The organism is Wolbachia endosymbiont (group A) of Bombylius major, from assembly GCF_947251895.1.
In the GTDB taxonomy this organism is placed as follows: domain Bacteria; phylum Pseudomonadota; class Alphaproteobacteria; order Rickettsiales; family Anaplasmataceae; genus Wolbachia; species Wolbachia pipientis.
In genome coordinates this window covers 692058-807400 of the sequence record NZ_OX366395.1, presented here as the reverse complement: position 1 = coordinate 807400, position 115343 = coordinate 692058, and the positions used below count along the sequence as shown (strand labels likewise).

The 115343-nt window shown below is 35.7% G+C and carries 87 protein-coding genes and 11 pseudogenes (2 of these 98 cut by a window edge); 51 read left to right on the top strand and 47 right to left on the bottom strand.

Annotated elements, in window-relative coordinates; genetic code table 11:
• A protein-coding gene (locus tag OPR49_RS03800; protein WP_265026692.1) for a hypothetical protein crosses the window boundary here: on the top strand, positions 1 to 138 show its final stretch. The gene continues 150 nt to the left of window position 1, outside the view; only the last 138 of its 288 coding nucleotides appear in the window; the start codon falls outside the window, past its left edge; the stop codon is at positions 136 to 138.
• 17 nt (positions 139 to 155) lie between these two features.
• On the opposite strand, the pseudogene OPR49_RS07580 reads toward OPR49_RS03800, so the two are convergent.
• Positions 156 to 311: pseudogene (locus OPR49_RS07580) on the bottom strand (WPE palindromic element domain-containing protein); the annotation flags it as partial.
• Positions 312 to 467: 156 nt separating this feature from the next.
• Here OPR49_RS07580 and pheT point away from each other — a divergent pair.
• Complete coding sequence (gene pheT, locus OPR49_RS03795) at positions 468 to 2804, top strand: phenylalanine--tRNA ligase subunit beta (RefSeq protein WP_265026691.1); 2337 nt, start codon at positions 468 to 470, stop codon at positions 2802 to 2804.
• On the opposite strand, the gene OPR49_RS03790 is transcribed toward pheT, so the two are convergent.
• Positions 2801 to 5536, bottom strand: a complete 2736-nt coding sequence (locus tag OPR49_RS03790; RefSeq protein ID WP_265026690.1) for a hypothetical protein — start codon at positions 5534 to 5536, stop codon at positions 2801 to 2803. The genes pheT and OPR49_RS03790 overlap by 4 nt on opposite strands.
• 61 nt (positions 5537 to 5597) lie before the next feature.
• Positions 5598 to 9047 (bottom strand): isoleucine--tRNA ligase, encoded by a 3450-nt coding sequence (locus OPR49_RS03785; protein ID WP_265026689.1) that lies wholly within the window; start codon positions 9045 to 9047, stop codon positions 5598 to 5600.
• Between the two features lie 176 nt (positions 9048 to 9223).
• Between OPR49_RS03785 and OPR49_RS03780 the strand changes: the two genes are divergently transcribed.
• The gene (locus OPR49_RS03780) at positions 9224 to 10795 is read left to right on the top strand and encodes a peptide MFS transporter (RefSeq protein WP_265026688.1); all 1572 of its coding nucleotides are present in this window, start codon (positions 9224 to 9226) and stop codon (positions 10793 to 10795) included.
• Between the two features lie 264 nt (positions 10796 to 11059).
• Here the strand turns inward: OPR49_RS03780 and miaB are convergent, their stop codons facing one another.
• The gene (gene miaB / locus OPR49_RS03775; RefSeq protein ID WP_265026687.1) at positions 11060 to 12397 is read right to left on the bottom strand and encodes a tRNA (N6-isopentenyl adenosine(37)-C2)-methylthiotransferase MiaB; all 1338 of its coding nucleotides are present in this window, start codon (positions 12395 to 12397) and stop codon (positions 11060 to 11062) included.
• Between the two features lie 568 nt (positions 12398 to 12965).
• Positions 12966 to 13394 (bottom strand): protoporphyrinogen oxidase HemJ, encoded by a 429-nt coding sequence (hemJ, locus tag OPR49_RS03770; RefSeq protein WP_265026686.1) that lies wholly within the window; start codon positions 13392 to 13394, stop codon positions 12966 to 12968.
• Positions 13395 to 13449: 55 nt separating this feature from the next.
• On the opposite strand from hemJ, the gene pdhA reads away from it, so the two are divergent.
• Complete coding sequence (pdhA, locus tag OPR49_RS03765; protein ID WP_065094725.1) at positions 13450 to 14430, top strand: pyruvate dehydrogenase (acetyl-transferring) E1 component subunit alpha; 981 nt, start codon at positions 13450 to 13452, stop codon at positions 14428 to 14430.
• Between the two features lie 408 nt (positions 14431 to 14838).
• Positions 14839 to 15762 (top strand): RluA family pseudouridine synthase, encoded by a 924-nt coding sequence (locus OPR49_RS03760; protein ID WP_006279888.1) that lies wholly within the window; start codon positions 14839 to 14841, stop codon positions 15760 to 15762.
• A 7-nt stretch (positions 15763 to 15769) separates the two neighbouring features.
• On the opposite strand, the gene OPR49_RS03755 is transcribed toward OPR49_RS03760, so the two are convergent.
• Together OPR49_RS03755 and aspS are read right to left on the bottom strand one after the other, a co-directional pair.
• The gene (locus OPR49_RS03755; protein WP_265026685.1) at positions 15770 to 17032 is read right to left on the bottom strand and encodes an MFS transporter; all 1263 of its coding nucleotides are present in this window, start codon (positions 17030 to 17032) and stop codon (positions 15770 to 15772) included.
• Between the two features lie 35 nt (positions 17033 to 17067).
• Positions 17068 to 18870, bottom strand: coding sequence for an aspartate--tRNA ligase (gene aspS / locus OPR49_RS03750; RefSeq protein ID WP_265027516.1), 1803 nt, complete (start codon positions 18868 to 18870; stop codon positions 17068 to 17070).
• A 196-nt stretch (positions 18871 to 19066) separates the two neighbouring features.
• Here aspS and OPR49_RS03745 point away from each other — a divergent pair, with 196 nt between their 5' ends.
• The 4 genes from OPR49_RS03745 (at position 19067) to OPR49_RS03730 (ending at position 24171) form a co-directional block, all read left to right on the top strand.
• Positions 19067 to 19498, top strand: coding sequence for a hypothetical protein (locus OPR49_RS03745; protein ID WP_265026684.1), 432 nt, complete (start codon positions 19067 to 19069; stop codon positions 19496 to 19498).
• A gap of 3 nt (positions 19499 to 19501) precedes the next feature.
• Positions 19502 to 20125, top strand: coding sequence for a heme ABC exporter ATP-binding protein CcmA (gene ccmA / locus OPR49_RS03740; RefSeq protein ID WP_265021246.1), 624 nt, complete (start codon positions 19502 to 19504; stop codon positions 20123 to 20125).
• A gap of 843 nt (positions 20126 to 20968) precedes the next feature.
• Positions 20969 to 22264 (top strand): Na+/H+ antiporter NhaC family protein, encoded by a 1296-nt coding sequence (locus OPR49_RS03735; protein ID WP_265026683.1) that lies wholly within the window; start codon positions 20969 to 20971, stop codon positions 22262 to 22264.
• 818 nt (positions 22265 to 23082) lie between these two features.
• The gene (locus OPR49_RS03730; protein WP_265027486.1) at positions 23083 to 24171 is read left to right on the top strand and encodes an IS481 family transposase; all 1089 of its coding nucleotides are present in this window, start codon (positions 23083 to 23085) and stop codon (positions 24169 to 24171) included.
• Between the two features lie 207 nt (positions 24172 to 24378).
• On the opposite strand, the gene leuS is transcribed toward OPR49_RS03730, so the two are convergent.
• From leuS to OPR49_RS03695, 7 genes are all read right to left on the bottom strand, one after another.
• Positions 24379 to 26847, bottom strand: coding sequence for a leucine--tRNA ligase (gene leuS, locus OPR49_RS03725; RefSeq protein ID WP_265026682.1), 2469 nt, complete (start codon positions 26845 to 26847; stop codon positions 24379 to 24381).
• Between the two features lie 12 nt (positions 26848 to 26859).
• A complete protein-coding gene (locus OPR49_RS03720) occupies positions 26860 to 27456 on the bottom strand; it encodes a murein hydrolase activator EnvC family protein (RefSeq protein WP_265026681.1) in 597 nt (198 codons plus the stop codon).
• A 45-nt stretch (positions 27457 to 27501) separates the two neighbouring features.
• A complete protein-coding gene (locus OPR49_RS03715; protein WP_265026680.1) occupies positions 27502 to 27828 on the bottom strand; it encodes a MerR family transcriptional regulator in 327 nt (108 codons plus the stop codon).
• On the bottom strand, positions 27828 to 28133 hold the full coding sequence (locus OPR49_RS03710) for an integration host factor subunit alpha (protein WP_265026679.1): 306 nt from the start codon (positions 28131 to 28133) through the stop codon (positions 27828 to 27830). Before OPR49_RS03710 ends, OPR49_RS03715 begins: the two co-directional genes overlap by 1 nt.
• A 60-nt stretch (positions 28134 to 28193) precedes the next feature.
• Complete coding sequence (locus OPR49_RS03705) at positions 28194 to 29381, bottom strand: MFS transporter (RefSeq protein WP_265027485.1); 1188 nt, start codon at positions 29379 to 29381, stop codon at positions 28194 to 28196.
• A 371-nt stretch (positions 29382 to 29752) separates the two neighbouring features.
• Entirely contained in the window at positions 29753 to 31255 is a 1503-nt protein-coding gene (locus tag OPR49_RS03700; RefSeq protein WP_265027515.1) for a leucyl aminopeptidase, read from the bottom strand.
• 96 nt (positions 31256 to 31351) lie between these two features.
• Positions 31352 to 31993, bottom strand: coding sequence for a protocatechuate 3,4-dioxygenase (locus tag OPR49_RS03695; protein WP_265027484.1), 642 nt, complete (start codon positions 31991 to 31993; stop codon positions 31352 to 31354).
• Positions 31994 to 32424: 431 nt separating this feature from the next.
• On the opposite strand from OPR49_RS03695, the pseudogene OPR49_RS03690 reads away from it, so the two are divergent.
• The 14 genes and pseudogenes from OPR49_RS03690 to OPR49_RS03625 all read left to right on the top strand — a co-directional run.
• Positions 32425 to 33037: pseudogene (locus OPR49_RS03690) on the top strand (DUF6444 domain-containing protein); the annotation flags it as partial.
• A gap of 54 nt (positions 33038 to 33091) precedes the next feature.
• Positions 33092 to 34479 (top strand): annotated as a pseudogene (locus OPR49_RS03685) (IS4 family transposase).
• A gap of 52 nt (positions 34480 to 34531) precedes the next feature.
• Positions 34532 to 34828: pseudogene (locus OPR49_RS03680) on the top strand (PD-(D/E)XK nuclease family transposase); the annotation flags it as partial.
• Between the two features lie 451 nt (positions 34829 to 35279).
• Complete coding sequence (locus OPR49_RS03675) at positions 35280 to 36152, top strand: reverse transcriptase N-terminal domain-containing protein (RefSeq protein ID WP_406833427.1); 873 nt, start codon at positions 35280 to 35282, stop codon at positions 36150 to 36152.
• Positions 36058 to 37035 (top strand): group II intron maturase-specific domain-containing protein, encoded by a 978-nt coding sequence (locus OPR49_RS03670; protein WP_406833430.1) that lies wholly within the window; start codon positions 36058 to 36060, stop codon positions 37033 to 37035. The genes OPR49_RS03675 and OPR49_RS03670 overlap by 95 nt, the downstream gene beginning before the upstream one ends.
• Before the next feature lie 95 nt (positions 37036 to 37130).
• Positions 37131 to 37433 (top strand): annotated as a pseudogene (locus OPR49_RS03665) (nuclease/transposase family protein); the annotation flags it as partial.
• A gap of 196 nt (positions 37434 to 37629) precedes the next feature.
• Entirely contained in the window at positions 37630 to 38121 is a 492-nt protein-coding gene (locus OPR49_RS03660; RefSeq protein WP_265027483.1) for a hypothetical protein, read from the top strand.
• Between the two features lie 82 nt (positions 38122 to 38203).
• A complete protein-coding gene (locus OPR49_RS03655) occupies positions 38204 to 39292 on the top strand; it encodes an IS481 family transposase (RefSeq protein WP_265027486.1) in 1089 nt (362 codons plus the stop codon).
• Positions 39293 to 39474: 182 nt separating this feature from the next.
• Positions 39475 to 40509, top strand: coding sequence for a Fic family protein (locus tag OPR49_RS03650; protein WP_265027482.1), 1035 nt, complete (start codon positions 39475 to 39477; stop codon positions 40507 to 40509).
• Between the two features lie 83 nt (positions 40510 to 40592).
• Entirely contained in the window at positions 40593 to 40748 is a 156-nt protein-coding gene (locus tag OPR49_RS03645; RefSeq protein ID WP_264705100.1) for a hypothetical protein, read from the top strand.
• Between the two features lie 154 nt (positions 40749 to 40902).
• The gene (dapB, locus tag OPR49_RS03640) at positions 40903 to 41688 is read left to right on the top strand and encodes a 4-hydroxy-tetrahydrodipicolinate reductase (protein WP_010962542.1); all 786 of its coding nucleotides are present in this window, start codon (positions 40903 to 40905) and stop codon (positions 41686 to 41688) included.
• Complete coding sequence (pstB, locus tag OPR49_RS03635; RefSeq protein ID WP_065094809.1) at positions 41685 to 42443, top strand: phosphate ABC transporter ATP-binding protein PstB; 759 nt, start codon at positions 41685 to 41687, stop codon at positions 42441 to 42443. The genes dapB and pstB overlap by 4 nt, the downstream gene beginning before the upstream one ends.
• A gap of 626 nt (positions 42444 to 43069) precedes the next feature.
• Positions 43070 to 43417 carry a reverse transcriptase family protein gene (locus tag OPR49_RS03630; protein ID WP_259348804.1) on the top strand — a complete coding sequence of 116 codons (348 nt, stop codon included), beginning with the start codon at positions 43070 to 43072 and terminating at the stop codon, positions 43415 to 43417.
• Positions 43386 to 43592 carry a reverse transcriptase domain-containing protein gene (locus tag OPR49_RS03625; protein WP_265027481.1) on the top strand — a complete coding sequence of 69 codons (207 nt, stop codon included), beginning with the start codon at positions 43386 to 43388 and terminating at the stop codon, positions 43590 to 43592. The genes OPR49_RS03630 and OPR49_RS03625 overlap by 32 nt, the downstream gene beginning before the upstream one ends.
• Before the next feature lie 235 nt (positions 43593 to 43827).
• On the opposite strand, the pseudogene OPR49_RS03620 reads toward OPR49_RS03625, so the two are convergent.
• From OPR49_RS03620 to OPR49_RS03605, 4 genes and pseudogenes are all read right to left on the bottom strand, one after another.
• Positions 43828 to 45034 (bottom strand): annotated as a pseudogene (locus tag OPR49_RS03620) (IS256 family transposase).
• A gap of 84 nt (positions 45035 to 45118) precedes the next feature.
• Positions 45119 to 46450, bottom strand: a complete 1332-nt coding sequence (locus OPR49_RS03615; protein WP_265027480.1) for a DNA recombination protein RmuC — start codon at positions 46448 to 46450, stop codon at positions 45119 to 45121.
• 104 nt (positions 46451 to 46554) lie between these two features.
• A complete protein-coding gene (locus OPR49_RS03610) occupies positions 46555 to 47034 on the bottom strand; it encodes a hypothetical protein (protein WP_265027479.1) in 480 nt (159 codons plus the stop codon).
• A complete protein-coding gene (locus OPR49_RS03605) occupies positions 46998 to 47198 on the bottom strand; it encodes a hypothetical protein (RefSeq protein WP_182319059.1) in 201 nt (66 codons plus the stop codon). The genes OPR49_RS03610 and OPR49_RS03605 overlap by 37 nt, the downstream gene beginning before the upstream one ends.
• A gap of 240 nt (positions 47199 to 47438) precedes the next feature.
• Here OPR49_RS03605 and OPR49_RS03600 point away from each other — a divergent pair, with 240 nt between their 5' ends.
• The 3 genes and pseudogenes from OPR49_RS03600 to OPR49_RS03590 all read left to right on the top strand — a co-directional run bounded on the left by OPR49_RS03600 (position 47439) and on the right by OPR49_RS03590 (position 49417).
• Positions 47439 to 47786 carry an IS630 transposase-related protein gene (locus tag OPR49_RS03600; RefSeq protein ID WP_022626382.1) on the top strand — a complete coding sequence of 116 codons (348 nt, stop codon included), beginning with the start codon at positions 47439 to 47441 and terminating at the stop codon, positions 47784 to 47786.
• A 167-nt stretch (positions 47787 to 47953) separates the two neighbouring features.
• Positions 47954 to 48178, top strand: a complete 225-nt coding sequence (locus tag OPR49_RS03595; protein WP_265027478.1) for a transposase — start codon at positions 47954 to 47956, stop codon at positions 48176 to 48178.
• A gap of 32 nt (positions 48179 to 48210) precedes the next feature.
• A pseudogene (locus tag OPR49_RS03590) lies at positions 48211 to 49417 on the top strand (IS256 family transposase).
• Here the strand turns inward: OPR49_RS03590 and OPR49_RS03585 are convergent.
• The 5 genes from OPR49_RS03585 to OPR49_RS03560 form a co-directional block, all read right to left on the bottom strand.
• Positions 49358 to 50542 carry an ankyrin repeat domain-containing protein gene (locus OPR49_RS03585; protein ID WP_265027477.1) on the bottom strand — a complete coding sequence of 395 codons (1185 nt, stop codon included), beginning with the start codon at positions 50540 to 50542 and terminating at the stop codon, positions 49358 to 49360. The pseudogene OPR49_RS03590 and the gene OPR49_RS03585 overlap by 60 nt on opposite strands.
• Before the next feature lie 132 nt (positions 50543 to 50674).
• The gene (locus tag OPR49_RS03580) at positions 50675 to 51877 is read right to left on the bottom strand and encodes a multidrug effflux MFS transporter (protein WP_458694420.1); all 1203 of its coding nucleotides are present in this window, start codon (positions 51875 to 51877) and stop codon (positions 50675 to 50677) included.
• A gap of 383 nt (positions 51878 to 52260) precedes the next feature.
• Positions 52261 to 55467 carry a glycoside hydrolase/phage tail family protein gene (locus OPR49_RS03570; RefSeq protein ID WP_265027476.1) on the bottom strand — a complete coding sequence of 1069 codons (3207 nt, stop codon included), beginning with the start codon at positions 55465 to 55467 and terminating at the stop codon, positions 52261 to 52263.
• Between the two features lie 425 nt (positions 55468 to 55892).
• On the bottom strand, positions 55893 to 56450 hold the full coding sequence (dcd, locus tag OPR49_RS03565; protein ID WP_265027475.1) for a dCTP deaminase: 558 nt from the start codon (positions 56448 to 56450) through the stop codon (positions 55893 to 55895).
• Positions 56451 to 56539: 89 nt separating this feature from the next.
• Entirely contained in the window at positions 56540 to 56779 is a 240-nt protein-coding gene (locus OPR49_RS03560) for a hypothetical protein (protein WP_265027474.1), read from the bottom strand.
• A 115-nt stretch (positions 56780 to 56894) separates the two neighbouring features.
• Between OPR49_RS03560 and OPR49_RS03555 the strand changes: the two genes are divergently transcribed.
• Positions 56895 to 57911, top strand: a complete 1017-nt coding sequence (locus OPR49_RS03555; RefSeq protein WP_265027473.1) for a substrate-binding domain-containing protein — start codon at positions 56895 to 56897, stop codon at positions 57909 to 57911.
• 307 nt (positions 57912 to 58218) lie between these two features.
• Here the strand turns inward: OPR49_RS03555 and OPR49_RS03550 are convergent, their stop codons facing one another.
• A complete protein-coding gene (locus OPR49_RS03550; protein ID WP_265027472.1) occupies positions 58219 to 58839 on the bottom strand; it encodes a hypothetical protein in 621 nt (206 codons plus the stop codon).
• A gap of 72 nt (positions 58840 to 58911) precedes the next feature.
• Entirely contained in the window at positions 58912 to 59385 is a 474-nt protein-coding gene (locus OPR49_RS03545; protein WP_265027471.1) for a hypothetical protein, read from the bottom strand.
• A gap of 141 nt (positions 59386 to 59526) precedes the next feature.
• Between OPR49_RS03545 and OPR49_RS03540 the strand changes: the two genes are divergently transcribed.
• Complete coding sequence (locus OPR49_RS03540) at positions 59527 to 60987, top strand: TrkH family potassium uptake protein (RefSeq protein WP_265027470.1); 1461 nt, start codon at positions 59527 to 59529, stop codon at positions 60985 to 60987.
• A 387-nt stretch (positions 60988 to 61374) separates the two neighbouring features.
• On the opposite strand, the gene mgtE is transcribed toward OPR49_RS03540, so the two are convergent.
• Positions 61375 to 62745, bottom strand: a complete 1371-nt coding sequence (gene mgtE / locus OPR49_RS03535; protein ID WP_265027469.1) for a magnesium transporter — start codon at positions 62743 to 62745, stop codon at positions 61375 to 61377.
• A 154-nt stretch (positions 62746 to 62899) separates the two neighbouring features.
• Between mgtE and prfB the strand changes: the two genes are divergently transcribed.
• Positions 62900 to 64004 (top strand): peptide chain release factor 2 gene (prfB, locus tag OPR49_RS03530; RefSeq protein WP_265027468.1). Its coding sequence is split into 2 segments (ribosomal slippage): positions 62900 to 62974 and positions 62976 to 64004, totalling 1104 coding nucleotides; the frame shifts between segments, so codons are not numbered across the junction.
• Between the two features lie 76 nt (positions 64005 to 64080).
• Complete coding sequence (locus OPR49_RS03525; protein ID WP_265027467.1) at positions 64081 to 64665, top strand: ankyrin repeat domain-containing protein; 585 nt, start codon at positions 64081 to 64083, stop codon at positions 64663 to 64665.
• Here the strand turns inward: OPR49_RS03525 and OPR49_RS03520 are convergent.
• Positions 64662 to 65900, bottom strand: coding sequence for an IS256 family transposase (locus OPR49_RS03520; RefSeq protein WP_265026724.1), 1239 nt, complete (start codon positions 65898 to 65900; stop codon positions 64662 to 64664). The genes OPR49_RS03525 and OPR49_RS03520 overlap by 4 nt on opposite strands.
• A 72-nt stretch (positions 65901 to 65972) precedes the next feature.
• Between OPR49_RS03520 and OPR49_RS03515 the strand changes: the two are divergent.
• Positions 65973 to 66956: pseudogene (locus tag OPR49_RS03515) on the top strand (IS256 family transposase); the annotation flags it as partial.
• On the opposite strand, the gene OPR49_RS03510 reads toward OPR49_RS03515, so the two are convergent.
• The 5 genes from OPR49_RS03510 to wmk (OPR49_RS03490) all read right to left on the bottom strand — a co-directional run bounded on the left by OPR49_RS03510 (position 66897) and on the right by wmk (OPR49_RS03490) (position 71346).
• A complete protein-coding gene (locus OPR49_RS03510) occupies positions 66897 to 67286 on the bottom strand; it encodes a helix-turn-helix domain-containing protein (RefSeq protein WP_265027466.1) in 390 nt (129 codons plus the stop codon). The pseudogene OPR49_RS03515 and the gene OPR49_RS03510 sit on opposite strands and share 60 nt — an antisense overlap.
• A 49-nt stretch (positions 67287 to 67335) precedes the next feature.
• Complete coding sequence (gene wmk, locus OPR49_RS03505) at positions 67336 to 68256, bottom strand: WO male-killing family protein Wmk (protein WP_265027465.1); 921 nt, start codon at positions 68254 to 68256, stop codon at positions 67336 to 67338.
• 67 nt (positions 68257 to 68323) lie between these two features.
• The gene (locus OPR49_RS03500; protein WP_265027464.1) at positions 68324 to 69484 is read right to left on the bottom strand and encodes a hypothetical protein; all 1161 of its coding nucleotides are present in this window, start codon (positions 69482 to 69484) and stop codon (positions 68324 to 68326) included.
• A 102-nt stretch (positions 69485 to 69586) separates the two neighbouring features.
• The gene (locus OPR49_RS03495; RefSeq protein ID WP_265027463.1) at positions 69587 to 70243 is read right to left on the bottom strand and encodes a JAB domain-containing protein; all 657 of its coding nucleotides are present in this window, start codon (positions 70241 to 70243) and stop codon (positions 69587 to 69589) included.
• 170 nt (positions 70244 to 70413) lie between these two features.
• On the bottom strand, positions 70414 to 71346 hold the full coding sequence (gene wmk / locus OPR49_RS03490; protein WP_265027462.1) for a WO male-killing family protein Wmk: 933 nt from the start codon (positions 71344 to 71346) through the stop codon (positions 70414 to 70416).
• A gap of 97 nt (positions 71347 to 71443) precedes the next feature.
• Between wmk (OPR49_RS03490) and OPR49_RS03485 the strand changes: the two genes are divergently transcribed.
• A complete protein-coding gene (locus OPR49_RS03485; RefSeq protein WP_265027461.1) occupies positions 71444 to 72388 on the top strand; it encodes an Rpn family recombination-promoting nuclease/putative transposase in 945 nt (314 codons plus the stop codon).
• Here OPR49_RS03485 and OPR49_RS03480 read toward each other — a convergent pair.
• Positions 72358 to 79077 (bottom strand): ankyrin repeat domain-containing protein, encoded by a 6720-nt coding sequence (locus tag OPR49_RS03480; RefSeq protein WP_265027460.1) that lies wholly within the window; start codon positions 79075 to 79077, stop codon positions 72358 to 72360. The two genes, OPR49_RS03485 and OPR49_RS03480, sit on opposite strands and share 31 nt — an antisense overlap.
• Positions 79078 to 79683: 606 nt before the next feature.
• On the opposite strand from OPR49_RS03480, the gene OPR49_RS03475 reads away from it, so the two are divergent.
• Positions 79684 to 80922 (top strand): IS256 family transposase, encoded by a 1239-nt coding sequence (locus OPR49_RS03475; RefSeq protein ID WP_265026724.1) that lies wholly within the window; start codon positions 79684 to 79686, stop codon positions 80920 to 80922.
• A gap of 212 nt (positions 80923 to 81134) precedes the next feature.
• Here OPR49_RS03475 and OPR49_RS03470 read toward each other — a convergent pair whose 3' ends face one another.
• Positions 81135 to 82421 carry a Na+/H+ antiporter NhaC family protein gene (locus OPR49_RS03470; protein WP_265027459.1) on the bottom strand — a complete coding sequence of 429 codons (1287 nt, stop codon included), beginning with the start codon at positions 82419 to 82421 and terminating at the stop codon, positions 81135 to 81137.
• Positions 82422 to 82657: 236 nt separating this feature from the next.
• Entirely contained in the window at positions 82658 to 83116 is a 459-nt protein-coding gene (locus tag OPR49_RS03465; protein WP_265027458.1) for an Hsp20/alpha crystallin family protein, read from the bottom strand.
• A gap of 218 nt (positions 83117 to 83334) precedes the next feature.
• On the opposite strand from OPR49_RS03465, the gene OPR49_RS07570 reads away from it, so the two are divergent.
• The 6 genes from OPR49_RS07570 (at position 83335) to OPR49_RS03435 (ending at position 92859) form a co-directional block, all read left to right on the top strand.
• Entirely contained in the window at positions 83335 to 83418 is an 84-nt protein-coding gene (locus tag OPR49_RS07570; RefSeq protein ID WP_353272043.1) for a hypothetical protein, read from the top strand.
• A 205-nt stretch (positions 83419 to 83623) separates the two neighbouring features.
• A complete protein-coding gene (locus OPR49_RS03460; RefSeq protein WP_265027457.1) occupies positions 83624 to 85969 on the top strand; it encodes a hypothetical protein in 2346 nt (781 codons plus the stop codon).
• Positions 85966 to 88407, top strand: coding sequence for a hypothetical protein (locus OPR49_RS03455; protein ID WP_265027456.1), 2442 nt, complete (start codon positions 85966 to 85968; stop codon positions 88405 to 88407). The genes OPR49_RS03460 and OPR49_RS03455 overlap by 4 nt, the downstream gene beginning before the upstream one ends.
• A 561-nt stretch (positions 88408 to 88968) precedes the next feature.
• Positions 88969 to 90774: a hypothetical protein gene (locus OPR49_RS03450; RefSeq protein ID WP_265027455.1), complete on the top strand. Its 1806-nt coding sequence runs from the start codon at positions 88969 to 88971 to the stop codon at positions 90772 to 90774.
• A 313-nt stretch (positions 90775 to 91087) separates the two neighbouring features.
• A complete protein-coding gene (locus tag OPR49_RS03445) occupies positions 91088 to 92176 on the top strand; it encodes an IS481 family transposase (RefSeq protein ID WP_265027486.1) in 1089 nt (362 codons plus the stop codon).
• A 533-nt stretch (positions 92177 to 92709) separates the two neighbouring features.
• Positions 92710 to 92859 carry a hypothetical protein gene (locus OPR49_RS03435; RefSeq protein WP_265027552.1) on the top strand — a complete coding sequence of 50 codons (150 nt, stop codon included), beginning with the start codon at positions 92710 to 92712 and terminating at the stop codon, positions 92857 to 92859.
• Between the two features lie 195 nt (positions 92860 to 93054).
• Here the strand turns inward: OPR49_RS03435 and folD are convergent, their stop codons facing one another.
• The 5 genes from folD to OPR49_RS03410 all read right to left on the bottom strand — a co-directional run bounded on the left by folD (position 93055) and on the right by OPR49_RS03410 (position 97324).
• Positions 93055 to 93942 carry a bifunctional methylenetetrahydrofolate dehydrogenase/methenyltetrahydrofolate cyclohydrolase FolD gene (gene folD / locus OPR49_RS03430; RefSeq protein ID WP_265027454.1) on the bottom strand — a complete coding sequence of 296 codons (888 nt, stop codon included), beginning with the start codon at positions 93940 to 93942 and terminating at the stop codon, positions 93055 to 93057.
• Positions 93926 to 94501, bottom strand: a complete 576-nt coding sequence (locus tag OPR49_RS03425) for a UbiX family flavin prenyltransferase (RefSeq protein WP_265027453.1) — start codon at positions 94499 to 94501, stop codon at positions 93926 to 93928. Before OPR49_RS03425 ends, folD begins: the two co-directional genes overlap by 17 nt.
• Positions 94494 to 94760, bottom strand: a complete 267-nt coding sequence (locus tag OPR49_RS03420; RefSeq protein ID WP_265027452.1) for a DUF2312 domain-containing protein — start codon at positions 94758 to 94760, stop codon at positions 94494 to 94496. The genes OPR49_RS03425 and OPR49_RS03420 overlap by 8 nt, the downstream gene beginning before the upstream one ends.
• A gap of 13 nt (positions 94761 to 94773) precedes the next feature.
• Positions 94774 to 96057 (bottom strand): HlyC/CorC family transporter, encoded by a 1284-nt coding sequence (locus OPR49_RS03415; RefSeq protein ID WP_265027451.1) that lies wholly within the window; start codon positions 96055 to 96057, stop codon positions 94774 to 94776.
• Positions 96058 to 96145: 88 nt separating this feature from the next.
• A complete protein-coding gene (locus tag OPR49_RS03410; protein WP_265027450.1) occupies positions 96146 to 97324 on the bottom strand; it encodes an aspartate aminotransferase family protein in 1179 nt (392 codons plus the stop codon).
• Between the two features lie 275 nt (positions 97325 to 97599).
• On the opposite strand from OPR49_RS03410, the gene OPR49_RS03405 reads away from it, so the two are divergent.
• Positions 97600 to 98772 carry an NADH-quinone oxidoreductase subunit D gene (locus OPR49_RS03405; protein ID WP_065106821.1) on the top strand — a complete coding sequence of 391 codons (1173 nt, stop codon included), beginning with the start codon at positions 97600 to 97602 and terminating at the stop codon, positions 98770 to 98772.
• Positions 98773 to 98885: 113 nt separating this feature from the next.
• Here OPR49_RS03405 and OPR49_RS03400 read toward each other — a convergent pair whose 3' ends face one another.
• Entirely contained in the window at positions 98886 to 99974 is a 1089-nt protein-coding gene (locus OPR49_RS03400; protein ID WP_265027486.1) for an IS481 family transposase, read from the bottom strand.
• 71 nt (positions 99975 to 100045) lie between these two features.
• On the opposite strand from OPR49_RS03400, the pseudogene OPR49_RS03395 reads away from it, so the two are divergent.
• From OPR49_RS03395 to OPR49_RS03385, 3 genes and pseudogenes are all read left to right on the top strand, one after another.
• Positions 100046 to 100279 (top strand): annotated as a pseudogene (locus OPR49_RS03395) (ankyrin repeat domain-containing protein); the annotation flags it as partial.
• A 4-nt stretch (positions 100280 to 100283) separates the two neighbouring features.
• The gene (locus tag OPR49_RS03390; RefSeq protein ID WP_265027449.1) at positions 100284 to 100715 is read left to right on the top strand and encodes a DUF2924 domain-containing protein; all 432 of its coding nucleotides are present in this window, start codon (positions 100284 to 100286) and stop codon (positions 100713 to 100715) included.
• Positions 100716 to 100717: 2 nt separating this feature from the next.
• Complete coding sequence (locus OPR49_RS03385; protein ID WP_265027448.1) at positions 100718 to 102241, top strand: recombinase family protein; 1524 nt, start codon at positions 100718 to 100720, stop codon at positions 102239 to 102241.
• 149 nt (positions 102242 to 102390) lie between these two features.
• Here OPR49_RS03385 and OPR49_RS03380 read toward each other — a convergent pair whose 3' ends face one another.
• Both OPR49_RS03380 and OPR49_RS03375 read right to left on the bottom strand, forming a co-directional pair.
• Complete coding sequence (locus OPR49_RS03380) at positions 102391 to 103629, bottom strand: IS256 family transposase (protein WP_265027183.1); 1239 nt, start codon at positions 103627 to 103629, stop codon at positions 102391 to 102393.
• Between the two features lie 77 nt (positions 103630 to 103706).
• The gene (locus OPR49_RS03375; RefSeq protein WP_265027447.1) at positions 103707 to 106259 is read right to left on the bottom strand and encodes a valine--tRNA ligase; all 2553 of its coding nucleotides are present in this window, start codon (positions 106257 to 106259) and stop codon (positions 103707 to 103709) included.
• Between the two features lie 172 nt (positions 106260 to 106431).
• Between OPR49_RS03375 and OPR49_RS03370 the strand changes: the two genes are divergently transcribed.
• The gene (locus OPR49_RS03370) at positions 106432 to 107208 is read left to right on the top strand and encodes a hypothetical protein (protein WP_265027446.1); all 777 of its coding nucleotides are present in this window, start codon (positions 106432 to 106434) and stop codon (positions 107206 to 107208) included.
• 58 nt (positions 107209 to 107266) lie between these two features.
• On the opposite strand, the gene OPR49_RS03365 is transcribed toward OPR49_RS03370, so the two are convergent.
• Positions 107267 to 107782, bottom strand: a complete 516-nt coding sequence (locus OPR49_RS03365; protein ID WP_265027445.1) for a gamma carbonic anhydrase family protein — start codon at positions 107780 to 107782, stop codon at positions 107267 to 107269.
• 144 nt (positions 107783 to 107926) lie between these two features.
• Here OPR49_RS03365 and secG point away from each other — a divergent pair, with 144 nt between their 5' ends.
• From secG to OPR49_RS03350, 3 genes are read left to right on the top strand one after another with little or no spacing between them, the layout of a single operon-like run.
• Entirely contained in the window at positions 107927 to 108247 is a 321-nt protein-coding gene (gene secG, locus OPR49_RS03360) for a preprotein translocase subunit SecG (RefSeq protein ID WP_007548880.1), read from the top strand.
• Positions 108247 to 109851: a CTP synthase gene (locus tag OPR49_RS03355; protein WP_265027444.1), complete on the top strand. Its 1605-nt coding sequence runs from the start codon at positions 108247 to 108249 to the stop codon at positions 109849 to 109851. Before secG ends, OPR49_RS03355 begins: the two co-directional genes overlap by 1 nt.
• Positions 109852 to 109892: 41 nt before the next feature.
• Positions 109893 to 110303 (top strand): nucleoside deaminase, encoded by a 411-nt coding sequence (locus OPR49_RS03350; protein ID WP_265027511.1) that lies wholly within the window; start codon positions 109893 to 109895, stop codon positions 110301 to 110303.
• 469 nt (positions 110304 to 110772) lie between these two features.
• On the opposite strand, the gene OPR49_RS03345 is transcribed toward OPR49_RS03350, so the two are convergent.
• Positions 110773 to 111978: an MFS transporter gene (locus OPR49_RS03345; protein WP_406833432.1), complete on the bottom strand. Its 1206-nt coding sequence runs from the start codon at positions 111976 to 111978 to the stop codon at positions 110773 to 110775.
• A gap of 196 nt (positions 111979 to 112174) precedes the next feature.
• Here OPR49_RS03345 and OPR49_RS03340 point away from each other — a divergent pair, with 196 nt between their 5' ends.
• The 3 genes and pseudogenes from OPR49_RS03340 to OPR49_RS03330 all read left to right on the top strand — a co-directional run bounded on the left by OPR49_RS03340 (position 112175) and on the right by OPR49_RS03330 (position 114556).
• Entirely contained in the window at positions 112175 to 112966 is a 792-nt protein-coding gene (locus tag OPR49_RS03340; RefSeq protein WP_265027442.1) for a hypothetical protein, read from the top strand.
• The gene (locus tag OPR49_RS03335; protein ID WP_065094866.1) at positions 112947 to 113159 is read left to right on the top strand and encodes a hypothetical protein; all 213 of its coding nucleotides are present in this window, start codon (positions 112947 to 112949) and stop codon (positions 113157 to 113159) included. Before OPR49_RS03340 ends, OPR49_RS03335 begins: the two co-directional genes overlap by 20 nt.
• Before the next feature lie 143 nt (positions 113160 to 113302).
• Positions 113303 to 114556: pseudogene (locus OPR49_RS03330) on the top strand (IS4 family transposase).
• 245 nt (positions 114557 to 114801) lie between these two features.
• Here OPR49_RS03330 and OPR49_RS03325 read toward each other — a convergent pair.
• Positions 114802 to 115014 carry a hypothetical protein gene (locus tag OPR49_RS03325; RefSeq protein WP_265027441.1) on the bottom strand — a complete coding sequence of 71 codons (213 nt, stop codon included), beginning with the start codon at positions 115012 to 115014 and terminating at the stop codon, positions 114802 to 114804.
• 20 nt (positions 115015 to 115034) lie between these two features.
• Positions 115035 to 115196: a transposase gene (locus OPR49_RS03320; protein WP_265027440.1), complete on the bottom strand. Its 162-nt coding sequence runs from the start codon at positions 115194 to 115196 to the stop codon at positions 115035 to 115037.
• A gap of 54 nt (positions 115197 to 115250) precedes the next feature.
• Here OPR49_RS03320 and OPR49_RS03315 point away from each other — a divergent pair.
• Positions 115251 to 115343: pseudogene (locus OPR49_RS03315) on the top strand (IS630-like element ISWpi11 family transposase) (its annotated part continues 15 nt past the right edge of the window); the annotation flags it as partial.

The window sequence follows — 115343 nt, the reverse complement described above, 5'->3', positions numbered from 1 at the left end:
ATGATAGGAAACTTAACTATTGATGGTTACATTTATAATGCCCATGAAGATGACCACAATATGAATCTTAAATTCTTTACGGAAATAGATTTAAAAGGTGATATAAAGAAGATAAATTCTCTTCGCAAGAAGATATAAAGTTACAAAAGCTTCTACATCGTTGCTTGTAATGCTCTAGTGTACAAACATTGCAATTTGTAGATAATTTGCGTAGTAGGTGGTGTCATTCCAGTGCTTGACACTGGAATCCAGTTTTTATTGTACAACCACCTGGTGTACTCATTTAAAATTAAGTTTTCTGGATCCAAGTAGTCAGGGCACTGGGATGACATCTTTCTTAGTTTCTTGTATCACAATGTTCGTACAGTTGTGCTTGTGATACAGAAGTTACCTTTTATTCCATTACAACAAGCTTTAAAAGCACTACATTTTATATTACAATAACTCTTTTATTTCTTTAAAGGTTCATGAAATTCACATTATCTTGGTTATTAGAGCACTTAGAAACCAATGCTAGTTTAGAAGAAATTACCGATAAATTAACTCACATAGGGTTAGAAGTAGAAGATGTGATCGACAATTCCAGATTAACTGGGTTTATCGTTGCAGAGGTATTAGAAGTCGTACCTCATCCAAATGCCGATAAATTAAAATTATGTAAAGTAAATGATGGGAGTAAAATTCTACAAATAGTTTGCGGAGCAAACAATGTTAGAGAAGGTATGAAAACTGTGCTTGCATCTCTTGGTAGCACATTGCCAGAAAGTGATTTCACAATCAAGCCCACAAAAATACGAGGAGTGCTAAGTGAAGGGATGCTCTGCTCTGCTTCTGAACTTGCATTTACTCAAGAGAAAAGTGAAGGAATAATCGAGCTTTCTGATGATTATAAAGTAGGGGATAAATTTTTCAATTGTGACCCTGTAATTGATATAAATGTTACTCCAAACCGTGGAGATTGCTTAGGCATTTATGGAATAGCTCGCGACCTTGCTGCAACTGGAATTGGGACATTAAAGACTTTAAGCATTCCACAACTTACCAGCTCCATAAATTCACCAATCGATGTTGAAGTTACTGACGGGGAAAGTTTCATTAGTGGAATATACATCGCCAACGTAAAAAATCAAGAAAGCCCAAAATGGTTAAAAGATAGGCTGGAGTCGATAGGAATGCGCTCCATTTCTGCAATAGTTGATATCACGAACTATATTATGATATCTTTCAGCCGCCCAATGCACGCGTATGATGCAAAAAAAATAGAAGGAGAGCTCACAGTACGCAAAGCAAACGACGGAGAAAAATTTGCTGGTTTAAACGGTAAAGAATACTTATTAAACAAAGACATGAGCGTTATTTCTGATGATAAAAATATTCATGGAGTTGCTGGAATTATAGGTGGTAAGTGCAGTGAATGTACTTTTGAAACTACCAATATTTTTTTGGAATTAGCTTTGCTCGATCCAATCTCTATTGCTAAATCCTCAAGGGAGCTGAGCATCTCCACAGACGCTAGTTACAGATTTGCACGTTCAGTTGATCCTGGATTTACTTTTGATGGACTCAACCTTGCAGCTAAAATGATTCTGGACTTATGTGGTGGAGAAACCTCAAGCGTAGTGTCTGCTGGCAGTTTAGATAGTGCTGACACCAAGGTGAGCTTTGATTATCAGGATGTGAACAAGTTTGGAAGTGTGTCTGTATCGCCTGATGAGGTGCTTGATATCTTAACGAAACTAGGGTTTAGTATTGATAAAAAAACCGAAGGTAATTGGAATGTACAAGTACCAAGCTGGAGACCGGACGTGACAATACCGGCTGACCTAATTGAAGAAGTAACAAGAATATACGGCTATGACAAAATAAAAGAAGAACCACTACCAAATAATGTTGAAAAAGTAGATAGTACATACGACAATTTGCGTATTTTGATGACAAACAGAGGGTTTCATGAAGTGCTAACCTGGTCGTTTATGAGTGAATCAACAGCTGAAAAATTTGGTTACTCGAATAAGTTATTTATCATCGATAATCCGTTTAACAATAACTTTAATATAATGAGGCCAAGTATCATACCAAATTTATTGCAAGTTACTGCTGATAATATTGCCCATGGAATATCTGATCTTGCAATCTTCGAAATTGGGCCGATTTACGATGGTGAAGCTCAGTCTAAGTATGTTTTAAGTGGAATTAGGTCAGGAAATAATTTACCGCGAAACCATTATAATACTGATAGGAAAGTAGATGTTTTTGACGCAAAGGCTGATTGCATAGCAGCTTTGGAGTTTTTTAACGTTAATTGTGATAATTTAACGATAGAGAAAGCAGAAAAAGAACATTACCACCCAGGAAAGTCAGGCACTCTCTCTTTTAAGAATAAAGTAGCAGGTTATTTTGGAGAGTTGCATCCTAATATATTAGATCTTTTTGATATCAAGCAAAAAGTTGTAGGTTTTGAGGTAATACTAGAAAATATTGAAAATTTACCTGTAAGTAGAAAGAAATTTATCGATTATAAATACCAAAGTGTAAAACGTGATTTTGCATTTATAGTAAATAAGGATGTGGAAGTAGGTAACATAATCAATGTGATAAAAAAAAGCTCAGAGCTCATCACAGAAGTTTTGATATTCGATGTATACCATGGAAATAATATAGAACCGAATAAGATGTCTATAGCGTTGTCAGTTACTTTTTGCTCTCCAATCCACACTTTAACTGAAAAAGAGATCCAAAAAGAATCAAGTACTATAGTTAATTTAGTATGTGAAAATACCGGAGGAACTTTGAGGTATAGCTAAATGGCTCTCTCATCTACAGTATGTTTATTGGCATTCCTAACGCTTGCCTCATCTAATCTACTCTTAACCAACGTGAATTCAATATCCTTAAAAAATCTATCCCACATTCCATGCAAATGCTCTTCTATTTTAGGCCATACATCATTTTTAAATGTTTTTCCTTCATCAAAAAATAAATCACTTAAAAAAGCCCCAGCTTTCTCATAACTTGATTCGAAATGTTGAAGAAATGTCTCTCCTTCCTTACAAGAGTTGTGTGCCACCTCTAACGCTTTTCTTTCTGTAGCCTCTTTGTAAACATTCGATGTTCCAATCCTTATTGTACCAAGCACAATTTTACCCCAGTTCTTAACTTTCTGTATATAATCTTCACTATTTCCTGGTATATTATTTATTATATTTTTTGTCAAATTGTCTATCAAAGGAGACAATAAATTTTGACTAAAATGTTTGATATTATCTTTTGTTTTAATTACAGGATATTTGATGCGTTTTTCTGCTAAACAGTACTCCAGTTCTGCTCTTTCTAATAACTTCTTGATTTCTTTTTCATCAAAAGTTTCAAGCTTGAATACCTTCAGTAAATCATCTTCTATTACTGCAAATTTTATTTTTTCACGAGACGTTAGTTCTTCTTTATAATCATTTTTTGTTTCTTCATTTATCAATAATTCTTTTTTGCCTAATTCTAACTGTTTTAATGCTTTCAGAATTTCTTCATTCCTTTTTAAGAGCACTTCTATTGATCTTGTACCCGGATGCCCTTTTTCCCTGTTATTTTGTTCAGCTTGTAAACGCTTATTTTGATCTTTGAGTGTTTGTTCTAATGTAGATTTTTCTAAATGTCCTTCATCTTGCACGCGAAAAGCTTCAATTATTTCTGCTAGACCTGATTCACCATATTTTCTTAATTTCTTGCATAAACGTAAAACACCCTTTTTTTGTTCTCGAAGTAACCTTTGCACTTTATATTTTTTTATTTCTAAATACATCTTTCCTATAAAGTCATTTATTTTAGCTGAAGCTTCCTTATCCGATGGAACCTTTACTTTTTTTTCTAAATCTTCAAGCTGCTTCCTTAGGCTTTGCTTCTCCTTATCCGGTATATCTGATTGACTTAACTTACCTTGAACTTTTTTCATTACTGATTTTATCAGCCTGCGCTCAATCTCTTGATCATCATATTCGAATTTAAAAAGGTCTTCTAACCCCCTTTTTAAGGTGTCATTTGTTAAGCTACTGTTTTCATGTATTTCTTTTAATTTCTTATATATATTGTTACACCTTGTTTGACCTATTCCTCTTAAACGTTCAATTTCTTCTTTCGCATTACCTAAGGCTTTCTCTGTTGCTTGGAGATGCTTATTTTTATAAATATCAATTACTGTCCTTTTAACTATTTCGCCTTCCTTTATAAGCTTTTTCCATTCCGCCTCATGTACAGAAAATTCATCATCTTTTGAGTCTTCTACTTCCATTCTTGCGTTTTTCAAATCTTCTATTATAATCTCTTTTCTACTTGGTAATTCCTTACCTTGGCTCTCTAATTCCTGTCTCACTAAAGAATTTTTTATCTCATCTTCCAGTGAAAAACCTTCTTTCCGTCTATCCATCTGAAACCTAACTGCTTGTATAAAGGCAACTTGATAGGCGTTGTATATTAAGTGAGTTATCAACTTAGAATCTATACTACTCACCACTTTCAGTCTGAATTCGTTCAACAATTCCTTCAGTTTATCATATGTAATATCTTTCTTTTCTAGCTTCATCAGCTCTTCCATAGTCTTTGCAAACTCTTGGATAGAAGTTGCAAGCACATCCTTGATTTCATTGCGTAAGGGCTTAAGACCATTTTTTAAATTGATGTTAGTTGACAATTTCAGTACGATGCTATGCTCTGAATCCCGCGTCACATCAAACCACTTGTTATTTTCATTTTCATACAAATCTCTAAGCAATCGTTTAAATTGCGGTGGAAATTCTATTTCCATATCCCACGCAATATTTGGTCCAGTAACTTCCTTTTCATGAAAAGACACCTCAATATTTTGATGCTTATTAGAATACCGCCCCATACTTATTTTAAGAGCAGTAACTAAAGAGTGAGATAAATCTCTATTTAAAAGATAAAAAGTAGCCAAAGCGAGTGTTGCAGGAATAAGTAATGCTGCAAGCATAGCTATATTAACAAGAATCACTATTGCAGCAAGAACACCATATGCCAGTCTTTTTGCTGTACTTTCACTTACTTCACTTTTTTTTGTTTTATTCTCCTCTGAACTGATTTGTGTCTTATCATTTGTTTTTAATTTATTATATACGGCTAATCCTAACGCAGTGAAAACTATATAAGGAAACATTAAAACTGATAGAGCTAAATTTAATACTTTCTTCTCCGGGCAAGCTCGATTTACCTCTTTAAATATTCTACTTGATATATTATACCAAGAAGTAAAAAAATCAGAGTTATAATCTTTATAATGAAATATACTGAGTGGAACGTTAAAATTAGCTAACGGCTCTTGTTCTTCCACAGCATCAAAAAATTCTTCTTCCTCTTCTGAAGTAGCAAGACCTAAATCATTCCCTTCTTCTACATTAGAAACAGCTTCCATAGCATCAAAAAACTCTTCTTCCTCTTCCAAAGCAACATTGGAAATAGATTCTACTTTACCTAAACCATCACTATTGTTAACAACTTTTTCATAATCATCTGCAACAGCTTTATTCATATTATAACCTTACCCTAAGCAATCTAAGTATAGCATAAACATTAGTAACTTTACAACTTTATTAACAACTTAACTTGATACCAACTATCAACCCTTGATATTCTTTAGAATAGAAGTCGGCTTCGATCTCTTTATTAATGTCCAAAGATAAGGTAAGGGTCTGCTCTTTTATATATTCATTCCATGTAGTTATTGCTTCCTTAATTTTTTCATCTTCTGTTTTGATTGTTACTCTAATTCTATCTGATATATGAAAATCAGCTTGTTTTCTAGTTTCTTGAATGAGCCTCACAATATCTCTCGCGAGCCCTTCTAGAATTAATTCATCATTTAAAGTAGTGTTCAGAATCACAATCCCTTTGTTGTTATCAAACACAGCAGAATATTCACTGTTTGCTTTTAATAACAGTTCATATTCACCTTTTTCTATAATATAGTTCTCTGTTTCATCTCCTAAAAATATTGAACCTTTTGCGGAACCTTCTGTCATTCCAGCGCGTGACGCTGGAATCTGCATCTGGATCCCAGTGTCAGCTACTCGGATGACACCGGATTCAACTTGTTTCCACTTTCCTTGTTTAACATATTGAACCAGTGTCTTAATCTTCTCCGGAACTCTCTTTCCAAGCATAGGAAAATTTAGTTTCAGTTCTAGTGATGCAATATCTTCAAGTCTGTTTACTAACTTCAGTTTTTTTACATTTACCTCGTCTTTTATCATCTCTTGATATTCATTCATGCTTGGTGTCATTCCAGCACTTAACCATTTCTTTTCTTTCTGGATCCCAGTGTCAGCTACTCGGATGACAGGAGAGAACTCTGGGATGACAGAAAAAGGCTCACCTTCAAGAAAACTACAGGAAGACTGATGATAAATCGTCATACTACTAAGTGGTTGTCTGATACGTATGTTAAAAGTGTTTCTAATAGAGAGCGCAGAGTTGCATATCTCTCTCACTAAATCCATCTTGGCAATGAGCTGACTATCAAACTTCTCTAATTGTGGAAAATTAGCCAAATGAACAGATGTTTCTTCATACTTAAGCCCTTGCCATATATTCTCTGTTATAAGTGGCAACAAAGGAGCTGCAGCTCTTAGTATGTAATAAAAAACCGTATATAGAACATTATAAGCATCAGTTTTATCCTGATCCAAATCACTTTTCCAAAAACGCTCGCGACTGCGACGAATATACCAATTATTTAGCACTTCAAAAAAGTTCATTAAAATTTTGCAAGCCTCTTGGGAGTTATAGCTGTTCATAGAAGCTTGGATACTTTCTACAGCTTCAAAACATTTGGAAATCATGTAGCGATCAATAGTACTTTGATAATCCTTACAAACTTCAGCTTTAATTCCATCTGCATTTGCATACATAGTAAAAAAGTGATAACTGTTCCAAATAGGTTTTATTACGTTTTTCAGAACATCTCGTATTGAGTTTCCTTCTTTATCGAGTAGCAAATTACCACCACAAACAATAGATCCAGAAAGCATAAGAAAACGCAGTGCATCAGAACCGTATCTATCAAAAACCTCCATTGGATCTGCATAGTTATTCAAACGTTTGGACAATTTTTGCCCTTTTACATCCAAAACAACACCGTGGCATATGCAGTTCTTAAATGGTTCCCTATCAAACAAAGCAGTGGACAATACAAAGAGCGTATAAAACCACCCCCTGGTTTGCGCTATGTATTCAGTGATAAAATCCGCAGATTCAAACCACTCCTTATTTTCAAACGGATAGTGGATTTGCGCAAATGGCATCGAGCCAGATTCAAACCAGCAGTCAAACACGTCAGGTACACGGCGCATAACTGATTTTCCTGTTGGATCATCAGGATTTGGTCTTGTTAAAGTATCGATAAATGGTCTGTGCAAGTCGTCTATTTTAACATTAAAATCTCTCTCCAGTTCTTCTATTGAACCATATACATCTACTCTTGGATATCTCGCATCATCTGATTTCCATACAGGGATTGGTGTACCCCAGAATCGATTGCGTGAAATTGACCAGTCATGTGCCCCTTCAAGCCATTTTCCAAATTGACCATCTCTAATGTGGTTTGGTATCCAATTAACTCTCTTATTTAGCTCTACCATTCTGCTTTTGAATTTTGTAACGGCAACATACCAAGAAGGCATAGTGCGATAGATCAAAGGAGTGTCAGTTCTCCAGCAGTGTGGATAATTGTGAATATATTGCTCAGTTTTAAACCAATTCCCTTGCTCTTTTAATTTTTTTATTACTGTATCATTGGTATCAAAAACATGAACCCCTGCCAAATCTGAAATTTCAGCAGTAAATTTTCCACTGTTATCAATTGGACAAATAATTGGAATACCATGACTTTGGCAAAGGTAAAAATCTTCCTCACCAAATCCAGGAGCAGTGTGCACAACGCCAGTACCATCTTCTTCCGTCACATAATCAGCAATAAAAACGCGAAATGCATTTTTTGTGTCTTTAAAATAGTCAAACAGTGGTTTGTAAGAAAGACCTGCAAGATCATTCGCTTTAAGTTTTATATTGCAGTTTTCATATGGAATATTGTTTTGTTCAGAGTGGCTGATAAATTTCTCTAAGTAGCTTTCAGCAAAAATGTATATTTCACCATTCATTGAACTTCCTTCACTACTCCCTGTCATCCCAGTGCCCAGACACTGGGATCCAGAAATAGATTCCAGCGTCACGCGCTGGAATGACATCAAAGGGTGGACTGACACTGCACAATACTTAATATCTTTTCCTATTGCTAAAGCCAAGTTGCTCAGCAACGTCCAGGGAGTTGTAGTCCAAGCAAGTAATTTACATTTTTGTTTAACACTTTTAAATTGCTGTGGGTTTTCTAAAAGCTCAAATGCAACAGTTACAGCTTTGCTAACTTTTTCTCTATACGCGTTATCAAGCCTTGTTTCGAAATTAGATAATGGAGTTTCGCATGCCCAGCTATATGGTACAACGCGCACTGATTCATACACCAGACCCTTATCATAAAGCTGCTTGAATGCCCACATGACCGACTCCATGAATGATTTATCCATAGTCTTATAGTCATTGTGAAAGTCTACCCACCTTGCTTGCCTATTTACATACTTCTCCCACTCTGATGAAAATTTCATCACAGAAGTACGGCAATGATCGTTAAATTTATCTATACCAAACTTCTCTATCTCAGTTCTACCAGATATTCCAAGTTCTTTTTCTGCACCCATCTCAGCCGGCAATCCATGGCAATCCCAGCCAAATCTACGTTCAACCCTTTTTTGAAGCATAGTTTGATATCTTGCAAATGCGTCTTTGATGAAACCAGTGAGTAAATGTCCATAATGCGGAAGTCCATTTGCAAACGGAGGCCCATCGTAAAAGACAAAACAATTATCCTTGGAACGTTCTTCAACTGACCGCTCAAAAACTTTGTTTTCCTGCCAAAATTTTATGATTTCCTTTTCTAACGATGAAAAATCAGGACTACTTACTGTATCAGGATAATGCTTTGACTTCATGTTCGCTATGTAAAACTAAAGAATATAGGGCTTTCTGAAAAATTACAAATTCAAAAATATTTCCGTAGCTCACACCCCAACAAACTATTCTGCCGAGCTTCCAATACCTTTTTTTAAGTTTTACTTGCAGTTTTTATTGTTTTACTTAACATTAACCCAAGCTTTAGGGGTATTTTATGGATCAGAAGACAGATAAGTTTCCACAATTTTTAAAAATGTTGTGCTTTGTTGAAATGTGGGAACGTTTCTTTTACTATGGAATGAGGGGACTTTTGGTCCTATTTTTGACTTCTCACTTAGGTTTCACTGATGAGAGGGCCTTTACTATTTACTCATCATTTGCTGCAACAGGTTATGCTATACCAATACTTGGAGGTTTTTTAGCTGATAAGTTGATGGGATTCCGCAACATGGTGTTGCTTGGAGGGATAGTGATGATAGCAGGTCATGCTTGCATGTCATTGGTTGACTTTGAACCAGGTTTATTATATTTAGGTTTATCTCTAATAGCCATAGGTACTGGTATGTTTAAAGGGAACGTAACTAACTTACTTAGTTCATGCTATGGCAAAGACGATCCTGAACGTAGCAGAGGCTTTACTTTATTTTACGTAGGTGTGAATATTGGAGCAATATTGGCTTCTATTTCATGTGGTTATGTAGCCCACTTGTTTGGCTGGCACTACGGCTTTGGTTTAGCTGGTATTGGGATGTCTATAGGGCTAATCTTTTTTCTCAAATTTCAGAATCTTTTAGGAGATAGCGGCCTTTCTCCTTATCCAGAGCTTATGAATAAGCGCATATTAGGGATTAAAATTTTTGGTATAGTATTGATAGGAAGCTTTCTGTCATCATCAATAATTGCTAAAATGCTTATACATAGTGAATTTTTTACTAATATGCTCATATTTGTTGGAATAACAGCTCTGGGCATATTTATTTATATAATATCTAAATTATCAGCAGAACAAAGACGAAAATTAGTTGCATTATCTATTCTTGTGGTATTTTTCTTGTGTTTTTTTGCTTTAGAAATGCAGCTTGGCTCTTTGGTTAACTTATTCACCGAAAGAAACGTTATTAACAATGTATTAGGTATAACAATTCCAGCTTCAGTTTCTCAAGCCATAAATCCTTTGTCAATTATAATATTTGGCTTTCTTTTTGGAACATACATGAAGTTTAAGCAAAAATATGCAACTTCCATGTTTACCCTTGGCCTTCTGACAATGGCTATGTGTTTTTTCACACTGTACATAGGATGTTTAAACTCTAACATTGAAGGTAAAGTAGAATACTTATATTTAATAATTGCTATCTCCTTTATGGGACTGGGAGAATTATGTATTGCTCCATTAGTCCAAGAACAAGCAACTACACTAGCCCCCAAAAACCTTAGAGGAGTAGTGATGGGTATAGTAATGCTATCATTAGCGTTTTCTAACCTAGCCGGAGTTGCAATATCAAAATTTATGTCAGTTCCTTCAGTAAATGGTAAAATAAATTATTTAGAATCTTTAGAAATATATAAAGAGGGTTTTTTAAAGGTGGGAATATTTAATTTAATGCTCGTTATTGTATTTTTATTCTTCTTCAATTTTATACATAAAGTTGTTACTAACTCATCTTGTACAAAAATTGATATAGGTAAGCTCAAGACTACTATTTGTAGGTCTAAATTCTGTAATCGTTTACGGACTTTTACTGTATTAAGCGTATCCGTTCAGGATAGCGGCAAGGTAGTATAACCATAGAGTAAAAGTAAGTTTACAACAAATGGTGTCATCCCAGTGCTTGACACTGGGATCCAGATTGGGCACTAAGTTGGTAAACACGAAAGCGCTTTACAACGTTTTTGATGGAACTGTGCAAAAGGACTGGATGCCAGTGTCACGCACTGGCATGACACCCATTTGTTCCTATAGTTGTCTTTTCTCATCTACCTTATTTTGCCACTCTGCTGAACAGATACTCATATCTTCAATACTCTTTTGCTTAAGACTTACATTTGATTAAATATGCTGCTTAAAATCAGTGAAAGGCACACCCAATAGGCTATTTTGCCGAGCTTCCAACACTTTCACATTTACTATTTTGTCCCTGTATTTATCTTCAGGATCATCAATGCACACTGATTGCATATATGGGCTTTTACCAATAATTTGGTTTTGGTGTTTACCTTTTTTATCGCTAAATAGAACAGGTATAGTTTTGCCTACCATACTCTGGTTAAACTCAAGTTGTTGCTTACTAATTAATTTCTGTAAACGAAGAAGGCGCTCTGTTTTAACCTCTTCTGGTACTTGATCTTTTCTTTCCGCTCCCGGTGTGCCTGGTCTTGGGCTGTATTTAAAACTATAAGCCTGAGCATATCTAACTTTTTCTACTAATTTCATAGTTTCTTCAAAGTCTTTTTCGGTTTCTCCAGGAAAACCAACAATAAAATCAGAAGAAAATTCGATTTCAGGTTTCAATTTGCGAAATCTGTCTATTATTTCCAAATACTCCTCTGCAGTGTGTTTCCTGTTCATCGCGTGCAATATTTTATTCGAACCAGACTGCACAGGCAGGTGAACAAACGGCATGAGCTTTGGCTCTTCCGCATGTGCCAAGTAGAGAGATTCATGCATATCTCTTGGATGAGAAGTTGTATAACGAATCCTCTCTAGCTTTTCAATTTTAGCAATATGACTAATTAATTTTCCTAAATCCCACACTTCCCCTTCGCACTCCCCATGGTAAGCATTGACGTTCTGACCAAGCAAATTGATCTCATTTGCCCCATTTGCAACTAATTTCAATGCTTCACGAAATATTTCATTCACTGGCCGTGAATACTCAGCTCCGCGAGTGTAGGGCACTACACAAAACGTACAAAATTTATCACAACCCTCTTGTATGGCAAGAAACGCAGAAGACCCCTGGCTATTGCCATAGCATTCATCTGGCAATTTATCAAACTTTGCAACTTCAGGAAAATCAGTGTTTATTACATGACCTTTACTTCTGCTTGCTTTGACTATCAGCTCCGGTAAGGTAGCGATACTCTGCGGACCAACAACAATATCAACAAAAGGAGCCCTTCTGAACACTTCTTCTCCCTCTGCTTGCGCTACACACCCAGCCACCACTATAGTCATTTCTTTTCGTAACGAATGAATCTTCCCAAGCTCTGAGTAAAGTTTTTCTGCTGCCTTCTCTCTAATGTGACAAGTATTCAGTATCACTAAATCGGCTTTCCCTGCATCACTAACAACGTTGAACCCCAAAGGTTTAATTACATTTTCCATTAAAACGGAGTTATAAACGTTCATCTGACAGCCGTAAGTTTTAATATATAGGCCTTTCATATTTGGTATGTCTTTTTCAAAATTTCTTCACCCTACACGTAAATGTCTAACAGACCAGCGCGTGACGCTAGTGAACTTGCTAGCACAATAGATTTTGACAAAATTATACGAAAAACTGGATCCCAGTGTCAAGCACTGGGATGACAAGTTCTCGGCAACCCCTACGTCATACCATCACGGTATCTCTAGATCCCGCTAACAAGTAGCGGGATGACGGTTGTCAGGGTGTCATGAAAGTAGCTAACACTGGCTTCCATCCAAGAGGGCACTGCCCTCTTCTTGTCATCCCAGTGCTTGACACTGGGATCCAGGAAAAAGAATGGTGTCATCCGAGTAGCTTGACACTGGCATCCAGGAAACTTAATTGCAAGTAATGCATTGAGTTTGGTGAGTATGGGTTTTGCGTTATAGAATGAAGCACTTTTGGTGAATTTGTAAAGAAAGCTGGATCCCAGTGTCAAGCACTGGGATGACAAGAAAGGGAGCACTGGAATTTTTATTTCAGTATTGTACATTAGCCATGCATCTGAACAGATACGAGCTTTCTGCTTTTTTTGGGTAAGGTCAGTCAAAAAGGTTTTACAACAACCATAATAACTATAACTATTATCAATACTGTAACTGCTTCATTTAAAACGCGAAAATAAATATGTGACTTCTTATTCGAACCCATTGCAAAATTTTTCCTATATTTTGCAAGTAGCATATGAATAATTAACATCAAAAGTATTGCAAATGCTTTTACATGAAACCATCCTTCACGATATGCTTCCCTAATAACCATTAGTGTAATTCCAAGACCAAGTGAGAAAAGCATTGCAGGGTTTATGATATATCTAAGTAGCCTCTTTTCCATTGTTTGAAGCAAGCTATCATTTTCCGATCCCGGTTTTACAGTTGCATGGTAGACATAAAGCCTGGGTAAATAAAGCATACCTGCCATCCATATGATAACAGAGATAACGTGAAAAGCCTCAAGCCAGTGGTAATAGTTCATTAGCAAAAATTTAAAATTCCTGGTATTGTGTTAGTTTAATGAAAAAGAAATCGATATGAAAGCAGAAAATTTCACTAAAGAACAGATAATTGGATTCTACAGGAAAATGCTACTCATACGCAGATTTGAGGAAAAAGCAGGACAATTATATGGGATGGGATTAATAGGCGGGTTCTGTCACCTATCAATAGGACAAGAAGCAGTTGCAGTTGGAACTCAAGCTGCATCAAAATTAGGTGACGCTTTTATCACAAGTTATAGAGACCATGGCTTAATGCTCGCATGTGATTCTGATCCAAATGTTGTAATGGCAGAGCTTACCGGCAAAGAAACAGGATGCTCGAAAGGTAAAGGTGGTTCGATGCACGTATTTGACGTTGAAAAAAAATTCTTCGGCGGGCATGGAATAGTGGGAGCACAAGTTCCAATTGGCACAGGAATAGCATTTGCTAATAAATATAAGAAAAAAGATAATGTGGTATTTACATATTTTGGCGACGGTGCTGCAAATCAAGGACAAGTATATGAATCATTTAATATGGCATCTTTGTGGGAGTTGCCTGTGGTTTACATCATAGAAAATAATGAATACGCAATGGGAACCTCCGTGCAAAGATCAACTTTAGTAACAGAGTTATATAAAAGAGGAGAAAGTTTTGGTATTCCTGGAAAACAAGTTGATGGAATGGATTTTTTCTCTGTTTATGAGGCTACAAGCGAAGCAGCGGAACACACACGCAGCGGAAAAGGGCCTATCCTGCTTGAAATGAAGACATATCGATATCGCGGTCACTCAATGTCAGATCCTGCTACTTATCGCTTAAAAGAAGAAGTTGAAGATATGAAGCAAAATCATGACCCTATAAGCACTTTAAAGAAATACATGACAGATAATAAAATGGCTTCAGAAGAAGAGTGCAAAGTAATTGATAAGGAAATACGTGATTTAGTAAAAAAGTCGGAAGATTTTGCCAAAAATAGTAAAGAACCAAGCGTTGATGAGCTGTATACTGATATTTATAAATTTGTTAGCTAATTTTTTTATCCAGAACTGTACAAACATTGTATAGTAAACGATGTCATCCAAATAGCTCCTTCTCCCGTCATCCAAGTGCCCTCCTTTTTTTGTCATCCCAGTGCTCTGACTACTTGGATCCAGCTGAGTTGGTGAGTATAAAAGTATAGCTAACGCAAGCTCTACGTCATGCCGCCGCGAACCGTCATACCGCGATTCATTCGCGGTATCTCTAGATCCCGCTAACAAGCAGCGGGATGACGGTTGTCAGGCTAGCTGTCATCTCAGTAGTCTCCTTCTCCTGTCATCCGAGTAGCTGACACTGGTTCCTTTATGACGGCAGTAGCCCCTTTGGTGTCATTCCAGTGCTTGACACTGGAATGACACCAATAATTGACATTTCACTAGATATTCATTATAAATAATGGAATGCTACAAAGTATAAAAACCATATTAATAGAAGACGATAACGTTAGGCTGGATAGGTACATCAGAAGAATCTTTCCTGATTTAAAGCAATCTGTAATTGAAAAATCTTTAAGGAAAGGATTAATCAAAGTTGATGATTGCAAAGCAAAGTCCAGTGATAGAGTAAATTCTGGGCAAACTATAACGCTGAAGCACTTGAATTATATTGAAAACGCTAATTCTGATCGCAAATATAATGAAAAGTTAGTGAATCTACTAAGAGAGAACATATTATATGAAGACGAATATATACTAGCTATAAACAAACCCGCAGGGGTCATCGTTCAAGGTGGCGTAAAAGTAAAGATTAGCATGAGTGATTTGCTTGACCAAATAAGAGAGGGAGAAACATTTAAAATTGTCCATAGGCTAGATAGAGATACGAGTGGAGTGATAATATTCGCACGCAACGCTAATGTTGCCAGATACCTTATGGAAGAATTTAAAGGACGAAGAGTAAAAAAAACTTATTTAGCATTAACTTCTGGCATACCGAGCAAGGATAGTGGAACAATAGACTATCCATTGGTGAAAAAATATGTTTCAGGTCAAGAAAAAGTGGTCGTTGATGAAAATTCACCTCAGAATGCCACTACGCATTTTTCAATTATAGCAAAATCCAAACACAATGTTGCTTATTTAAAATTACAACCAATTACCGGCAGAACCCATCAGTTACGTGCACATTTAGCTCATATAAATTGCCCTATTCTTGGTGACGGTAAATATGGTGGTAAAAAAGCTTTTATTGATGGGATAGCAAATAAAATTCACCTTCATTCGCATTCTTTATCTTTAAAACTGCCAAACAATAAAGAAATCACTATCACCGCTCCTATCACTAAACACATCGAAAAATCCATTGAAGCGCTATTTTTCGACTGAAACGATTTCACCAATCAACTTTTCTGTCTTTGGCTTTAATTTGAAGCACAGATATTAGGCTAATTAATGCGCAGGCAGTAAGATAAATGCCTGCTGCAAGTTTTGTTTCGGTTTTTTCTATAAGCCACATACATATGGATGGAGAAAGGCCACCAAATATTCCTGCAGATATGTTATGTGCGAGGCTAAAGCCCGTGCACCTAACTTTCGTTGGAAATAACTCGCAGATAAGAGAATTGTATATTCCAAAAGATGCACCTATCGGTACGCTTATCAATAGAAAAGTGAGCGTTACAATATAGTGGTTATCATATGATAATAGCGAAAGCGCCGGCAAACCGGCGCAAGCTAGAGCTACTAATGTAGGAATCATTACATTTTTTCTTCCAACTTTATCAGACAGTATTGCAAACAGCACTGCAGACGCTCCAAATGTAATTTCAACTATAATCCTTACTACATTTTTAATATCAATACCTGACAGAGTAAGCGCTTTTACAGATATGTTATAAAACATTATTACCGAATAAACGATTGCATTTTGAGCGATACCAAGCCCAATTGCTATCATAAATGCTTTTTTATAGTCCCTGGTTAATTCTAAAAATGGAGAATGAGATAAGCTTTTATTTTTATCGTGTGTTTTATATGCTAAGCTCTCTTCCATTATATATCTTGTTAAAAAGCCTATTATGCCCATAATGAAGCAGAAATAGAAAGGCAATCTCCAGCCCCAAATTTCATAATTTTCACCTGTAAACTTTTTGCAAACAGCTATCATTACAAAGCATGTAAGAGAACCAAGCGCGCCGCTAAAAGCTTTCATGCTACCTAAAAAACCTAGATTTTTTTTATCGCTTGAATGTTCTATTAAAAAAGCTGAGTTGATACTTGTTTCTCCACCTGCTGCCATTCCTTGTGTTATTCTACAAAGCAGAAGTAGTATAGGAGAAAATATTCCTATTTCTTTAAAGCTTGGTATAACCGCAATTGCAGTAGACGATATCGAAGCTAATATTACAGAAGTCAGCAAAATCTTCCTTCTGCCGTATTTATCTCCAATGTAACCAAAAATAAATGCACCAAGTGGTCTAAATCCAAAGCCAACTGCAAAAGTACCAAGAAATTTGATTGTACTTAAGTAATCACTTTCTGATGAAAAAAAAACGTCACTTATTATATGCGTCAAAACTCCAAATAGAGTTAACTCATACCATATAATCATGTTGCAGATTATGCCCGATAGTATTGCTTTTTGAATATTGTTCATGACTTCCGGTTTACCACACCCCACTATAAAAATTTTTATTCAATAACCTTCAAGGATAATTCACGTAAATGCTTATCCTCCACCTTGGAAGGAGCACCCATTAGAACATCTTCACCTTGCTGGTTCATAGGAAAACAGATTACTTCACGAATATTTGGTTCATCAGCAAGCAGCATAACTATTCTATCAACTCCTGGTGCTATTCCACCATGAGGAGGAACACCAAATCTGAATGCACGTACAAGTGCACCGAATCTTGTATCAACTTCTCCCCGGCTATAACCTGCAATGGCAAAAGCTTTGTACATTACATCTAGCTTATTATTACGAATTGCCCCGCTTGACAGTTCTATCCCATTGCAAACGAGATCATATTGGTAAGCAAGGATATCCAGTGGATTCTTTTCCTCTAAATCTTTCAGACCACCATGTGGCATGGAGAATGGGTTATGAAAGAAATCGATTTTTTTACTTTTATCGTCATATACAAAATAGGGAAAATCAATGATCCAACAAAACTTGAAGATATTGTCATCTATAAGACTGAGTTCTGACCCTAAAAGAGTGCGCACTTTCCCTGCAATTGTTGCTGCCTCATTCTCTTTGTCAGAAGCAAAAAACACACTATCTCCAGGCCCTACATTCGTTACTTCTCTTATGTAGTTTAGCCTATTGTCATCGAGGAATTTAGCAATCGGGCCTTTCGCAGTACCATCTTTATCAAACGTTATATATCCAAGACCCTTAGCACCGAATTCTCTTTGCGCATGTTCTATCTTTTTATCAAAGAAGCTGCGTGGTTCCTCTGCTGTTTTAGGTGCAGGGATCGCTCTGACTACCATACCACGCTCGATATTGCTCTTGAAAATATTGAACTCTGAATCACGGAAAATTTCTGTAACATCGCTGATTAATAATGGATTACGCAGATCTGGCTTATCAGAACCATATTTGAGCATTGCCTCTTTATATGTAATACGTGGAAAATCTTTATCAACAGACTTACGAGAAAATTTAGCAAACACTTTATATAAGGTAGACTCAATAATCTGAAAGATGTCTTCTTGAGTTATAAAAGACATTTCAAGATCTAGCTGATAAAACTCTCCCGGAGAACGGTCAGCCCTTGCGTCTTCGTCACGGAAACACGGTGCAATTTGAAAATATTTATCAAACCCTGAAACCATGAGCAATTGCTTAAAAATCTGTGGAGCTTGCGGCAATGCATAGAATTTACCAGGATTTAGTCTGCTTGGCACCAAATAATCACGTGCACCTTCAGGGGACGAAGCAGTAAGTATTGGAGTTTGAATTTCCAACAACCCTTGCTCTATCATGAGCTTGCGGAGTTCTGCAATAATTTGTGAGCGCAGAATAATATTGTTGCGGGCTTTTTCACGCCTTAAATCAAGAAAACGATATTTAAATCTCATATTTTCCGGATATTCTTGTTCGCCAGCAATGCTCGCTAATATACTTCTTTCTTCTTTCGCTATTTCTTCATCACGGTGGAACTCGACTTCCGATTCAACGTGCAAATTGCTAACTACAACCTCAATTTCCCCGGTTGCGATAGAGGTGTTTACCGTATCTTCAGTTCTAGCTTCAACTATTCCTGTAACAGTAATTACACTCTCCAATTTTAAATTTGATATCTCATCAAAAAAGTCTTTGTCATTATTAAATACTAGTTGAGTGATTCCATAGAAGTCTCTTAAATCAACAAAGATTAGGTTGCCGTGATCGCGCTTACGGTATAACCATCCAGAAAGGGTAACTTCCTTTTCTACATCATTCTTCCTTAATTCATTGCACATGTGAGTCTTGTAGCAGTTCATGTTTGTTTCACTTCTAAATTCTTTAAGAAGTATAGAAATAAACCTTACTACATACAAGCCCATTCGTCGGATATTTGTGCAATTTACGAAATAGAGCAGTATTACTTTTATACTGTCTTTACTCACACAAAAATTGCACAATTTCTATAATTATGGTATAATGGTAAGGGTATTTTTAATGAATTAGATACAGGAAATGCCACTTACACAGATCATAATATATAGCGTAACATTACTTGCTATAGTCAAAGTATTTCTCTTTTTGAGAAAAATATACAAAAATCACATTAGAAAAATCATATTTCCTAGAAAAGTTTTTAAAGAAGAGTGGGAAGAAGACAGAAAATTCAATGAATTGTATCAAAAAAACAAGCAAAAAGAGTTGCTGAAACAACAAGAAACGCTACGCGAGAAACAAAAAGATGTGCAAATTTATAAAGAAGATCCAGAAATAGTTGACATAGCAAAACCGGTAGGTAAATGGACAAAGATGGTTATGATGGGTAATGGTTTAATGCAGCGTTTTGCACAATTGATACATAGAGAAGGCGGACAGAAAGGATTTTGGGAGCTGTTTGTAAAAGCTCAGGCTTCAACTCAAGGTAAACATAAGGGGAAGGGCAGATAATCCATGCTTGAATGTGAAAATTTATCCTGCGCTCGTAATAACAAAGTATTATTTAAAAATCTCAGTTTTAAAGCTGAGCTAAAATCAAAGATTCTAATCACTGGTCCAAATGGTAGTGGTAAAACCAGCTTAATTAGAAGTTTATCTGGACTTTTACCGCCGGTATCAGGCAATATAAGGCACTGCGGAAAAGATATATATGATGATCCAAAATCCTATATACCTTCTATGGTCTATATAGGCCATAAGAATGCCTGTAAAGATAGCTTAACTGTTGCTCAAAACGTAGAATTCTGGGCAGGAATACGAAATACTAGAGAATTGATTGTGGCAGCTATTTATTGCTTGCAGTTGCAACCTGTACTTAATATTAGATATGGCGAACTTTCTGCAGGCTGGAAAAGGAGAGTTGCGCTTGCTCGCCTCTTGATTTCTAATGCAAACGTTTGGCTGATAGATGAACCATTTTGTAATCTTGATAGTGCAACGTGTGAATTAGTGCTGAACCTAATCTCAATACGCTCTGAGCAAAATGGTATAGTAATTATTACAGGGCATAGCTCTACAGAGCAATTGTGTGATTTTACAACGATCGATATACGCGATTTCAATAGACTTCTTGCATAGTTTTTGGCAACACGTTAACAACCGTTAGAAACGAAAAAATTTACATGAAACCCTTCGCCAGCCCCCTTATCATGAAACTGAAGCTATTTATTTATCTTCAGTCTGTGCAGATAAAACGACAAAAAAACTTAGTATATCTGGCGTGTCATGTTTAATTTTTTGCACTATGTGCACCTTATGTCTTTATAAAACTTCTAGGTTTTTACCTATACAAGCTGAAACGCGCTGTTCAAGACATCACCCAACGTCAAATTTTAAAATAGAGAGTGAATAACTAGCACGGGTTTTCTTTGCCTTTTTTTCATTTGGTAAATTTCTTAAGTATTTATGGCTAAACGACAACCGTCATCCCGCTACTTGTTAGCGGGATCTAGAGATACCGCGAATGAATCGTGGTATGACGGTTCGCAACGGCATGACGATAAGCTCGTCATCCCGCTGCTTGTTAGCGGCTAAGGGATACTGCGAATGAATCGCGGTATGAAGGTTAATTATTCTGCGGCGGTATGACGTAGAGCTCGCGTTAGCTATACTTTTATACTCACCAACTCAGTATCCAATCTGGATCCAAGTAGTCAGCTACTCGGATGACATCTTTGTGTTTGAGGCAAAACCAGCTATAACATTTCTTCGCAAACAAATGTTCGTACAGTTGTGCGCGTGATGCTGGAATCTAGACAACAATTAGATCCTATTGTCAAGCAATAAGCTACATGTGCTATTTATTTAGTAGATCAAATATGAAGTTTAAAACTCTGCTATTGACTTCCTGTAGAACTAGTGAAAACCAAACTTGCTTAAAACCACTTAATTAGTTATAGTTATAAGTTTAGGTACAGTAAAATGACAGCTTTTGTCCCCTTGATTATTTTTTTAATCTTGTATCTTGGAAGTGGTGCTTATTTTTCTTTTATCGGAACTGATAATCCACTTCATCAGGTTTCACCAGTAATCTGCTTATTACCAGCACTATTTTTTGCTGTCTCACGTGGTACAAATAAAATTCAGCATAACATCGATACTGTTATCAAGGGCATGGGTGACAAAAACACCCTTACTATGTGTTTAATTTTTTTATTTTCTGGAGCATTTTCTGCGGTGACTCAATCAATCGGTAGCGCAGACACTGTTGCTAATTTAATTCTTAATTTCCTTCCAGCAAGATTACTGCTGCCTGGAGTATTTTTGGCTTCTGCTTTTATTTCAACTGCAATTGGCACATCTATGGGAGTTGTTGCGCTGATGGTACCTATAGCTGTTAATCTGGCAAAAAGTGGAGCTTTTGGTCTCGAAATAGGAACTGCAACTGTAGTAGGTGGTGCCGTGTTTGGCGATAACCTTTCGATGATATCTGATACCACCATTGCATCTGTTTCTTCACAGGAAGCTTCAGCAAAAGATAAACTTAAAATGAACTCTAAAGTTGCACTTATTGCCAGCATTATAACACTCATCTACCTAGCAGTTGCCTCAAATAGTACAAAAATTATTTCTATATCAAATTTAGATTATTATTCTATAATAAAAATTATTCCTTACATTTCTTTAATAATCATGGGGCTGCTTGAAGTCGCCACTTTAGTAACAATAACTATAAACATAATTATTGCTGGTGTGCTAGGAATAACTTTTTTTGACTATGCTATCATTCAATTTCCTCATGACGTGTATGACGGTTTCAAAAAAGTAAACGAAATAGTGATATTTGCTCTATTTATCGGTGGATTGAGCCATATAATGTACAAGCAAGGTCAAAAAGCGTTGCATAAACTCATCGATGAAAGCAATATCACAAAAACTAAAGCTGAATTTGTGATAGCAGGAATTGCGTCTATGTTTACTACCTTAGTTGCCAATAATACCATTGCTATTTTACTAAGTGGTGGCATTGCAAAAAGGCTTGCACAAAAACACAGTATTGCGCCACATCGCAGCGCATACTTATTAGATGTTTTTGCTTGTGCTACAAAAGGTATCTTACCTTATGGTTCCCAACTATTGCTAGCAGGTAGCATCGCCTCTGTATCACCTATTTCTTTATTAATACAGGTATATTATTGCTTTATTCTAGCGGCAGTTACAATAGGCGAAATAATCATCAACAGCAGAAAAGAGAAACATTGTGCGGCTGCAACTTAGAGTTTCTCTTTTTTTACCCATAAGGAACGGAATTACTTGACACCCTTCGCCAACCCCCTTATCATGAAACTGAAGCTATTTATTTATCTTCTCTGTACAGATTAAATGACAAAAAAACTCAACGTATTTGGCGTCTCATGTTTAATTTTTTGTACTATGTGCACCTCATGTCTTTATAAAACTTCTAGCTATACAAGCCGAAACGCGCTGTTCAAGACATCAAAAGACGTCAAATAGAACAAGGGAGAATTTGAATACTGGCTACCCTGGGGATTCTTTGCCTTTTTTCCTGCTTAGTAAATTTCTTAAACACTTGCGGTGTAGGTTAGTTGCAAGTTAAAAGCAGCTAAATCGCTCTTAATCAAGCGTTTTAGAATAAAAAAAACGCCGATATTTTAGTACATAGTAAATAGCCAACCACCATGGGGCTTCTTTTGCCTTTTTTTTCATTTGGTAAATTTCTTAAATATTTGTAGCTAAACGACAATCGTCATCCCGCTGCTTGTTAGCGGGATTTATGCTAAGGGATACCGCTAAGGGATACCGCTAAGGGATACCGCGAATGAATCGCGGTATGACGTAGTACTGCTGTCGTTCCAGTGCTCCTTTTTTTGTCATCCGAGTAGCTGACACTGGGATCTATTTTGCATGTAACTCCAATTGTGTTTTGGCATAAAACGCGACGCGTATTAGACTTATTTGCAAGCAAAGCTTGCTAGATCCCAGTGTCAGCTACTTTCATGACATGTATTAAACAGGACTTGATATGACACTTTAAAAAAGTAAGTTAAGAATAATAAAAATAAGGAGTGTTAGAAATGAGTACAATACAAACAAAAATACTAAAACCAAAACTAGGATTACTAGAGCTAGCAAAACAATTAGGAAATGTGTCTCAAGCGTGCAAAGTGATGGGATACTCAAGAGATACATTTTATCGATTCAAGGAGTTATATGAAAATGGGGGAGAAGAAGCATTACATGAAATAAGTAAGAAAAAACCGCTATTAGCAAACAGAGTTTCGGAAGATATAGAAAGAGCAATAATTGGCATAGCTACAGAATTTCCTGCATATGGACAAGAAAGAGCTGCAAATGAGCTGAGAAAAAGAGGTATAATAATTTCCCAAGGAGGAGTAAGATCTGTATGGCTAAGAAATGACCTTGAAACTTTGAAAAAGAGACTTAAAGCACTGGAGGCAAAAGTAGCTCAAGACGGAATCATTTTAACTGAAGAACAACTTGCAGCTTTAGAAAAAGTGAAAGAACAAAGGGAAGCTCATGGTGAAATTGAGACGCAACATCCAGGTTATTTGGGTTCTCAAGATACCTATTATGTGGGCAATATCAAAGGCATAGGGCGCATTTATCAGCAAACTTTTGTTGATACTTATTCCAGAGTTGCAATGGTTAAACTTTACACGGACAGAACAGCTATTACAGCTGCAGATCTTCTTAACGATAGAGTTATCCCATTTTTTGATGAGCAGAGAATTCCATTATTACGCATTCTAACTGATAGGGGTACGGAGTATTGTGGCAAGCCCGAAAATCACGCTTATCAGCTATATTTAGGAATCGAAAATATCGATCATTCTAGAACCAAAGCCAACTCTCCACAAACTAATGGCATATGTGAAAGATTCCATAGAACTATGCAAGATGAGTGTTACAATATTATCTTTAGAAAGAAAATCTACTATTCTTTGGAGGATCTACAGATCGATGTTGATCATTGGTTGCGTTCTTACAATGAGACAAGGCCTCACTCAGGCAAATACTGCTATGGCAAAACACCTATGCAAACGTTTTTTGACAGTAAACATATTGCTTTTCAGAAAAATATTAGTAGCATTAAACAACAGCCTGATATTAGTTTTGACTACGTCAATTCTTCTGTCAGTTAATTCTTCTCTGTCAGATTAAATCTTGTCTTTTACATGAAGTAAGCAACACAGCCAAAACGCACAATCTCTTTATTTTCATATAACTCCTCATACAAAAAAATATATAATGCATAAGTATATATGCTTTGTATTAAAAAAGATATAACTACATGTCAAAAAAAGTATAGCCATAAAATCAGATTATATAAAACGTACTACTCAGGTCTTTTATATAACTATATTTACTATCTTATTTGGTACAGCATATACAGTGCGAACTTTGCTTTGATCGATCTTACTGGACACAGAGTCTATCGCTATTTTCTTCAATTCTTCTTGAGGTAAGTTAATTGCCACCTTGATTGTTGTACGTAATTTTCCATTGATTTGCACTGCTATAGTTACCGTATCGTCAACTAATAATGATTCATCAGCTTTTGGCCAAGGTTGACCTCCTATTCCTTGCCATAGGCTTTCAGCTAGATGTGGTATGAATGGTTCGATTACTCTGATTAATATACATATACCTTCATCAATAAGAGATTTTCCAGTTTTTACGTCTATTTCAGCTATTAAATTCGTCATCTCACGAAATTTTGCCACTACACAGTTTAATCTGCAGTTTTCCAAGTCATCTGTAAGTCCGTGTAAGAGTTTATGAATTTTTTTTCTGTACTCTAGAAGTCCACCCGTAACACTTTCATTATCATAGTGTATATTTACAGGTCTTAGCTGCATGACCATACGCCACAATTTATTTACATAACGAGAACAACCTTCCACGCCATCATCGGACCATTCCATATCTTTCTCCGGAGGAGTGTCGGACAACACAAACAAGCGAGCAGTATCAGCACCATACTTTTCTATGATAAAATTTGGATCAACTGTGTTCTTTTTCGATTTACTCATTTTCTCGACTTTTCCAATTTGAACCTTAGCTCCTTGTGCAATCAACTCTTTTGCTTCTGCAGGAAATAGCCACTTACCATTTTCGTCTTTATAAGTTGCATGGCAGACCATTCCTTGAGTGATTAAAGTAGAGAAAGGCTCTTTAATATCAAAATAGCCACATTTGGTTAAAGCACGGCAGAAAAATCTTGAATAAAGCAAATGCAGAATTGCATGTTCTATCCCACCTATATAATAATCAACAGGCATAAAACGATTACATGCATCTTTGTTTACTGATTTATCCCCACTACAGAATGCAGCAAAATACCAGGAAGATTCAAAAAAGGTGTCGAATGTATCAGTTTCACGCTCTGCTTGCTTTCCACATTTTGGGCAATCAACGAACTTCCAAGTTGGGTGCTTATCCAGCGGATTGCCACCACTTGTAAATTCTACATCTGCAGGTAGAACCACAGGAAGGTCTTTTTCTGGCACTGGAACAGTTCCGCAATCTTTACAATATATTATAGGTATAGGGCATCCCCAATAACGTTGCCTTGAAATTCCCCAATCATGTAAACGATAGTTTATCGTTTTCTTGCCTATTCCTTTTTCTTCAAGCTTTTTAATGGCTACTTCCTTTGCTTTGCTGACAGTTAATCCGTTTAAGAATTCAGAATTGAACATTACCCCATCACCGGTGTATACTTCTTTTAAGGTCTCTGTGGCTTGTGCACCCTCTTCACGAACTACAGGAATAATCGGCAAATTATATTTCTGTGCAAATTCAAAGTCACGCTGATCATGTGCAGGGCAACCAAAAATCGCGCCTTCCCCATATTCCATCAACACAAAATTCGCTATGTAAAGCGGCAATTCCTTATCAAGAAATGGATGTTTGACGTTTAATCCGGTGTAAACTCCTATTTTTTCATCGTTCTCTCTTTTCGATTTTATTTCCTGGATCCCAGTGTCAAGCACTGGGATGACAACAGAAGAACCATTCTTTAAATCCTGCACAATAGGATGCTCTGCTGCCACTGCACAAAAAGAAGCCCCAAACAAAGTATGAGGATAAGTTGTAAAAACTTTTAATTTCTTATTCAGGCCAACTACTTCAAACTCTATAGTTGCTCCTTCAGATTTTCCTATCCAACGCTCCTGCATTGTTTTGACTTTTTCTGGCCAATTTTTCAAACTTTGCAGGCACTTGAGTAAATCTTCAGCGAAATCAGTAATCTTTAAAAACCATTGGGACAACTTACGTTTTTCAACAACTGCACCTGATCGCCATCCTTTTCCATCAACCACTTGTTCATTTGCAAGCACTGTTTGGTCCACTGGATCCCAGTTAACCCATGACTCTTTTCGATAGGCAAGCCCATGCTTTAAAAAATCCAGGAAAAATTTTTGTTCGTGTTTGTAGTAATCAGGCTCACATGTGGAGAGTTCACGCTCCCAATTATAAGAAAGACCTATAGATTTCAACTGCGTACGCATATTATCTATATTCTCTTTTGTCCATGTTTCAGGGCTAATATTGTTGTCCCTTGCTGCATTCTCAGCTGGTAATCCAAACGCATCCCAGCCAATTGGATGCAAAACCTCAAATCCACGAGCGCTCTTGTAACGCGCTATCACATCCCCTATTGCATAGTTACGTAAGTGCCCCATATGAATTTTACCAGATGGATATGGAAACATCTCCAATACGTAACATTTCTCTTGTTTACTACTCTTGCTTACAGAAAAATCCCATTTATTTTGATAAAATTTTTCAACATTTTTAAAATCATATTTCATATAAATCCAAATTCAATTACAGTTCATATGCATCAAAGGATCAACCGCTTGGCCATTATGTCGTATTGTGAAACACATCTGTGGATCTTTATCTTGTGTGCTTGATTTACCTGCAGACCCAATTACTTGACCCTGTTTTACTTTATCACCAATTTCAACATGTATGTTTTTTAAATAGGAGTACACAGTCATGTAATTATCTTTGTGTTCCACTATAATTAAATTTCCATACCATCTCAACCCTTTGCCTACATATATCACTTTGCCGGGTGCAGAGGCAATTACGTTCGTTCCATTTTGAGCAGCAATTTTTATGCCATCCTTACACGTTTCATCAGAAGAGGTAGCTGAACCTTTAACTGGCATTATAAATTTACAATTTACCTCCACGTCTTGTACATTATTGTTATCTCTGTATATCCTATTTATGATGGCTTTTCTACTTTCTTTTTGCACTGAAGGCTCCCTAATTAAATGGTACTCTCTTGTATATTCCAGATCTCTTTTTCCGTAAAATTCTTCGCCTTTAAGCAGCACAGGTGCGGGTTTTTGCAGGCCACAGCCTATTAATATTGCTAATAACATAAGAAATGAGGCTATATGCCACATTTTAAACTCTCACAAAACTCCAAAATTTTAGCGAGACGTAGTGTTTCACGTCTGCTTGTTACTTTTCTCGTTATTTATTCTACTAGTTAAATAGTTTCTTAAATCGGTAAGTTCTTGCAACAAATTCTTTGGATCACGATTCACATTACCAAATTCCTTTTGCACTCCTTTTATTGTATATCCTTTATCATATAGCATGTACTTTACTTTCTTTATAGCCTCTATACACTTACGATCATATAGCCTTCTTCCTTTACGCTTTGTAGGCTTAATTTGATGAAATTGACCTTCCCAGAATCTCAAAACATGCTGTTCCAAATGTAGCTCTTCAGCTACTTCCCCAATCGTATAAAATAATTTTTCCTTGTTCATTAATTATTGATTGATTTTTTTATAATTTTTGAAGGCCTAAAAGAAACTGAATTTCTTGCCTGAATCATCACTTTCTCCGATGTATTTGGTATATTTCCTGGTCTTTCCTTCTTTTTCTTAACCAAGAATGTTCCAAATGACGATATTTTTACTATTCCATCCTTTGCCAAGCTTGTCTTTATTTCGTTCAATATATCATCTATTATCGAAGCAGAGTCTTCCTTTGATAATCCTATTTCTTGGTTTATATTTTCAGCTATTGTTGCCTTAGTTACTGTTGTATCTTTTGTTGTAACGTGATCCATTATTGATAAATATTACAATACGTAAATATAATATAGCAATCGACTCGAGATTCAGCTACTTTATTTTTTAGGGTATGTCTCTTTTGTAGCATAATTTAAAATACTAGCAACTGCCAACATTGCAAATATCGCAAAAAGCGCCATTTTATGATCTGTAAAAAGTGCTAACATTGACACTACAATTCCGCTGACAATAAACATAAACCCATTGATAATGGATGATGATGTGCTAATATATTTTCGTTTCACAATCTCGCTGCCAACAGTAAAATTAAGCATATGTCCTCCCGCAAAAAACCCGAACATTAACATACAAAAGTACACAACGTGGACTGTTAAATGGCTGCATAGTAAAATAATAATTGAGACGCCTTGCAATAAAGCAAAAGCAGAGATTACATGTTTCCTATTTTTAAATAAGTTTGAGATTCGATCTGCAATTGGAGCACCAACTGCAAGACCAAGCCATAGTATTGCAGTTGCTACACCTGACTCCATTGCATTGAGTTCTGAGTTGCCCAGTAACCTTGGAGCCCACAGGGTGTTAAGTGCTAAAAATGTTCCAAAAGTAATAGCACCCACCACTGAAGTTATCCAGATATCTCTTAATTTTAGCACTGTGAGTACAAAGCACATTACTGTTCTTATAGAGCTTTTTATTGTACACTTTTCTGAGCTGCTTTCTAGAAGTGTGTTTGGATAAAAAAGCGTAAGTACAAATATCAACACACCGAATAGTATTATGCATACAATCAGATTTTTCCAATATGCATCTTCGGCAAGCAAGCTAGAGAACAGTATTTGAATCACCAAAGCAGAAAGGCTTGAAATTGTCTGCACTAGTGAAAACATCAATCCAAATTGGGCAGCGGAAAAACATATGCTACTTGTGTGAGCAGCACCAATAAAACCAAATGATGCTCCAGTTGCAATCAACACTTGAGATAAAATCAAATGGGAGAAATTGTCACTATTAATAAGGACAAAAAACCCCAAGATCATAGTTGATAATGAGAAAAAATAAATTTTTTTACTGGAAAAAACATTAAACGTTGCCCCACTAAAAAATTGTAAGATAGCAAAAGTCCAAGTATATACTGAGTTAGCTAGCGCAACTTGCGCGATTGTAAGTCCAAGTTCCTTTTCAAGATTTACACTTATAAAGGTATAAATTATCTGCATGTTGCTGAATATAACAACCAAGTTACTAATCAGCCAAATGAACCAAGCCTTAGCTCTGCTTTCCATAAGATTTATTTTTATAAGTAATCTATTAGAAATTTAACACTAAGTCTCTTTTTAAGCTATTGTTTCCTGACTACTGTTATAGCTAACCCAAAAAACGGTTTCCCTACGTCATGCCGCCGCGGTATCTCTAGATCCCGCTAACAAGCAGCGGGATGACGAGCTTATCGTCACGCCGCCACGAACCGTCATACCGCGATTCATTCGCGGTATCTCAGCCGCTAACAAGTAGCGGGATGACGGTTGTCAGGGTGTCATGAAAGTAACTGACACTGGAATCCAGAAAAAAAGAAATATGTATCAGCTACTTTCATTTGCTGCGCCTCGAAAATAAACGTTCATGTAGCTAAGCCATAAATCCAGTATAAAGACCTTTAATCATTGGCTTCGTAGTACTTCTCAACCAACTTATTAAGTAACCTTACACCAAAACCTACTGCTCCTCTTGGACAAATGTCAGTACCTTTCTCGTGCCAAGCAGTGCCTGCGATATCTAAATGTGCCCAGCAAGTTTCATTCACAAAACGCTGTAAAAACTGTGCAGCCATTATGCTATCTCCACCAGAGCCTGCAGGAGCGATGTTTTGAACATCAGCAATCGGTGAATCAATAATTTTGTCATAAGTTTCATTCATAGGAAAACGCCATAACTTCTCATTTACTTCATTTCCTGCATCAATCAGACAGTTTGCTAATTCATCATTATTTGAAAAAAGACCAGCATATTCGTTATTTCCAAGTGCAACCACTATAGCACCAGTTAAAGTTGCAAGATCAATCATAAATTTTGGTGAGAATCTATCTTGCGTATACCATAAAGCATCTGCAAGTATGAGCCTTCCTTCTGCATCGGTGTTCAACACTTCTATTGTTTGTCCAGACATTGAAGTTACTACATCACTTGGTCTTTGAGCATTACCACCCACTGCATTTTCTGCAAGTGCGACCACGCCAATTGCATTTACTTTTGCTTTTCGTCCTGCTAAAGCATGCATCACCCCAACCACAGTAGCAGAGCCTGCCATGTCATATTTCATCGACTCCATACCACGTGAAGGTTTGAGTGATACTCCACCAGTGTCAAACGTTATACCTTTACCAACAAAAGCTATAGGCTTTTGTTCTTTAGAAGCCCCATTCCATTTTATCACTACTAATTTTGGTTCTTTACTACTTCCTTGTGCGACTCCAAGCAAGGCTCCCATTTTTTTCTCTTCCATCTGCTTTTTATCAAGCACTTCGATTTCAAGGCCAAGCTTAGTAAGTTCTTTTTTTATATGATCAGCATAGGATTCTGGATATAGAATGTTAGGAGGCTCTGTTATAAAAGAGCGCGCCAGGAATATACTCTCACCTTCTTGCCTTAAGTGCTCAAATGATCTTTCAGCATCACTTAATTGTTCATCTTTTACTAATACGGTAATCTCCTCTACCTCTGTAATTTTCTCATCCTTTTTAGTTTTATATTTATCAAACTTAAAACTACGCAGAAACGCACCATATGCAACATTTGCTGCACTACCTTCGATTAAAACCGCTGCTTTTTTAATTTTTAATCTGCTTAGTTCACAACATATTTTACCGCCAATATTCAATTCTTTATTTTCATTCCATTCATCCTTCTTACCAAGTCCAACAACTATGACATTTTTTTCTTCTGGCAAAGCAGTAGAGAAAAATTCGCCAAAACTTCCATTGAAATCGCTAAATTGCTTTATATTATCTATGACCTGTTTTCCTTGCAAAACTCCGCCATCATTTACGGTTTCGTTGTCCTCAAATAAACCCGTTATTATTGTTTTAAAATCGGGCGAAATTTTAGAAATTGTTATTTTCATTGCTGGCATCTCCATTGCAAATAATTGTAAACTGTACATAAAACACAGCAAAAACATCAGTAAGATATTTTTCATATACATCCTAAGTACAATAACACTTAAGTTTACTATGGACTCCCTTACATGCAAGGTTTTTTATCTTTTATTAGAGAACTTATTATATCCGCCCAAGGTAATGTTAAACGTATAGGTTTTTATGACCTGATCACTGTAAGTAAATGGTGTTATGAGAAGGCTTGCAAGCCCATTACTAACAAAATCTCCAAGAACAGGATCAGCACAATTATCGCAATTATGGTCAGCAAAAAACATTTGCGTTGTGAATTCTGGAAAATCTGGATGTTGAACTAGAAAGTTGATATGTGGAGCTCTATCACCAATTTTACCAGGTGCTATCGTAATAAAATTATAATAGCCAAGATTATTCACTACAAACCTTCCTGATCCAGCAAAATTCGGATCATCCTCTATATTCTTATCGTAATGGTTCACGCCGCGTGAATTCGCGTGCCATATAGAAAATACAGCATTTTGTATTGGTAAACAGTTTATATCAGTAATTCTACCCACTATGTGTATTAATTCTCCTGTTGCACTATTTGGAGAACCAGGTTTCCTTCTTAAATTGTTTGAAGAGCTAAAATTTTTTGGCCTTGCATCAAGGTCATATATTTCCGGAGTTTCAATGCAGTTGAGCAAAACAGGATCAGCTGCAAATAGCGGCAAACTGAATACCATTTGTACTAAAAACGCTAATAAGATATTTTTCACATTCATTTCATTTATAATAGACTTCTTGCATAACCATATAACAAACTTTTATTGGAAATAGAAACGAAAAAACTTGCTTGACACCCTTCGCCAGCCCCCTTATCATTGTACTGAAGGTATTCAGTTATCTTCATCTGTGCAGATTAAACAGCAAGAAAACAACGTAGTTGGCGTCTTATTTTTAATTTTTTGCACTATGTGCACCTTATGTCTTCACAACATTTCTGGGTTTTTACCTATATAAGCTGAAACGCGCTTATAAGTCGTTTAAGACAGTATAGTACGCCAATTTGCAGGATTAGAGAGTGACAACTAGCTAACACGGGATTTCTTTTGCCTTTTTTTCTGCTTAGTAAATTGTATCCGTTCAGCGGAGTGGTAGAATAAGGTAGACAAAGTGATCTAAAAAGATAATCATAGAGCAAAAGTGAGGTAATGTGGTAAACCTTTTAGAACTCTGCAAAAATTTACAGCAAAAAATAGAAAAGTTGGAAGGGAGGATAGAAGAGTTAGAGGCAGAAAATAAGGCCTTGAGGATTGAGAACGCTGAGTTGAAAGAGAGGCTTGGTTTAAACTCGAAAAATTCATCTCTACCGAGCTCTAAAGAATTGTACAAAACAAAAAAGGACAAGCCAAAAAGCGAAAGGAATGTTGGCGATCAGGTTGGGCATAAAGGAAATTTTCATGCCACAATGGAAGCGGATAAAGTAGTAAAAATAGAGTTGCCTAATATTTGCGAATGCGGAGGAGAGCTTGTAATATGCGAAAAACCTTATGTTCACCAAAAAGTTGATCTTCCGGAAATTAGGCCTTATGTAGTAATTGGAACATGGTCGTTGTCGGAGATGCAGAAAAAGAAAAAGTAGCAAGTTACCAGAAGGTGTTACGCCAGATACATTTGGTCCAAGGGTTAAGTCTATAATTGCAGCACTCAGCGGATTTTACAAAAACTCAAAGCGTGAAGTGGCTAGTATCATAAATGACATTTTTAATTTGAACATAAGTGTTGGCAGCATATCAAATCTTACTATTACCCACAAATATAAATGTACTTATAAATCAAGTATTAGAATATTAGAGTTTGCAAATATTGAGGGTATAAAAATGGCAAACGAGAGTAATGAATGGGCTAAAAATGAATTTGGAGATGCTGTACTTGGAGATAAAAGATTAACTGACCGATTAGTAAATATTGCTGACAGTTTGATAAGTTTACCTGAAAGCTCAATTAATGAGGCATGCGGAAGTTGGTCAGAAGCAAAAGCAGCATATCGTTTTTTTCAAAATGAGAACGTAAAAGAAGTCGATATTCTAGCTTCACACATTGATAAAACAGTTGAAAGAACAAAAGCTCATAAAAGAATTCTTGTGATTCAAGATACAACTTATATTTCATACTCAAGCCATAAGCGGATTGGGAACTATTGCTGGAAAAGGAGCAGTAATGCATACAGCCCTTGCTGTTAGTACGGAAGCTGGGAATACTGGATCAAAAGATTTACTCGAGGCAACTCATTTCTGAAGAAGAAAAAAGACTAAAGAGCCATCGTAACAACGTTCATATTGAGGATAAAGAAAGTATGAAATGGCTAGAAAGTTTTAAGAAAACAAATAATATTATAGATCTGGCCCAAACCGAAGCTATAACTGTATGTGACAGAGAAGCAGATATGCATGATTTTTTTGAACTTGCACATAATCTTAACTCAGCAATTTTAGTAAGAGCTCGCCACAACAGAAATGTAAATAAAAAATTCATGCATACCAGGAACAAGCAAAAATTATGGTCATTTATCCAAGGTCTCCCTTGCGCTGGAAAAGTAGAAGTTGAAATCCCTGCTAGAGATAACAAGCAAAAAAGGACAGCGTTTTTAGAAATTAGGTTCGGAAAATTTATCACATGAAGGCCATATAAAATGTAAAGAAGGTCACATAAAATATAAACCGACAGAGTCTACAACTTCACGCAATTCATGTTGTTGAAAAAAACTCTCCTCCCGAAGCAAGTCCTCTAGAGTGGATGCTTTTGACAAATCTTCCGGTCAGTACTTTTGAAGAAGCTGTTGAAAAAGTTAGTTGGTATTGTTTGAGATGGAAAATAGAGATATTGCATAAGATTTTAAAATCTGGTCTCAAAGTTGAGGAATGTAGACTTGGAACAGCAGAAAGATTAATGAGGTATTTAACAGTCATGAGCATTATTGCTTGGAGAATTTTCTTTATTACATCAATTGCAAGAACTAACCCAACATTACCATGTACTGCCTTATTAGCTGAGGAAGAATGGAAAGTTTTATATGTTAAAATACACAGGAAACCATGTCCAAATATAGCCCCTACTATAAAAGAAGCCGTTTCGTGAACTTGGAGGTCATTTAGCAAGAAAAAGCGACCCAAAACCAGGACCAATTACTCTTTGGAAAGGGTGGAGACGTCTCTTTGATCTAGCAGAAGGATGGAGACTTGCTCATGAACCTCATATTTGTGGGTAATAGTAAGGTTTCTAAGGGAGGGAGTAGTAGTAATACTGCTTCCTTACCTGACCAGTTTGCTCGTGATAAAGGTTTTGAGAAACGTGCTCAATACTATGCTGCTAAAGCTTATTCAAGTCAAGCTCACAAAGGTGATCAAGATCTTAAAGGAGTTATTTTTATTGCTATCGCCGATTTTATCTTATTTCCTAACAAGCTGGCTTACAAATCTGATCACGTTACTTTTGATAAAATTACCTATGAACATGATCTCAAAGATTTTAGTTGCACTTTCATCGAGCTACCAAAGTTTAATAAGACAAAAGAAGATCAGCTTTCAAATATTGTTGAAAAATGGATTTATTTTTTTAGTGCGACCCTGAAAGTCGTGGTTTTGTGGTGGTTAAATTCCACTTTCCCTAGACATCGGGGATAATGTATATCTCACATTTTAAAGGGTGGCAATCTTTGGGGTGCAAGCATGAGATAAAAGCAGGTAACACTAAACCTCATGGTGAATCCTTGCAAACAGAGTTAGATATGATTACGAGAGGAACCTATGTTTGAATTGTCGTCAAAGCATAATATGCGAAAAGAGATTGAATTACGCATAGACCAAAATGGTACGAAGCAAAAAGGGAACTAAAGATTGAAGACTTTAGTTATTGATGTTCCAAGCTTCCGGCAAATAGTAGGAATCTAAGTTTAACGTGAAACGAAGCCATGGAACAGAGTAACCACATAGAAGCTCTTATATTCATTAAAATATAAGTAAGTAGCCAACCACAAGCTGCTATGTGGAAGGATTGTTTAAGAAGCTAATGCCCAAAGTAATATCTGGGATATGCAGACGTAAACACTTTAATTTGGAAGGTAAAGTGGTGAATAGTAGTGAATATGTTATGGACCAGCAAAAAGTTAGGTATGAATGGAATGGAATTCCTTGGCGCAAGCTAAAGAAATCTTCATTTAAGCTACAAAAACGAATTTACCAAGCTTCTAAATGTAATGATATCAAAAAGATGCATAATCTTCAGAGATTATTACTCAAATCAACAAGTGCAAAAACACTCGCTGTTAGGAAAGTAACACAGGACAATAGGGGGAAGAAGACTGCAGGTATTGATGGAAAAGCTAACCTTAATCAAAAAGAAAGATTACAACTATCATATTCTTTAGATATAAAAGAAAAAGCAAAGCCATCAAGACGTGTCTGGATTCCAAAATCTGGTAAGCCATCGGAGCATCGCCCGCTTGGTATACCCACTATATCGTGTCGAGCAAAACAAACACTTGTAAAAATGGCTTTAGAACCAGAATGGGAGGCAAAACTTGAGCCAAACACTTATGGTTTTAGACCTGGTAGATCATGTCATGATGCAATTGAAGCCATATTTGATGTGCTCAAACAGAAAACAGCATATGTATTAGATGCTGATATTTCTGGATGCTTTGACAATATTAACCATAATAAATTGCTTGAAAACCACACCAACATTAAAGAAAATCATAAGAGGATGGTTAGGAGCTGGTGTTATGGAAGATGGAAAGCTTCAATCCACAAAACGTGGTACAATTCAAGGAGGGACGATCTCACCGTTGCTAGCTTGTGTTGCATTACACGGATTAGAGCAACATGTCAAAAAAGCATTAACAAACGAACTCTTTCAATGCATGAAAAGAAAATATGGTAGGATATCGCATAGAAACGCGCAAAAGTCTATTAGTGTAATTTTCTACTGTGATGATTTTGTCATCATACATGAAAACGAAGAGATTATTCTTAAAGCAAAAATTTTAGTTGAAGAATGGTTAGAAACCATTGGATTAAAATTAAAGCCCTCTAAAACAAGAGTTTCTCATACATTAAGAACCATTGACGAAACAAAACCAGGATTTGATTTTCTTGGTTTTTCAATAAGACAATATCCAATAAAAGAAAGTAAGAAAGGTTACAAGTTATTAATCAAACCAAGTCGTAATTCTATAAAACAACATACACTAGCTATTAAACATAAGCTCAGAGAAATGCGTGGAGCACCACAAGAGCGGGTGATAAAGGATCTCAATCCAATAAACAGAGGATGGAGTCAATATTACTCCTCGGTAGTTTCATGTAAAATCTTTAGCTCATTGGATAATATTATGCATAGAAAACTCTGGAAGTGGGCAGTTTTTAGGCACCCAAACAAAGGGAGATGCTGGATAAAAAGAAAGTACTTTAAGAAGTATAATAACGAAAACTGGCGCTTTATGACAAGTAACAAGGTACGTCTTACTATACACAGCGATCATGTTATTAAACGACATATCAAAGTGCAAAAAACCAGATCCCCATATGATGGTGATTGGGTATATTGGGGTAAACGTCTGAGAAAAATACCAGATAAGCCACTAGGAGTAATAAAATTATTGAGGTTGCAACAAAGTAAATGCGATAATTGTAGACTATGGTTTAAAAGTGATGATACAATAGAAATACATCACAAAGACCGGAATAGACAAAACAATATGATCACAAACTTATCTTTGTTACATGGACATTGTCACGATGAATTACACAGGAGGTGTGCATGAAAAGCACCAAATTAGAGAGAAGCCGTATGAGGCGCAAAGTCTCACGTACGGTTTTGCAGTCGAGTGAGGAAGGGCGACCTTCTTCACTTAGACAACAATATGCAGATGAAACTAGCGAAGAAGAATTGGAAAAGATAATAGGTAGTGATGTAATAATTAAAAAGGCATATGAAGAACTAAATAGATTCAACTGGTCAGAGAAAGAATTTATTGCCTACGAACAGGAAATAAAACGTATTCGTGATGAACGGGCTGTTCTTGAACAAAAACTTGATGATGCTAAAAAGGAAGGAAAAATTGAAGTTGCAAAAACAATGCTAGCTAATAATGTTGATGTCACCACTATTGTTAAGTTTACTGGCCTCTCCATGAGTGAGATCAAAGAATTGCAGAATTAAGTGTGAATGGTTACAAAAATACAATAAGCATTTTTCTTCATGTATTTCGTAAGTACCTTAATTTAAGTTTTCGCACTTTCAAAAAGCAAGTCAAACAAAATTATTAAAAGATCAATACATAATGACAGTTAATTTAATAATAATTTAAACATTGGGAATGTAAAATTATAATATATTAATTAGCTAGGAGGTAAAAATGTCAACAAATTGGTTTCATGATTTTTTTTTCGGTTCTAATGAGTCACAAATAAAAGAACTAGAAAAACTTCAACAGATGGATGCTGAGCAGTTTGAAAAAGTTTTTGGTGCATTAAGAGAATGGCAAGAAGCTCAAAAGATAGATGCTGAGCAGTTTGAAAAAGTTTTTAGTGCATTAAAAGACAAGATTGGTACTAAGCAGTTTCAAGGTATGCAAGAGCACTTAAACGGCCTGCAAGAAAAAGTGGAAACACTCACAGAAACAGTAGCAGATCAAGAAAAAACACTACTAATTTGTGCCATAGTCAGTGCTGTTGCCGCAATAGCAATAACTAGTTTTGTTGCATTCTGTATCTATCAGGGAGTTAAGCTTGATAAAGAGAAGAAAAACGACTTGTCTAAAGATACGCCAGACGCAAAACTTAGTAATGTAGATACTACCGATGGTACTGAAAAACTACAGAATAACTTAAAAGTTGCAAACATATAGCTGCATAACATGTATTAAACAGGACTTGATATGACACTTTAAAAAAGTAAGTTAAGAATAATAAAAATAAGGAGTGTTAGAAATGAGTACAATACAAACAAAAATACTAAAACCAAAACTAGGATTACTAGAGCTAGCAAAACAATTAGGAAATGTGTCTCAAGCGTGCAAAGTGATGGGATACTCAAGAGATACATTTTATCGATTCAAGGAGTTATATGAAAATGGGGGAGAAGAAGCATTACATGAAATAAGTAAGAAAAAACCGCTATTAGCAAACAGAGTTTCGGAAGATATAGAAAGAGCAATAATTGGCATAGCTACAGAATTTCCTGCATATGGACAAGAAAGAGCTGCAAATGAGCTGAGAAAAAGAGGTATAATAATTTCCCAAGGAGGAGTAAGATCTGTATGGCTAAGAAATGACCTTGAAACTTTGAAAAAGAGACTTAAAGCACTGGAGGCAAAAGTAGCTCAAGACGGAATCATTTTAACTGAAGAACAACTTGCAGCTTTAGAAAAAGTGAAAGAACAAAGGGAAGCTCATGGTGAAATTGAGACGCAACATCCAGGTTATTTGGGTTCTCAAGATACCTATTATGTGGGCAATATCAAAGGCATAGGGCGCATTTATCAGCAAACTTTTGTTGATACTTATTCCAGAGTTGCAATGGTTAAACTTTACACGGACAGAACAGCTATTACAGCTGCAGATCTTCTTAACGATAGAGTTATCCCATTTTTTGATGAGCAGAGAATTCCATTATTACGCATTCTAACTGATAGGGGTACGGAGTATTGTGGCAAGCCCGAAAATCACGCTTATCAGCTATATTTAGGAATCGAAAATATCGATCATTCTAGAACCAAAGCCAACTCTCCACAAACTAATGGCATATGTGAAAGATTCCATAGAACTATGCAAGATGAGTGTTACAATATTATCTTTAGAAAGAAAATCTACTATTCTTTGGAGGATCTACAGATCGATGTTGATCATTGGTTGCGTTCTTACAATGAGACAAGGCCTCACTCAGGCAAATACTGCTATGGCAAAACACCTATGCAAACGTTTTTTGACAGTAAACATATTGCTTTTCAGAAAAATATTAGTAGCATTAAACAACAGCCTGATATTAGTTTTGACTACGTCAATTCTTCTGTCAGTTAATTCTTCTCTGTCAGATTAAATCTTGTCTTTTATATATAATTTCATCAAAATGTTGTATTTTAACATAAAATAGCTGCTTTTATGCCTACCAAAATTCATTCTTTAGTGTGTGTCTCACAAGTATTCTTTGCTAATAGGATATTTTCGAATATAATTGAATATAACTAGATAAAAATACAGATATGTTTGACATTTCAAAAATTGTAATAACACCTGAAATGTTAAAATTAGTTGCTGAAATTGATGAATTTAAAGGAGCATGGCAATTGTTTGGTAATTTAGCTCCAGAACGTTTACAAATGCTCAAGAAAATTGCAACAATTGAAAGTATTGGTTCTTCTACTCGTATTGAAGGGGCAAGATTATCAGACCGTGAAGTTGAGCAATTACTATCCAAACTTGATACACGCTCATTTCGTTCTCTAGATGAACGAGAAATAGCCGGATATGCGTATGTGTGTGAAGAAGTATTTCAAAACTTTAACAAGATGCCATTTACAGAAAACACTATAAAACAGTTTCACATCTGGCTTTTACAATTTTCATATAAAGATCAAAGGCACATGGGAGAATATAAAAAATTCCCCAATCATGTTGAAGCGTTTGATGAATCTGGAAAAAGCTTGGGCATAGTTTTTGAAACAGCCTCTCCATTTGAGACAGCAACACAAATGCAAGAACTTATTTATTGGACTAGCCAGCAATTAGAGGTGAAATCGTTACACCCTCTATTAATTATTGGCATTTTTATAGTTACTTTTTTAGCTATTCATCCCTTCCAGGATGGAAATGGCAGATTATCACGCATTCTCACAACTTTCTTGTTACTAAAGTTAGGGTATATCTATGTACCTTACAGTTCCCTTGAAAGTAATAAGGAGAGTTACTACTTAGCTTTGCGTCGTACTCAACAATCCTTGAAGACGAGCAGCTATGATTTTAATCCATGGCTTATATTCTTTTTAAGGTCACTACAAAAGCAAAAATTTCATCTTGAACAAAAGGTGTCACATGAAAAAGTGTTAAATCTCTATTTACCACCACTTTCTGCTAAAGTATTAGTACTACTCAGCAAACATGGACGTCTTACAATTAAGGATTTGGAAAATATTACTAAAGCAAACTGCAATACCTTAAAGAAGCACGTATCTAATCTCGTAAAGAGTAATCACATCACTCAGCATGGAAAAGGCAAAGCAACCTGGTATGTAATATAGAGCTCAATAGGATATGTATTCATTTTGAATTGTTAAATTATTCAGCTATAGAATATAGATCACAGCTGTACAAACATTGTAGTTTGAGCCCACTAGATCCCAGTGCCCTATTCTTGTCATCCCAGTGCCCAGACACTGGGATCCAGAAAAGTTTGCTTGTAAGCAAGCAAACTAGCATAGAAAGTGGTTACAACGTTTTCGATGAGATTGCAGAAAGGCTAGATTCCAGACTGGAATGACATCGTTCACTATGTACCATATTGCAATAGTTGTGGTCAAGGCACTGGGATCTGGTAGACCCAAATTGCAGTGTTCGTACAGCTATAGAATATAGATCAGAAGTGACAGAGCTTAAAAAAAGGCCTAACATTTTTAATAAACGTAAAAAGCTTTATGAAAATCAGAGTTGGAGTAATAGGCTGCTTAGGCAGAATGGGCAAAAAAATACTCAATGAATTAATTACAAATACCAAAGTGGAAATAGCAGGTGCTGTTGCCCGTTCAGGCAGTAAGTACATAGATTCAGATATTGGACCAATTATAGCCAATCTAGGAATTAAAGTTACAAGTTCTATTAGTGGCATATTTGAGTCATCTGACGTTGTAATAGATTTTACAACTAAAGAATGTATGTTAGACTGCCTTAAAGCAGCTGTAAAATTTAAAACACCGCTGGTTAGTGGCACAACTGGAATAGAAGGTGTCGATTTGAAAGAATATGCTGCTGAAGTTCCAATATTATGGTCAGCAAATATGAGTGTTGGGGTTAATGTGTTGCTGAAATTGGTAAAAAAAGCTGCTGAGCTTTTAGGTAATGAATATGACGTTGAGATTTGGGAAATGCATCATAACTTAAAAAAGGATTCACCATCTGGAACAGCTATAGAACTTGGCAAAACAATTGCTAACGCTTCAAAAGTGGATTTTCAGTCCAATCAATATTTACATAGTGGTTCAAACATAAGGAAAAAGGGGGGAATAGGTTTTGCAGTATCTCGTGGAGGTGGAGTAATAGGAGATCACAGCGTGATGTTTGTTAATTCTGATGAACGGATAGAACTAAACCACAAAGCAATTGATCGCACAACATTTGCTAGAGGAGCTGTTCAAGCAGCAGTATGGCTATACGAAAATAAAAGAGAAATTCCGGGGCTCTATTCAATGCAGGATGTGATATGAGCAATACACGTGCCTCTGTTAAAGATTTAAATCTCTGGTACGGCTCTAAGCAAGTTTTATTCGATATAAATTTGAATATTTATAAAAGAAAAGTTACTACTTTTATCGGACCATCCGGGTGCGGTAAATCAACATTTTTGCGTTGTTTTAATCGTATGAATGACTATGTACCAGGTTGCAAAACTGTTGGTGAATTAGATATCGATGGGCTGGGTGATATATATTCACGCGATATGGATGTTGTACTACTTAGAGCAAAAGTTGGTATGGTATTTCAAAAGCCAAATCCTTTTCCAAAATCAATATATGATAATGTTGCTTATGGGCCAAAATTGCATGGTATGGCGAAGGATAAGCAAAAATTGAATGAGATGGTGGAAAATAGTTTAACCAAGGTTGGTTTATGGGAAGAATTGAAGGACAGATTGCAAGATAGCGCACTCAATTTATCCGGTGGCCAACAACAGAGGCTATGCATCGCTCGCGCAATTGCAGTGAAGCCAACTATTTTATTAATGGATGAACCGTGCTCTGCTCTTGATCCAATGGCAACCAATGCAATCGAAAATCTTATACAAGAGCTGAAATTAAGATTTACTATAATTATGGTGACTCATTCAATGAAGCAAGCTAAAAAGTTATCTGATAGTGTAATTTTCTTTCATAATGGCAGAATTGTTGAGTCTGGAAGCACTCAAGAAATATTCGAAAATGCTCAATCTCCCTTAACAAAGGAGTATATCCTGGATCATTAAATTTCTGTCATCCTATGGCTTTGCGATTAAATCCATTAGCTTCAAAAATTGTAATACTTAAAAATATGATTGAATAATTATTAATAATAGTGTATAATTATTAACGTTTTTCAGGCATTTTTGTTATGGGTGCGCCAAGTAAGCGTTTAGAATACAGTTGGTGAAAATCCAACTTAGGCAAAGTCTAGCCAACAGCCTAGAACAGACCATTATGCTGCGTGAGGTAACGAGCGTAGTAAAGCTAATGGAATGGACAATATAGGGTGCAATGAAAATGAAGGTATTGAGTCCCGAAATAAAAAATAAAGTGATGGAGGTCGACATTTTCCATAAAATGGAAGGCAGCATGGAGGGTAACAATAAGGCAAGTTATCACTCACTCTATCGGGATCGGAGGCCGTGTCATGTATTGAAATGGATTCTAAATGAACTTGGGAGATCCTTTGTATTCCTACTAAGGTACGCTGGAACAGTCAACAAAGGCGAGGACTAACGGAAGATGCAAAGGAAGTCGGACTGATTGATAGTACTCAGAGTGTGGGAAAGCCACATACAAGGGGAAGCGGTCAGCAATATAGCAACTGGAATAGGGATTGCAATACTGATACAACAGAGATTGGAGGAATATGCAAGAAAAACTAAACCAGATAGCGGTAAGAGCGAAGCAAGATAAGCGGGTAAAATTTACATCGCTAATACACCTTATCAATGAGGAGAATCTTGCAGAGTGTTATAAGGAACTAAAACGTAACAAAGCGTGCGGTGTAGACCAAGTGACAATGGAGGCGTATGGAGAAAACCTAGAAGAGAAACTTAAAACGCTAGTGGATAGTATGAAGAGAAAGCAATACCGACCGCAACCAGTGAAAAGGGTATACATACCCAAAACTGGAAGCAAGGAAAAGCGCGGCCTCGGAATACCATCAACGGAAGATAAGTTGGATGCTAAAGAAGATATTGGAAAATATTTATGAGGCAAACTTTCTGGATAATTCGTATGCTGGTAGAAGCTGTCATCAAGCGGTCAAAGCACTAGATAAAGCAGTGATGCACAAACCAATTAACTACATTGTAGAAGTGGATATCAAGAAGTTCTATGATAATATCCAACATAAATGGCTGATGAGATGCTTTGATTATGCATATTGATACTCCTATAAAAAATTTGGATTGTTGAGTTTACCATGTTTAAAATCCATAAGGATTCTAACAGTCTTTGGTGTATCTTTAAATAAATATTTACCTCTGGTTTTACTATCATCTTTTCGTATTTTAATTTGACCATTATTGATTCTATCATAAAGCCAATGCGTGGTAACGTTGAGGATTTTTGCAATTTGTGGAACAGTAGGGAGTGTTAAATAAACTGTGTCAAACCGCATTTTTAGTTCAACTCAATTTTCAATCTGTTAGGAAAGAAAATGTCGAGCTGAGACATAGTTAATGCCCAATTAGGCAAAGCCATAGTCCAATTTTGCTCTGCCTTTTTTATAGCACAATATACCTGTTTATACAAGCTGGTAAATGAGACCTTAGTTTTAGTAAATTTTCTAATCTGTCTATGCAGTCCCTCAATAGGATTGGTAGTATAAATTAGCCTCCTGACTGGGCCAGAATACTTGAAATAGCCGGATCCAATTATTCTGCCAGGATTTTATGACTAATGGATATTTTTCTCTCCATTTTTCTTCCAACTCAAGCAGATAATTTTCAGCTATTTCTCTACTTGAAGCCTGATATACTTTTTTTAAATCACTCATGAAAATCTTTACATCTTTGCTAGATACATATTTCAGAGAATTGCGTATCTGATGCACCACACATAGCTGTACCTCCGCATTAGGAAACACACTGTTTATGGCTGTAGGAAAGCTTTTTAGCCCATCAACACAGGCAATTAGAATATCTTCTACTCCTCTTTCTTTTAGATCATTTAGTACTCCCAACCAGAAGTTAGCTCCTTCACTTTCAGCCAAATAAAAACCTAATACTTCTTTTCTGCCATTTTGGTCTATGCCCAATATATTGTACATACATTTACTTACACAATGTCCGTCCTCTTTGACTTTAAAAAACCATGAACACTATCGGATATACAGATTGCAGCGGACGACTGCGCCATTCATTGATTACTGGTAGCAATTTATCAGTAATACTTGATATCTCTGCCGCCGATATTTTGTGATCATAAATTTCCTCAACATGTGACACTATATCTCTATAGCCCATACCACTGGCAAATGTGCTCAAAATCTTCGTTTCAAGCTCTGGTTTGTTTGCCTTTTTTTGACTATTTGGGGTTCAAAGCTTCCCTCCCTATCTCTGGGCGTCAAAAGCTCAAATGAACCTGCACTTGTCCGTAAAGTCTTTCCATTTCTCCCATTTCTTCGATTATTCTCTTCACTTTCAGCTAATAAGTGATTTTCTATTTCACCTTCCAAACTTGCCTCCAGCGGCTTTTTTATAAATGGTGTAAATGCTCCATCCCTTCCTGTCAACGGTTTTCCTTCTCGTATAGACGACAGGATATTTGTTTCTAATTCTTTATAATCTACCAATCCGGTAATTCTGTTTACTATTTTTTGACTCATTGTCAAACCTCCATTTTTTTTATATCAATTTATTACTTTTTTTTCGGTTTGACACACTTTTTTGAACATTCCCTGTTAAGATTCCTAATCTACTTTCAGCTCCTCAGTATGTAAACTGCGTGGTAAAGACTCTAATTCCTTTGCAGCACTTAAACTTTTATCTTTTGCATGTATACCAAGCTTATTGAATTCTCGAGCAGCAGGAAACACCCTTGCTTCAAGCGAACCAGCAGTTTTATTGTAATGATCGACAGCACTTTTCAAGCTCCTGCGCAAATTATCAAAGTTTTCACCCATTGTGCAAATGCGCTCATATAAAATATGACCTAGTTCACTGATTTTCTTTGCGTTTTCAGCTATCATCTCTTGCTTCCATCCATATGCTATTGCTCTCAGCAACGCAATTAGAGTGATCGGTGTTGCAATGATCACTTTTTTTTCCACTCCAATCTCTATCAAAGCAGGCTCATATTCCAGTGCTGCGCTAAAAACCCCCTCCCCTGTTAAGAAAAGCACCACAAGTTCTGGCGTATTTTCAAATTGATTCCAGTACTCTTTTTTACCCAAGTCATTTATGTGTTTTTTTATTGCCAGGGAATGATTCTTTAATTTCTCCTTTTGTATTTGCAAATCATTTTGTGATATAGCATCCATGTAAGAATCCAGTGGCACTTTAGCATCTATTATTATTTGCTTTCCAGATGGCATTTTGATTATTAAATCAGGACGCAATAAATTATCCTCGTTTTTATCAACCACTGACGGCTGAGTAAAAAAATCGCAATATTCAATCATTCCCGCCATTTCTACCACCCTTTTGAGCTGCATTTCACCCCATTTTCCTCTGATGTGAGGCTTTCTCAAGGCATTAGCAAGGCTGGAAGTTTGGTTCATCAGCGCTCCAATTTGCTCCTTTAAACCTTCATAGGCCCCTACCCTCTCTTTTTCTAGCTCGCGTATTTCATTATCGAATTTTTCTAATTTTTCTTTTATTGGCGTTACAACTTCGTTGATCGTTGCTTGTCTTTTTTTGAAATCGCTTTCCGTTTCTTTTAATTTGTTATCAATGACTTCCTTCGCTAAGTTCAGAAAATTATTATTGTTCACTTGCAAGGCATCAAGAGAGAGCGCTTTAAAAGTGTTTGTTAATCTCTCCTCTGCTTTTGTTAGTAATTCTATTTCCTTTTTCTTTTCCTCACGTTCTTTTTGCAGAGTTACTTCAAGTTCTGCTCTTTTGACCCTTAAATCAACTATTTCTTCATTCTTCGTAAGCAAAGTTTGCTTTGTTTCTTGAAGTTCTTGCTCTAATTTACATAAATTACCCTCAAGGTTTGCTTTCTTTTCGCTCAGTTTTTTTACGATAATGTAGAAAAATAGTAATAGAGAGACAACCAGAGCTATAGAATTGAAAAGCATCAGAATAAAAAAGCTGTATTTACAATTCTATATGATTTTTGTGTGTATAAGAAAGAAAAAAGGAGCACCTAAAGAGGTGCCACTTTTGAAGGGAAAGTACTCTTTTAGAGAGTTGGTATAATAATTTTTGACAACATAAGTCGTTCTTTAGATGTATTCCCTAGCAGCTTATCAGGTTTACTATTGTTATTAACAGTATTAGCAGCTTCCAAGCTTAGTGCCTTGCTATCATTTACAGGCACTTTAGATGCAGAATTTGCAACTTCAGGTTTCTGAGATATCTGAGTTATAGTACCAACTATATGCTTACTATTTAAACCTAACATCCTTTTCATGCCTTCTAACTCACTAGACGAAGTTTTACCATCCTCTACCGACTTTACTATAAAAGATATCACATTATCGCTAATGATAGGAAGTTCGCTGTAAGCAATTTTGAACATACCTTTATCACATCTGACACGTACATAATATTTTGATAGATCTTTATGATTAATATTTTTTACATCCATAATTTCTTGTACATTCTCTTTCTTTACATGCAGTATCAACTGCTTATTACCATTTTCTTTAATATACCCCAATCATTGGATTTACCCTTTATTAGCTCAATTAAATCATTTTTATGTGGTTGACCAGACCACCAGCTTTTAATGCTGTTCCACCCTGATGAAATTTTTCTTGCAATCCACGAAATTCCTGTGTGATCAGCAATCCACTTAAAAAACTTTTTTATGTTTTTCCACATATTTTACTCCTTAAATTAATAATAAATTAACTTAATAATTTCATAAATAGTATAACATGTCAACTATTTTTTACTTTAAAGAAAAAATAGACTTCTCACATTATATAGCTAACCCAAGAAAGGTTTTCCTACGTCATACCGCGATTTATTCGCGGTATCTCAGCATAGATCCCGCTAACTATAGTATTTTCAAAAGCGAATGATAAAGGTATAATATGTTTTTTTAAAGTAGGGAAAGCAATGGTATATAGTGTAGATTTAAGGGAAAAAGCAGTGTCTTTGGTAGAAAAAGGAAAGTCAAAGGTTGAAGTTGCAGAGGTTTTTGAGATAGGGATAGCAACACTATATAGATGGCTAAAAAAGAAAGCTACTGGCCAAGGTCTCAAAGCGGTAAAAAGTACTGGTTTTATTCGAAAAATAGATCCAGAAATACTCAAAGAATATGTCAAAAAACACCCAGATCACACACTAGCAGAAATGAAACAAAACCTTGGCTTTGGGATAAGTGCAATTTGGTATAGATTAAGACAGCTAAAAATAACCTTTAAAAAAAGTCACATTCTATCAAGAGCGCAATCAAGAAGATAGGCAGCAATTTATCGATAAAGTCTCAAAAATAGACCACTGTAGCATTTTATATATAGATGAAGCAGGAGTTGATAATAGACTATACCGAGAATATGCACGAGCTCCAAGAGGAGAAAAAATATATGCTGATGTTCCAGGAAAAAAGCGGGAAAGAGTGAGTATAATAGGTGGATGAGAAGTTTATTGCACCAATGACCTTCACAGGAGGGTGTAATAAAGATATATTTAATGTATGGTTAGAGCGAAGATTACTTCCACAATTACAGCGTGATACAACCATAGTTATGGATAATGCTACATTCCATAAAACTCCCAAAACAAAGTCATTAATAGAGTCTTTTGGCTGTCATTGGGAATGTTCAAAAAAGTGTGTCAAACCGAAAAAAAAGTAATAAATTGATATAAAAAAAATGGAGGTTTGACAATGAGTCAAAAAATAGTAAACAGAATTACCGGATTGGTAGATTATAAAGAATTAGAAACAAATATCCTGTCGTCTATACGAGAAGGAAAACCGTTGACAGGAAGGGATGGAGCATTTACACCATTTATAAAAAAGCCGCTGGAGGCAAGTTTGGAAGGTGAAATAGAAAATCACTTATTAGCTGAAAGTGAAGAGAATAATCGAAGAAATGGGAGAAATGGAAAGACTTTACGGACAAGTGCAGGTTCATTTGAGCTTTTGACGCCCAGAGATAGGGAGGGAAGCTTTGAACCCCAAATAGTCAAAAAAAGGCAAACAAACCAGAGCTTGAAACGAAGATTTTGAGCACATTTGCCAGTGGTATGGGCTATAGAGATATAGTGTCACATGTTGAGGAAATTTATGATCACAAAATATCGGCGGCAGAGATATCAAGTATTACTGATAAATTGCTACCAGTAATCAATGAATGGCGCAGTCGTCCGCTGCAATCTGTATATCCGATAGTGTTCATGGTTTTTTAAAGTCAAAGAGGACGGACATTGTGTAAGTAAATGTATGTACAATATATTGGGCATAGACCAAAATGGCAGAAAAGAAGTATTAGGTTTTTATTTGGCTGAAAGTGAAGGAGCTAACTTCTGGTTGGGAGTACTAAATGATCTAAAAGAAAGAGGAGTAGAAGATATTCTAATTGCCTGTGTTGATGGGCTAAAAAGCTTTCCTACAGCCATAAACAGTGTGTTTCCTAATGCGGAGGTACAGCTATGTGTGGTGCATCAGATACGCAATTCTCTGAAATATGTATCTAGCAAAGATGTAAAGATTTTCATGAGTGATTTAAAAAAAGTATATCAGGCTTCAAGTAGAGAAATAGCTGAAAATTATCTGCTTGAGTTGGAAGAAAAATGGAGAGAAAAATATCCATTAGTCATAAAATCCTGGCAGAATAATTGGATCCGGCTATTTCAAGTATTCTGGCCCAGTCAGGAGGCTAATTTATACTACCAATCCTATTGAGGGACTGCATAGACAGATTAGAAAATTTACTAAAACTAAGGTCTCATTTACCAGCTTGTATAAACAGGTATATTGTGCTATAAAGAAGGTAGAGCAAAAATGGACTATGGCTCTGCCTAATTGGGCTTTAACTATGTCTCAACTTGATATTTTCTTTCCAGATAGATTGAAAATTGAGTTGAACTAAAAATGCGCTTTGACACACTTTTTTGAACATTCCCTCTTCTATATTAACATCGATTCCTTCTGCTCCCAGTAGCGCTTTCACTTTGTCTATCTTGTTCTCTGAAACAGCCCAGTGTAAAGGAGTCCATTCTCTAAGTTTATCTTTTATATTAACATCGATTCCTTCTGCTTTCAGTAGAGCGTTCAATACATTTATATCTATGTTGTCCTTTTTAACAGCTAAATGCAAAGGAGTGTTGTTATGTACATCTACTGCATTAACATCAATTCCCTCTTTTCTAAGTAGAGCGTTCAATACATTTATATCTATGTTGCCCTTTTTAAGAACAGAATGTAAAGGAGTATCTTTATTCTTATCTGCTAAATTAACATCGATTCCATCTTTTCCCAATAGGGCTTCTACTACCTCTTTATGGCCCTTTACAGCAGCCCAATGTAAAGGAGTCTTTCCATCTTGATCTGTTGCATTAACACTTGCTCCTTTCTTTATTAGATCGTTTACTGCATCAATATTACCTCCTCTAGCAGCTTTAAGTAATTCAGCTGTGTTTCGTAATAGAGTTTCTATGTCTTGATGATTAACGGCAAAATCTAAAGGAGTGTTTCCCTCTTCATCTTCTGCATTAACATCTGCCCCTTTATCCAATAGATCTTTTACTGCTTCTTGATGGCCCTTTTTAGCAGCCCAATGTAAAGGAGTCTTTCCATTTTGATCTGTTATATTAACACTTGCCCCTTTGTCCAATAGGGCTTCTACTACCTCTTTATGGCCATGTGCAGCAGCAAAATGTAAAGGAGTACCTTCATATTTATCTTGTGCATTAACATCGATCCCATTTACTTTCAGTAGGGCTTCTACTACTTCTTTATGGCCATCTTCAGCAGCCCGATGTAAAGGAGTATTTTCATTTCTATCTACTGCATTAACATTTGCCCCATGATTTAGTAAAACTTCTACTACCTTTTGATTGCCCCTTCTAGCAGCCCAATGTAGAGAAGTCTCTTTCAACCCATTTGTTGCATTAACATCTGCTCCTTCACTTATTAGACTTTTTACTTTCTCAATATTACCTTCTAGAACAGCCCTACGTAATTCAGCATTTATATCTCTGTTTGAATTGCTCATCCCATACCTCCTGTAAAACTATATTGTTATGATAAAGTCGTTAATAATCTATGAGCTCCCACCCCCTGTAAAATTATATTATCATGATAAAGTCATTAATAACCCATGAGCTCTGGATCACGCAAATAATGGTTATTCCCTGTGTTTTTCAGTACATTTGAGCTGGCTATACATAAGAATTGCAATTGTAGAGCATGCTATTGTTAATAGTAAATTTGGTAAAATACCATAGCGAAAAAATTTTCCTACTATATATATTCCAATAGCCCCAAACATCATATTGCAGAATGAGAGGACTGCACTACCAAGCCCTATACCTTTGATCGTTTCTAAAGCAGAAGTTACGTTATTGCTTATTATTAATGCAAGTCCTATATTGGCTGGAATCCAGGCGACTTGAAGAATGAATATATTCAACTTGTCCGCGAAATAAAAATATACCAATAAACTATCGGATATTATCGGTAACACCAAACCTATTATTAGCATTTTGCTAACCCCTACTTTTGGTACATACCTTCTATTAATTAAAGTTCCAATTATGTAAAATATGACTATGATCGATATGAGGTAGCCAAAATACTGTACTTCAATGCCCATCGATTCAAATATGAACGGGTAGTTAGCAATGTATGCCCAAAGCCACATGAAAGTTAATCCATGAATGGCTGAAAACCCAAGGAAACGATAATTTCTAAATATTGATATATATTGCTTGAAGATATTAGTAGTTATGTTAGTTATACTGGTTTCATTTTTATTTACAGTGAGTGTTTCTTGTAACTTAAAGTAGATAAAAATAAGTATAGCAATTGCTGCGAGTGACATAATAAAAAACAAAAATTTCCAATGATAACCATGTGAAATTATATAACTGCCCACCACTGGAGCTATTCCAGGTGAGAGTGCCACAACCATATTTAATTTTGAAATTACTCTCGAGTATTCACTACCCGAGTACATATCCCTTATTGCTGCATACCCAACAACACCTGCAACACCAGCCCCTGTTCCTTGTATGAAGCGAATTAGTATCAAGAGCGCAATGCTGTCGGCTATATAACACATGACACTTGCCAAAGTAAAAATTGTCATACCAATCAGCATCATTGGACGCCTACCATAATGGTCCGATAATGGACCATAAATTAAGCCAGATACCGCAAATCCAACTAGATTTAAGCTAATTGTAAGCTGCACTACACTACCTTTTACTTTAAAATAATTGGCAATGCTTGGTAGTGCAACTGAGTATAAGTCAGTTGCCATATCGACAATTGCTACAGACAATATCATAATGAGAGAGATGATATTTTGCGAAAGAGCTGTTTTCACTTAATGATTTACTGGATTAAATATACTTAATTATAATATATTTTTTTCATTAGTATATTAATTTAACTACTGAAATTAAGAGTAGCTATTCGAGAAAAAGCCTGTGAAGGCTCTATCCAGTAGGGCAGTGCCCAGACACTGGGATCTAGTCTTTATTATGCATGCAGCCACTTATTTAAAGTTAAATTTTCTGGATCCCAGTGTCTGGGCACTGGGATGACAGGAGAAGGAAGCTACTTAGATGACACCCTCCTAGTGGATTCAAATCACAATGTTCGTACAGTTATGTGCTTTGACACTGGAATCTTAAGCTCAAATCATAAAAAGCACGAATTTCAATATCTTATCTTTGATTATTCACTTTAAGCTTTAAATATTGAGCATCAATTGTTTAGGACCTTCGCTTCCGTGTTATCCAATGAATCACCGTAAGTCACTGCTTTTAGGTAAAACTTTTTTCCCCTTTGCACTTCAAAAGAAATTATTGAATCATCAAGTAGAACAAATTTTTCACCTGTGGCATGATCATATTCTTTAGTGCCTTCTTGGCCTCTAATTAGGTTGCTAAGCTTATATTTATTTTTATCTATTAGTTCAGCACTATGGAATTTCACTATCTCTTTTCCGATTAATGCTGAATTTGAATCGATAATTCCTCGCAGCTTACCAAAACGCAACACTACTGTAATTCCCTCATTTGTTAATTCCATTACATATCCGTAAGTAGACTGCTTATTTGTGCTTGCGATAGGCTTATAATCCTTATCGTTGTACGAAATAAAGAGTGTTGCTCCTTTCCAATTCCTTTCCTCACCAATTAAAGTAAAGCTTGCAATATTACCTTTAACATGCGGTAAATCTATCATTTCTACGATGGTTTTGCTGATATGAGAAGGAGGGTATTCCTTCAGCATAAGTGACCTTGTTGAAGGAAAAGAGAGCTTGTATATAGAGCGATCATAACCAACACCACTTACTTGAATGGCCATGCTTTCAAATTTTGTTTTTATAATTCTCACCGTATGCTTTTTCTCACCGTCTAAAATCGTTATTACATCACTTGGCACAAGCCACGCATATTTTATCGGTAGCTTGAAATTGTATATATTTCTCTCTTGCCACGAAGAATAAAGTAAAACCTCAGCGATATTTTGCGCCTCTCCCTCCTCCATAATGAGCGGTATTTCAACTGTTATAGCAGTGCCTTGCTTTGGCAACTCAGCGTATTTAACATCAATTGGATAGCCAAAATTGCGGTTAAAGTAAACGATGTTAACTTTATTGTTTAAATCTAATTGACTGATATTAGCAAGTTTTGAATTGTTACTGAAAACCGTTTCACCAATTGGCATTACAGTTGTAACTCCCCTGCCCTTTTGGACAAATTTCAGTTTAGAGTCCTGTTCAACCACATCAAAAAAATAGCAACTTTGCAGCATTTTAATAATTGAACGTACGGGTTGCTGGTCGTTTATCACATACCCAGACAACAACCCTTTGACGTTGCTTGTATCAAACTGATCGCTTTTTAAACCTGTTTTTTGTAATAGATCCGATAAAACATCGGAAATATTAAGCTGTGAAAGCTTTCCCTGAATCCAATGTCCTGTCTGCCAATTATGGCAGTCAGTCCACATATCACACAAATTGGGGAAATAAGGAAATGGCCTTGCATCCCACGCCCAGAGAAACATTTTTTCTACCATTTCCGAGCTTTGCCACTTCTTTAGCGTTCCTTCAATTGCAATTTTTTGCGAAAGAAAGCTCACCTCTCCGTTTGAATATCGTGGATATTTGCTCTCTATGCTGCCTTTATCAACAAACACATTTGGCTCATTAGTGCAGCCGTTCATACTGGGAAATCCATACTCAGTAAACCATATTTTTTTCATTTTTGGTTGCCATTTCGTTTTACTACCACCTGGATTTATGTGAGTTTCACTCCACCATTTTGCTATGTTTTTCCACGCATACCTGCTGTCGTTATACTTTACTCTTTCAGGCTCACCCTTTGAGTAATCATAGAAATAATCATACCCCACTCCACTGCTCCAACCACCCATTACATCTTCCGCAGAATAGCCAAAAGGAGGCTCTGGACCATCAGTCAGTGGAAAATAAGCATCTATGCCAACAGCGTCGATGTACTCTGAAGACCACAGTTCATCCATATTATACCAACCATCATATGAATGGTATTCACTCCAATCAGCAGCGTAAGTTACCGTTACTTCTTTTCCAAGCTGAAGTTTTATTCGCTTTGCAAGCTTAACTAGCTCTATAACGGCAGGGTAATTACCTTGTTCATCTCTAATTTTGGTAAGCCGCACAAGTTCAGAACCGATGATAAACCCTTCCACTTTAGTTTGTTTGGCAATGCTTGCATAATGCTCTATAAATTTGTTATATTGATTCTCAAAAAAATCACTTATATCCCCAGGAGTCCCGCTCAATTTTCCTCGCCACTCTTTGTTCTTTGTGTCAAGCAAGGGCATTAGATAGAGCATCACCTTGTAGCCTCTGCTGCGTAACTCTTCTATATATCTTATCAACGCTGCATCACTAACTGTGCCACCATACCTTGGGTTTCCACTCGCATCTTTTGAAATTAGCTGAGCATTATCTCTGGTTACACCCCCTACTTGCCAATCATCAGGTAATATTGCGGAATCATCTTGAAATTCAACTGCAGGATATATTTTACAATCTTTAATGTTCAGATCATTCACAAACCAATTGACTACTACCGATACCCACTCAACATTTGGTAAATCTCCCTTTAATTGATCCAAAGAAAGCACTGCATCGCTCTTTTTAGTGTGGTTGTTGTGATTTACCCTTTGCGCCAGTCCATACGGGATATATTGGTTGCTGCTTATTTTCTCTTGCGCGATTTTCTTCTGTATTTTTGTATCATATACAAACTCTCCTGAGCCTGGTATTATATTGATATTCCGAATATTTTCTGCTATTGAAAATCCACTGGGTTTTAATGCAGTTCGCACTTCAAATGTAAATATCGGGACGCGATTGTTATAGTCTGCTAAAGGAAAATTCTTGTTAACTATGTAAGATATTCCCCTATAAGCTGGTACATTCTTCTCACCTTCAATTGATGATATGAATGGATCAGGATTTTGGTCTTCTCTGCCGCTGTAAAAAGTATAATCTATTTCATCAAAGCTAAGTGATGTTGTATCTGCCCAGATTCTGTTTAATTTTTCTACTTTCCCCTTGCAGATCGCAATTGCAAGCGTTGCATAGTAGTTATATGTAACGTTCATACCTCTTCCAATTTTACTTTTGGTGGTTATCGCCTCTTCTTTTATTGGCTGTGCCCAAATAATATTCCCTGCAACACGAGCAGTGCCATAGATAATTGGGATCGTTCTGCCATAGGTTGAAGTTTGAACTTGCAGGTTTTTTAGCCTTGCCCCATGCGTTACTTTTTGCTCAGCATCAAGACCAAACATTGCGCTATCTAGCTGTGCACCAAGAAGAGCACCGAGTTCTGAGCCGATAATCCGGCCAATTGGCCCAAAAATGCTGCCTGCTTGACCAAAAATTGATGATAAAATTATTGTGGACATGATAATCCTCCTTTTTGATAGATTTTTTTGAAATTATTGAGAAAAGATCCAAGTGTCACGCTACTTGGATGACACCTATAACCTTGTCATCCCAGTGCTTCCTCCTTTGTCATCCCAGTGCTTGACACTGGGATCCAGGAATTTTAATTGTAAGCAAGCACACTGAGTTGATAAGTATAAAAATGGCTGAAAAATAAACATTTTTGATGAGGTCACATAGAAAGCTGGATCCAAGTAGTCAAGGCACTGGGATGACAAGAAAGGGGCTACTTGGATGACAGATGCTATGATAAGAAATTCAGTAACTTACAATTAATAATTGAAGTTTTTAATTAAGAAAAGCACATGAGTAAATCGTGTAGCTATAATTATTGTAAGCAACAATGAAAAAGTGCGGAAGTGAAAAATTACCACTCTCATGGCAATCACTTCACCAGTGGCAAAGTGATACCATGCTGATTCATATATTTTCCTTTCATATCATCATATGATCTCTCACACTCACTTTCGCCGCTTAAGAATACGAATTGGCATGCGCCTTCATTAGCGTAAATTTTTGCAGGAAGTGGAGTGGTGTTTGAGAATTCGAGTGTGACATGACCTTCCCATCCAGGTTCTAAGGGAGTAACGTTTACTATAATTCCACATCTTGCGTAAGTTGATTTACCAACACAAATGACCAGTACATTCCTTGGTATACGAAAATATTCCACTGTACTTGCAAGCACAAAGCTATTTGGTGGAATTATGCATACGTCTGTTTCTTTATCTATAAAACTATTCTCAGAGAAATTTTTAGGGTCCACGATGGCTGAATTAACGTTAGTAAAAATTTTAAATTTATTATCCACTCTTGCGTCGTAACCATAAGATGATAGTCCGAAAGATATGACACCTTTGCTACTTTTGTGATTCACAAAAGGCTTTATCATTCCAAAGTTTTCAGCTTTTTCTCTTATCCATTTATCTGGCATAACTGCCATAATTGCCCCTTAAAGTTGTGTAATACTTACAATAATATAAAATAAAATTTAAATGTAAACTGTAGCTTTTGTCATGCAAGTAGCTTGTATCAAATCACAATGTTCGTACAGTTATGCGCATGGCGCTGGGATGACAATGGATTATTAACTAACAAATTGTACATGGTAAATGATGTCATTCCAGTCTGGAATCCAGAAAACTTACCAGGTAATAAGAACTGGATCCCAGTGTCTGGGCACTGGGATGACATCCTCCTAGTGAAAATTGCTCTCAAATCACAATGTTCGTAGAGTAAGCTGCTTGCAGACACCATTGTTACAATGTTCATGCAATTGAAATAGCGGTCAATTGGATTAGCTATAGGTCAATCACAAGAGAAAATTAAAGCTTTTCAGTTTGATTTTTTGTTACAATAATTAGATTTATGTTCTTAACTAAAAATAATGCTTAGAAACTTTCTCCTGATTTTTGTATTCGTATTATTCACGCCGCTATCAAATGCTGATGCCAGGAAATACATCAGAATTGTTGGATCTTCAACTGTTTTTCCTTTTATCTCGTTTATAGCCGAGGAGTTCAATCGTATATTCCCTTTTAAGACTCCAGTTGTGGAATCAATAGGAAGTGGATCAGGGTTCAAAATGTTTTGCTCAGGAATAGGGGAAGACACTCCAGACATCACCACTTCATCTCGCCCTATGAAGGAAGTAGAAAGAGAACTATGTAAAAGGAATAAAATTAATGAAGTGATAGAAATCATCATTGGCTATGATGGAGTTGTCATTGCAAATTCAAATCAAAGCCATAGATTTGATTTCACAAAGAAGGACTTATTTGAAACTTTATCTGCATATTCTCAAGAAAATGATAAATTAGTAAAAAATAATAAGAAGTTTTGGTCTGATGTAAATCAAGCCTTACCAAAAACAGAAATTGAAATTTATGGTCCACATCAAAATACAGGCACATACGAAACTTTGGTTAATTCTATTATGCTTGATCAATATTCATGCATGAACTCAAGAATTTTCAAAGAGAATTACAAAGATCAGGAAGAAAGAAAGAAAGCATGTGGTAATATAAGGGATGACGGAAGGTATATAGAAGTTGGAATTAATGAAAACATAATAATACAAAAATTGAAAAGTAACAAGAATGCCTTAGGGATATTTAGTTTTAGCTTTTTAATGAGGAATCAAGATAAAATACAAGGGAGCACAATTGCAGGAATTGAGCCAACTTACGAAAATATATCATCGGGAAAATATATATTAGCAAGACCTCTATACCTTTACATAAAGAAAGAACACCTGGATACTGTTGATGGATTAAGAGAATTCATAAAAGAAATTATAGATTCGATCGGCATTGAAGATGGGTACCTATCTAGGCTTGGTCTAATTCCACTTTCAAGTGAAGATATAAAGAAAGCTTCAGCAAAGGTTTATGATATAACGTGACGGCAACGCTTTTTTTATATTCTCTGTTCTAGCGGTGCGCACAACTGTACGAACGTTATGATATAAAAGTAATTTTTACTAAGAGAGGTGTCATTCCAGCCTGGAATCCAGCTTCCCATCCAAGAGCCAGTGCCTCCTTCTCCTGTCATCCAAGTACCCTCTTCTTGTCATTCCAGTGCTTGACACTGGAATCCAGCCTTTTCATAATCATTAAAACGTTGTATTTTAACATAAAACGGCTACTTTTATGCTTACCAACTTAATAAAATTCCTGGATCCCAGTGTCAAGCACTGGGATGACACCCTCCTAGTGTACTTCTTGTTGTTGTGTAAACGGTTTTTCTACACTTGAATTTTCTAAAACCTTAGCAATACCAGCACCCATTAATATAACTGCTGCCAAAACTGTTAAAGCTAATGCAACTGCAGGATACGCCAACACATAGGCTGCAATAGCACCAACTGCGCATAGTCCACCAACACCTAGAGAAATCTTCCCTTTGTGTTCACTCCAGAAGGTTGTTTCGTTCTTTTCTGGGGTTTTGTTGTCTGCAGTCAGTGCAGAGTTTTCGGTGTCTTGACCTAGATCAGTGTCATCCATAAAAGCATTAAATTCATCATTCTCAAACAAATCATGATTGATTTCTTGTGAAAATCGAGTCGCATACTCTTTATCCCATGCTATCTGATCATCAGTCTTGGCATTATCTAGTTCATTTTTACTAAGTTTTTCCTCAAATTCTTGAATCAAATCTTGAAAGCATTGCTCACCTACTCCAGGTATTTTAGCAAAACGTTTTTGTGCACATGTAAGTTTATCCATTACATAGTTATTTCCATTGAGCTCGAACCCAAGGAGCTGTGGAGAAGCAGCATTAAACATTAATTCAAAGATTTCTTTTATATTTTTCACATCTTCTTGGTTCAATTTTTTACTATATTTAACTTTCAGAGGACAAACTAAAAAGGCATCTACTCTTCCACTACTCCAATATACCTCTCACTCTAAAACCCTTTCTACATCTTCACCACAATTCTCTAATGTTGCTTCAACTTGATCAATATCAAGGTTTTCTATTGCTTCTTGTAAGTTGGAATTAAGACCCATTACCCTCTTGTGCTCTTCCATTTCTTGAATAACTGTTTTAAGAGCAGGTATGTTATAACTGCCAAATCTTCGAAAATTATCTATTGTACAACAACACAAAAAATCACGAGTTTTTTGATCAGCTTCCTTCCAAATTAGTTCAATGATCTCTACTTTAGTGCTAACGCTAGCATTAGAACAGTCAATAACATCATTTAAAATGGTACCTTTGTCACTAGTCAGAGTCCCCTCGTGGCTCAAAACTGCTTGTATATCATTATGTTCCTTATTGTCGAGTACGTTCTGGACTTCTTGAAAATTGTCATTCCTGACTGCCTGTCTTAATGAACCTAGAATTTTTTCTTGTGCATCAGTTAATTCAACCATATCTTACCTCTAATAAAAATTTAATTATCACACATATTTACAAGTAAATCAAGTATATTGTTAATAACTGTTAATAAAGGCCAACAAAGTGCTTGACGTTAGAGTAGCTTTTATGGCTTTGTATAGCGAGGAAGTAACTCTATGAAAAATCATCAACGTTTACAAACTTTACGTTCAATTGCATTTATTGTGGGAATATTCCTATTGCTGTTTAGCTTAGCAATGCTTATTCCTGCTATTACTAATAAATGTCTCAGCTACAAATGGAAAAATTTCCTCGCTGGATTCATAATTACCTGCACATCTGGCGCAATTTTTATTTTACTCGGTAAATTAAGTAGATTGCATGGAATGCCAGCAATTTTTGCGATTACTAGTTGCACCTGGATTGCCTTGTCTCTGTTTGCAGCTATTCCTTTCTATTTTGATAATCTGAGCTATGTTGATGCATTGTTTGAAACGATATCTGGCATCACAACCACAGGAGCAACTATATTTAATGATATTGAAAAACAATCTCCAGGAATATTGCTGTGGAGAGCAATGCTACACGGCATGGGGGGTTTTGGTGTAATAACTATAGGAATTGCAGTGTTTCCTATGTTTAAGGTTCTCAGCCTAAATAATTTACTTTATTCTGAATATTCAGATGCTACCAAAAGGAAGTTGCCGAACACGCGAAGCGTAGTAATTCATGTTACGGCAATATATTATGGCTTAATTTTGTTATGCATATTTTCCTATTATCTAGCTGGTATGCCACTATTTGATGCAATATGTCACGGAATGTCTGCTGTATCAACTGGTGGATTTGCTAACTATAATGATTCTATAGGGCACTATAATAATCCCATACTAGAAGCCATAACGATCATTTTTATGATTTTGGGTTCTCTGCCTTTTCTTAGCTATTTAAAAATTATAAGACGGTTAGACATTTGCTATGATGAGCAAGTCTCTTACTTTGTTAAGATAGCTATTGTTTCATCTTTATTTGCTTGTTTTTGGTTGTATCAAAATGTTGATTTAGGAGTGTCATTATCATTTAGATGCAGCACATTTACCATCACTTCATTGATTACGTCAACTGGTTATGCAATCTGTAATCATATAGATTGGAGCTTCATTTCAGTCTTAGCTTTTTTTCTAACCTTTGTTGGTGGATGTAGTGGTTCTTCAAGTGGTGGTGTCAAAATCTTCCGCTTGATTGTTCTTTTAAGGTCTATAAGAAATTACTTTTACCTTTTATTAAACCCTGACGCAGACAATGGAGTAAAATTCAATGGAAAAACCCTGGAGAATGATGAAGTTCATTCTGTCTTTATATTTTTTGCAATTTTCATGTTAACGTTTACCATTTCATCAATAGTGATGTCTTACTTAAGCAATGCAGACTTTATAACTAGCATCAGCTCAGTCTCTGCAACGCTTACAAACTCTGGCCCGGGATTTAGTAATTTAATAGGTCCTTCGGGTAATTATTCCTCTTTCAGTAATGAAGTAAAATTATTTCTATCGTTTTTAATGCTGCTTGGCAGACTTGAAATATTGCCAATCTATTTTTGTATAGGCAATTTATTCTTATTTAATAGAAAGAAATAGTTGGTGAAGTTGTGAAATTTGATATTATAGCTAAACTGACTTACGACAATTTGAAAAACCGTCATTCCGCTACTCGTTAGCGATATCTATACCGCGAATAAATCTACAACTGTACAAACATTGCAATATGGCACATAGTAAACGATGTCATTCCAGTGCTTGACACTGGAATCCAGCTTCTATGCAACCTCATCAAAAACATTCATTTAGTGTAAGATCAGCTACTTTCCATACTAGTTTACAAGCAAACTTTTCTGGATCCCAGTGTCAAGCACTGGGATGACATTATAGGGGCTACTTGCATGACACCATCTGCCACGCAAATTGCCTGCAAATTGCAATGTTCGTACAGCTATGGAATAAATCGCGGTATAGCTATAGATAGTGTCAACTGTTTAATAAAAAGATCGTAGCTAAACCAAGAAATATAAGAGCTGAGAGAATATCAGTTGTTGCCGATGTTAGGATTGAAGAAGAAACGGCAGGGTCAGACTTTAAGCGATAAAGCATTATAGGAATGAAAGTTCCGATAAACGTTGCAATAATTGACATCATAATCATGGAGACCACAAAAATCATCTCCACTTTGAAGCTGTGAAACCTTATTGCTAACACTACTAATGAAATAGTAGATAAGATCACCCCGTTTATAAGACCTATTAAAAATTCTTTCATCAGTATTCTTTTTGCATTTTGCTCAGTTAGATATTTTGTTGCGATTGCCCGGATGGTTAGCGTTACTGTTTGGGATCCTGCATTTCCGCTCATTGATGCAATTATCGGCATGATTATTGGCAGTACTATAAAACTTTTTATTACATCATCGAAAAAGCCAACTACTATGGAACACATTGTTGCAGCTAAGAGGTTAAACAGTAACCAAGGTAGCCTTTTAATTATAGTTTTATGTATAGGGGCATTTATATCGGCTTTAGAAGATACACCGCTTATTTTGAGTACATCCTCTTCTGTTTCTTGTTGAACAACTTTTATCACATCTTCAATTAAGATCACACCAATAATTTTACCATTCTTATTTACGACCGGAGCTGATAATAGAGAGTAGTCTTTAAATATTCTTGCTACTTCCTCTTGGTCTACTCCAGTTTTAATGATTTTTATGTCATGATCCATTATCTCTTTTATTATTGTGTCTCCTGAGTGAGATATTACCTTATTTAAATTAACACTGCCTATAGGCTCTAATTTTGAGTTGATAATAAATATCTGGTGAAATCTTTCTGGTATTTTTTTATAGTTGCACACAAATTCTGTCAGTTGATTTATTGTCCAATAATATGGAGCTATAACCATATCTTTATGTATTAACCTTCCTGCACTTTCTTCTGGATATGATAGCAACTCCTCTACCGATTTCTGAGTTTTGCTGGGCAAATAGTAAAGTATATTTTCTACAGACTTTCTATCCAAATCTTTCACTATGGTTACTATATCTTCTACATCAAGGAGCATTAATAACTTTGCTGTATTTTCTATTCCCAATGTTTCTATGATCTCTATTTGTAAATCTGGCACTACATGCACTAGAGCATCACTTAACAAATGTTGATCGAGGATATTAACTAATTTCTCCCTGTGATCACTGATTGAAGTAGATAAAAAATAAGCTAACTGAACACTGTCTATCGTTTTTACAATATTACGAACATTTTCTAGCTCCTCGTTATCAAGTGACTCTATTAAGTCATCAATAGCCTTTTTGTCTAAACCATAATGAGAACTTATTTTAATATTCATTACTTTACCTTATTTTTTAATAAATATACGAGCTTGATTCCGTTGAACATTAAAGTATAATAAGATTATTTCAAATTAACTACTATATGGTTAAATTTCTATTTTGTTTGCTGTTATTGTTAGTAATAGTAAATATATTAAAATCTAAAGTATAATGAAAACTTATTCAGAAATTCTCGAACATTTTCAAAGTTTAAATAAAAGTATTTCTCTTATCAGGAGGTGTCTTTGACATAGAAAAATTAAAGTTGCGTCTTGAAGAGCTTGACTCCCAAGCGTCGAATGATGATTTGTGGCAAGATAACCAAAAAGCACAAGAAGTTTTAAAAGAACGTTCTAAAATTAAGAATGACGTGGAGTCGTTTTTAAAGCTGGAAAGCGATTACAACGATGCCATCAGCTTAATGAAGTCTGCTATTGACGAGAATGATGAAGAATTTTTTTCTGAAGTTGAAAATGAATTAGCTAAGCTAGAGAAATTAATCAAGTATAAAGAAACAGAGTCCTTATTTACTGGTGAAGCAGATAATAATAACTGCTTTTTAGAAATCCACTCAGGAGCTGGCGGAACCGAGAGCAATGATTGGGCTGAAATGCTGATGCGCATGTATATAAGGTGGGCAGAAATTTATCACAACTTTAAAGTTGAAGTTGTAGAAAAATTAGAAGGAGAGTCAGTTGGTATAAAGTCTGCAATGATAAAAATCGTTGGAGAAAAAGCTTATGGGTGGGCAAAAAGTGAAAGTGGAATTCACAGGCTGGTTAGAATATCGCCATTTGATGCAAATGGTAAACGTCATACCAGTTTTGCAAGTGTAGGAGTAACTCCAGTGATCGAAGATTCAATTGATATTGCTGTGGATGAAAAGGATCTAAAGATCGACACCTACCGTGCTTCCGGAGCAGGCGGTCAGCATGTGAACAAGACTGAAAGTGCGGTACGCATTACGCATATTCCAACTGGTGTTGCAGTTCAATGCCAAAATGGTCGTTCTCAACACAGAAATAAAGATGAGGCGTTAAAATTACTTAAAGGACGTTTATACCAAATTGAACTGGAAAAAAAAGAACAGAAAATGGCTGAAGAATATGGTAAAAAATGCGATATAGGCTGGGGCAATCAGATCAGATCGTACGTTATGCATCCATATCAAATGGTGAAGGATTTAAGAACCGGACATGAAGTGGGCAATATAAATTCTGTTTTTGATGGTAATATAGATTGTTTCATAGTTAGTGTGCTTACTAAGCAAAATTAAGAATTCATTTGGAGTTGACTTTACTTGCTGTGATAGGTGATAATTAAAAATACTATTTAAAATTAGAGGTAAAGTTATGGCAATGAACTATAAGCAATGGGAAGAAATATTAAGTACAGTTAATAAAGAAGGGAATTTAAGTAAGGACAATATAATTGAGAAAATTAGAGAGAAATTATCACAATATTCAGATGAATATAAAGAGAGGGAAGAAGCTGATTTTGGTGTAAATCACCTGTACGCTATTAATGACCTCAGTAATCTATTTTGGGGGAAGAAGAAGGATGAGTGTACATTATTACATTTAACTGCTCGTAATAACCTAGAAAATGTAACGGAAGCTCTATTGGGAGTAGAGGGAATTGATGTTAATGTAAAAAATCAAGATGATGAGACCCCTTTACATTTAGCTGCTAAAAATAGCAATGAAGAGGTAGTAGAAGCTCTACTGAAAGTAGAAGGGATCAATGTTAATGCAACAGATTCGTCGCAAAAGACTCCTTTACATGTGGTTGCCTCAGGTTTCTGGAGTAACAAAACCTTGAATATTCTAATAGAAAGAGGAGCAGACATTAAAGCGGTAGATAGAAACGGGAATACCCCTTTACATTTGGCTGCTACTCGGGAATGTTCAAAAAAGTGTGTCAAAGCGCATTTTTAGTTCAACTCAATTTTCAATCTATCTGGAAAGAAAATATCAAGTTGAGACATAGTTAAAGCCCAATTAGGCAGAGCCATAGTCCATTTTTGCTCTACCTTCTTTATAGCACAATATACCTGTTTATACAAGGCATTTGTGCTGGTAAATGAGCCCTTGGTTTTAGTGAATTTTCTGATCTGTCTGTGCAGCCCCTCAATTGGATTTGTGGTGTAAATTAGCCTTCTAACTGGGCTAGAATACTTGAAATAACCAGATAAATTTTCCCAATTGTTCTGCCACGATTTTATAACTAAAGGATACTTTTCTCCCCATTTTTCTTCCAGCTCAAGTAAGTAATTTTCAGCAATTTCTTTACTTGTAGCACGATATATTTTTTTCAAATCATTCATGAAAACTTTCACATCTTTGCTGGATACATATTTTAGTGAATTTCTTATCTGATGCACTATACATAGCTGTACTTCTGCTTTAGGAAACGCACTATTTATAGCTGCAGGAAAGCTTTTTAGCCCATCTACACATGCAATCAGAATATCTTCTACTCCTCTTTCTTTGAGGTCATTTAGCACTCCCAACCAAAAGTTAGCTCCTTCACTTTCAGCCAAATAAAAGCCCAGGACTTCTTTTCTGCCATTTTGGTCTATGCCCAATATATTGTACATACATTTACTTACGCAATGTCCATCCTCTTTGACCTTAAAGAACATCCCATCCATAAATACTATCGGGTATACTGATTGCAGTGGACGACTACGCCATTCATTGATTATAGGCAGTAATTTGTCGGTAATACTTGATATCTCTGCCGCCGATATTTTGTGATCATAAATTTCCTCAACGTGTGACGCTATATCTCTATAGCTCATACCACTGGCAAATGTGCTCAAAATCTTCGTTTCAAGCTCTGGATGTAAGCTTGTTTGCCTTTTTTTGACTATTTGCGGCTCAAAACTTCCTTCTCTATCCCTTGGCGTCAAAAGTTCAAATGAACCGGCACTTGTCCGTAAAGTCTTTCCATTTCTCCCATTTCTTCGATTATTCTCTTCACTTTCAGCTAATAAGTGGTTTTCTATTTCACCTTCCAAACTTGCTTCCAGCAGCTTTTTTATAAATGGTGTTAATGCTCCCTCCCTTCCTGTCAACGGTCTTCCTTCTCGTATAGACGACAGGATATTTGTTTCCAACTCTTTATAATCTACCAATCCGTTAGTTCTGTTTACTACTTTCTGACTCATTGTCACACCTCCATTTTTTTATATCAATTTATTACTTTTTTTTCGGTTTGACACACTTTTTTGAACATTCCCCTTTTGACGCCAAGGGATAGAGAAGGAAGTTTTGAGCCGCAAATAGTCAAAAAAAGGCAAACAAGCTTACATCCAGAGCTTGAAACGAAGATTTTGAGCACATTTGCCAGTGGTATGAGCTATAGAGATATAGCGTCACACGTTGAGGAAATTTATGATCACAAAATATCGGCGGCAGAGATATCAAGTATTACCGACAAATTACTGCCTATAATCAATGAATGGCGTAGTCGTCCACTGCAATCAGTATACCCGATAGTATTTATGGATGGGATGTTCTTTAAGGTCAAAGAGGATGGACATTGCGTAAGTAAATGTATGTACAATATATTGGGCATAGACCAAAATGGCAGAAAAGAAGTCCTGGGCTTTTATTTGGCTGAAAGTGAAGGAGCTAACTTTTGGTTGGGAGTGCTAAATGACCTCAAAGAAAGAGGAGTAGAAGATATTCTGATTGCATGTGTAGATGGGCTAAAAAGCTTTCCTGCAGCTATAAATAGTGCGTTTCCTAAAGCAGAAGTACAGCTATGTATAGTGCATCAGATAAGAAATTCACTAAAATATGTATCCAGCAAAGATGTGAAAGTTTTCATGAATGATTTGAAAAAAATATATCGTGCTACAAGTAAAGAAATTGCTGAAAATTACTTACTTGAGCTGGAAGAAAAATGGGGAGAAAAGTATCCTTTAGTTATAAAATCGTGGCAGAACAATTGGGAAAATTTATCTGGTTATTTCAAGTATTCTAGCCCAGTTAGAAGGCTAATTTACACCACAAATCCAATTGAGGGGCTGCACAGACAGATCAGAAAATTCACTAAAACCAAGGGCTCATTTACCAGCACAAATGCCTTGTATAAACAGGTATATTGTGCTATAAAGAAGGTAGAGCAAAAATGGACTATGGCTCTGCCTAATTGGGCTTTAACTATGTCTCAACTTGATATTTTCTTTCCAGATAGATTGAAAATTGAGTTGAACTAAAAATGCGCTTTGACACACTTTTTTGAACATTCCCCTCTCGTATATTTTTGTTAGATAGAGTATTTCTTCGTCTTCATCTTCATGCTCTCTTACTGTTATTGGTTTAGGTAATAGATCTACAGCATCAACTGATAATACTCTTGCTATTATATATAGTACTTCAATTGGAATAACGATATATCCCTGTTCATAGCTGTTTACTTCTTGATATGCTAGCCCGATCTTACTTGCCAACTCTGCTTGAGTACACCTTTGCATTAATCTATACTCTTCTATTTTTTGCCCTATTTTGTAGCTTATAGGACTAACATTACTTGCAGAAATAAACATATATACCTCCATTTAAGAAAAAACTTTATTGCTATAATTTTTTTACGAGCTATCCATCTAAAACCATATCAATAGATAAACCTACCGCTTGCAAAATAATATCAATAGAAATTCCCCCTTTTACTAGATCCTTTGCAACTTTAATCCTTTCTATCTCTCTCACTTTCTCCTCACAAATACGTATTCCCTCAAACAGAGATTTTATTAGTGCATTACGTAGTTCTTGGCTCTCAATTTCTTTGTATTCTTTAATCAAATCAAGCAGCTCATTTTCCACTGTACTACCTTCATCTTTCTCTATTAGTAGATCTGTAATATTAATCGATAACGCTTCTGCCATTTCATATAATTTATCAAGTGGAACAGCAGTCCTTCCTTGTTCATAGTTGCTTATTTCATGACGTGTTGTATTCATTTTCTCTGCTAAATCTTTTTGAGTATACTCTCTCACTAGCCTCCATTCTTTTATCTTCTTTCCTATTTTGTAGTAGATAGAACCTGTTTTTTCTTCAATACATTCATCAGCAGAGAGGCCAATTGCTTGTGAAACAATATCAACAGAAATTCCTGCTTTAACCAGACCATTTGCAATTTTTATTTTTTCCGATTTTCTACTACTTTTCTCACTAACTTGAACAAATTTGGTTAATAAACAAAACATCCTACGTAACTCTTGGTCATTAATTTTTTTATATTCTCTTACTAGATTTAATATTTCTTCTCCCTCATCTTCAAGACAACTTTTTGATACAGGAATAAGATCCGTAATACTGATTGATAGTGCCTCAGCTATAGCATATAACCTTTCAATTGAAATTCTACGGTTCCCTTTCTCATATTGCAGTATTACCCAGTATTTTACACCAATTTTCCTCGCTAAATCCTTCTGAGTATACCCTCGCTCTAACCTCCAATTTTTTACTTTTTTCCCTACTTCATAGTCTAGACTTTTTTCCACGCAAAGAACCATACATATAATATTTTCTACTATAGCTCAAAGGCTCCAGTAAACTCTGGAACCTCAAAGTTAGCCATAATTAAAGTTTCCTACAAGTTTCTTTACTATTTTCACGTACTTTATCTACCCATGAAGACAGCTTTTCACCTGGGCTATCAACCTCCTTCATAAGCTGCTTGCTATTCCATATGCCACATCTCATAAAACTTCCCTTTTCTACTGCTTCTTTAAGTTTTACTCCAGCAAAAAGACAATTTTTTCCAATTTCTTCTCCTCTTTTTTGTAATTCAGCCCACATTTCCTTATCCGCTACTTTTACTTGTACCTGACTGCAGTTTTTTACGTCCTGGTACAATACAATATTTAGCTTACCAATGCTCGTAGGAAATTCTAATACAATAGAGCTTCCATCTGACATATCAGTATAGTTTCTTATACCTCCCTTCTCACTTTTAACCTCAACTGCATCATTACCAATTTTTAAAATATTACTTCCTAACTTTCTGGTTGCTTCCAGTATTTTGGCAACCTCTACTTTACTGTCCTCAGAAAATTCTATATATAATGTTGCATTGTCTATCTCGATATCTATTAATTCTCCTTCTTGAACAGCACTTTCGCCAGCCTTCTCTAGTTCTTCTAGCTGCCTATCTATCTGTGGCTGAACTTCTGGCTGTAGCTCATTATAGATTTCACCTATCAGTTTATTCTGCAATAAAGTATCATGAAACTCTGCACCGCTTAGCATTAATTTACGTATTAGCTTTTTTCTATCACTTTTTTCTAATCTGTGAAAATGTGTACCTAATACTACATATTCTGCAAAGCTCCATTCTCCATCATTACATGCATTTATTCTTGCTCCAGAGGCTAGTACTTGGTCTATAGTTTTGTGCAATTCATTTACGTTTTTTACCTCTACTACCGCACTCTTAAACCAGCTCAACTTTTCACTTTCGCTTGCACTTGGCTTTATTTTTTGCAAAGCTGAAGTAAATGGATTAAAATCTTCTGCTTGATCATTTAAAGGTTTTGTGCCATATATGTAGTCAAGTCCTTTCCCATAGTTGATTTGGTTTTCGCGAACTTCTCTACCAGGGAAAGGTGCTATTTCTTCAGGCTTTTTAGCCTTATTAATTTTGCTTACAAAAGTAGATTGCTTTATATCAATGCCTTTAAGAGCATCAAATATTTTCTTGTGATTAACATTAGTCTTTTTATCCCGATCTTTACTAGTCATATAACCCCCATATTAAAAATACTTTTTAAGTATACAAACCTTGGTTTATATATTCTATTACTTATTATAAATTAATGTGAGTAGATTTGCAAATACTTTCTGCTATAACAATCCGTTTTCTCGAAAGCTGAAATAGCCTCCACTTGTGATGATAATATGATCAAATAATCTAACGCTTACAGTACTACACGCTGCTGCTAAGCTCTTCGTTACTGCTTGATCTTCTTCTGATGGTTCTAAGCGTCCCCCAGGATGGTTATGTGACATTATTACTAATGTTGCATTCTTTATTAATGCTTTTCTTATAATTTCCTTTATATATACCGGTGCTTTTTCCATTTCACCAATATAGGATTCTTCTCCGATTAGTTGGCGCCTTTTATTCAAGTACAGTATTTTTATACACTCCCTTTCTGAGTGGCCTATACTTACGTTCAAATATTCTACTAGCCCTTGTAAGTCCATTATTGGTTCACTCTTAAGCTTTTCTCTCAGTACCCTTTCTAGCGTTTCCTTAACACACATAATCATTGCTACTGCAGAATCAGTCACTCCTTCTATAACTTTCAGGTCATCCATTTCTCTACCTAAAATCCTTCCTACTCCTGTATAAGTATTCACCAGATTTTTAGCAATTTCTTGAGCTTGCGGCCTTTCATGTACTGCACTTAGAAACGTTTCCATTATTTCACGATCAAGTAGTGCTTTTCCTTTGCTTTCTAATATTCTGAATTCGATTTCTTCTTTACTTTTATTCATATAATTTACCTTTCACTAACAACAAACTTTTTTTAGATATTTACTGCTGTTTTTTTATCAGCATTGGCATAAAGCCATAGCTTTCGAGTGAAGTCAAATCAATTTCTCAATCTTTTTACTTATTTTTTCATCAAAAAGTGAAGATATTAATATATGATGATTTTTTTATTTTAAACTTGTTGAATTTCGTCTAAAGAGATGCCTATCGTTTGCAAAATAATGTTGATTGGAATTCCTCCTTTCACTAAATCCTTTGCAATTTTCATCTTTTCTGCTCTTTTCACTTTCTCTTCGCAAATTTGTATGCTTTCAAACAGAGATTTTATTAGCGCATAGCGTAATTCTTGACTCTCAATTTTTTTGTATTCTTTTATTAAATCAGGTAATTCATTTTCCACTTTATCATCTGCATCTTCTGTTAGCTCAAGTAGGTCCATAATATTAATCGACAATGCCTTTGCTATCTCATATAATTTATCAAGTGGAACAGCAACCCTTCCTTGCTCATAGTTACTTATTTCGTCACGTGTTGTAACCATTTTCTCAGCCAAATCCTTTTGAGTGTACTCTCTCACTAGCCTCCACTCTTTTATCTTTTTGCCTATTTGATAGTAGATAGAACCAACCTTTTCTTCAACACATTCATCAGCAGAGAGGCCAATTGCTTGTGAAACAATATCAACAGAAACTCCTGCTTTAACCAGACCTTTTGCAATTTTCACTTTCTCTGCTTTTTTACTACTTTTCTCACTAACTTGAACAAATTTGGTTAATAAACAAAACATCCTACGTAACTCTTGATCATTAATCTTTTTATATTTCCTTACTAAATCTAATATTTCCTCTCCCTCATCTTCAAAACAGATTTTTTCATTTGATACAGGAATAAGATCCTTAATATTAATTGATAATACCTCTGCCATAGCGTATAACTTCCCAATTGAAATTTTTCGTGTTCCTTTTTCATATTGTAGTACTATTTGATACGTTACTCCGATTTTTCCCGCTAAATCTCTTTGAGTATATCCTCGCTTTAACCTCCAGTTTCTTACTTTTTGTGCTATTTGGTATCTTAGAGAGATAGTAGTAGTATGCTTTGCCATACAGAAATAAATATTATACAGGTTAACATAAATCAAAATTGTTGAACATTTCTTCAAAATTGTGTATAATTATTAATGTTTTCTAGGTTAACCCGTCATGGCTCTTTCGAAGTTTCTCGATCCAAAAAATGATATATCGTTCAAGCGCATCTTTGGCACTGAAAAAAATAAAGATATCCTTATTCACTTTCTTAATGATATTCTTGGCTTCACTGGCAAAAGTGCAATACAGGATATAGAGTTTTTAAGTACTATTCAAGACCCTGATATTGCTTCTAAAAAACAAAGCATTGTTGATGTTCTTTGTAGGGATGAAAATGGGCTGCAAGTCATAGTCGAAATGCAGGTCGCTAAAACTAAGGGCTTTGAAAAACGTGCTCAATACTATGCTGCTAAAGCCTATTCAAGACAGGCTGACAAAGGCGATCAATATCATGACCTTAAGGAAATTATCTTTATTGCTATAGCAGATTGTATTTTATTTCCTGATAAGTCTGAGTATAAATCAAAGCACACTATTCGCGATGAAGACACCAATGAACACGATCTTAAAGATTTTTATTTTATATTTATTGAGTTGCCTAAATTTCCAAAAACCAAAGAAGATCAGCTTTCAAGTATAGTTGAAAAATGGGTCTACTTCTTTAGATATGCAGATGAAACTAGTGAAGAAGAGCTAGAGAGAATAATAGGAAGTGATCTAATAATTAAAAGAGCGTATGAAGAATTAAATAGATTTAACTGGTCAGAAAAAGAATTCATTGCCTATGAACAAGAAATCAAGCGTATTCGTGATGAACAGGCTGTCCTTGCTCAAAAACTCGATGATGCTAAACATGAAGGTAGACAAGAAGGCATCCAAATCGGCCATAAAAAAGGTAAAATTGAAGGTAGGAAAGAGGGCGAAAAGCATGCTAAAATAACAGTAGCTAAGGAAATGCTTGCTGATAAAATGGATGTTAATACTGTTGCCAAATTTACCGGATTATCCATTAATGAAATTAAAAAACTTCAAAAGGACAACGACCTCTTTCTTAGCTGATTGTCTAATGCAACATTATTTAAGGTGGTTCCTGGTGATGGCGTTCCTATGTCTAGAGCATTGACAAGAAAGGAAAAGGGAGTTTTATTAATTTCAGCTACAGCTTTACGACCAGCACCTGCTTCTATTAGAATCTTAACTATTTCCTCATTACCACCTTTAACAGCAAAGTACAGAGGAGTATAGCCAAGTATGGTCTTAGCACCCAAATTAGCATTTGCTTTTATTAGAATATCAACTACTTCTGCTTTACCATATCGAGCAGCATAGTGTAAAGCAGTCCATTTACTCTCTTTGACTTCAGCATTAGGATCAGCACCTGCTTCTATTAGAATCTTAACTATTTCCTCATTACCACCTTCAGCAGCAAAGTGCAGAGGGGCATATTCATATCTAGTGGCTTTAATAGAAACATCAGCACCTATTGCTATTAAAGACTTCACATCTTGCACATTATTACTTTTAACAGCAAGGTGAAGAGAAGTGTATTCCTTATCATACTTCAAATTAACAAATTCTTGCAACTCACTATAACTATTTACAGATAAACTTTCGTCAGAAACATCGTGTAGATCATTAGATTGTAAGTATTCAATACACTTAGTGTGCCCTTTTGTTTCGGCTATTTTAAGAGGAGTACGACCATCAAAATCTTTAACATTAACATCAGCACCTTTACACATTAAACTAAGAACAATCTCATGATAACCTTTTATGGCAGCAAAATGAAGAGGAGTATACCCTCTTTTATCTGTAGCATTAACATCAGCACCGCTATTTATTAAATTATCGATAGCACTAGAATGATGAATTCTAACAAATAAGTGAAGTATTGTTCCACCCGTATCATCTAAAGATCTGTTTATAGTGTCGTTTTGCAATTCATCCAAAGATTCTGGTGAGCTATTACTTTGAGAACTGGAATTCTCGTCTTCCTCTTCATAAACATCATCTTGCAAAGAAACATCCTGCAAGTCATTATTATCTCTTACATCAACACTCGACCGTGATCCACTTTCCTCTGATAAATTATTGTTATCATTTTCATCACTAGTGCTAGATGATCTAGAAAATGCCTCTTGATTTTCACCATTTGATTCTACATCATTTAAAGTCGGTTGTTCCCCTTCTTGAGAACCTGAGCTACTTGACCGTGAACTACTTATTTCTGGGCCTCTTTCTCGACTTGAGTCCTGTTGTTCATCCGATTCGTCATTGCCAACACTTGATTTTATTTTTACTTCTTGTCTAGGACTATCAGATTGTGCAACTTTTTTTACTGGTGGTTTTTGTGTCTTTCCATCACTAATACGTGGTCTTTTTTTCGAATACTGCGATGTAAGACCTTCACTATTGCGCTGCTTCTTCCTTTCTTTAACACAGCCTTTTGTTTGTAAATTATCTGAACTATGAATATTCCTCTTTTCAGAATCACTTGCTTGTTTTGCAAGATCAAGATAATGCTGCTTTTGTTTTGGATTCTCTATGTATTTTAATAGCTCATCAAAAACTTTCCAACTACAATAGGAAATAGCAATGTCCAGCGCATTCTTATTATCATTGTTTGCAAATTTAATATAGTTTCCTTTTTCATCTTTTCCAATGCATTGTAGTAACTTCTGAACAGCTTTTACATTAATACCTCTAGCAGCAAAGTGTAGTGGTGTATCACCTTGATTGTTTTTGCTTTTAACATAATCTTCTTTTACTTCTGCACCTACAAACTCTAATAATTTATTAACAACTTCTACATTACCACTTCTAGCAGCAAAGTGTAGTGGTGTATCACCTTGATTGTTTTTGCTTTTAACATAATCTTCTTTTACTTCTGCACCTACAAACTCTAATAATTTATTAACAACTTCTACATTACCACTTCTAGCAGCAAAGTGTAGTGGTGTCTCACCTTGATTGTTTTTGCTTTTAACATAATCTTCTTTTACTTCTGCACCTACAAACTCTAATAATTTATTAACAACTTCTACATTACCACTTCTAGCAGCAAAGTGCAGAGGTGTCTCTTTCTTACTAGTTTTAGCTCTAACATAATCTTCTTTATTATTATCATTTACATGATTTAGTAACTCCTCAACAACTTTTACATTACCACTTCTAGCAGCAAAGTGCAGTGGTGTCTCACCTTTATTGTTTTTGCTTTTAACATAAGCTTCTCTTGTTTTTTCATCTATAAGATCTAATAATTTATTAACAACTTCTGCATTACCACTCCCAGCAGCAAGGTGCAGTGGTGTATATCCAAGATTGTTTTTACACGTGACATACTTTTGTTTTTCCTGTTCTTCTGTAACACATCTTATTAAACTCAGAATAACTTCTACATTACTCTTCTTCCCCTTTGTAGCAAAGTGTAGTGATGTCTCACCTTTATTGTTTTTGCTTTTAACATAAGCTTCTCTTGTTTTTTCATCTATAAGATCTAATAATTTATTAACAACTTCTGCATTACCACTCTCAGCAGCAAAGTGTAGTGACGTACATTTATTAGTATTTTTGCTTTTAACATAATCTTCTTTATTATTATCATTTACATGATTTAGTAACTCCTCAACAACTTTTACATTACCACTTCTAGCAGCAAAGTGCAGTGGTGTCTCTTTCTCACTAGTTTCAGCTCTAACATAATCTTCTTTATCATTATTTACATACTCTAACAATTTCTCAACAACTTTTACATTACCACTTCTAGCAGCAAAGTGCAGTGGTGTCTCTTTCTCACTAGTTTCAGCTCTAACATAATCTTCTTTATCATTATTTACATACTCTAACAATTTCTCAACAACTTTTACATTACCACTTCTAGCAACAAAGTGCAGTGGTGTGTATCTATCAGAATTTTTGGCTACAATATAACTTTCTTTTTGATCCTTTGTCTCAATATGACCCATTAAGGCATCAAAAATACTAAAATTATCCTTCTGAACAGCAAAATGCAGAGGTGTATTACCATAAGTGTCGCAACCTTTAATATAATCCTCATTAGTAACTATTAACTTCTTAACACTATCAATCTTGTTTTTAGCGATAGCCAAATGAAGATCATTACAGCCAAAATCCTTCAGATTTATGATAGATTTTTCTCTATTTTCATAAATCCCCAACCTACTAGAAATTGCCCGATCACCTTTAGCATCAGCTCGCAAAGAAAAAATTTTGTATTCTCGATTAAGAAATGCATAATACTCTCCCTGCCCACCTTTAACATCTTTTACTTTTTTACTAGCAATAGGGAAAGAAAGGTTACTCACACTACTGCTTTTAGTTTGAATACCATTTTCTTGCTGTTCCAAGGCAAAGCTATAACCTGAGTTGTTTGCCGTATTTTTGTGTAACCATATAGATATACCCGGTCCAATTGAACTTGATATAATCAATTTTACTTCTTCGTTACTCAATGACACTTTGTTACAATAATCCATCAGCAAACCAGTGAATACAGCTTGACAATCAACTGGATCTCTCATTAGGATGGAGCTCATCATAGCAGCTCGATCGAATACTTCATCTAATTTACCAATCACTTCTTCCCTAAACTTTATCTCATTTTTGAATCTTCCTAACAAATCTGTACTAATAAGCATTTTATCTACCGGTACACACTTAACTTCAGAACCTTTCTTAATATCATCCATGCTAACTTTACGGGTATTAACTTGACTAGAAGCTTCCTTTTTTTCCAGATCGAAGATTGATAATTTATCATCAGAATTACTCAGGAGGATATCTATCTTAGGAATTAGGTTTAGAGTGCTATTGTCTTTTTTAGAGGCTTTTTCTTTGTTCTCAATAATATTCAAGACCAAAGATCTAATACGCGAGATCAACAAGAACGCAATGCTCTTATTCTCTGGGTATAATAAAAGGTACTTATCTAGTTTGTTAGTATCTTTCCGATCTTCATTTTCACACAAAAACTGTCCCAACAGCAATCTAGATAGGGGCATCTCATCATAAAGAGGCGCACATTTTTTGCTGAATTCTTTAATTAAAGTTTCCAGACAGGCCATACGGTATCTTTTTAATCCCAATTTCTTCACCAATTGACTAAAAAGGTTCTTTGAACTACCGTTAAAACCAGAACTGATCTTTAATCTCTTAGCTGCCGTAGAGTTTAAAATCTTTTTCAAACTTTTAGCAAACTCCTCCCTTAAGTTATTTAAAGATTCTGGATCTTTTCTTACCCTTTCCAAGCTCTCTTTTACCTCAGCAGTATCATAATCACCATTCCTCACCACATTCAAAATCGCTTTTGCATTTTCTAAAGCAAATACTCCACAATTGTAACCGTCACCCTGCTGTTTGCAAGATACACTGTGAATATTATTCTTCAAGTATCCTTTGCTTTCCAAAAACCCATCTAAGGACATCCGTATATTATCATTTCCATCTTGTTTAAGAGGGGCAGTCTCTTCAACAAAAATGACATCATCGCTATTTTCTTTAATGCTTTGACTGCTACGATCTACTGAATACTGATTGATCTTATTTCTATAAGAGACTTTATTCTGCGTATTACTATCAGTATTACCTCTACCAAGACCATTTACAAGACACTTTTCGATCTCTTCTCCAAAAGAATCTGCATAGAAAAAAATATCTTCCTGCCCATTATCATGGATACCAACCAATGTTACCCAGTGGTTAGCATCTTTATTGACAATGTATATTAATATTTTGTCTTTACTGCTCTTAAACTCTTCTAATCTTTTCGATAAACAAGAGAAATCACCTTCAACTCCAAAGATTATATTATTATTTTTTTCATCCCACCCATATATATGCTCTGCAATATCTCTAATAGTAAAACTTTTAAGAGCATTTGAGTAATTTTCATGTATCAAAGTTTTTTCAAACTCTTCATCCAGAAGACGCCCATCTGAAGCACGACTTCCCTTATTTTGACCTTTTGTACGAGTTCTTTCTTCTGATTTTGATGACTTCCTTTGTATCTCATTTATAGAACCACTTCTGTGTTCCCCATTTCTTGGATCTGATGAACGATTTTTCTTATTTTGCAAGGATTCCTGCTCTATAGCTTCTTGTAAGTTCATTATATTACGCAAAGGTACTGCAGATAGTTTCCTTCCTTTCAAAGGATTAAGAAACTCTACTCCTCCGGTATAAACAGCCATCAACACATAATAAACTGCCCACCAACCACAGTCAATTCCATTCATTCCACACTGCTGGCCAGTTAATTCTTTTAGGTCACAAAAATCAATCTCTTCTTTCGTACAAAAAGGAAGTAAACTTATGTGTTTTTCACCAGTATCAGTTGTTTCAGTAATTTCACCACCTTCTGTTAAAAACTTCTTTAACCCTTCAGGAAAAGATTTCTGATTTAATGAATCGAAGAAGAGAACCTTATATTTGTCATTGTTTATTTCTTTACCTGATAAGCTAACATATTTTTTAGGCAACAGCACCCAACTAATCCAATGATTTCCACCTTGTTGATTAACATCAGTAGAACTTTGAGCAAGTACTGTAGCAGTGTTAGAAATAACAATAAATGGTTTATCTAATGACTTTTTATCGCCATAAAAACTATTCGAAATACCCTCTTTTCTGCAAATAAGTTTAGCTATATCTTCTATTCCTTCTTTGCTATCAAAACCAAAGTTATTGGGACCAATATAATAAGCTAATTCACCACCATTAGCACTGGTCTTAATTGCCTGACTATTTATATATAAATTTATTTGATCCATACCTGACCATACGCCTGGATTATCTGAATCATCACTATCAAAGTTTACTTCCTTTAATCTACTGTAAACATCAATTGCAGTGAAAGAGTCTTGATTCAATTGAACCTGTACTTGTGGCTTCTGTTCTTCAAGATCATGATTTCCTGTATCTTCAATAAAAGAATGACTTCCTAAACCATAGACCTCTTCCCTAGAGATTTCTATATATTCTTCAATGTCTTTTTCAATATCCTTAAGAAGTGGTACAAAATGTTGCTTATAGTTTAGTATATGTATAGCTTTTTGTTCTGTGTTTTCACTATCCGCTTTGATAACATTTTTTAGAATTACATCTGATACTTCTTCTCCTCTTTTTGTCTTACCATCTTCTTCTAACCGCAAATAAAACTTTCCATTTTCTATTATAAGATAATCTTGTATTTCCATGTAGCAAAGATTAACTTTATACTCATTACATAATATCTGACCCTCAATATAAGGTCTGCCCCATATAGCATCTTGCAAGTTTAGAATTCCTACTGCTGAACCAGAACTAGTATTTTTAATATCTTCTGCAGTAAATTCAATACGTGGAATATATTCAGGAAGTTTCTCACTCTCCTTATCTAGAAGCTTATTCAACCATGAGCTTTTTTGTTGTGCATATTGCTTACAACTTTCCCGCAAAGACTTTACACTAAATCCTTTACTACTTGTAATCAGACCTTTATCTTTTAGCTCGTTCAATCCTTGAGCTACGGAGTCAAAAAAACAATCCCCTTTACCCACAGCAACCCCTACCTTAAAGCCCTCAGGTAATTTCTTTCTTAATGCCTCTAAAAGTAGACTAAGCTTCTCTTCTTTCTCTTCACCCTTTACATTTTTTATCTGACTAAAAATGGAAATAGGCTCTCTAGTAATAAACCTTTTTAGAGCAACGCCATCAGATGATAGATCTGGTACTTCATTTAATCCAAACATATAAAACCCACTATATTAAACCTATAGCATATATAGCAGCAAAAATTATTAAAGCAAGTTACTCTTTTATGGCTAATAACATCACTTTATTAGTATATATTTTCATATCTTCTATTATAAAATAGATAATATAATTTTACTTTCATATAATTAACAAGCATACGTGAGAACAAGTTTTTTTGGAATGGGTTGGTCTACCACGTGTACCGTTCGAACTTTTATTTATAGTAACTTTACTATGCCGCAAAACCAGCTATATTAGCCTACTTCGGCCATATTTATATACGAACTAATTTGCCTAACTTTGTTGCAAAAATTTCAAGCTTCTATTTTCACAACCATATTTTTACGCGGCTTGTTCTCACGAATATATGTACTTTTTACGATTTTGGAAAGAGTAAATAATTAAAATTTTTGTGGTGCTAAATTAGATACTTTTTTAAAATGTTCTACCAACAAAAAACACCTCTTTATTACCTCCTGCCTAGCAGCTCTATCTCACACATTTGAAAAAATTACCTAAGTAAATTTATAGGGAATGTTCAAAAAAGTGTGTCAAACCGAAAAAAAAGTAATAAATTGATATAAAAAAATGGAGGTGTGACAATGAGTCAGAAAGTAGTAAACAGAACTAACGGATTGGTAGATTATAAAGAGTTGGAAACAAATATCCTGTCGTCTATACGAGAAGGAAGACCGTTGACAGGAAGGGAGGGAGCATTAACACCATTTATAAAAAAGCTGCTGGAGGCAAGTTTGGAAGGTGAAATAGAAAACCACTTATTAGCTGAAAGTGAAGAGAATAATCGAAGAAATGGGAGAAATGGAAAGACTTTACGGACAAGTGCCGGTTCATTTGAACTTTTGACGCCAAGGGATAGAGAAGGAAGTTTTGAGCCGCAAATAGTCAAAAAAAGGCAAACAAGCTTACATCCAGAGCTTGAAACGAAGATTTTGAGCACATTTGCCAGTGGTATGAGCTATAGAGATATAGCGTCACACGTTGAGGAAATTTATGATCACAAAATATCGGCGGCAGAGATATCAAGTATTACCGACAAATTACTGCCTATAATCAATGAATGGCGTAGTCGTCCACTGCAATCAGTATACCCGATAGTATTTATGGATGGGATGTTCTTTAAGGTCAAAGAGGATGGACATTGCGTAAGTAAATGTATGTACAATATATTGGGCATAGACCAAAATGGCAGAAAAGAAGTCCTGGGCTTTTATTTGGCTGAAAGTGAAGGAGCTAACTTTTGGTTGGGAGTGCTAAATGACCTCAAAGAAAGAGGAGTAGAAGATATTCTGATTGCATGTGTAGATGGGCTAAAAAGCTTTCCTGCAGCTATAAATAGTGCGTTTCCTAAAGCAGAAGTACAGCTATGTATAGTGCATCAGATAAGAAATTCACTAAAATATGTATCCAGCAAAGATGTGAAAGTTTTCATGAATGATTTGAAAAAAATATATCGTGCTACAAGTAAAGAAATTGCTGAAAATTACTTACTTGAGCTGGAAGAAAAATGGGGAGAAAAGTATCCTTTAGTTATAAAATCGTGGCAGAACAATTGGGAAAATTTATCTGGTTATTTCAAGTATTCTAGCCCAGTTAGAAGGCTAATTTACACCACAAATCCAATTGAGGGGCTGCACAGACAGATCAGAAAATTCACTAAAACCAAGGGCTCATTTACCAGCACAAATGCCTTGTATAAACAGGTATATTGTGCTATAAAGAAGGTAGAGCAAAAATGGACTATGGCTCTGCCTAATTGGGCTTTAACTATGTCTCAACTTGATATTTTCTTTCCAGATAGATTGAAAATTGAGTTGAACTAAAAATGCGCTTTGACACACTTTTTTGAACATTCCCTTTCAAAACAAAGAATTTATAGTATGCAGGTTGATGAAAAGAAGTTTGGGTAAACCAGTGCTACAGAAATTTACATTTAATTATGTAATAAAAGTCATTTATCGCAAAAATTCATATTTTATCCAATCGAAGCGGGGAATTTGAGTGGATAATTTTGTTATAATTAACTAAGAGCTTGTTAAGTTACGATCGTATCACGTCTGCCGTTAATAACTATTTCACCTACCGCAACTGCTGCAAAAACAAAACAATAATATACTTTTGTTAGTACGATAATGGGTGACAGAGAAGCAATGCTGCTTGCTAGTAATACTTGAGAACCATAAGGTAAGATACTTTTTGTGATCGAAGTAAATACCTCTAATAAGTACGCACTACGGTGTGGTGCAATGTTATATCTTTGTGCAAGTCTTTTTGCAATATTACTAGTTAATAAAATAGCAACAACATTGCTGGAAACTAAAATAGTAAACATAGATGATATTCCTGCAATCATAAGTTCAGCTTGACTTTTCGTAAGATTCACTTCATCGGTGAATTTATCTATCTTTTTCTGACTGTATTCGTACATTAAGTGGCTTAATCCACTACTGAAGAGAATAAATATCATTACTTCATTCATCTTATTAAAACCCCTAAATATGTCATGAGAATATTCAATAAGAGAATAATCAAAAAAAGCTGTTCCTAATATCCCGGCAATAACCATATTAACAGCTAATGTTACCAGAGTGTTTATTTCAAATAAACCCATAATTATTAAAGATATATAAGGTACAATTTTGATTACGGATAAGTAATTCAGACTTGAGATAGAAACAACTTCTGTACTATTTGAAATTATTACTAGATAAATAAGTATTATAACACCTGTAACAGATCCTGTCTTGAGGGTCAGTTTTAGTTTATCCTTTACTGAAGCTCCTTGTGAAGAAGTAGCCGCAATAGTAGTGTCAGATATCATTGAAAGATTGCTGCCAAACATAGAACCACCTATAACGGCTCCAACGCCTACCGCACAATCAAAAGCTCCATTTTGTGCTAGATTCACAGCTATTGGTGTTATAAGTGCAACAACTCCGATTGATGTGCCAATTGCACTTGAAATAAAAGTAGAAACCACAAACATTCCAGGAAGTAATAATCGTACTGGAAGAAAGCAAAGAGTTAAGTTAGTAATAACATTTATACTACCAAGTGATTCAGTAACAGTGGAGAATGATCCAGCAAATAGAAAAATCAAACACACGGTAAGAGTAGTTTTATTACCCATACCTTTTATAAAAGTATCAATATTATGCTGAATTTTGTTTTTATTGAATAGAACAGCGAAAAATAATGCTGGTAATAAGCAAACTAACGGTGAAATTTGATGAAAAGGATTATCAAGTCCGATAAAAGAAAAATAAATACCACTTCCAAGGTATAAGACTAGAAAGATAATTAGAGGAAGAAATGCAGCCACTTATATAGTTAAACAATTTAAAAATATACCAGACTAAGCTATTTAAAGCAATCACCAGTATTTTGCTTCCGCTAGTCTCTGTACGAAGTTAAAGGTATATCTATTTTCATAGTAACTCAATCAGAGTTAGATACGTATCCACTGTGATAGTGCAAGCAAGAGGGAGCTATCAAATTACTTTGAGAAGAGCGATAAGACAGCGAGCCTAAAACTGGAAGCTCGCCACCTCATGTACACTACTTTACATCAATTTTCTTAATATGTTTTTCCGACTTAGGTACACTTATATGTAATACTCCGTCTGAGAAATTAGCAGATATTTTATCTTGGTCTACATTAGCTGGAAGTTGAAAAGACCTATAGAAAGAACCATGATACCTCTCACGATGGTAATATTGTTTATCTTCTGACTCTTTTTCGCATTTCTTTTCACCTTTCACTATGAGATTATCGCCAGATGTACTAATATCTACATTTTCTTTAGAGATACCTGGCAATTCTAAAGATAGGCAATAGTTTTGCTCTGTTTCATATAAGTCACAAGCTGGCAATACACTACCATCTCTATATCTGAGAAGCCCAGGACTAGCTCCCATAAAGAAGCTATTGAACATGTCGTCAACAGCTTTTTGCAGACCTCTTAAGCTAAAATTATCGCGATTATTGTTTTTATTTGAATGAACTATATTGCTCATGTTATACCTCCTTGTCATTACTCGTGCATTATGTAATCATTCTATTCACTAGTTTCAATACTGTGTGATATAGTTAAAATAAACGTGGACAATATTTTCTAAAACTAAATTGATGTCACGCTTTTTAGTAATACTTGGTTTATTGATTACAGGGATAGGTCTTGTTTATCCTCTAATACAAAGACTTGGCGTAGCAGGCGATATCTATATTGAAAAAGGTGTTTTATTTTCCGATCACTACTTCACTTTTGATAAGCTTTATAATAAGCCTCGTTATACTACTAATGAATAAGTTTCGTTAGTGGAATTGAATTTCTGCCAAAGTAACCTTCGCCTTAATATTTCAAGATAGGCAACAATAGAGAAGTTTAAGTTATGCAGGTGTGGTTTAGAAGTTTTTAGTGAGTATCAAATTTTACTCAAAGTGTTAGAATTTGATGTAAAAAAAGATATTGACTTGTGACTTAATGATAACTAAGGTATACTGATTAATGATGAGAGGGTAGTATGCCAAGTTTTTTTGATAATCCGGTAAAGAAACAGCTAGAACTAGCAATTTATAAAGATGATCATAAGTTAGTCCAGATTCTCTTGGGATCGGAATTCTGTCAGCTTTGGCAATATTGGTTAGCACATGCAATGATTTCGTATAACATGTTAGCGATAGAACGAGATACACAGTGTAATTTACCTTTAAAAATTATCGAAAGGCAAAGAGAGGTTTTAGAAGGGTCGTTGGAATTACTTAGAAGTAGAAAGCAAGAGTTAGACGAAGGTGGGCAAGTTGTTCCGTTACGAGAGGAAGAAAGACGCTTAACTGATATACAAGATTTGATTTCTAAGCTATTTAGAGATGCACGTCAAATAGCTGAGGATCATAAAAGAATTATAGAGCAAGAAAATGTACCAGGTACAAATTTTCTATACTGTACTCAGAATGAGGCTATCATGAGCGAAAGCAATAGCACTGGTGCAGTTGGAGGCAATGAAGTAGGGATTCCAGAGTACACAGCTCATTCATTACGTAATGTAAGCGCAGTCACTCAGTTACATTTTGTAGAAGGATGTAATGTTCTTGTTGATGAAATGGAAAAGATGATTGTAAGCAAAGTATGGGAGCAAACTAATTTCTCTACTAGGGCTGGGTACTACTTAAATGAAATAAATAATTATATAAGCGGTGAAAATGGTCAGGTTTTAGATGAAGCTGTAAATTACATACCAAACAACAGGTACTCTGATCTACTTAGAGGATGTTTAGCAGTGTTTAGGCCATTAGTTAATGGAATGCAAGTGGTAAACAACTATATGAATAATAATTTACAAAATATAAGTTGTGTAGACAGTAAAATAAAGGAAGTCAGTGAAATAAACAGTAAGCTCAGTAGTGTTGCAGCAGAAAAGAGTGGATTGAAAAAGAAGCTATTGGAAGCAAGGCAAGAAGTAAAGGAAAAAGCAGTTGATAGAATGACAGATGGGAAGTTATTTGATAAAGAATTTGTACATACGATGTATGAAAAATTGTTAGATTACTATCTAATGAAAGCGAGGGGAGATGAAAAGAATGTGTTACACAGTGATATAGAAAACAATGGTGTAGATGAGGTAAAAAGGAAAATTCTCAACCAAACTAAGGAGGTGAGTGTTGACACTACTCATGATCTATTAAAATATGCATTGGATAAAAAGCGGGAAGCTAGTGTAAAAGTAGTCAGTGTGTTGCTGCTCAATCTTGCTCATGCTGGGGATCTTTGTAAGAGTCATATAGAAATATGTCAAAATGAAGAAGTAAGGAATTTAAGCAAAAAGTCAAATAACACAATAATGATAGATGTGCACGATAGTTTATTTGATTTTGATGATAAGTTAGTAAATTTAGTATCGGTATTTCCAACAAAAGAGGGTAATTTTGACAAAAGAGGCAGTGAAGATAAGATTATGCTGGAACAAATAGGTGGAAAGAAATACAAGGATATAGTTAAGGAGCTAAAAAGATTAAAGGATGAATTAGAAGAGAAGAGGAAGATATGGGAAAATAAAGAGAATCGAAATGAATGGTGGATTTTTAAACCATTTTTTATGGTTTACGATTTGATTTATCAAGGTCTGAGCGAAGGACAATATACAGTGATAGATAGCCAAGCTGTAGAGTTACATAGAAGGGCATTGTATGCAGATCGGTTTGCTGATGAAGGAATTATGTATGATCATGTAAAAAAAACGAGAGAAGGAGATGTAACAAGTGATAAAGAGGTAAAGAAGTATATAGAACGTTTATATGGGATTGCAAATCAAGGCTGGGGGGAAGCAAAAGGACAGTATACATTTGGTAGCTTTTTAGAGGATACTGGTAGAATGGTAAAGGAATTAAGGCAACGTAGAGATGCTCAGAAAGATGAAATAATAAGAGAAGAAAAACAAGGAAGAAAAGAGACGGAGGAAAAGTTGGAGCAGTTAGGAGAAGTATTAAAACAGGAGGTGCAAGTAAGACAAAGTGCAGAGCAAAAAGCAAAACAGTTAGAGCAGGAATTGGAACAAAAGAACTCAGAGAAAATAGCAATTAGAGCTTGTTGTAGAAAATTAGCAAAACTTGATGAAGAGCTACAAGATGCAGTAAGTAAAGAAAGTGAAGACAAAATTGTAGAAGCAGCCGTAGGTTGTACGAGGGGATCTCCAGAAGAGGTAATTGATGCAATAATAGAAGAGATAAAAGTTAATAGGGAGAAAATAATAAAAGAGGGAAGAGTAAGTGATGAGATAATCGAAGCAAGTGTAAGAAGTTTCTCAAATCAGAGTACTTTGCTTAGTGATGTAGATGTAAGTCAGAGTATGGGTGCCGGAGTAGGAAGATGACAAAGGTGTTTGCTGAATGGGCATGTGAGAGTTCTGTATGGCAGGAAAATGTTGTTAAGTTTTTATCAAACCATAGAAAGTATCGAATATGTGGGTGGGAGTTTGGTCCTACTTTGTTGGATTACCTATACGGAGTAAAAGAGAGTAAACAGCCGAATTATACAAAAAACGGCTTGTCTATAACTTATAGTATTGCTCCTGTTGTGGCAATAATTTCATTTGCATCGACACGTAGAGCAACATTTACTGCAGCGGCAACTCTAGGAGTAATGTTGTTTGGAATATTAATTACAGTTGCTATTGATTATCAAAAAACAAGAAGAAAAGATACTGGCGGAGTAATAAGTCAAGAATGTTGCGTTAGATTACTAGAAGGACTAGATGAAGTACCAAAGTATTGGTGGTGGCCGTGGGGTAAGAAGGTAAAAGATATTGAAGTAACTGATGAAGAAGTAGAAAGGGCTTTAAGCTATAGTGATAATTCATTTATTGCACGAGTGATGTATTCACTGTTTACGAATGTAAAACTACACCAACTTTATATTGCAAAGTATGGTTATATTTATAATTATCAAGAATTAATGGAGGGAAAAATGCCTAACATTTCTATTCCAAAACCTGTTAAGGATGGATTTAAAAAAGCTAAAAATAAATCTCAAGAAGCCTACAGTGCGATTAGTGATGGCCTGAGTAAAGCTGCAAGTGGTGTAGGTTCAATTATTTTTTCTACAGTCAAAAATGAAGAAATTGCAGATAAGCTGGAAGCAAGGTCAAGTAACCTAATAAGGAGAATCTTCAGCGTAGGGGATGAAACTACTGTTACGGTTAAAAGAGGACTTGAGTCATTTAAAATGGAGTGGTTGCCGCTATATTTAGATAGGAGTTTAGGAGCTGTAAGAGATGGAACAAAAACTATGGAAGATCATAATAAATACTTTAATGAGCAAGTTAGAGAGATATTGAAGCTATCGAAAGTTTACCATCCAGACAAGCAAGAACAAGAAGTTAATAAAAATAGTGAACAGATTTTAATTAACAATGTGACTCAGGCACTAAGGAATATACACGATTATATTACGAAGGATAAAGGAATGGTTGAAAACCGTGTTGTGTATAGGTTGTTTGAGGACGCACCAATAAAAAATATAATAGATCGCGGTACTTTAAAAGTAGGGAACATAGTGGCAAAAAGTGAATTAAGTAGCATAGCTTTTTGGGAAGGTGAAATATTAATGAGGGGAAGAAATGAGTATTTAAGTAGTGCAAGGAGTTGTGTGGAAGTATTGAGCAAACTGCCAAAAGATGGAAATGTAATAAATGATGTGAGGAAGGGATTTGATGAAAGTTATAAAAGATACAGAAATTTATATCAAGAAAAGTGGATAAAGAATCTAGAGGAACTAAGTAGAAATTGTATGAGAGTGAAGGAATTAGAGGTAGTGAAAAATGATGTAGATATGTTGTTGAAAGAGAGTAAAGAACAGTATGAAATATTAGCAGGAAATCAAAGATTATTGGAAGGAAAGGCGGATAGAGTGTTTATAGAGCCAATATTAGAGTATTGTAATTTAATGAATATCTATTTTAAGTTTTTCAACGTTACAGGTGGAAAGGGTATAAACGAATGCTCTATGGAGAAGAATGGAATTAGTGAGGAAGGGAAGCAGAATATAGAAAAGCTTTCATATCAAGAGTTGTTAAAGTCTGCATCAGATAGTTGCAATGAGTTAGCAGGCAAGTTAAAGAGAGATAAGAGGGTAGAGTTATCAAATCAGGGAAGAGAGAGCAGAACAAAAGAACTAGGAAAAGTTTTATTTAAGTTGGAGCGTGGAGCAAAGTTGTTGGAAGAGAAATTTAAGGAAAGGAAGACGTTAATGGAAAGAGAAGAAGAAAGAATAGCAGCAGAGAGGGAAGAGAGAAGAGAAAGATTAGAAGCAAAAGAGAATGAAATAAGAAAAGAAGCACAAGGGAGAAAAGAGGCGCAGGAAAAGTTGGAGCAGTTAGGAGAAGTATTAAAACAGGAGGTGCAAGTAAGACAAAGTGCAGAACAAAAGGCAGAACAAGTGGCTCAAAGAGTAAAACAGCTAGAGCAGGCATTAGAAGAAAAAAGCTTAGAGAGGATAGCAATTAAGGTTTGTGCTAGTAAATTAGCAGGTCTTGATGAAGAACTACAAAGTGCAGTAAATGAGGAAAGTGAAGACAAAATTGTAGAAGCAGCTGTAGGTTGTACAAGTGGATCTCCAGAACAGGTAATTAATGCAATAATAGAGGAAATAAAGATTAATAGAGAGCAAATAATAAAAGAAGGAAAAGTAAGTGTTGGAGTAATTGAGGCAGGTATAAGAAGTTTATTGAATCAGGGTACTTCGCTAAGTGATGTAAACGTAAGCCATGGTGCAAGTGCAGGGACAAGGAGAGATAGTGGAGCTGGTATATAAATTTACTTAGGTAATTTTTTCAAATGTGTGAGATAGAGCTGCTAGGCAGGAGGTAATAAAGAGGTGTTTTTTGTTGGTAGAACATTTTAAAAAAGTATCTAATTTAGCACCACAAAAATTTTAATTATTTACTCTTTCCAAAATCGTAAAAAGTACATATATTCGTGAGAACAAGCCGCGTAAAAATATGGTTGTGAAAATAGAAGCTTGAAATTTTTGCAACAAAGTTAGGCAAATTAGTTCGTATATAAATATGGCCGAAGTAGGCTAATATAGCTGGTTTTGCGGCATAGTAAAGTTACTATAAATAAAAGTTCGAACGGTACACGTGGTAGACCATAAGATTCCAAAATGAACAGTTCTCACAACAGCTGATTTTTGTTGCTGGAAATGGTTAAATAATTTAAATTTTTAGCAAAATATATCACTAAGTTAGTGATAATTTATGTTTGTGATAACAGAAGAAACAAGTTAATTTTTGGAACATACATTTGAAACGACTCTTAATAGGAATTAAATATTTTTGATGTACTTTATGGTTTTTCCAATTAGGCAAGTGGCATGACAGCTAGTATAGAATTTAAAGATAATCAAGGCAATCAGGTATCAGGTTTAAGTGATATTAAAATTATAACCTTAAGCGACAGTGCAGGTAATAAATATACTTTAGATGCACGTGGTGGTCATCTTAAATTAAAATATATACCGACTAATGAGGATAAAGAAGAGGAGTGTACAATAACAAGTTTAGCAGATGCTCTGAGAAGTTTGCTGAATGTAAAAAGTAGTGGTGATAAAACAGTGCTTGAAGAAAAAGTATCAGAAAAACCTATAGTAGAAGCGATAATGTATGCAAAAGACGATAATAATAACAGAATTTCTGATACTGTACTAGCTCATACTTTTGCTAGGAAAGATGATGTGTCTACCCATATAAGTGAAAGATTAAGCACAAAAGCTGACAAAGTTGAATTAGATAAGAAAGCTAATGTTGATAGTGTATATACCAAGCAAAATATAGATGACAAATTGAAAACTAAAGTTGATATTGATGATGTATATACTAAACAAGTTATAGATAGTGAATTAGCAAGTCGAGTTAACGCTGATAGGGTATATACCAAGGAAGAAATGGATGAGAAACTGACAGCCAAAGCTGATACTCTTTTTACATATACTAAGCAAGAGGCAAATGAGAGATTCTTCCCGCTTGCAGAACATCAGAAGTTAGCAAAGGAGATACTAGGCAAGCGCATAAACGGAAAATCAGTATTAGTTGATGAGTTAGGAAAGCTTTTTGATGAGCAAGAACTGTGGTATGGTAATAAGAGCGAGCAAACAGCAAAAGATTTCTTGGCTGAAAAAGGTAATTTTGCTAAAATCAATGGCTCTAATATAATGATTCCGGACTTTGCAGAAAAAATACTAGATGCAACAGAAGATATAGGAGAAGGCAAAAAGAAATCAGTTTTAGTAGAAAAATTGGGCAAATTTCTTGATCAAATTGATGATAATGATAAAGCATATGAAGGTAAGACAGCAAAAGATTTCCTTGGTGAGAAAGGCATGCAGGGACCGAGAGGGTCAGATGGTCCAGCAGGTAAAGATGGAATAAGCACAGCACCTAATTTAGTAGCTCAAGAATTGATTACTAACCAAGCAGATGCACTAGGACAAGCGGTTCTGGGGGCAAAGGATGATGAAAATAGAGAAATCTTAGTAAACAGCTCTATTTTACAGGAAGGCGTAGCGAAAAAATTAAAAGAAAATCCTGGAAAGGCAATAGGTCCAAAAGGGGAGCCTGGTCAAGATGGAGAAAGTCCATCAGTTGATGCCGTAGCTGCTCAGTTACTTATTGGTACAAATAAAGATGCATTAGTCACTGAAATTGCACACAATAAAGGTTTACAAGAGTCCTTGGCAATTAATCAAGATTTTAGCACCGCAGTGGTGGCAACTTTGAGTAATGATAAGAATTTTTCCAATATTGTAAAAAGAGATCTTAGTAGAGGAGAAGAAAGTCTATCAGTCAATAATGTGGTTACTAGATTGCTTGCTGATGAGAATAAAACATTAGTTAATGCTATAGGAAATAATAAAGAAGTAGCAAAAAAGATACTTGCCGCAACAGAAGATACAGATGAGAAAAAATCAATTCTTGTGGAAAAATTAGCAGGATTTCTTGATGATAATGACCAAGCATATGATAACAATAAAAGAACAGCAAAGGAGTTCTTAGGCAGTAAAGGACTAGCGTCTGCTAATGCTTCTGATCCAACTTTTCAAGGAGCTGTTAGAGAAGTAATATCTCAACCTCTTTTTGAAATTCCAGATGATCCAAATACTCCGCTTTCCTGGAATTGGTAATATGATTTTTATCAAAAACCCGACCTCTAATACAAATGCCTCCTACGCTAGCTGGTTTTGGTTTCCGGAGATAGCTGTTATGTTTATAGCCCTTCTTATAATAGTCTGAACGGGGCAAGATATGTGTTTATGATGGCTATTGTAAGTCATTAGGCCGGCAGCGTATTATAACATGTTCGGATTATTGTGGAAAAAGCTACGTAACCGTTCACGGATTATGAGAATGAATAAAGAACTAAGCTGTATTAAACAGGACTTGATATGACACTTTAAAAAAGTAAGTTAAGAATAATAAAAATAAGGAGTGTTAGAAATGAGTACAATACAAACAAAAATACTAAAACCAAAACTAGGATTACTAGAGCTAGCAAAACAATTAGGAAATGTGTCTCAAGCGTGCAAAGTGATGGGATACTCAAGAGATACATTTTATCGATTCAAGGAGTTATATGAAAATGGGGGAGAAGAAGCATTACATGAAATAAGTAAGAAAAAACCGCTATTAGCAAACAGAGTTTCGGAAGATATAGAAAGAGCAATAATTGGCATAGCTACAGAATTTCCTGCATATGGACAAGAAAGAGCTGCAAATGAGCTGAGAAAAAGAGGTATAATAATTTCCCAAGGAGGAGTAAGATCTGTATGGCTAAGAAATGACCTTGAAACTTTGAAAAAGAGACTTAAAGCACTGGAGGCAAAAGTAGCTCAAGACGGAATCATTTTAACTGAAGAACAACTTGCAGCTTTAGAAAAAGTGAAAGAACAAAGGGAAGCTCATGGTGAAATTGAGACGCAACATCCAGGTTATTTGGGTTCTCAAGATACCTATTATGTGGGCAATATCAAAGGCATAGGGCGCATTTATCAGCAAACTTTTGTTGATACTTATTCCAGAGTTGCAATGGTTAAACTTTACACGGACAGAACAGCTATTACAGCTGCAGATCTTCTTAACGATAGAGTTATCCCATTTTTTGATGAGCAGAGAATTCCATTATTACGCATTCTAACTGATAGGGGTACGGAGTATTGTGGCAAGCCCGAAAATCACGCTTATCAGCTATATTTAGGAATCGAAAATATCGATCATTCTAGAACCAAAGCCAACTCTCCACAAACTAATGGCATATGTGAAAGATTCCATAGAACTATGCAAGATGAGTGTTACAATATTATCTTTAGAAAGAAAATCTACTATTCTTTGGAGGATCTACAGATCGATGTTGATCATTGGTTGCGTTCTTACAATGAGACAAGGCCTCACTCAGGCAAATACTGCTATGGCAAAACACCTATGCAAACGTTTTTTGACAGTAAACATATTGCTTTTCAGAAAAATATTAGTAGCATTAAACAACAGCCTGATATTAGTTTTGACTACGTCAATTCTTCTGTCAGTTAATTCTTCTCTGTCAGATTAAATCTTGTCTTTTACACGTCATGGCATTAAGGGTATTTATGACTCAAAACTTGTTTTTGACCTGCAGGCTCAATGACAAAATTCAGTAAAAAACTCAGGGTATCTTTTGGCGGATTACATAAAATTATAGCGGCTGCATGTCTTTTAAAATTTTTCTACATTCAGCCAAATCGCGCTTAAACTAAGCGTCAGCACATTATTACAGCACCAATTTAAAGTATTAGAGAGTCAAAACTCGCACTACGGGGTTTCTTTTGCCTTTTTTTCATTTGGTAAATTTCTTAAATATTTATAGTTAAACGACAATCGTCATACCGCTACGTGTTAGCGGCTAAGAGATACCGCGGCGGTATGACGGTTAAGTATCCCGCTACTTGTTAGCAGGATCTATGCTAAGATATCGCGAATGAATCCACAACTGTACGAACATTGCAATATGGCACGATATCACATAATAAACGATGTCATTCCAGTGCTTGACACTGGAATCCAGCTTTTTTGTAATTTTATTGAAAATGTTGTATAGTCGTTTGTTTACAATCAATTTTTCTGGATCCCAGTGTCTGGGCACTGGGATGACACCATTTGCTGTGCAATTTACCTTCAAAAATGAATGTTCGTACAGCTATGGATTCATTCGCGGGATAGATTCCGCTAACGAGTAGCGGAATGACGAATTTGTTGTTTTTCAAATTGTAGGTAAACCTAAGCCACTTTAGCTATACTTGTAGAGAAAAAAGAATAGATGATGATCCTAAATATTTAATAAATTTGACTACCGAGGAATTTCAAAAATCTCAATTTTTTATTAATTGTGAGATGTGGTACATTCTATCTTCATACAGCTTCCTCTTCATACCTCAACTAATGAAATTAGAAGCATCAACTCCCTTCTGCAAGCAAGCAGCAATAACAGTGTTCATCATTAGAAATGCAATGGTCATTGGGCCAACGCCCCCGGGTACTGGGGTAATAGCTTTGACTTTTTCTTTTATTCCCCCGAAGTCAACATCACCTACGAGCTTACTTTGTTCTCCTACGTTAACGCTATTTATGCCAACATCGATCACTATTGCACCTTTCTTTATCCAGTCTGCTTGAACAAAATTTGGCTTTCCTACTGCTGCAACTACTATATCCGCTTTAGAGTAATATTCAGCTAAATCTTTGCTCTGTGAGTGCAAGATTGTAACAGTGCAATTTTCCTGCAGCAATAGGTGAAACATTGGCTTGCCCACGATATTTGACCTACCAATTACCACTGCGTTTTTACCGGAAAGGTTCTCTTCAATTGACTTAATTAAATGCAAAGAACCTTTAGGAGTGCAAGGTATAAGGCAGTTTTTTTCACCTTTAACTAATTTGCCAACGTTTTCATCATGAAAGCCATCTACATCTTTTTCAACACTTACTGTGTTAATTACTCTGCTTGCACTAATATGATTTGGTAAAGGCAATTGCACTAAAATGCCATGTACAGATGGATCTTCATTTAATTCATTGATTTTTTCAATTAATTCATCTTCTGAAATATTATCAGGCAAAACAATGGTCTCAGAACTTATGCCTATTGATTCTGCTTTTTTCTGTTTATTGCGAACATAAACCTGACTTGCTGGATTGCTGCCCACGAGAATTACTTTCAGGCAAGGAAAAATATTATGCTCCCTCTTTAGAACATTAATCTTTTGTGATAGCCTCTCACATAGGTCGTTTGCTATTTTCTTACCATCAATAATAATTGTCACTTCCTTGCCACTCCTTAAAGTCGGGTAATTTGATATCAAATAAATCCAATACTTTGCCAACAGAATGATTAATAATATCATCCAACGATTTCGGTTTAATATAAAAAGCAGGCACTGGTGGAGCAATAATTGCTCCCATCTCCGTTAATTTTAACATATTTTGTAAATGCCCAAGATGTAGTGGTAACTCTCGCACCATAAGAACTAATTTCCTTCTTTCTTTTAGCGTTACATCTGCAGCTCTTGTCAATAGATTGGAAGTAACACCTGATGCGATTTCAGACATTGTTTTCATAGAGCATGGAGCAATAATCATCCCTGAGGTTTTAAATGAGCCGCTTGCTATTTTTTCTCCTATTTTTTCTTCAGAATAGTAAAAATCTGCAAGCGATATAATATCTTCAAGTTTTTTTGTAATCTCGTGAGCTAGAGTTATTTTCCCAGCACGGCTTATTACTAAATGAGTTTCATAATCGACATCTTTCAACGCTTCTAAGATACGTACACCGTAAATAGAACCAGATGCTCCACTTATTCCAATTACAATTCTGCTATTCACTTAACTCTTCTTTGTAGTTCATTCCCAATGCACGTTTATAGGTATCAAGCAATATTTCTTGTTCCTCTCTGTCATCATCATCCATCTTCCTCAGCCTAATAATTTGTTTCATCACTTTTGTATCCCAACCTTCATCTGCGGCTTTTGCATATACATCACGAATGTGATCTTGCACATCCCTCTTTTCTTGTTCAAGTTTTTCGATTCTCTCTATGTAACCCTTCAACTCTTCAGCCGTTATTTTTACTGTATCTTCCATTAAACTCCACTAATTAATTGCTGCTACTAGTATTACCAGTTTTTACTTGCACTTCAACAACAGTAATAATATTTTTATCTTTTTTTAAAATCTTAAAGCGAAAACCATACATGGAAAACTCCTCGCCTTCGTCAGGAATGCGCTCTATTTCATTCACAATCATACCTGCTAGAGTTGTAGCTTCTTCATCAGGGAGATTCCAGTGTAACTGCCTGTTAATGTTCCTAATAGTAGATTTTCCTTCTATGTGATACATATTATCAGATATTTTCTTTATAAAATTTTCCGTGATCAAATCATGTTCATCCGAAATTTCCCCAACTATTTCTTCCAGTATATCCTCAAGGGTTACAATTCCCTGCAGTGCTCCATACTCATCAATAACAAATGCAAGGTGTTTCCTGTTCTTACGGAAGTTGTGAAGTTGCACGCTAAGCGGCGTACTTTCTGGTATAAACCAAGGCCTTGACATAACTTGGGCAATGTCAACTTCTTCTGTTTTACTATCCTTTTCACGCAAGGCGTTTATTAGATCTTTCACGTGAATCACCCCGACAATGTTATCTGGTTCCTTCTGCCATAAAGGTACTCTACTGTGACTACTGGTTAAAATCTCTCTTATTAACTCTTCTTTATTCCGATCTATATCAAGAGAAAATAGGTTTCTTCTATGGGTCATAATTTGTGATATTTCTGTCTCAGCCAAATCAAGTATGCTGCTTAGCATATCTAAATCCTGTTGTAACATAGTTCCTTCACTGCGGTGAAGAGTAATCATATTACGCATTGCATCCGCTGCAGATATCACTTCCTTATCTTTATGCAGTCCACATAATTTCAAGATGAGGTTAACAATAAATTGAATACCTAGCGTCAATGGAGAAAAAATCTTTACAAAAAACAATACAAAATAAGCAGAAAATGATACAAATTTTTCAGGATTTTGAATAGCATAAGTTTTTGGTAGAACTTCGCAGAACAATAAAATACAAAATGTCATTATAATTGTTGATAGGAGAATGCCCTCATTTCCAAAAAGATTGATAAATATTGCTGTAAATAAAGCAGAGCAAGTAATATTAATAATTGTATTGCCGAGCAATACCGTTCCTATTGTCAATTCTTTCCTATTTAATAAGCGGTCTATTATCCTGGCTCTTTTGTTACCGTCTAGCTTTAGCTTATTAACTCGAGAACGGCTAATTGAGGTTAAGCCTATTTCTGCTCCTGAGAACAAAAACGATAAAATTAACAAAATAAAAATTGCTGATGATACTAAGACCAATAACCAATCCATTAAAGTACGATGTTATTGTGATAAAAAACAAAATTAATTTTACATGTTATGAGAGGCATTTGCAAGCCTAAATTTATATTGCCAAATTTTATATATCTTTAATCTTAAAAAATAAATCATAAAGCATATTACACGCTGCGTTCACATGCTCATCCTCAATGATAAGTGGTGGGGTTATCCTTACTACTTTGTTGTTTAAAACCCTAGTTATTATTAAACCTTTATCAAGAGATCGACTAATAATTTTATCGGCTACAGGAGTTGCTAGTTCTATTCCCATTAGTAACCCTTCTCCACGAACTTCTGAAATCATCTCAGGAAATTCTTTAGCTAAAGGCAACAGCTTTTCTTTTAAATATTTACTAATTCTCTTAACATGGTCAAAAAAGCCTTCTTTTAGCATTATATCGAGTACCGCATTACCAACAGTCATGGCAAGTGGATTGCCACCATAGGTTGATCCATGAGTTCCTGGAGTAATTGCTTCTGCTATGTAATCTTTTACTAAACATGCAGCTAGAGGAAAACCGTTACCCATAGCTTTTGCACAGGTTAGCATATCAGGTTCAATGCCGACATTTTGATAATGAAATAAAGAACCGATGCGTCCATATCCGCATTGCACTTCATCAAAGCACAAAATTATTCCTTGAGCTTTTGTTATTTCCCTTACTTTTTGAAGATATTCTACGTCTAGTGGATATACTCCGCCTTCGCTTTGTATGGGCTCTAAAAACACAGCAGCCGTTTCATCGCTGATTTTTTTCTCCAAAGCTTTAATGTCATTTCTTGGCACTTTATCAAAACCAGAAAGAAGCGGAGCAAAACCTTCGCGTGATTTTTCATTACCTCCAGCGGAAATTGCAGCAATACTGCGGCCATGAAAGCCTCCTTCAATTGTAATAATACGATTACGTTTTGCTTGCCCTTTTGAATAAAAGTAACGACGAATAAACTTAATTGCAGCTTCTGTTGCTTCAAGCCCACTTGAGCAGAAAAAAACTTTATCTGCAAAAGTAAGGGTTGTTAAACGCTCGGCAAGCCTTTCTTGCTCGGGAATAGTGAAAATGTTAGAGCAGTGCCATAGTGAGCTCAATTGCTCTTTCAGCTTATCTGTAATGTATGGATGACAATGCCCTAAAGAAGTTGTAGAAATACCTGCAGCAAAATCTAAATATTTTTTACCATCTTTATCAAAAAGATATGCCCCTTCTCCCCTGACTATAGGAGTGTCAAGTCTATTATACGCATTAACAACATGATCCATTTTATAAGTATTGTGGTATTATCTATACTATACCTGAAATGAATCCATTAACACAAAGCTTTTCCTTTAACCTCTTATGCTACTTCAACTAAAAATTTGGCTAATGCAAACCTTTTTTGTCATTCTATAGCTAAAGTGACTTAGTTTTACCAACACTTATTAGCCATTGTAAAAGTTTTTGTTTCTATTGAATGATAGTTGTAGCCTATGCAAGAAGTTTATTGACTTTGAGCGCACTTTAGCCTATACAATTTTAATATCTTAAACTACTGGACATGCCCGATCTAAAGACAATGATGTTAAATTTTGGACCTCAGCACCCAGCTGCACATGGAGTGTTGCGTCTTGTTTTAGAGATGGATGGTGAAGTGATCGAGAGGGCAGATCCCCATATTGGGCTTTTGCACCGCGGTACTGAAAAATTAATAGAACATAAAACGTATCTTCAAGCTTTGCCTTATTTTGATCGCCTTGATTACGTATCACCAATGTCACAAGAGCATGCATATTCACTTTGTGTGGAGAAATTGTTGCAATGTGAAGTGCCAATTAGGGCAAAGTATTTACGTGTCTTGTTTTGTGAACTGACGAGAATACTAAATCATTTACTGAACGTTTCTTCTCAAGCACTTGATGTTGGAGCAATGACCCCTCTTTTATGGCTCTTTGAAGAAAGAGAAAAAATACTGGAATTTTACGAAAGAGCTTCAGGTGCAAGGTTTCACGCAGCTTACATCAGGCCAGGTGGAATTGCAGCAGATGTTCCAGAAGATTTGATTGAGGATATTGCAAAGTTTATAGAGCAATTTCCAAAATATATAGACGATGTTGATGAACTTTTAACAGAAAATAGGATATGGAAGCAACGCACTGTAGGAATTAGTGAAATATCAATTAAACAGGCACTTGATTGGGGCTTTAGTGGCCCAATGTTGCGCGCTGCTGGGCTTGCTTGGGATTTGCGAAAAAGCCAGCCATATGAGATATATGATCAACTAGATTTTGATATACCGATCGGCCAAAATGGCGACTGTTATGACCGTTATCTAGTTAGAATGGCAGAGATTAGGCAATCTATCAGTTTGGTGAAGCAGTGCATAGAGAAAATGCCTGAAGGGCCAATAAAAACTGAAGATAGAAAAATTTCTCCACCGTCAAGAGCAGAGATGAAAAAATCTATGGAAGCTCTGATTCACCATTTTAAGCTCTATTCAGAAGGATATCACGTACCAGAAGGTGAGGCTTACGCAGTTGTTGAGGCACCAAAAGGTGAGTTTGGAGTGTATATAGTTTCAGATGGTACCAATAGACCTTATAGGTGCCGAATAAGAGCACCTGGCTTTGCGCATTTACAAGCCTTAGACTTTATGGCAAAAGGACACATGCTTGCTGACGTTGCAGCAATTATTGGCTCACTCGATATAGTTTTTGGTGAGATTGATAGGTAATCATTGGTACCCGTTCAGGCAATGGCGTCATGCAAGTAGCTGACACATAACTGTACGAACATTTGTTTGCAAAGGCGTATGTAAAAGACAAGATTTAATCTGACAGAGAAGAATTAACTGACAGAAGAATTGACGTAGTCAAAACTAATATCAGGCTGTTGTTTAATGCTACTAATATTTTTCTGAAAAGCAATATGTTTACTGTCAAAAAACGTTTGCATAGGTGTTTTGCCATAGCAGTATTTGCCTGAGTGAGGCCTTGTCTCATTGTAAGAACGCAACCAATGATCAACATCGATCTGTAGATCCTCCAAAGAATAGTAGATTTTCTTTCTAAAGATAATATTGTAACACTCATCTTGCATAGTTCTATGGAATCTTTCACATATGCCATTAGTTTGTGGAGAGTTGGCTTTGGTTCTAGAATGATCGATATTTTCGATTCCTAAATATAGCTGATAAGCGTGATTTTCGGGCTTGCCACAATACTCCGTACCCCTATCAGTTAGAATGCGTAATAATGGAATTCTCTGCTCATCAAAAAATGGGATAACTCTATCGTTAAGAAGATCTGCAGCTGTAATAGCTGTTCTGTCCGTGTAAAGTTTAACCATTGCAACTCTGGAATAAGTATCAACAAAAGTTTGCTGATAAATGCGCCCTATGCCTTTGATATTGCCCACATAATAGGTATCTTGAGAACCCAAATAACCTGGATGTTGCGTCTCAATTTCACCATGAGCTTCCCTTTGTTCTTTCACTTTTTCTAAAGCTGCAAGTTGTTCTTCAGTTAAAATGATTCCGTCTTGAGCTACTTTTGCCTCCAGTGCTTTAAGTCTCTTTTTCAAAGTTTCAAGGTCATTTCTTAGCCATACAGATCTTACTCCTCCTTGGGAAATTATTATACCTCTTTTTCTCAGCTCATTTGCAGCTCTTTCTTGTCCATATGCAGGAAATTCTGTAGCTATGCCAATTATTGCTCTTTCTATATCTTCCGAAACTCTGTTTGCTAATAGCGGTTTTTTCTTACTTATTTCATGTAATGCTTCTTCTCCCCCATTTTCATATAACTCCTTGAATCGATAAAATGTATCTCTTGAGTATCCCATCACTTTGCACGCTTGAGACACATTTCCTAATTGTTTTGCTAGCTCTAGTAATCCTAGTTTTGGTTTTAGTATTTTTGTTTGTATTGTACTCATTTCTAACACTCCTTATTTTTATTATTCTTAACTTACTTTTTTAAAGTGTCATATCAAGTCCTGTTTAATACAAATATGGGAGTAAGAATACGCCATTACACCTAGGATGTATGATTGGTGAAAAAGAGATAGTGGAAGAGCTAGTGGAAGCAGGAGGAGAAATAGAGAAAGAGGATAAGTTTGGGCTGAAAGCGATGGATTATGCAAAAAACAGTAAAGAAGTAACTGAGGTATTAAAGAAAGAAACAGACAGAATTGAAAAGTTATTTGAAAAGCGAAGGGGAAAACCATCTACGAGAGGCTAAAAATATGGAGGAAGAAATAGAAAAAAAGGTAAAGGATTTAGAGAAAGAATCATTAGAAGAGCTGAGGAAAATATGGAAAAAGGTATATGAGAAAGAAGCGCCTAGATACTCAAAGAAATATCTGGTACCAAGATTAGCATATAGGTTGCAAGAGGAGGAGTATGGAGAAATATCAAGAAAAGGAGCAAAAAGACTAGAGTATCTGGCAGATCGGCTAGAGAAGGGAAAAAGAATAAGTAGTGACAAACTTCCGGTAGCAGGAACAGAGCTAATATTAGAAAGAGGAGAAGAGATGCATGCGGTAATGGTAACAGATAGGGGTTTAATCTACAGAGAAGAGTTTTATACGTCATTGTCAGCAGTAGCAGGGAAAATAATGGGAATGAGTTACAACGGACCTTTATTGTTTGGAATGCGTGATAAAAGTGGAAGTTGAGAATGTTAAAAGAGGTAAGGTGCGCGATATATACGAGAAAATCAAATGAGGATGGGCTAGAACAAAAGTTTAATAGTCTTGATGCGCAGCGAGTAGCATGTGAGAAGTATATAAAAAGCCGAGAAGGCTGGGTAGTATTGGCCAAAAGGTACGATGATGGAGGCTTTTCAGGGAGTAATTTAAATAGACCAGCGATAAAGGAGTTGTTTGAAGACGTAAAGGCAGGAGAAGTAGATTGTGTGGTAGTATATACATTAGACAGACTATCAAGGGAAACAAAAGATAGTATAGAAGTGACATCATTTTTTAGAAGGCACAGAGTAAATTTTGTAGCAGTAACGCAGATATTTGACAATAATACGCCAATGGGAAAGTTTGTGCAAACAGTGTTATCAGGGGCGGCACAACTAGAAAGAGAAATGATAGTAGAGAGAGTAAAAAACAAGATAGCAACATCAAAAGAGCAAGGATTATGGATGGGAGGAACTTTACCGCTAGGGTATGATGTAAAAGAAAAGGAATTAATAATAAATGAAAAAGAGGCAAAGACGGTGAAACATATATTTGCAAGGTATATGGAGATAAAATCAATGGCAGAATTGGCAAGAGAGTTAAATAGCGAGGGGTACCGAAAGAAGAGGTTTGAAGCAAAATCGGGAAAAGTATACGGAGGAGAAATCTTTAAAAAAGCAACGGTAAGGAGAATAATAACAAATCCAATATATATGGGAAAAATACGGCATTATGAGAAGCAATATGAGGGAAAACATGAAGCAATAATAGAAGAAGAAAAATGGCAAAAAGCGCAAGAATTAATAAAGAATCAACCGTATCAAGGGAAAAAATATGAAGAGGCACTACTAAAGGGAATAATCAAGTGCAAGAGCTGTGATGTGAATATGACACTGACGTATGCGAAAAAGGAGAATAAGAGGTATCGATATTATATATGCAATAACCATTTAAGAGGAAAAGATTGTGGATCAGTGAACCGAACAGTAGTAGCGGGAGAAGTAGAAAAAGAAGTGATGAAGAGAGCAGAACGCCTATATGAAAATTTGGAAGAAAAAGCGGAAGAGTGGAAAAATTTAAGTTTTGGAAAACAGAAAGAAGTGGTGAAGAAATTAATAAAGACAGTATGGATGAGAGAGGATGGAATAGATGTCTGTTCTGAGTCAGAGGAAAAATTGATACCAATGAGTTTAAAAAAGAAAGGAAACAAATGCACAGTAATCGAACCAGAATGCAAAACAGATAATGCACTACTGAAAGCAGTGGTAAGAGCCCATCTGTGGAAACGGCAGCTAGAAGAAGGAAAATATAGAAATGTGAAAGAGCTGAGCGTTAAAATTAATATAGGTACAAGACGTATACAACAAATTTTAAGGTTAAATTATTTAGCTCCAAAGATAAAAGAAGACATAGTAAATGGGAGACAACCGAGAGGTTTAAGATTAGCTGATTTAAGGGAAATACCAATGTTATGGAGTGAGCAGTTGGAGAAGTTCTACGAACTGGCGTCTTAATTTATAAAAGCAACAGGAGATCAAAAAGCTAGAAAACCGATATTTCAAAACAAAGAATTTATAGTATGCAGGTTGATGAAAAGAAGTTTGGGTAAACCAGTGCTACAGAAATTTAGGGAATGTTCAAAAAAGTGTGTCAAAGCGCATTTTTAGTTCAACTCAATTTTCAATCTATCTGGAAAGAAAATATCAAGTTGAGACATAGTTAAAGCCCAATTAGGCAGAGCCATAGTCCATTTTTGCTCTACCTTCTTTATAGCACAATATACCTGTTTATACAAGGCATTTGTGCTGGTAAATGAGCCCTTGGTTTTAGTGAATTTTCTGATCTGTCTGTGCAGCCCCTCAATTGGATTTGTGGTGTAAATTAGCCTTCTAACTGGGCTAGAATACTTGAAATAACCAGATAAATTTTCCCAATTGTTCTGCCACGATTTTATAACTAAAGGATACTTTTCTCCCCATTTTTCTTCCAGCTCAAGTAAGTAATTTTCAGCAATTTCTTTACTTGTAGCACGATATATTTTTTTCAAATCATTCATGAAAACTTTCACATCTTTGCTGGATACATATTTTAGTGAATTTCTTATCTGATGCACTATACATAGCTGTACTTCTGCTTTAGGAAACGCACTATTTATAGCTGCAGGAAAGCTTTTTAGCCCATCTACACATGCAATCAGAATATCTTCTACTCCTCTTTCTTTGAGATCATTTAGCACTCCCAACCAAAAGTTAGCTCCTTCACTTTCAGCCAAATAAAAGCCCAGGACTTCTTTTCTGCCATTTTGGTCTATGCCCAATATATTGTACATACATTTACTTACGCAATGTCCATCCTCTTTGACCTTAAAGAACATCCCATCCATAAATACTATCGGGTATACTGATTGCAGTGGACGACTACGCCATTCATTGATTATAGGCAGTAATTTGTCGGTAATACTTGATATCTCTGCCGCCGATATTTTGTGATCATAAATTTCCTCAACGTGTGACGCTATATCTCTATAGCTCATACCACTGGCAAATGTGCTCAAAATCTTCGTTTCAAGCTCTGGATGTAAGCTTGTTTGCCTTTTTTTGACTATTTGCGGCTCAAAACTTCCTTCTCTATCCCTTGGCGTCAAAAATTCAAATGAACCGGCACTTGTCCGTAAAGTCTTTCCATTTCTCCCATTTCTTCGATTATTCTCTTCACTTTCAGCTAATAAGTGGTTTTCTATTTCACCTTCCAAACTTGCTTCCAGCAGCTTTTTTATAAATGGTGTTAATGCTCCCTCCCTTCCTGTCAACGGTCTTCCTTCTCGTATAGACGACAGGATATTTGTTTCCAACTCTTTATAATCTACCAATCCGTTAGTTCTGTTTACTACTTTCTGACTCATTGTCACACCTCCATTTTTTTATATCAATTTATTACTTTTTTTTCGGTTTGACACACTTTTTTGAACATTCCCAAAAATCAGTATAAGTCTATATTCACTATGTATTTTCCGTCTTCAGTTTCAAGCTCAGACTGCATCCACTCTATCGTTTCCGCATTGCAAACTGCCTGCAAATCATTCTGTGCGGATTGATTCAATTTATCCTCTCGTAGATCTGCTTTTATCATCAACTTTTTTATCAGATGCTTAACTGATACATTATTATCTGCCTTTATCTTTCTGATAATGTTTAATATCTGAATAACATTATCTCCCATTTCCTCTGAATATTTATCGTAGATCAGTTCTTCTTTGCTCGGCCAATTACTTTGATTGTGTACAGAACTATAACTATACAACTGGTGGTATATCTCTTCTGTAATGTATGGCAAGAAAGGTGCAAATAACCGCAAAATAACATTTAACACATACGCCAAGCTTTGTTTTGCACTTAAACTGCTTCCGTACGCACGTTTTTTTACTAACTCCAAGTAACTATCACAAAAATCCTTCCAAAAAAATTCCTCTATTACGCCCAAAGCTTCGCAGTATTCAAATTGTAATAGGTTATTCGTTGCTCTTTCTATAACTTTGTATAACTTAGACAATATCCACTTATCCATTGTCTCGTGAGCAGAATTTATGCTCATCACTTGATGCTTTTCCATGAACATGGAAACGAACTTGCTAGCGTTCCAAAGTTTTGTAACGAGGCGCTTGCCAATTTTGAATATATTTTCAGAGTAGACTGTATCAACTCCAAGCCTTGAGTTCGCTGCCCAATAGCGCACTACATCAGCTCCATAAGTTTCAAGTATTACATGAGGAGTGATGATGTTACCCTTTGATTTACTCATCTTTTTCTTATCATCGGCTAAACACCAACCGCTAATCATAATGTTTTTCCAAGGTAAAGAATCTGCATGATAATGTGCCTTTAAAATAGTATAAAAAGCCCAAGTTCTTATTATCTCATGGCTCTGGCTGCGCAGATCTGCAGGAAATATCGTATCATAGCGATGATTTGGTAAACTAAACTCACTGTTTACTGCCAGTGCACTCAGTTGAGGAGTAATTGAACTTGTGGCCCAGGTATCCATTACATCTTGATCTGGGATAACCTCTTCTTTGCTATACCCTTTTGGCAAGTCTTTGAGTGGATCTATAGGCAGGTTCTTTACTTCAGCTAGAATAATTTTGCCTTCTTCACCCTTACGTTTGGAATACCACGCTGGAAATGGCACACCAAAATAGCGCTGCCTTGAGATGCACCAGTCCCAATTTAGCCCTTCTATCCACACTTCCATGCGTTTACGCATATTGCTTGGATACCAATTGCATTCTTTTACTTTATCTAATACTTGAGCTTTTTGCTCTAAAGTCTTGATAAACCATTGATAAGTAGGCAATATCTCAAGTGGTGCACCAGATCTTTCTGCACACTTAATAGAATGAGAAATGTTAGTGCTTTCTATCAAAAGTCCTTTTTTAGTTAGGATTTCGATCATCCTCTTTCTTGCTTCTTTAACCCTTAGTCCATTTATTTCATTTAGTATATCGTCTGTCATCCGAGTAGCTGACACTGGGATCCATTCTTCTTTTTTCTGACCATACGCTGACATGATATCTTCCTCTGTCATTGCTGGCATTGGCTCTTTTTCCTGGATTCCAGTGTCAAGCACTGGAATGACATCATTTAGGTTCATCCTCCCATCCTGATCGATGATAATTTTCATCGGCAGATTATGCTTTTGCTGCCAATATATGTCGAGCTCATCACCAAACGTACAGCACATAACAAGCCCAGTACCTTTATCTATTTTGACCTTATCATCAGCTATTATTGGAACTTTTTCCTTTATTATTGGCACTACCGCTGTTTTTCCGATCAGATGAGTGTAGCGCGCATCCTCTGGGTGGCAGAAAACCGCAACACATGCGGGAAGTAATTCAGGCCGCGTGGTCGCAATATTGATCTGCTTATTTTCTTGAGTAGAGAAAACTATCGTGTTTAAGGATGACTCAAAAACTTTATCTTCTATTTCTGCTTGCGCAATTGCTGTTTTATCAACCGGGTCCCAAAGGATAGGCTGCATCTTTCTATATGCATATCCCTTATTATATAGATCAATAAACGACATCTGTGAAAGCGTCACAGTTTCCTTGCTGATCGTGTGATATTCCAAATCCCAGTCATAACTAATGCCAACAGACTTAAATAGTTCCTTGAATTCTTGCTTTGATTTCTCAATAACCTCATGGCACATCTCTATAAATTTTTCTCTGCCAACTTCTTTTGCACGGGTTTTATAGGTTTGTTCAACCAATCTTTCAGTGGGAAGCCCGTTATCATCAAACCCAATTGGGTAAAACACATCTTTTCCCAGCATGCGCTGGAACCTTGCAATAAAGTCCGTGTGGCAATAGCTAAATATATGGCCAATATGGAGTTTTCCCGATATTGTCGGCGGAGGTGTGTCTATAGTGAAAGTGTTATCCTTTTCACCATTCCATCTATAAACTTTACTTCCTTCCCATAATATATTGCATTTGTCTTCAATTTCTTTAAAGCCGTATTTTTCTTTTAACATAAATATTTCTTAAGTTTTAAGCTCTAAGTTAGCACAATTAAGTAAATATGGCAATTTTACGCCAAAATTTTTTGTTTACGAACATAAATTTTCTGTACTATGATGAAAATATTACTTGACCTTAGGTTACAAAGGTATTATGTAATGTTAATTATATATATTAAGGTTTAATATGTTGAACTTAAATGAAAATCAAAATTCTTCACCTGAAGTACTTGCTGCACAAACTGAAGGTACGGCAACTGAGGCAACCACAGCAGTGTTGGATGATAGCACAGGACAAGAAACATCAGAAAACGATGCTGGTAATATCAGTAATGATGAGGTTATGTCGAACAATGAAGATGATCGAAGAGTTGGTTTTAGTAGTAGCACGTCATCAAGTAAAGATCTTGTTAATGAGCAAGAAGGTGTTACTGAGTCAAAAAAAGGAAAAGGAAAAAGATCAGCAAGTGAAAGACTAAAACGGAGTAAGCAGCAGTTACAAGCTAAAGACGAGGAAATAACAGCATTAAAAGCTCAACAAAATACACAAGAAGTTACAGACTTAAAGCAACAATTAGCAGATAAAGAGAAAGAAATAGCACAACTAAAACAACAACAGCCAAATGCTGAAGTTGACAAACTGAAGGCAGACTTAACAGCTAAAGAGAAAGAAGTTGACAAGCTAAAGAAGGAAAATGAAGAACTAGAAGCTAAAAACAAAACAACTGAGCAACCAAAACAAGGCAATGGAGCACGGTACACTGCTACTGTTGGTATGGGTCTTGCTGCTGGACTGATAGCATTTACTGCACTTGAACGTACAGTGAGATTAGATATTTGGGTAATGGTTGGTATAGCAGTAGTATCTACACTCGCAGTTGGTAGTATTACATATGCAGCATTACCTAGTACTCAAGTGAATGGAGCGGAAGTGCAAGGAGTAAGTGGGGGAAAAACAAGGTAGCTTAACACAGTTTGTTGAGCTGAGACGTACGTGTCAAGTAAAACACTTGACGCGAACTTCAGTTTTTGTATTCCTTCATTAACATAATATAATTTTGTGCCGACTGCGCGATATGTTTAATTTCTTCATTCAACATTTTTTTGAAGAATTTTGCTGGCCTGCCAGCCCATATTTCCCCACTTTTTATCACTTTTCCGTGTGTTACCAGTGAGCCAGCAGCTACCATAGCTTCAGGCTCCACAATTGCATGGTCCATCACGGTAGAGCCCATACCAATAAACGCTTTATCATGCACCGTGCATGCGTGCAACATACAAAAATGTCCCACTGTTACCATACTGCCAATAATTGTGTCACCACCTGGGTTTCTATCCACATGAATTACCGTTCCATCTTGAATATTTGTTCCATCACCTATTTTTATTGATCCAACGTCCCCTCTGACCACACAATTAAACCAGATGCTTGCATCTCTTCCTATTTCAACCTTGCCTATGATATGCGAACCACCTGCGATGAAAGCACTCTCGTCTATTTTTGGTTCATAATTTTTGTATTTTAAAATGTGATACATATTAAGCCCAAAGTCTTATGCATATGTTAATCAAAATAAGGTAAGCAGTAAATACATACTTAGATTTCAAACTACTTGGGTGACAGATGTTCTTGACTTACGTGCTTTGTACTGCTAAGATTTTTATTTTCAGCCCTATCTATAATGTCAGTAGCGGTATTAAGTATATTTCAAATAATATTGGTTGTTGTGTTAGTAATTTTAGTGCTCTTGCAGCCGCCTGGAAGTAGTTCGTTAAGTGGTTTTAGTAATACACAACAGGGGGTCAATTCGATGATTCCGGTGAAATCTTCTGAAAACCCGCTCAGCAGAATAACGGCTATTGTTGCTGGATTGTTTATTATAAACACATTGCTATTGTCAGGATTATGTTCAAAAGACGTACATAAAAAATCGATCGCAGAAAAAATTATATTAGAAAAAAAGCAAGAAAGTGAATCTACTTCTGTTCCATTTGAAAATTAATGAAGGAAGCTAAATTTATCTTTGTCACAGGTGGAGTTGTGTCATCGCTTGGTAAAGGCTTAGTTGCTTCGAGTGTTGGTGCGCTTCTTCAAGCTCACGGTTTTAAGATCCGTATCAGAAAACTTGACCCGTATCTCAACATTGATCCTGGGACAATGAACCCAACTCAGCACGGAGAGGTATTTGTTACCGAAGATGGTGCTGAAACTGATTTGGATCTTGGGCATTATGAGCGTTTTACTGGAATTAAAGCAACAAAAGATGACAATATAACAACTGGTAAGATATATCATGAGTTATTGAAGAAAGAGAGGCGTGGTGATTATCTGGGCAAAACTGTGCAAGTCATTCCTCATGTGACAGATTTAATCAAATCGTTCATTTTTAATGGTACGGAAGGTTTAGATTTTGTAATATGTGAAATAGGCGGAACTGTAGGTGACATTGAAAGCCAACCATTTTTGGAGGCTATACGCCAAGTTAACTACACATTAGGAAAACAAAGAGTTATCCTGATTCACTTAACTTTAATACCATATCTTACCGCAGCGCAAGAATTAAAGACAAAACCAACGCAGCATTCAGTTCGAGAGTTAAATTCCGCGGGGTTACAACCAGATATTATATTATGCCGCAGTGAGAAAGAAATTTTCGATAATCAAAGAGAGAAAATAGCTAAGCTTTGCAATGTTTCTTTATCCAATGTGATACCTGCCCCTGATGTGAGTCATATATATGAGTTACCGGTGTTATATAGCCAATGTGGGCTTGATACGCAAATTTTGGAGCACTTTCATTTAAGTAAGCCAAAACCAAGCTTGATTGAATGGGATCAAATAGTGCACTCTATAAGGCACTCAACACAGGAAGTTACTGTGTCTATAGTGGGAAAATACACCGAATTCCCTGATGCGTACAAATCACTGGTTGAAGCATTAAATCATGGTGCGATTAGTAATAAAGTCAAAGTAAAGATAAATTGGGTTAACTCAAGAGAGAAGGAAGAAAAACCTATAAATGAAAAACTTATAGGAGAGAAATTACAGAATTCTCATGCAATCCTTGTTCCAGGGGGATTTGGTGATGACGGAGTAGAGGGTAAAATATTAGCAATAAATTATGCCCGTACAAATAATATCCCATTTTTCGGAATTTGCCTTGGTATGCAGCTTGCAATTATTGAGTTTGCTCGTAACGTTATTAAGCTTGAAGATGCACACTCTGAAGAATTTCATAACTGTAAACATCCAATCGTTAAGTTAGCTGGCGATCAAGATGACGATCTTGGTGGAACCATGAGACTTGGGGCATACAAATGTAATATAAATGCAAACTCTAAAATGATGGATGCATACAGTAACACTACTATTTCAGAAAGGCACAGACATAGATACATAATCAATTCAGATTATAAAGATGACTTAGAAAAAAATGGGCTGCTATGCAGTGGCATATCAGAAGATGGAACGTGCATAGAGGCAGTGGAGTTAGAGAGTCATCCGTGGTTTATTGGTGTGCAGTTTCATCCAGAGTTTCAATCAAAGCCGTTTTCTCCTCATCCTCTTTTTGTATCATTTATTGAAGCAGCAGTTAATAAAATTTAAAAGAAGAAGATTAGCAAAGGAAAGTGTTCAAGTATCAATATATGGAGCTTGCCATAGAGCAAGCCAAACTTGCTCAGAAAAATGGTGAGGTGCCAATAGGTGCTGTAATGGTTAGTGGAGACAATATCATCTCCTCTGCACACAATATATCTAACGATCCAACTGCACATGCAGAGATGTTAGCGATTAGACAAGCATTTTCAACTTCCACGCTTTGTGATACTGATATGTACGTAACATTAGAACCATGTCCGATGTGTGCTCAAGCTATTTCCTTTGCCAGAATTAAACGATTGTACTTTGGAGCTTACAATCCCAAAGGTGGAGGAATTGAAAATGGTGCTAAGATATTTCAATTTTGCAGCCATATACCTGAAGTTTATGGTGGGATATTAGAAACAGAATGCTCTTTTTTGTTAAAGGATTTTTTTGAGAAACTAAGGAACGTTTGATAAATCGTCATGCTACTTGTTTTCCGATACAAAATCGTTATCCCGCTACGTGTTAGCGGGATCTATGCTAGGAGATACCGTGACGGTATGGCGGTTAAGTAATTCGTCATTCCAGCGCGTGACGCACAACTATACAAACATTGTCCACCAGCAGGGTGTCATCCGAGTAGCTGACACTGCCCTCCTTTGTCATCCCAGTGCCTAGACACTGGGATCCAGAAACTTAATTTTAACCAAGTGGCTGCATAATAAAGGCTGGATTCCAGTGTCAAGCACTGGAATGACATTACAGGGACACTGGGATGACATCATCCTTTTCTCTGGATTCCAGACTGGAATGACAGCAGTCCTACGTCATACCGTCACGGTATCTCTAGATCCCGCTAACAAGCAGCGGGATGACGGTTGTCAGGGTGTCAGCTACTTAGATGAAACCCTTTCCCGGTCTATCAAATCACATAAGAGAAAACTAAGACCAATCAAATTTTTTATCTTGCAGCTTTATTTGCAATATTGCTACCACACTGATCAATAAGCAAAAGACTACATAAAGCCCAGCGGCAAAGTTTACTTGAGGAAATGTTATAGTAAACCAAATGCATATCATAGGAGTAAATCCTCCATGTAACGCATAAGAGATATTGCGTGATAAGCTCACACCACTAAATCTAACATTGGTAGGAAAGAGTTCAGATGCAACTATTCCTATGGGAACTATACCCCTTTCTATTATAGAGAGAACCATTACGCTCAACGCAATCACAAGATAATTTTTATAGTAATATGCAATAGATAACGCAGGACAACACAGTGCCATTGTAATTGCTATAAATAAGATTGCAGTGCGCTCTTTTCCAACTTTATCAGCCAACATTCCAAACGCTATTGAAGATATCGGCATTAATACACTGGTTATAATCAATACAATTTCGTTGATATATGTTGTTACATAAACATCCACTGATGCTATTTCCTTTGCGAGAGTTCGAAGAAATATGGTAAATCCAACAGCAACATTAACAGGTACAGATATTAAAATAGCAAGTATAAGAGCTCTCTTGTGGCGCTTTATAAGCTCTATTATTGGCAAATCAGGTAAATTTCTTTGTTTTCGATTTTTTTCATATGCTGGAGTTTCTCCCAATGTGTATATGCTATACGCGCTAATTAATCCTAAAATAGCTGAGAAAATAAATGGCAATCTCCAACCCCAGGTACAAAAATCAGTAGTTTTTTTGCAGATAATCACTATCACCGCAGAAAGCAAGACGCCAATGGAGCGACCAAAACCCATCATTCCAAAATACATCCCTAAGTTCTCTTTCCTACTGGATAAATGCTCTATAAGATAAACAGAACTTCCTTGTTCACCACCAAGTGCAATTCCTTGTGTTATATGGATTGCAAAAAGCAATATAGTAGAAATTATACCTACTTGATTGTGACTTGGAATAAATGCAATGAGACTTGATGGTATCGATATTAGCAAGATAGTAATTATTAATGCTATCCTCCTTCCATACCTGTCACCAACGTGACCAAATATGAATGCACCAAGTGGCCTTACAATTGCACCTAGCCCTACAATTCCAAATAATTGCAGTATGTTACTGTAGACATCTTTTGCAAAACAAAACTCTCTGCTGATTATGTTAATCAAATCAATAAAAAGCATGTAGTCATACCATATTGCGATTCTGCAGAGTATGGTTGATATCAACACCCTTGTTTGCACTAAATTCAATTCGTAAATGTTTGCTTATTCTATTCTGGCTGCTTTTTGGGATTTTACAACCTAAACATATGGAGCTGACTTTTTTATTATGGTGTGTGATAATTGCAGTGTTATTAAGTTTAGTGGTAAAGTTATAATGAATATAGCTTATTTAGCAGCACTTATAGCAGCAGCTATAATAAAAATATCAGCAGTAATACTTTGTGCTATAATGTGTATAAGCATTTTCTTTATATTATTTAAGGGAATTAAAGAACACTTAGATTCAAAAGGATTTCTATCTCTTCTGAAAACAGTAGGTGTAATTTCTATAATACTATCAATTATATCTCTCCCACTTATTATATTAAGCCTTACTACTCCGTCACCTCTGGTAGTAGGTATAGTAGGTGGTATCGTTGGTGCTATTTCCATAATACCATTAATAGTAGCTTACATTTTGCTTTCAATAACATGGAAAGGATTGACTCAACAGCCTGACGATTACCAGCCCTTGTTCCTAACTCCTTTGTTGTTTATTGGAAACATTGTAGTTGGAGCTTTTATCGCTGCAAGTGGCGCTTTTCCAATATGTAAAATAGATTCCTTAACATCTTTATCAGCGGCACTAGAGTCCTTGCTTGCAGTAGGAATACATGCACTAGCACTTACGGTTGCAACTACAATTGGAGTAGCTATTGTAATCGAGCTCGCTAAGCAAGCTAAGGAGTACATGTCAGGTAAAATAATGCAAGCAGAAAAAGAACCTGTGACTGATACACATGAAGAACCAGGCTCTAAAATGGAAGAAGCAGAAGAAAAAAAACTGCTGGAAATGGGTGGAAAGTACCTACGTAAACTGCTTTTTTTATTGAAAAATTTAGAAAGATGTTGTAAAATTGTTATAGTAGTAGATTTTGGTAAAACATATGGCAGATTCAGGTATTAACATTAGCGAAAAAGTTTTAAAGAATCTTACTCGCTTGGCTAAAGTGAAAAACCAATCAGTTCAAGAGCTAGCAGAGGGGTTTATACAAGAAGCGATTGAACATGAGGAAGATATAGCGATAGTCAAACTCGCTATCCAACGTGACACCCGAAATGCAAAATTCATCAGGCATGAAGACATCAACTGGGGATAAGTACCTAATCTGTTATGAGGAAAATGTAGTTCACGAAGATATTCCAAGTCACACTGCCATTAAGTTAAGGAAAAAAGATAGATTTTATGGGATAATGATGTATACCAATAAGTTTAAAGGTAGTATGAGTAAAAAAGGCAGTAATAAAATTTATTCAAAATGAATTGGCAAGTCTAGAATTTATAGAATCCCATAAATCATCTTCAAAAGATTTTATGAGAAAGAGGAAGTTATCTTTTATTGACATATTTATCTTAATTTTAAGAAAAAGTGTAAAGTCGCTGCAAGTAATACTAAACGAATTTATTTTATATAGGAAAAAAGACTATACCGTTACTGCTAGTGCTTTTAGTCAAGCAAGAAAAAAAATGAAACACAGTGCATTTTCAGAAATTAACGAAGGTGTGGTTTCCTTGTACTACCAAGACCAAAAATTTAAAACTTGTTTTGGCTTTAGAGTGTTAGCTCTTGATGCCTCCAAAATCATTTTACCAACAAGCGTTGAAATAAAAAATGAATTTGGCTCAAGAAAAATACGTAACCAAAAACCAAAAGATTTAGGTGATTATGCAAGTGCAACCTTTGCGGTTTGTTATGATGTGCTAAATAATGTTGCCATAAGGTCAGTGTTAGATAGAGGTAACACTCATGAAATTAACTCAGCAGATGAAATGCTTAAAGTTGTAAATACTAATGACTTACTGATTTGTATATTTATCTTATAAATTTCTTTCTAGCCTTACAAAAAGAAAAATTGCTTATGTCATTCGATGTCCCAGATCATCTTTTAATGAAGTGAATGCTATGTTTGAAGAAAAAAGCCCATCTAGTGTTGAGGTTACCATATGTGCTCAGCGTAAGATAAAACAAGAAAATAGTGGAATAACGCTTCAAAGTGGTACTACCATCTGGTGAAATTGAAGTGTTAGCTACATCATTAATGGATGAACAAAAGTTTCAAACTGGAGGATTTAAGGAGTTATATTTTTTACGCTGGGGAGTTGAGACATTTTTTGCAAAACTCAAAGGAAGACTAAGTCTAGAAAATTTTACAGGAAAAAGTGTTGAGTCTGTTAAACAGGATTTTTTCAGCTATCTTTATTGGCAACCTAGAAAGTGTTATGACAGAAGATGTAGAAGAAGCGTTGAATATGGACTTAACCGATGATAAGCTTAAGAGGAGCATTAACAAATCTGTCTCATTTAACGCGATCAAAAACTTGGCTTTCGACATTTTTGCTACGGAATCAGATACTGACTGCATTATGGATCAATTATCAAAGCTATTTTTGATGAACACTTTGGCGGTAAGAAAGGGAAGGAAAGTTGATCATCATAAGGTACCTTATCTTCGTTCGTTCAATTACCAAAAAAGGGTTAGAAAACACATATTTTGACTAGAGGTAGTATTCATATCTTCTGATAATAACTGGGTAGCTTATTGCCATAGCTCCTGTAAAATGACTTCTAAACAAACTATTTCTTAAGTAATTTACACTTCAGAGTTTATCTGCTTTAAAGTTTACTCTATTCTGTTTCAGCATTTGTCATAAATCCTTAATTATTTCTGACTTTTTAGTTCAGTTTTTAACCATTCTTTCCTTAACTTAATGGCAGTGTACCTAAAGGTAATCCGTCTTTGCTAGGCACTATGCAACAGTAAACCCATTTTATGCTTTGTATAAGCTTTAGAAATACTGCCTAGTCTCTTGGTCTTTATATGAGAGTCAAAATCCAAATAACTTGTATCTTGAACTGAAAAGACCAACTGGTTTCCTTTTATTCTTTCCTTAGTTTCTTTATAATGGGAAGAATAAATTTCCTTATCTTCAAGCTTTTCATTGCTTATATGCATCCTTAGCTTCTTTCCACCCACTACAGCTTTGATTCAGATGCCTTACCCTCTATACAATAACTTGTTTTTATAAGTCTTTTATTAAGCCTTATATCTCCCAAATTAATGTGTTTTAACTCTCTTTCCAGCCATTTATCCCATAAGCCATCTGTATATTGCACGCTTGTACTTGTTTCTATCATTTTGATCCTAAATTATTTAGCTTACTCACTTTTTACATTTGTGGGTAAAAGTAAGACTTTAACGAAATTGAGCATCATTGATTTGCTATAAAGAACAGAGCTAGAAAAAATATCCCTATTTTTCAGTCTTTCCGTCAAGCTGTTGAT

Coding starts and splice junctions, on each gene's coding strand:
- OPR49_RS03625 (WP_265027481.1), top strand. CDS start 43,386: ATGCTAAAGAAGATATTGGAAAATATTTATGAGGCAAACTTTCTGGAT.
- OPR49_RS03615 (WP_265027480.1), bottom strand. CDS start 46,450: ATGCTTTTCAATTCTATAGCTCTGGTTGTCTCTCTATTACTATTTTTC.
- OPR49_RS03655 (WP_265027486.1), top strand. CDS start 38,204: ATGAGTACAATACAAACAAAAATACTAAAACCAAAACTAGGATTACTA.
- pheT (WP_265026691.1), top strand. CDS start 468: ATGAAATTCACATTATCTTGGTTATTAGAGCACTTAGAAACCAATGCT.
- OPR49_RS03790 (WP_265026690.1), bottom strand. CDS start 5,536: ATGAATAAAGCTGTTGCAGATGATTATGAAAAAGTTGTTAACAATAGT.
- OPR49_RS03540 (WP_265027470.1), top strand. CDS start 59,527: ATGAAAAATCATCAACGTTTACAAACTTTACGTTCAATTGCATTTATT.
- OPR49_RS03630 (WP_259348804.1), top strand. CDS start 43,070: ATGCAAGAAAAACTAAACCAGATAGCGGTAAGAGCGAAGCAAGATAAG.
- OPR49_RS03570 (WP_265027476.1), bottom strand. CDS start 55,467: ATGTCCACAATAATTTTATCATCAATTTTTGGTCAAGCAGGCAGCATT.
- OPR49_RS03760 (WP_006279888.1), top strand. CDS start 14,839: ATGCTACAAAGTATAAAAACCATATTAATAGAAGACGATAACGTTAGG.
- OPR49_RS03675 (WP_406833427.1), top strand. CDS start 35,280: ATGCCCAAAGTAATATCTGGGATATGCAGACGTAAACACTTTAATTTG.
- OPR49_RS03455 (WP_265027456.1), top strand. CDS start 85,966: ATGACAAAGGTGTTTGCTGAATGGGCATGTGAGAGTTCTGTATGGCAG.
- OPR49_RS03320 (WP_265027440.1), bottom strand. CDS start 115,196: ATGATAGAAACAAGTACAAGCGTGCAATATACAGATGGCTTATGGGAT.
- OPR49_RS03780 (WP_265026688.1), top strand. CDS start 9,224: ATGGATCAGAAGACAGATAAGTTTCCACAATTTTTAAAAATGTTGTGC.
- OPR49_RS03720 (WP_265026681.1), bottom strand. CDS start 27,456: ATGTGGCATATAGCCTCATTTCTTATGTTATTAGCAATATTAATAGGC.
- wmk (WP_265027465.1), bottom strand. CDS start 68,256: ATGGTTCTTTGCGTGGAAAAAAGTCTAGACTATGAAGTAGGGAAAAAA.
- OPR49_RS03400 (WP_265027486.1), bottom strand. CDS start 99,974: ATGAGTACAATACAAACAAAAATACTAAAACCAAAACTAGGATTACTA.
- OPR49_RS03375 (WP_265027447.1), bottom strand. CDS start 106,259: ATGTTAAAAGAAAAATACGGCTTTAAAGAAATTGAAGACAAATGCAAT.
- OPR49_RS03710 (WP_265026679.1), bottom strand. CDS start 28,133: ATGGATCACGTTACAACAAAAGATACAACAGTAACTAAGGCAACAATA.
- OPR49_RS03350 (WP_265027511.1), top strand. CDS start 109,893: ATGGAGCTTGCCATAGAGCAAGCCAAACTTGCTCAGAAAAATGGTGAG.
- OPR49_RS03460 (WP_265027457.1), top strand. CDS start 83,624: ATGCCAAGTTTTTTTGATAATCCGGTAAAGAAACAGCTAGAACTAGCA.
- OPR49_RS03335 (WP_065094866.1), top strand. CDS start 112,947: ATGGCAGATTCAGGTATTAACATTAGCGAAAAAGTTTTAAAGAATCTT.
- OPR49_RS03700 (WP_265027515.1), bottom strand. CDS start 31,255: ATGTACAGTTTACAATTATTTGCAATGGAGATGCCAGCAATGAAAATA.
- OPR49_RS03510 (WP_265027466.1), bottom strand. CDS start 67,286: ATGTTTATTTCTGCAAGTAATGTTAGTCCTATAAGCTACAAAATAGGG.
- OPR49_RS03735 (WP_265026683.1), top strand. CDS start 20,969: ATGACAGCTTTTGTCCCCTTGATTATTTTTTTAATCTTGTATCTTGGA.
- hemJ (WP_265026686.1), bottom strand. CDS start 13,394: ATGAACTATTACCACTGGCTTGAGGCTTTTCACGTTATCTCTGTTATC.
- OPR49_RS03385 (WP_265027448.1), top strand. CDS start 100,718: ATGTTAAAAGAGGTAAGGTGCGCGATATATACGAGAAAATCAAATGAG.
- wmk (WP_265027462.1), bottom strand. CDS start 71,346: ATGGCAAAGCATACTACTACTATCTCTCTAAGATACCAAATAGCACAA.
- OPR49_RS03545 (WP_265027471.1), bottom strand. CDS start 59,385: ATGGTTGAATTAACTGATGCACAAGAAAAAATTCTAGGTTCATTAAGA.
- OPR49_RS03500 (WP_265027464.1), bottom strand. CDS start 69,484: ATGACTAGTAAAGATCGGGATAAAAAGACTAATGTTAATCACAAGAAA.
- OPR49_RS03465 (WP_265027458.1), bottom strand. CDS start 83,116: ATGAGCAATATAGTTCATTCAAATAAAAACAATAATCGCGATAATTTT.
- OPR49_RS03600 (WP_022626382.1), top strand. CDS start 47,439: ATGGTATATAGTGTAGATTTAAGGGAAAAAGCAGTGTCTTTGGTAGAA.
- OPR49_RS03660 (WP_265027483.1), top strand. CDS start 37,630: ATGTCAACAAATTGGTTTCATGATTTTTTTTTCGGTTCTAATGAGTCA.
- OPR49_RS03705 (WP_265027485.1), bottom strand. CDS start 29,381: ATGGAAAGCAGAGCTAAGGCTTGGTTCATTTGGCTGATTAGTAACTTG.
- dapB (WP_010962542.1), top strand. CDS start 40,903: ATGAAAATCAGAGTTGGAGTAATAGGCTGCTTAGGCAGAATGGGCAAA.
- aspS (WP_265027516.1), bottom strand. CDS start 18,870: ATGAACTGCTACAAGACTCACATGTGCAATGAATTAAGGAAGAATGAT.
- dcd (WP_265027475.1), bottom strand. CDS start 56,450: ATGGCAGTTATGCCAGATAAATGGATAAGAGAAAAAGCTGAAAACTTT.
- OPR49_RS03325 (WP_265027441.1), bottom strand. CDS start 115,014: ATGCATATAAGCAATGAAAAGCTTGAAGATAAGGAAATTTATTCTTCC.
- OPR49_RS03755 (WP_265026685.1), bottom strand. CDS start 17,032: ATGAACAATATTCAAAAAGCAATACTATCGGGCATAATCTGCAACATG.
- secG (WP_007548880.1), top strand. CDS start 107,927: ATGTCAGTAGCGGTATTAAGTATATTTCAAATAATATTGGTTGTTGTG.
- OPR49_RS03420 (WP_265027452.1), bottom strand. CDS start 94,760: ATGGAAGATACAGTAAAAATAACGGCTGAAGAGTTGAAGGGTTACATA.
- OPR49_RS03650 (WP_265027482.1), top strand. CDS start 39,475: ATGTTTGACATTTCAAAAATTGTAATAACACCTGAAATGTTAAAATTA.
- OPR49_RS03695 (WP_265027484.1), bottom strand. CDS start 31,993: ATGAATGTGAAAAATATCTTATTAGCGTTTTTAGTACAAATGGTATTC.
- OPR49_RS03560 (WP_265027474.1), bottom strand. CDS start 56,779: ATGAACATTGTAACAATGGTGTCTGCAAGCAGCTTACTCTACGAACAT.
- OPR49_RS03495 (WP_265027463.1), bottom strand. CDS start 70,243: ATGAATAAAAGTAAAGAAGAAATCGAATTCAGAATATTAGAAAGCAAA.
- mgtE (WP_265027469.1), bottom strand. CDS start 62,745: ATGAATATTAAAATAAGTTCTCATTATGGTTTAGACAAAAAGGCTATT.
- OPR49_RS03520 (WP_265026724.1), bottom strand. CDS start 65,900: ATGAGTCAGAAAGTAGTAAACAGAACTAACGGATTGGTAGATTATAAA.
- OPR49_RS03435 (WP_265027552.1), top strand. CDS start 92,710: ATGTTGTATAGTCGTTTGTTTACAATCAATTTTTCTGGATCCCAGTGT.
- OPR49_RS03785 (WP_265026689.1), bottom strand. CDS start 9,047: ATGAAGTCAAAGCATTATCCTGATACAGTAAGTAGTCCTGATTTTTCA.
- leuS (WP_265026682.1), bottom strand. CDS start 26,847: ATGAAATATGATTTTAAAAATGTTGAAAAATTTTATCAAAATAAATGG.
- OPR49_RS03345 (WP_406833432.1), bottom strand. CDS start 111,978: ATGCTTTTTATTGATTTGATTAACATAATCAGCAGAGAGTTTTGTTTT.
- pstB (WP_065094809.1), top strand. CDS start 41,685: ATGAGCAATACACGTGCCTCTGTTAAAGATTTAAATCTCTGGTACGGC.
- OPR49_RS03555 (WP_265027473.1), top strand. CDS start 56,895: ATGCTTAGAAACTTTCTCCTGATTTTTGTATTCGTATTATTCACGCCG.
- OPR49_RS03405 (WP_065106821.1), top strand. CDS start 97,600: ATGCCCGATCTAAAGACAATGATGTTAAATTTTGGACCTCAGCACCCA.
- pdhA (WP_065094725.1), top strand. CDS start 13,450: ATGAAAGCAGAAAATTTCACTAAAGAACAGATAATTGGATTCTACAGG.
- OPR49_RS03585 (WP_265027477.1), bottom strand. CDS start 50,542: ATGAGCAATTCAAACAGAGATATAAATGCTGAATTACGTAGGGCTGTT.
- OPR49_RS03415 (WP_265027451.1), bottom strand. CDS start 96,057: ATGGATTGGTTATTGGTCTTAGTATCATCAGCAATTTTTATTTTGTTA.
- OPR49_RS03475 (WP_265026724.1), top strand. CDS start 79,684: ATGAGTCAGAAAGTAGTAAACAGAACTAACGGATTGGTAGATTATAAA.
- OPR49_RS03410 (WP_265027450.1), bottom strand. CDS start 97,324: ATGGATCATGTTGTTAATGCGTATAATAGACTTGACACTCCTATAGTC.
- OPR49_RS03380 (WP_265027183.1), bottom strand. CDS start 103,629: ATGAGTCAGAAAGTAGTAAACAGAACTAACGGATTGGTAGATTATAAA.
- OPR49_RS03365 (WP_265027445.1), bottom strand. CDS start 107,782: ATGTATCACATTTTAAAATACAAAAATTATGAACCAAAAATAGACGAG.
- OPR49_RS03340 (WP_265027442.1), top strand. CDS start 112,175: ATGAATATAGCTTATTTAGCAGCACTTATAGCAGCAGCTATAATAAAA.
- OPR49_RS03730 (WP_265027486.1), top strand. CDS start 23,083: ATGAGTACAATACAAACAAAAATACTAAAACCAAAACTAGGATTACTA.
- OPR49_RS03715 (WP_265026680.1), bottom strand. CDS start 27,828: ATGAACAAGGAAAAATTATTTTATACGATTGGGGAAGTAGCTGAAGAG.
- OPR49_RS03485 (WP_265027461.1), top strand. CDS start 71,444: ATGGCTCTTTCGAAGTTTCTCGATCCAAAAAATGATATATCGTTCAAG.
- OPR49_RS03390 (WP_265027449.1), top strand. CDS start 100,284: ATGGAGGAAGAAATAGAAAAAAAGGTAAAGGATTTAGAGAAAGAATCA.
- OPR49_RS03445 (WP_265027486.1), top strand. CDS start 91,088: ATGAGTACAATACAAACAAAAATACTAAAACCAAAACTAGGATTACTA.
- OPR49_RS03525 (WP_265027467.1), top strand. CDS start 64,081: ATGGCAATGAACTATAAGCAATGGGAAGAAATATTAAGTACAGTTAAT.
- ccmA (WP_265021246.1), top strand. CDS start 19,502: ATGCTTGAATGTGAAAATTTATCCTGCGCTCGTAATAACAAAGTATTA.
- miaB (WP_265026687.1), bottom strand. CDS start 12,397: ATGAAAGGCCTATATATTAAAACTTACGGCTGTCAGATGAACGTTTAT.
- OPR49_RS03355 (WP_265027444.1), top strand. CDS start 108,247: ATGAAGGAAGCTAAATTTATCTTTGTCACAGGTGGAGTTGTGTCATCG.
- OPR49_RS03745 (WP_265026684.1), top strand. CDS start 19,067: ATGCCACTTACACAGATCATAATATATAGCGTAACATTACTTGCTATA.
- OPR49_RS03450 (WP_265027455.1), top strand. CDS start 88,969: ATGACAGCTAGTATAGAATTTAAAGATAATCAAGGCAATCAGGTATCA.
- OPR49_RS03370 (WP_265027446.1), top strand. CDS start 106,432: ATGTTGAACTTAAATGAAAATCAAAATTCTTCACCTGAAGTACTTGCT.
- OPR49_RS03480 (WP_265027460.1), bottom strand. CDS start 79,077: ATGTTTGGATTAAATGAAGTACCAGATCTATCATCTGATGGCGTTGCT.
- OPR49_RS03605 (WP_182319059.1), bottom strand. CDS start 47,198: ATGTGGAAAAACATAAAAAAGTTTTTTAAGTGGATTGCTGATCACACA.